The organism is Lysinibacillus sp. NPDC093692, assembly GCF_050280125.1.
GTDB lineage: Bacteria > Bacillota > Bacilli > Bacillales_A > Planococcaceae > Lysinibacillus.
Window position 1 is genome coordinate 1 of record NZ_JBNNUW010000003.1, and the last position, 115,343, is coordinate 115,343.

The window sequence follows — 115,343 nt, forward strand, 5'->3', positions numbered from 1 at the left end:
AAGCGAAGCGACAGCAACAAATGTTTTAACTGTGCGAAAGCGAAGCGACAGCAACAAATGTTTTAACTGTGCGAAAGCGAAGCGACAGCAACAAAGCGCCCAGCCGGAACGGAAATCAACCCCTCGTTTTGACCAAGAACTACACTTTATTTAATCATTTACAGTAGCGGAGAAATGAGTCGCATAAGAGATTCGAGCATGCGTTTTTGAATACTTCGCTTTTGAAATGTTGCCCATGTAGTTTCTATGGAGTCTTTAAAATCTTGTTCAAAATCATTTTTAATATCTAGAACCGTGTTAGATTCATATAAGACTGCAATGAGTTCATAATTTAGCTCAAAACTACGAATATCCATATTTGCTGTGCCAATTGTTGCAACTTCATCATCAACAAGTACAATCTTAGCATGCATAAAAGCATCTTTAACGCGGTAAATGGAGACACCTGCTTTTAAAAGTGGTGTAAAGTATGATTGGGATGCTTGATCACTAATGATACTATCGCCTTTCCCAGGATATAAAATACGGACATCTACTCCAGAAAGTGCACTCAAACGTAATAATGTTAATGTTTCCTGATCAGGAATAAAGTATGGAGTAGCAATCCAAATGGATTTTTTTGCAGAGCCCATAATTTTCAATAAAGCATTCCGAATACTCGTATCTTCTGAGCTAGGTCCACTTGCAACGATTTGTACGGCACCTTCTGCCTGATGAGTTCCTTGACTTGGAAAGTATGAGTTATCCATAAATTGATTCCAAGACTCAGTATTTAAATTACTAGTGGCATAGAGAAAATCTTCTAGAAAAATGGACTGTAGTTTATATAATGCTTTTCCTTCAATTTTTAAATGGCTATCACGCCAAATAGGAAACTTCTTCGAACGACCAAGATATTCATCCCCGACATTGAGTCCACCTGTAAACCCAATTGCCCCATCTACAATAACAATTTTACGGTGGTTACGATAATTGACGGTTTCTAATAGCCAAGGTGAAAGAATAGAATCAAACTCGACTACTTCAATTCCTGCGTCTTTCATTGGTTGTAAGAAACTCCTACGTAATTTACTACTTCCAAGTCCATCGTAAAGAAAGCGTACGATCACACCAGATTTTGCTTTTTTTATTAAGGTATCTCGAATTGAAGTGCCGATTTCATCTGATCGATAAATATAGTATTGAATATGAATATGATGTGTAGCATTTTCAATTGCTTGTAGGATTTCAGTAAATGTTTCATCTCCGTTTGTTAAGAGTTTTGTTGCTGTACCATTAGCAAGAGGACCGCCACCAAATTTTTGGATAACTTGTGCTAAATAGGTGGATCGTTCATTTAAAGGGCAAGAGGATTCTAAATTAAAACTTCTTCCTGCTAAAAGTTCACGGAATAACTTTCTTTTTTCTTCTGAACGAGATAAATGTTTCTTTCTTCTCCAGCGACTTCTTCCGAATAGTAAGTACAGCAGTAAACCGATAACAGGGAGAATGGTTAATACTAAAAACCAAGCCAATGTACTTTGCGGGGAACGATTTTCAATAAAAATAATGAAGGCAATCCCAATAAGTGTGATAGGCCATAGTAAACCAATTAAGGTAGATAAGGGAATAACGGACTTATTTAAAAATATGGGCATAATTGCTGCTATTGTAAATACAAATAGCAATTGGACAACGCGATTTTTCATATGTATACATCTCACCTATTCTTTCTTACATATAATAAGAGAAAGTTGTACTTTAATAGCTTTATGATAAAATGTTTTCTTTTTTTTTACAATATAGACATTTCTGCGCCAATGTATAGAGTCGTATTTCTCAAAATCAACCTAGCTAAATTAAGTATTTATTAATATTTCCCGTTAAATACTCCTATATAAATTATAATTAATCTATTTTAATAGTCTTTAATTTGAAGTTTTTAGAATATATTACCTTTACTTTTGCATATACTATTTAAAAAATTAATTATTTTTTGGGGAAGAATATAATCAAGATGTACGTAAATGGTTAGGTAAAAAGAAATAAAAAAAATTACTTTTTCAGTATATTGAAATTAGTGTCAAACTTTTAACACTTTAAACGAGAAAACTATTCGTGAAAAACAAATAGGTAGAAATTCAATTTAAATAAAAATTTATAATTATTACCTGTTATATCAATATAATCTAGGTATTTAAATGGTATTTTAGTAATAAAGGGAACATAATTAATTTAAAAAAATTATATTTAAATAGTAAAAATAGAAGAGGTTAGATAGAAAGATGAAAAAGGAGCAAACAATTAAGTAAAGAAAAGGTTAAGTTTATAAAAATGTTTTGTAAAGATGTATGGAGTCGATTTGTTTTTATCTTTACAATATTCCGAAAAATATGCTTGATTTAATGTATTATTTCCAGATAAAATAATATCACAGTTAATTTTCAGACAATTCAAACATGGTTTTAATTGTATGAAGATGTAAAAATAGTAAAGATGTTAATAAATATTATCGGAGGTGTAAATAAGTCTTTCAATAAAATATAATTCTAAAATAAATTTTAAAGCGGAGCATAGTCATTTTTCAGAATATTAAATATAGGAGGGGAGATTGTTTGAATACAGCAAATGACCTATTAACAATTAGAAATCTCACTACAAGTTTCCGTATTAAAGAAACTTATCACGCTGCTGTAGATGATGTCTCACTTTCGCTTAAAAAGAATGAAGTGTTAGCAATCGTTGGGGAATCGGGTTGTGGTAAAAGTACATTAGCTACTACCGTTGTAGGCTTATACAATCCTGTTAATACAAAAGTTAATGGTGAGATCCTTTATAATAATCAAAATCTAACGAATCTGAATGACGAACAATTTAATAGTTTACGTGGTAATGATATTGGTTTTATTTTTCAAGATCCTCTTTCAGCCCTTAATCCATTAATGCGGATTGGAGAACAAATTGCAGAGGGGCTAATGTATCATACAAAACTCTCAAAGCAACAGCGTGAGGAGAGAGTAATAGAATTATTGAATCAAGTAGGCATTGCTAAACCAGAGCGTGTAGCAAGGCAATTCCCTCATCAATTGTCCGGAGGGATGAGGCAGCGTGTCATGATTGCCATCGCATTGTCGTGTAAACCATCTATTTTAATTGCCGATGAACCAACAACAGCATTAGATGTAACGATTCAAGCTCAAATACTTGATTTACTAAAAGCATTACAGTCAGAAACCGAAACAGGTATTATCATAATTACGCATGATTTAGGCGTCGTGGCAGAAATGGCTGATCGAGTTGCAGTAATGTATGCAGGTGAAGTAGTAGAAGAAGCACCTGTTCAAGAATTATTTACGAACGCTAAACATCCTTATACTCGTTCGTTATTGAATTCTATTCCACAAACACATACTGAAAACGAAAGACTTGAAGTTATTCAAGGCATGGTGCCATCGCTGGTGAATTTACCACGGGAAGGTTGCCGATTTTCAGCTCGAATACCGTGGATTGATGCATCTGCACACGAAAGAAAACCACAATTACATGAAATTGCACCAGGACATTTTGTTAGATGTACCTGCTGGAAACACTTTCAATTAGAGGGTGGAGAAGGAGGCGGGACTGTATGAGCTTTATGCAAATTAGTGATTTAAATGTTCATTACCCAATTCGAGGGGGCTTTTTTAATACAGTAGTCGATAAGGTCTATGCGGTTGATGGTGTCACAATGGAATTTGAAAAAGGGAAAACATACGGCTTAGTAGGAGAATCAGGTTCTGGAAAATCGACAACAGGTAAGGCCATTATAGGTCTAGAAAGAATCACGTCGGGTCAAATTTTTTATGAAGGTGAGAATGTTACAAACAAGCGTAGAAATCGTAATTCAGCTTATAACAAAGATATTCAAATGATTTTCCAAGATTCTCATTCGAGTATGAATCCTCGAAAGCGCGTATTAGACATTTTAGCAGAGCCTATTCGAAATTTTATGAGGCTTAGTGATCAAGAGGAACGTAAGCGCATAAAAGAGTTATTAGCGATAGTAGGAATGTCTGAAGATGTATTGTTAAAGTATCCACATGAATTTTCAGGTGGTCAAAAGCAACGTCTTGGGATCGCCCGTGCGGTTGCTTGTAATCCGAAAATGATTATTGCTGATGAACCAGTATCTGCACTAGATTTATCTGTACAAGCTCAAGTACTGAATTTTATGAAAGACATTCAGAATGAATTTGGACTTAGTTATTTATTTATTTCGCATGACCTAGGTGTCGTGAAGCATATGTGTGATCACATAGCTATCATGTACAAAGGACGCTTTGTGGAAACAGGCACTCGAAAGGATATATACACGAGTCCACAACATATTTATACAAAGCGCCTGTTATCAGCTATTCCTAATATTGAGCCCGAAACACGTTTAGAGCGTAAAATAATACGTCAAAATGTCGAGGCCAATTATCAACAGGAACAGCATAAATATTATGACGAGCATGGCAAAGTATACCCATTAAAATCTATTTCGGATACGCATAAAGTGGCGATGTCTGACATTGAACGGGGGGGTATATAAGATGTGGAAAACAATTGTTAGACGTGTGTTACTGATGATTCCTCAGATGTTTGTATTAAGTCTTTTTATCTTCATATTGGCAAAACAGATGCCTGGAGATCCATTTACGGGGCTTATTACACCAGAGACAGACCCTTCAAGGCTTGAGGAGCTTCGTCAACAAGCAGGTTTCTATGACCCTTGGTATGTTCAATATTACCACTGGATCACAAACGCTTTTCAAGGTGATTTCGGACAAAGCTATACATATAAAATTGCAGTGTCCACACTTATTGGTGAGCGCGGATTAAATACATTCTGGCTTTCATTACTCAGTGCAATTATTGTATATTTGATTGCGATTCCATTAGGGGTGTTGGCAGGTCGCTACCAAGAATCATTTTTAGATAAATCTATCACCCTATATAGTTTTATAAGTTATGCAATACCAACATTCGTATTATCACTCATTTTCGTATTTATTTTTGGTTATAGACTCATGTGGTTCCCGACTAGCGGAACTGTGGATGTAGGACTTGAACCGGGTACGATGGCTTATTATTGGAGTAAAATCTATCATTTACTTTTACCTGCTATTACGTATGCTATTTTAGGTACAACAGCCATTATTCAATATTTACGCTCAGAAATAATTGATGCAAAAACACAGGATTATGTGAAAACAGCTCGAAGCAAAGGTATCCCAATGCGAAAAGTCTACACTAAACATATTTTCCGTAATTCCTTACTACCAATCGCAGCTTTTTTAGGGTTTACAATAACAGGTTTATTAGGTGGCTCTATTTTCATTGAAACAATTTTTGGTTTCCCAGGAATGGGTCAGTTGTTTATTAATTCGATCATGAGTCGAGATTATAGTGTTATTACGGCACTAGTTATGCTGTATGGCTTCTTAACATTATTAGGTAGTCTACTGTCTGATATTATTATGAGCATTGTTGATCCACGTATCCGCATAGACTAACTACTAAAATAATGTGTAAGGAGAGGTGAATTCAAATGGAACAACACAATAATGAAATAGTCAAATTTGATAACTCTCCACCGACGGGGATACAAGTCGTTTTACGAGAGTTTAAAAAAGATAAATTAGCAATGATATCCTTTTTCGGGATAACTTTTCTAATCATTGGATTTTTAGTCGCTGCCATGTTTTTAAATCAAGAAGAAATTTTAAAGATTAAACTGTTAGAGCGCTACACTGAACCTGGTGTGAATGGTTATACACTAGGAACAGATGAAGCAGGTCGTGATATGCTGGGGCAGCTAGTAATAGGTGCAAAAAATTCTATTTTAATAGCACTTGCAATTACGATCATTACTAGTGTTGCAGGAATAGGTCTTGGTATTATCATGGGTTATTACGGTGGATTTATTGATAATCTGTTTATGCGAATTACTGAATTCTTTATGACATTACCTAATCTAATGGTGATCATTGTTTTTGTCACTATAATTCCAAAATATGGTGTGTTAGAGTTGATTTTGATTATAAGTTTATTTCAATGGATGAGTACTGCACGTTTAGTCCGAAGTAAAGCATTATCGGAGGGGCGGAGAGATTATGTAAATGCCTCTAAAACAATGGGGACAAGTAATTTCGCTATTATGTTTAAAGGTATTTTACCAAATTTAAGTTCTATTTTAATCGTTGAATTAACGTTGAACTTTGCTGGTAACGTTGGGATCGAAACAGGATTGTCCTTCTTAGGGTTTGGTTTGCCGCCATCGACTCCAAGTTTGGGTACTCTTGTAAACTATGCGAGAAATCCAATCGTTTTATCAGAAAAATGGTGGGTATGGTTGCCCGCATCAATATTAATTCTAATCTTGATGCTTGGTATAAATTACGTCGGTCAAGCACTTCGTCGTGCAGCTGACGCAAAACAAAGAATTGGATAAAGGGGAGGATGTATTATGAAAAAAAATTGGTTATTACTATCCGTTATCTTTGCAGTGATGTTTGTTTTAGCAGCCTGCAATAACGATGGTAAAGAGGCAACTAAAACGGATAATGGCAGTAAAGACAAATCGACACAAACAGAACCTAATAAAGAAGATACGGCTGCATTTCCAATGGAAGTAACAAATGAAGGCGACCCTATTAAAGGTGGTACGTTAAAAGTAGCGCTTGTAACGGACTCTCCTTTTAAAGGAGTTTTTATTCCAGAATTATCTGATGATGCTTACGATAGTTCAATCATGGATTATGCAAAAAATGAAATTTTTGAATTGGATGGAGATTTCCAAGTAAAAGATACAGGTATTGCAAAATTAGAAATTGATAAGGACAATAAGAAGGCGAAGATTACTATTCAAGGCGACGTTAAGTGGTCTGATGGTAAATCTTTGACAGCTGAAGACTTAATTTTCCCGTACGAAATTATTGGTCATCCTGATTATGATGGAGTACGCTATAATGACGACTTCAAAAATATTGTTGGTGCAGAAGAATATCATGATGGGAAAGAAAAGACGATTTCTGGTATTAAAAAAATCGACGAAAAATCAATTGAAATTACGTTCAAGAAAGTATCGCCAGCTATTTATTCAGTTGGAGATGGGTTATGGGGTTATGCAGCACCGAAGCATCAGCTAGAGTCAATCCCTGTTAAAGATGCCCTAATTGCTTCAGATGCAGTTCGAAAAAATCCTGTTACACTTGGTGCTTTTAAAATTGATAAAATTGTAAATGGAGAGTCTGTTCAACTTGTAGCGAATGAATATTACTTTAAAGGCAAGCCAAAGTTAGATAAAGTGGTAATTGAAGTTGTTCCTTCAAGTTCAATTGGTGAAGCTATGAAAACTGGGAAATATGATATTGCAGATCATTACCCAACAAATCAATTTGACAATATAAAGGATTTATCAAATATTGCTATTGTAAGCCGTCCAGAGTTGTCATACTCTTATATCGGGTTTAAAGTAGGGAAATATGATAAAGCAAGTAGTAAGAATATTTTTGATGCGAAGTCAAAAATGAATGATGTAAATTTACGTCAAGCGGTTGGCTACGCGATGGATATTGAATCTGTTACAGAAAAATTCTATCAAGGTCTACGTGTACGAGCAAACTCATTAATTCCACCAGTGTTTGCGTCTTACTATGATGGTACGTTAGAAGGCTATCATTATGATCCTGAAAAGGCTAAAGAATTACTAGATAAAGCAGGGTATAAAGATAAAGATGGTGACGGAATCCGTGAAGATAAAGACGGGAAAAAATTCACGATTCGTTTAGCAGCAATGTCTGGTTCAGACACAGATGAAGCGATTGCTGAATACTATCGTCAAAACTGGAAAGAAGTTGGGTTAAATGTAGAATTAACTACTGGTCGTTTAATTGAATTCAACAGCTTCTATGATAAAGTACAGGCTGATGATCCTGAAATCGATATGTTTATGGCTGCATGGAAAACAGGTACGAACCCATCTCCAGCAGGTTTATATAGTGAGGGTGCAGAGTTTAACTTGAGTCGTTACGTTTCTGCTGATTTAACAAGAATGCTAGAAGATATTGATTCTTCAGAAGCAATGAATCCGGATTTCCGTGCAAAAGCATTCCGTAAATGGCAAGAATATATGAGCGAAACAGCAACGACAATGCCAATGTACTTCCGTACGGAGATGGTTCCAGTCAACAAACGCGTGAAAAACTACAATATTGATTACGCAAATACAACAGAACTTCAAACTATTGAACTAATAGCAGATGCTCCGTTAAAATAAGCAAATTACTGAAAAAACAGTCTTTCTTCGTATATGAGAAAGACTGTTTTTCATAACTGAATAGTTATCAATTTAGTTAAATAATTTAAAAAACACCCGTTGGAAAATTCCAATAGGTAAAATAAAAAATGAACACATAACATATACGTATCTATAAGTTACAAGTCTCGAACTACAAAGATAGAAAAAGTGGATTTAGGGGCGTATAACACATGGCTTTTGGACTATGACATGGAACTGGGAATGCAGAAGCAGATACTTGCATAATAGATTTAAAAGTATGTGTATATTTACAATGCGCTAAAGGCTTTATAACACACTAGTAAGAACAAAGTTTTAAGGTATCGAGGCGATAAAAAAACTCCCATCACAGTGTGCTTACTGTTGATAGGAGTTAAGGTTATTATCGACTAGCAATCCAAGTTTTCACAAGATCGGCAGTACCATAAACGTAATGCTGCTCGCCTACTTCGTGGTAAGATGCGCTATCATCAACTTCCGTATGCTTGTACGGAATACGTTGACGGCGTTTTTCTGACAATGGATCAGGAAGTGGAATTGCTGATAATAATGATTTTGTATACGGATGAACAGGGTGATTGTAAATATCATCTGCTTTACCGATTTCCATAATTTTACCACGGTACATAACAGCGATACGGTCGCTGATATACTTAACCATCGATAAGTCATGGGCAATGAAAAGATATGTTAGGCCACGTTCTTTTTGTAGTTGCTTTAATAAGTTAACAACTTGTGCTTGGATCGATACGTCAAGTGCTGATATCGGTTCATCGGCGATAATAAACTTAGGATCTAAGCTAAGCGCACGAGCAATTCCAATACGTTGACGTTGGCCGCCAGAGAATTCGTGTGCATAACGGTTTGCGTGCTCTTTGTTTAAGCCAACAGCCTCTAACAGCTGATTAACTTTTTCACGACGCTCTTTTTTATCTTTGTAGAGACCGTGAATCGTAAAGCCTTCACTAATAATTTCTCCAGCTGTCATACGCGGATTTAATGAAGCGTATGGATCTTGGAAAATCATTTGCATTTCACGATTAAATTTCTTTAAATCATTTTTAGATTTTTTCCCTTGGACGCTTTCACCATCGAAAATAATTTCACCATCTGTAATGTCGTACAGGCGGATAATGGAACGACCAGTTGTCGATTTACCACAGCCGGATTCTCCAACAAGACCAAGTGTCTCACCTTCGTATACATCGAAGCTAATACCATCGACAGCTTTAATAGGGTTACCTGCTGAACCAAAATGCTGCTTTAAATTTTTAATTTCAAGAATTTTTTTTGTGCCTGATTTAGTCATCTGAATGTGCCTCCTTTGCTAAATATCCTTCAATACGTTTAGCAACCGCATCAGGAAGCGGGATTTTTGGTGCGTCAGGATGCATCAACCAAGTTTTTGCAAAGTGTGTTTCACTTACTTGGAACATCGGTGGTTCTTGCTCATAGTCAATAGCCATTGCAAATTCGTTACGAGCGGCAAACGCATCGCCCTTTGGAGGGTTAGTAAGATCTGGTGGTGAACCAGGAATCGTGCGTAGTAGCTCATCAGTATCGTTATCTAAGTCTGGCATTGAACCAAGCAGCCCCCATGTATATGGATGCTTAGGATTATAGAAAATATCATTAACAGTACCATATTCGACGATTTGACCTGCATACATAACTGCAACTCGGTCGGCAATGTTTGCAACGACGCCTAAATCGTGAGTAATGAAAATGATAGATGTTTTCGAATTTTTTTGGATTTCTTTCATTAGCTCTAAAATTTGCGCTTGAATTGTAACGTCTAACGCTGTTGTTGGTTCATCGGCAATTAGAAGCTTTGGATCAGCTGCAAGTGCGATGGCAATAACAACACGTTGACGCATACCGCCTGAAAATTCATGCGGGTATTGGTTATAACGTTTTTCAGGGAAGGGGATACCTACCTGCGTTAAAAGTTCGATTGCACGTTTTTTAGCCTCAGCTCTTGATACTTTTTTATGTTGTAAAATAACTTCAGTTATTTGACGTCCGACCTTCATCGTCGGGTTTAAGCTTGTCATTGGATCTTGGAAAATCATTGCAATTTCATTTCCGCGTACTTTTGACATTTCTTTATCACTTAAAGGAACCAAATCACGACCGTTAAATAAAATTTGTCCTGACTCATAAATACCAGGTGGCTGTGGAATTAGTTTCATCAATGCGTTACTCGTAACACTCTTACCAGAACCGGATTCACCAACGATAGCTAGTGTTTCACCTTCTTTTAAGTCAAAGTTTACACCACGAACAGCATGAACAAGTCCTGCGTACGTTTTAAAGTTTATTTTTAAATCTTTTACTTCTAAAATTGTTTGACTCATTTTCGGCCACCTCCTTATTTACGTAGTTTTGGATCTAATGCATCACGTAAGCCGTCACCAACTGCGTTAAACGCAAAGATTGTTAGTGAAATGAACAATGCAGGGAATATTAAACGCCAAGGAGCATTTGCAATTGCACCATTACCTTCAGAAGCCATTGTTCCCCAAGATGCAAGTGGAGCAGGAACTCCAAGCCCTAAATAACTAAGGAAAGACTCTGTAAAAATAGCGGATGGTACTGTTAATGTCATTGTTACTAAAATTACACCAAGTGCATTTGGCACTAAATGTTTTAAAATTAAATGCCCTGTGCGTGCACCTAAAGTACGTGCAGCAAGTACGTATTCTTGGTTCTTAATAGCTAAAACTTCACCGCGAACAATACGAGCCATTTGAATCCAACCTGTAATAGATAATGCGATAATCATTGGTACAATACCTGGTTTTAATACTACTAAAAGTACAATAACAACTAAAAGATAAGGTATAGCTGTTAGAACATCTGCAATACGCATCATTATATTATCAACACGACCGCCTGCTAAACCAGAAATACTTCCCCATAATACGCCAATAATCAAATCAATAATGGCAGCAGCAAAACCGATGAGTAAAGAAATACGAGCGCCAGCCCATACTCGAACGAAAATGTCTCGACCTAAATCATCTGTACCAAACCAAAATTCTGCCGATGGTGGAGCATTATACGAACCTAATTGCTCACTATAGTGGTATTGTGAAAACATTGGCACAAAGGTAGCCATTAAAACAATACCTATTAAAGCGATTAAGCCAAAAATCGCCATTTTATTATGGGAAAAACGAAGAAATACTTCTTTCCAAAAGGAGACAGATTTATCAGCTAATTTATCAGTTGCTTCATGATTTCCGCCAACGATTTTAAACTTATCTTTTTCGATTTGTTGTTGTGTCATTACTTTTTCGCTCCTTTCAGCTTAATTCGCGGATCGATTACACTATATAAAATATCTACGATGAATACCGCAAATAAAAGAATGATTGCGTAGAACACGGTTGTCCCCATAACAACTGTATAGTCACGGTTCGTAATACTTTGTACAAAGTGCTTACCTAAACCAGGAACCGCAAAAATTTGCTCTACAATGAAGCTTCCTGTAACAACACCAGCTGTTAATGGACCTAAATGGGTAACAACTGGTAAAAGGGCGTTGCGTAAAGTATGGCGGAAGACGACTGTCCATTTGCCTAAACCTTTTGCACGAGCCATTTTTACATAATCGCTATTGTTTTGTTCAAGCATACTTGAACGTGTCAGTTTAGCGATAAAGCCCATATGCGAAAATGCAATAGCTAAGGCTGGCAATATACTATAACTAAAGCCTTTCCATCCACTAATCGGGAATAACTGGAGTTTGTATGCAAGGAAATACTGCATGAGTCCAGCTAAAATGAAAGATGGAACGGAAATTCCGAGCACCGCAAAGGTCGTTGCCAAATAATCTGGGAACTTATTATGATAAAGCGCTGCCACTACACCGATTAATACACCAAATCCAATAGCTAGCAGCATAGCTTCAATCCCTAAAGTTAAAGATACCGGGAAGCCTTCTGCAATCATATCATTAGTAGAACGCGCTTTATATTTCATAGATTCACCGAAATCAAAAGTGGCCGCATCGATTAAATAATCTTTGTACTGAATATACCAAGGGTTATTTAATCCATACGTTTCGTTTAACTTTTCCTCTATTTGAGGAGGGAAATTACGTTCAGATGCAAATGGGTTACCAGGAGCAAGACGCAAAAGGAAAAACGTAGCCGTTACGATGACGAAAAGCGCGAGAAGTATATACATCAGCCTTTTCAAAATATATTTAATCACATAAAACTCCTCCTTCTACTTGTCAATTATCTGACAAATAAGTGCCTTCGTATTTTAAAAAGAGCTGACTCGCGCCGAAGTGGCCACGAGGCAGCTCTCCGCTTAGAGCTTAAAAAGAAATTATTATTTCATCTTTACATATTTAAGATGAATATCACCAGTTGGATTTGGATCTAAGTTTTCGATACCATCTTTAACTACTGACAAGTTAGTGTAGTAGTAAATAGGTGCAACTGGAAGTTCCTTCATAATGACTGCTTCTGCTTGTTTTAAGTAGTCAATACGTTTAGCTTCATCTACTTCAGCAATAGCTTTATCTAAGAAGCCTTTGTATTCAGCGCTTTCCCAACCTGTATCGTTATTACCGTTTTTAGCCGTATCGAACATTTCAAGGAATGTATATGCGTCTAGATAGTCAGCTACCCAACCCATACGAGCTACTTGGTAGTCACCAGTGTTGATTTTTTCTAGATAAACTTGCCATTCTGAATTATCTAACTGAGAAGTAATACCAAGTTTTGTTTTCCATTCTTCTTGAATATATTGAGCGATTGCAGCATGCGCTTCAGAAGTGTTGAATGAAATATTTACTTGAATATCTTTAGCATCTTTAATGCCAAGTTCTTTCATACCAGCTTCAAGAGCAGCTTTTGCTCCTTCAACATCGTTATCTTTCATGTAACCACGGTCATCTTCAAAATTAGGAACTGCTATAGGAACCATACCTGTAGCCGGTTTTTGCTCACCTTTAGTTACGTTATCAATAAGTTTTTGACGATCGATTGCTAGAGTAAGAGCTTTACGGATATTTGCGTTAGACATAACTTTGTCTTTTGTATTGAATTTGTACCAATAAATAGATGCTTGGTCTTTGATTCTTAAAGATTTATCTTTTTTGAACCCATCAATTGCATTAAGATCTACTGTTTGGAATGGTGCACCGATATAGTCAAGCTCGCCACCTTTATACTTAGTAGCAACAGTTGCTTCTTTTTCAACCATATCAATATTTACAGTATCAACATCAACATTTGATGCATCCCAATAATCTGCATTTTTTGCAAGAACGATAGATTCATTATGTTTCCAATCGCTTAATTTATAAGGTCCATTTGTTACGAAGTTTTCACCTGCGTCTGTGTACCATTCTTTATTAGCTTCAGTCACTTTTTGGTTAACTGGTAAATAAGTTTTGAATCCTGTTAATTCTAAGAAATACGGAGTTGGATTTTCTAAAGTAACGACTAAAGTTTTGTCATCTTCAGCTTTGATACCAACAGCATCAATAGAACCTTTTCCTTCGTTGTATGCTTGAGCCCCTTTAATTGGGTAGAAAATAGAAGCATACTCAGAAAGATTTTCTGGATTTAGCGCCCATTTCCAAGAATATTCGAAGTCACCTGCTACAACTGGATCACCATTTGACCATTTTGCATCACGTAAATTGAACGTATAAGTCTTTTTATCTTCACTTATAGTCCATTTCTCAGCCATACCTGGAGTAGGTTTACCCTCAATGTCTGAAACAGTCAGACCTTCAAGAACGTTAATTAAGATTGCGCTAGATGTAGTATCTGTTGCAAGTTGTGGGTGTAAAGATGGTGGTTCTGAAGTGATTGCTAAGTTAATTTCTTTAGCTTTTGAACCAGAATCTTTTTTGCCGTCTGAAGATGAAGAATTATCAGACGAATCACCACCGCCGAAGCCACATGCAGCTAATACCAGTGAGAATACTGCAAGGACAGTTAATAATAAAAACTTTTTGTTTTTAATCATGTGAATCCCCCTTATATAATTTTAAGCCTTTTGTGAAGCTCTTATTTAATATACCAAAAAATCATTGTGTACAAAATAAAAAAGATTCAAATTTATATAGTATTATCTGACATTTAAGAAGATAATAAATTTTTTCTATTCATCACACTAAAGAATAAAAGCGCTTTCATAACAAAAATTTGATATTAATTCGTTCTGAATATCAAAAATAAAATAAAAATATAGAAATTACTTACTATACCGAATATTCGTATTGTTTAGATAATAATATTGTTATAGTAAAAATGAGTCAAAAGTCACAGGGACGTGCTATGAGTGGTTTGTGTGGATTTGTAGAAAATTATCGCAAAATCGAGTAATTTTGATTCTTGGGAAGGTGTTTTTTGCAAATTATAATCTCGAAAGATGAATATTTTTATCTATCAATGATATATAAGAAACTTGTTTTGTATTTTTTTAAGAATATCCGGTATAAGAGAGAACAAAGAAGAAGAAGAGTATATATATGACAAAATGTGCCGCTCTTAAAGAATAAATGTACGTTGGTTAATGAAAATATGTTTTTTTGAAATAATTTACACATTACTTGTATATTCAATGTTGTATAAATAAAACGTTGCATGGAATCAATTATATGTGTGTAGGGTTGAGTTCATACTAAATGAAAAAAATACATAATTATCATTACTTTTATGCTATTGTTTTATGGAGAAGTCCATTTGTCTTGCTTAGGAGGAAAGCTTCTACATATAGTTACTAAAAATTACGTAAGTAGAACTTAATGCGTAGAAAATTACTTCGTCTATATACGTGGTTAATTCTACCATATTTTAAATGCTAAATGGAGATTTTCCTAAAAATAAACAGTGAAGTAATTAGAATCAACAGTTATAGGTGGACGATTTCTTAAGTAAGTAGGGGGTTACCTAAGTGCTAAGCGATATTAGTCTCTACTGTTGTCCTCTCGTTACACTCACGCTTTTGATCAGAAATGCGAACTAGGGACAAAAACAAGCAGAGAATAAAGAACTCTCTGCTTGAATTTTTAAAGCTTAAACTGATTAATTTGGGTTTGTAAGTCTGAGGATTTTTCACTTAAATCTGTAGCAACGTGATTTATTTGTTGCATTGTTGCTGCTTGTTCTTCACTAGCTTCGGCTATGATCTGTGTATTAGCAGCACTAGAAGAAGCACCATGAGCAATTTCTGAAACAGAAGCTGCTACTTGCTCAGCGCTTGCAGAGATTTCTTCAGAAGTAGCTGAAATGTCTTCTATTTGATTTGTCATCATATTGATCGCTTTTACGATTGCTTCAAAAGAGTTGCCAGCATCCCCAATGATTTTTACACCATCTGTAACAGATTGTAGCCCATCTTCGACAGCTTTTTCTACATTTTGGGTATCTTCCTGGATTTCTTGTGTTAAGGTAACAATTTGATTGGCTGATTGCTTTGATTCTTCTGCTAGCTTGCGAACTTCGTCAGCTACGACAGCGAAGCCTTTGCCATGTTCACCTGCACGTGCCGCTTCGATTGCAGCGTTTAACGCTAATAAATTCGTTTGATCTGTAATGGCTGTAATGACTGTAGTAATATTGCCTATTTCTTCTGATTGCTTACTTAATTTTTGAACGAGATTGTTAATCGTTTGTGTAGAATCATAAATCACGTTCATTTGTTGTTGAGCCTCATCAACTGTACTATTACCGTTATTCGCCAATTCAGTTGTTGTCACTGCGTTTTGGTGGAGTTGTTGAGTAGCCTCTGCTATTCGCTGTACACCTACGGCTGTTTCATCCATAGCATGTGCACTCTCATTGGCAGCAATTGTAGCAGTAGATGCCGTATTTGCCGTCCCGTTAATTCGTACAGTAATTTCATCAGCAGAAGCAGAAATCTCTTCGATAGAAGCGGATAGTTCTTCCGCAGAAGCTGATAAATGTTCCGCATTACCTTGAATATGTGTTAATAAACCTCGTAGGCTACTTTTCATTACGTTAAATGCTGTAGATAGCTGTCCAATTTCATCTTTAGATTGATGGGAAATATCTTGATGATATAATTCACCATTCGCAATATTATTGGCAGCAAGAACGACGGATTTTAAAGGTCGTGAAATTGTACGCTGTACATAAAACATTAAGGATATTCCAAGTATTACACCAATGATGATAGCAATGATTGAGATTATTTGTGAATTTGATACTGCTTCTTTAGATTCTTTCGTGACAATATCAAGTTGATTTTTTTGATAACTTACAATTTTCTCTGATACTGCTAACAAACCTGTATTTGCTTGTTGGACATCGCCATTAACTTTTTGTATTGCTTCTTTTAATTTTTTGGCATCATAAAGTGCTAGTGCTTCTTCAGCGGCTTTGTTAAAAGCTTCATTATATGTATTTAAATCTTTTGCATAAGTCTCCATTTCGGATGAATCAGATTTTTCCATCGTCTCAATTACATACGAATCTAGCATTTTAGCATACTTTGTAAAGTTATCTTTATTAGCTGCTGAGTCTTCGATGAGTATTGCCCGAATGTAAAGACCTTGCATTGCTCGAGCAGTTTGAATATTATTAGCTAATTCTACTAGAGCTACACGATTTTCTAGCGCATTTTCTACCTTCTTATCAATATTTGAGAATTGAATAAACATAATTACTAATGAAATAATTAAGGTCAGGATGATGGTGATAAATCCAAAGCTTAATTTTTTACCTACAGACATAGAAATACGCCCTTTCTAAAATACCATTTATAGTTTATTTAAATTTAGCCATTAAGAGAGGAGGAAGTCAATAACGCTCGGAATAAACAGTTCGGATTATTCACGAGTTTTTTTAGCGTTATTATAATAGGAAACAATAGCTATAAAGTCAATCAAGTTAAAAGGGGAATTAATAGATGTATAGTCCAGATTACGTGGACATCGCCATTAAAAAGGAATACGATACAATTCGTATCGTATTCCAACTATTAAGACTGTTTTTTTAATTGTAAAATGACAGCTTCATCTGGATCGATGTATAAAGTTTTTTGTTCAAAGTAAATAACAAAACCAGGTTTAGCACCATTTGGTTTTTTTACTTGACGTATTTCTGTGTAATCTACTGGAACAGAGGAAGAGTCTCTTGCTTTTGAAAAATAGGCAGCAAGCGTTGCGGCTTCTCGTAATGTTGTTTCGTCAGGTTCACTTGTATGGATGACAACATGTGAGCCAGGAATATCCTTCGTATGCAACCAGGTATCTGTACGCTTAGCAATTTTAAATGTAAGCATGTCATTTTGTTTGTTATTTTTCCCAACAGAAATCGCTACACCTGTAGAAGAGACATAACGTTCAGGCTCTGGTTTCGTTTGTTTTTTCTTTTTTCTTGCATGACGTAATTTCAAGTAACCTTGTTCTGCTAATTCTTCGCGAATTTCTTCAATATCTCCAGGAGCAGCTTGTTGTACTTGCTGAGCAAGCATTTCAAAATAAGCTATTTCTTCCTTCGTTTTTTCTAACTGTTCTTGTACCATAATAAGGGCATTTTTTGCTTTTGTGTATTTAGTGTAATAGCTTTGAGCATTTTCAATAGGTGTTTTACGTTCACTCACTGGAATGGTGATTTCTTCATCTCCAGATTCGCTATAATAGTTAGTGACAGTTACTTCCTTTACACCTTTTTCAAACGCGTAAACATTCGCCATCAGTAACTCCCCATATAATTGGAACTGATCTAACTTTGATGCGCGTTCGTAGTCTTTATTTAACTTTTTAGTTTTTAATATAAGTTTGTCAATTTCATTTTGCAACCATCGTTCCAAATCACCAGCCTGCTGTTTGACACGATCACGCTCAGCTCGAGCAAAGAATACGCGGTCAAGTAGCTCATGGACATTCGGATAAATCGTTACATCTCCTTGTAAATGAGTTAGAGCGATTGGGGAGAAGTAAGTTTTATTATTAGCGACTACATACATTGGCTTTGCCTCACCATTAGTAAAGGAAGCTATAAAATTTTTAAAGCAAATTACACGATCATCTGTGTCTGTAAATCTGAATAATAATTCCTCAGCATGTATAGGTGAGAAACCTGTAAATTGTGAAACAATTTCCTTAGCCGTTTTTGGTTCTGAGAAAAATAGTGTAATTTGTTCGTCGGATACTGCTAAAGGGTGCCATTTATTTTGTGCGGGTGGTGCGATATAAGGTTGACCAGGTAATACTGTACGGAAGCTATTTACGGATGGTGGTAAATGCTTTAAGCTGTCGACTATTTTTCCCTGCTCTTTATCTATTAATAATAGGTTACTGTGACGGCCCATAATTTCAGCATGTAACTCCCTTACAATTGGGTCGCCAATTTCATTTTTACTTTCGATTTCTACTATTATAATACGATCAAAATCGTGCTGTTTAATAGAAGAAATAAAACCACCCTCTATATGCTTTCTCAACAGCATACAAAACATTGGGGGTTCTGCTGGATTTTCAATAGAATGCTCAGTAAGGTGAACACGTGCGTATGAAGAATGAATCGAAAAAAGTAATTTATGATTGCTTCCGTTTGCACGAATATGTAGAACAACCTCTTGAGCGTTTGGTTGATGTATTTTAGTAATTCGACCTGTTACTAATTGTTGTAGGTCGGCTGTCATTGAATAAGTAAATAAGCCGTCAAATGCCATGTGAATTCCTCTTTCCAACGATATAAGCATCCTTGGTCTTTCGTATTTATTATTTTAATGGTGTATTAGCTTTGCACTCTAAATTTCGTGTAGTAGTCACTGCTATAGAGTAGCAGGCTTTTCTACCATGTTGTGTGGTTGATTTCCGTTCCAGCTTGCCGCTACGCTTTCGCGCAGAGCTTCCTGGGGGCGTCCGATGAGCCGCTTCACTCGCGTTCCTCTATCGCCGATCCCTGAGGAGTCGCCTGTTCTTCACTTTAATCAACTTCTAGACATGGCATACATTTTAACAAATGCCATCTCTAAGCTTTGCTAATGAGTTTTTTCTTATGTTTATCATAGCATTTTTTAGGTGAATATTAAAATATAGCTTCAATTGTGGTAGAATTAGCTTTTGCTCTATCTTCATTCAGCAGAAAATTCTCACCTCTGAAGGCGGTGAGATGAATGCGGATGTGGTTCCTTTTCAGTGAAAGTCCAAACACCTGTAGCTGACGCTTCGCTTTCGCTACAAAAAAACTACTTGCTGAATGAAGATAGAGCCTCCGGCGGATGTCACGGATATTGAAAGGAATGAATAAAGGATGTTAGCCTAAAACCTTCGCATCCTGCGAAAACGGCTAACTGACCTGCGTCGTGCAGGCCTGGGCACAATACAAAATACGGACGCATTGTTTATCTGTGCGAAAGCGAAGCGACAGCAACAATTGCGCCAAGGCGAAATTGATCTATTTTTTTACGTCATAAATGACAGAGCTTATGTTATAATAATCCCAGTATGCAAAGAAGGGTGTGACGAACCTTGGTGCGTAGTATGACTGGTTTTGGCAGAGGTGTCACAACAACAAGAGACTTTCAATTAACAGTAGAAATGCGCTCGGTCAACCATCGATTTTTAGAAATTAATGCGAAATTCCCGAAAGAATGGCTTGAAGCAGAAATTTTCGCAAAGAAATTAATTTCGAAAGCTTTGTCACGTGGCAAAATTGATGTGATGGTTTATGTTAAGGACTTAGATAACGTCGAGCAATCTATTGAAATTAATTGGTCATTAATTGAAGCGTATCGTAAGGCAAAAGAGCAATTAGCAAATAAAGTACCACTAGAAGAAAAATGGACGATGCAAGAGCTACTATCGCTTGAACAAGCGCTTGTACAGGAAAAGCCACAGCTTACACCTGAGGATTTACTTTGTGTTGTTGAAAAGGCTATTATGCAAGCACTGGAACAGCTCATTCAAATGCGTGAGCGTGAAGGGCAAGAATTGCATGATGTTGTTGTACAATATAAAGAACAGTTAAAAGAACAAGTGAACCAGATTCGTTCTTGTGCTTCCCTAGCTGTAGAAAAATATCGTACCCGATTATTGGAACGAGTTACTGAAGTGGCGAACGGAGCATTGTTAGAAGATCGCCTACTTGCCGAAGTAGCGATATTTGCAGAACGTGTGGACATCACCGAAGAGTTGGACCGATTAGATAGTCACTTTAATCAACTAGAAGAAACATTACAAGAAACGATTTCGGTTGGCCGTAAATTAGACTTTTTAATGCAGGAAATACACCGCGAGATCAATACGATTGGGTCAAAAAATCAATCAACAGAGGCGGCCATTGCGGTAGTTCAGGCGAAAACAATTTTAGAAAAGATGCGCGAGCAAGTTCAAAATATCGAATAGCTTGCATGTATCTGTTATAAATTAAGGGAGATATAGAGAATAAATGATAAAAGAACGTGGATTATTAATTGTTCTGTCTGGCCCATCTGGTGTAGGTAAAGGGACAGTGCGAAAAGAATTATTTTCTCAGCCGAATACGAATTATGAGTATTCCATCTCGATGACAACACGAAATCCTCGCGAAGGTGAAGTAGATGGTGTAGACTATTTTTTCAAGAAGCGTGAAGAATTTGAAACGTTGATTGAACAGGGTGGCTTATTGGAGCATGCTGAATTTGTAGGGAATTATTACGGAACACCGTTAGCCTACGTAAATGAAACACTGGATGCAGGGCGTGATGTGTTTTTGGAAATCGAAGTGCAAGGTGCTGCACAAATCCGCCAAAAGGCACCAGATGCCTTATTTATTTTCTTAGCCCCACCAAGCTTAACGGAATTAAAGGACCGTTTAGTTGGTCGTGGGACGGAAACAGCAGAGGTTATTGCAAAACGTATAGCAACTGCAAGTGAAGAGCTTGAGATGATGAGCCTTTATGATTACGTAGTTGAAAATGATGAAGTGACAAATGCTTGTGATCGTATAAATGCGATTATTAAAGCCGAGCATTGTCGTAGAGAACGTGTTGAAAAAAGATATTTGTCAATGTTGAGAGGAGAATAAATCTATGTTATACCCATCAGTAGATACATTAAAAAAAGAAATCGATTCAAAATACTCGTTAGTAAGTTTAGCATCTAAACGTGCTCGTCAAATGCAAGAGGAACAAGACACTGAACGTTTACACAAGTATGTTTCTCATAAGTACGTAGGGAAAGCACTTGAAGAAGTAGCGGCAGGTGTACTTACGAAGGTATCACAGGATGAGTCAACTGTGTACGAAGACGAAATCTAACATTAATGTAAATAAGCTTTTGCGAAAATGTTAACGTCTGCAGTGGATTTTTGATTATACAGAATGCCGAGAGCTCCCGAGGAATTTTCCTTTGGGAGCTTATCATTTGAAAGGACGATTGTGCATGAATAAAAATATTTTACTTTGTGTTTCAGGTGGTATAGCGGTTTATAAGGCTGTCGCTCTAGTTAGCAAGCTATCTCAGGCTGGGGCAAATGTAAAGGTCATCATGACAGCATCAGCAAGACAATTTGTAAATCCATTGAGCTTTCAAGTTATGTCCAAAAATGATGTTTTTTTCGATACTTTTGATGAAAAGGATTCAAGTGTTATTGCCCATATTGATTTGGCAGATTGGGCAGATTTAATTTTAGTTGCACCAGCTACTGCAAATGTTATAGGGAAGCTGGCAAATGGAATTGCGGACGATATGGTAACGACGACCTTGCTTGCAGCAACTGCTCCTGTATGGCTTGCACCTGCGATGAATGTACATATGTATGACCATCCAGCGGTAAAACGGAATTTGGCTCAGCTACAATCTGATGGCTATCAATTTATTGAGCCTTCAGAAGGATTTTTGGCATGTGGCTATGTTGGTAAAGGTCGTTTAGAAGAACCTGAAAAAATAACAGCAATCGTTCAAGATTTTTTTTCAGAGAAAGCAAAGCCGTTAGCTAGTAAAACAGTAGTGGTCACAGCTGGAGCGTTTTATGTACCATTAGATGAGCGTCATGTTATTAGCACACAGTCGAATAGTAGAATTGGACAGGCGATAGCTAAAGAGGCACAAGCACTTGGAGCAAATGTAATCCTACTAGATGAGAAAGCAACAAGCGTGTATAAGCTTTTTGAACAGCTTGAGGAGTATAAAAAACAATATCAATCCGCATTTTTTATCCATGCAGCAAATACGCCTACAACTGAAGAGGCACCGATATTATCCGTAGAAGGAATGACCGCAATAACTTTTGGACAAAAGGTTATAGGTGAACCGATGGTAACAATTATGTCAGACAAGTGGATTGATTTTAGTGACACGGCAGAAGTAAATGGTCAAATGTGGGATGCGACAGATGCCAAGCAATTTGCCCAAGCATTTTGGACATATATATTACAGGGTGAGAGGCAATGAGTTTTTTGATTGCAGAAGTTATAGTGGATGTTTCGACTTACCATGTAGATCGTCCGTTTGACTATGAAGTTCCTACAGAATGGGCACATGTTATAGAGATGGGCTGTCGTGTAAAAGTACCGTTTGGGCCAAGAAATGTTCTCGGCTTTGTAGTCGGATTAAAAAATGAAACAGATGTACCATCTAACAAAATAAAGTCTATTGCACAAATTTTAGATATTGAGCCTGTATTGACCGAAGAAATGCTGTTAATGGCTAAATGGCTGAAAAACGAAACGATTTGCTATGAAATTGATGCCTTACAGGTTATGCTTCCGTCAGCGCTTCGGGCGAAGTATGAAAAAATCATCACGCTACAAGCGGAAAAAGATGTTTTACCAGATGAGGTTAATGCTATTTTTGGCAAGCGACAACAGGTTAATTTCAAAGAATTCGAACGTGCTGAATTACTTCCTTTATTAAAGCAGCTTATAACTGATAAAATCGTAAAAATTGAAAATGTTGTGAAGCAGCAAGGAAATGTAAAAGAAGTGCGTATGGTCAAAATTTCCGATCTTCAGCAAGATATCGACAAGGCTATGGAAGGTGCAACGAGAGCAGCCAAACAGCGCCAGTTGATTGAATGGATGGGCAAACACCTTGGAGAGGTTCTTTTGCCGCAAAAAATCTACGAGGAAACAGGTGCATCTTCCACGGTATTACAGTCAGTTATCGAAAAAGGAGCCGCTCACTTTATACAAGAAGAGGTGTATCGAGATCCCTTTACGAAGGAGGTTTCTCGTACTCAATCTTTACAATTGACGGAAGAGCAGCACATAGCATTAAAGGCTATTACTGGATCGATGGAAGAACAAACTGCGAAAACTTTTTTACTACACGGCGTTACCGGGAGTGGTAAAACGGAGATTTATTTGCAAGCAATTCAAAAGGTGTTAGATGAAGGTAAGGAAGCCATTATGCTAGTACCTGAAATATCATTAACACCTCAAATGACAGAGCGTTTTCGTAGTCGTTTTGGTGAGATGGTAGCTGTCATGCATAGTGGCTTATCTGTCGGTGAAAAGTATGATGAATGGCGTAAAATTCAACAAGGTAAGGTAAGCGTTGTTGTTGGAGCTCGTTCGGCAATTTTCGCACCTTTTACAAATATAGGTCTTATCATTTTAGATGAAGAGCATGAAACAACATACAAGCAAGAAGATTCCCCACGTTATCACGCTAGAGATGTGGCAATATGGCGAAGTGAATTTTACAAATGTCCTGTTATTTTAGGCAGTGCAACGCCTGGACTGGAATCATTTGCGAGAGCAAAGAAGGGCGTGTATGGATTGCTATCATTAAAACAACGTGCTTTGCATCAAGCATTACCGACAGTTTTTATTGCGGATATGCGAGAGGAGCTTCAAAATGGAAATCGTTCCATGTTTTCCGAGCAACTTGTTGATGCAATACGTGTAAGACTAGAGAAAAATGAACAGATGGTCATGTTTTTAAATCGTCGTGGCTATTCTTCTTTTGTGCTTTGTCGTGATTGTGGAACGGTTGTACAATGTCCGAACTGTGACATCTCGTTAACATATCATCGGACAACAGAGAAATTAAAATGTCATTATTGCGGTTATGACGAGCGTGTTCCTCAAATATGTCCACAATGCCAGAGTGAGCATATACGTTATTTTGGAACGGGAACGCAAAAAGTCGAGGAAGAAATTTATAAGCTATTTCCTGAGGCAAGGGTTCTCCGAATGGATGTTGATACAACCAAGCAAAAAGGTGCACATGAAGAAATTTTGCAGGCGTTTGGGGAAGGACAGGCAGATATTTTATTAGGTACGCAAATGATTGCTAAAGGTCTTGATTTTCCTAATATTACGCTTGTTGGTGTACTTAGTGCTGATACATCTCTGCATCTGCCCGATTACCGTGCAGCAGAGCGTACATTCCAGCTATTAACGCAGGTTAGTGGTAGAGCGGGACGTCATGATAAGCATGGTGAGGTTATTATTCAATCGTATACACCAGAGCATTATGCAATTGAGTTGGCAAAAATTCAAGATTACGAACCGTTTTACGAACGTGAAATGTTTTTACGTCGTCGCTCTAGCTATCCACCGTATTATTATGTAGCGCTTGTTCAAATATCTCATGAAGATGTCATGATGGCTGCAGAGTATGCTGGACGTGCGGCAGATTGGCTAAAGGTAAATTTATCAGACCGAGTTGCCATTATAGGTCCAACGACTGCTAGCATCAGCCGTCTCCAAAATAGATATCGTTATCAATGTTTGATAAAATATAAAATTGAACCAAATCTCATTCCAGTATTACAACGGCTTCTTGCCATGTATCGCTCGGAATGGATAAAACAGGGTATTTTAATGACGGTAGATTTAGATCCGTCAACTATATAAAATGATTCAAAATCGCCTAAATTTGAGCATAGCTTTTTGTTGAAACGTATGTCATGGGGATAAGTTGAGTGGAGGCTGGGCGACTCCTCGGGGATTAGCGATAGAGGAACGGAGGCTAAGAGCATCACATCCTGTGATAACGCCTCCGTGACCAACATCCTGCTGCCGCCGCTACGTTAGCAATACGCTTTCGCGCAAAAAACATCTGTCGGCCCGAGACCCTGCAACGAAGCGAAGCGGCAGCAACAAAGCGCCTAGCCGGAACGGAAATCAACCCCACATTATGATGTAGCGTTACAATTAGATAAAGAATAAGCCTTAAATATAGAAATGAGGAACATAACATGGCAATTAAAAAAGTTGTAGAACATCCAGCAAAGGTATTATCAACACCATGCGCGGAAGTAACAGAAATTAATGAAGAAATTATTACATTACTAGATGATTTATATGACACAATGGTTGAATACGATGGCGTTGGTATTGCAGCACCTCAAATAAATGTAGGATTACGTGTTGCAATTGTCGAGCTTGGCGAAGAACGAGATGTTTTAGAAATGATTAATCCAACTGTTATTGAAACGGATGGAGCTGAAGTAGATATTGAAGGCTGCTTAAGCTTCCCGGGATTATACGGTGAAGTTGAACGACCTGATTATGTGAAGATTGAAGCATGTGATCGTGAAGGGCGTGTATATGAGTTAGAAGCGGGAGGCTTTGATGCACGAGCAATTTTACATGAAATCGACCATTTAGATGGCGTGCTATTTGATTCGAAAATTAAACGCATTTTAACTGAAGAAGAGCTTGAAGCAATGTACGCTGAAGAGGAGGAATAATATGACTTCAATTATTTTTATGGGGACACCTGATTTCTCCGCGCCAATTTTGCGTATGCTACATCATGAAGGTTTTGATATTAAAGCTGTAGTTACACAACCAGATCGTCCAGTTGGGCGCAAGCGTGTGTTAACACCACCTCCTGTAAAAGCAGCAGCGATGGAGTTAGGTTTACCTGTTATTCAGCCTGAAAAGCTACGTGGTTCTGAAGAATTACAGCAAATTATTGATTTACAGCCAGACTTAGTCGTAACAGCTGCTTTTGGACAAATTTTACCGAAAGAATTGCTAGATGCACCACCGCTTGGTTGTATTAATGTCCATGCGTCACTTTTACCGAAGTATCGTGGTGGGGCACCTATTCACCAAGCGGTTATTGATGGTGAAAAAGAAACAGGTGTAACGATTATGTATATGGCGCAAAAGCTAGATGCTGGTGATATCATTTCCCAAAAGGCTATCCCAATTGAACAGGAAGATCATACAGGTGGACTATTTGATAAACTAAGTGCTGTAGGCTCTGATTTATTAAAAGCTACACTTCCTTCTATTATAAATGGAACAAATAACCGTACAGTGCAAGATGAAGCACAAGTAACCTTTGCAAGCAATATTTCACGTGAGCAAGAACGTATCGATTGGACAAAGGATGCTACTACTTTATACAATCAAGTGCGTGGTCTTCACCCGTGGCCAGTTGCCTATACAACATTTGAAGATGGCAACTTTAAAATTTGGTGGGCACAGGTTGGTAACTCAAAGCATGATACTGTTCCTGGCACAGTCGTTGCGATTTCAAAGGATCATTTTGAAGTTGCTTCAGGAAATGGTACAACACTTGCCCTGTATGATGTACAACCAGCTGGTAAAAAACGTATGACAGCAGAGGATTATTTACGTGGTACAGGTTCTAAATTACAGATTGGGGACCAATTTAAATGAGTAAAAAAAGTGTAGTAATTTGGGATGGAAATGTGCGTGACGCCGCACTTTCTATTCTGTTAGCAGTAGATAAAAATCAAGCCTATAGTAATTTGCTTTTAAACGAAACGATTAAGCGACATAAAATTGAAGCGAAGGATCGTGCGCTTTTAACAGAAATTACGTATGGCACTCTCCAATATAAAATGACACTTGATTACTATTTAGAGCCATTTATTCGTGGTTCAGTAGATCATTGGGTGCGCTGGCTTTTACGTTTATCTTTATATCAAATGCATTATTTAACACGTATACCACCTCATGCTGCGGTGAATGAGGCTGTCGAAATTGCTAAGCGTCGAGGTCACAAAGGGATAGCTTCAATGGTCAATGGTATTTTACGATCTATTTTACGTCAAGGTGTAGCTTCTACTGATGACATTAAAGATCCGATTGAGCGCCTTGCTATTGAAACGAGTCATCCGGAGTGGTTAGTACAACGCTTTGCCGATAACTATGGTATTGAAGTAGCGGCTCAAATGTTACATGAAAATAATATACCTCCAGTGCAAACTGTCCGTGTAAATACGACGAAAGCAAGCGTCGATCAAGCGATTGCCAGTATAGAAGCGGAAGGTTTAACAGCGAAAAAAAGCGATCTAATGCCTGAATGCTTACATGTAACAAATGGTCAGCCAGCTAGAACAAAGGCTTTCCAAGAAGGGCTTATTACTATTCAGGATGAAAGCTCCATGATTCCAGCAAATGTGTTAAATCCATCTCCTGGCATGCGCGTTTTAGATATGTGTGCAGCGCCGGGCGGAAAAACTACACATATAGCTGAGATTATGAAGAATGAAGGTTCGATTTTAGCGACCGACCTTCACCCTCATAAATTAGATTTAATCGACCATAATACGGATCGTCTAGGGATTGATATAGTAGAGACTGCTCCTATTGACGGACGTAAGGCACCGGATTTTCTACAACTAGAATCATACGACGCTATTTTAGTCGATGCCCCTTGTAGTGGTTTAGGTGTTATGCGCCGCAAGCCAGATATTAAATATACAAAACGTGAAGAAGATTTAGAAAACCTTCAAAAAATACAATTGGCGCTATTAGATGCTGCAACAAAAGTATTGAAAATAGATGGCAAGCTTGTGTACAGTACATGTACAGTAGATAAAAGAGAGAATGAAGGTACTGTAGAGGCCTTTTTATCAACGCATCCAGAAATGGAAGCTATACAACTAGAATCTTTACCAACAAAATTAGCGGAAAAGCAAGCAAATGGCATGCTTCAAGTCTTTCCACAAGACTTTGGCAGTGACGGTTTCTTCGTTGCCGCCTTTCGTAAAAAAGGAGAATCCAACTAATGGTGGATCAAGAGAAATTTAATGAGCGTATAAGCGACTTAGTTGAAGAAGCAGAAGACAAGCCTGTTCGACGCGCAAAAAAAGAAAAACCAAATTTAAAGGAATCGGTATACTCATTACAGCCGAAAAAACTAGAAGAATGGTTAAAGGAAAATGGTGAAAAACCGTTCCGTGCAGCACAAATTTTTGATTGGCTTTATAATAAACGTGTTAAAACGTTTGAAGAGATGTCTAACCTTTCAAAAGGATTACGTGACAAGCTTGAAGCAAGTTTTTCATTAACGACATTATCAACAATTATTAAACAGGAATCTAAAGATGGTACAATCAAGTTTTTATTCCAATTACAAGACGGCTATTCTATTGAAACTGTATTAATGCGTCATGAATATGGGAACTCTGTTTGTGTAACAACACAAGTAGGCTGCCGAATTGGCTGTACGTTTTGTGCCTCAACTTTAGGTGGTTTAAAGCGACACTTATTAGCAGGGGAAATCGTGGAGCAAGTTGTAAAAGTACAGCAGACTTTAGATGAAGTGGACCAACGTGTATCACATATCGTCATTATGGGTATTGGAGAACCTTTCGATAATTATGATGCGATGATGAACTTCTTAAAAGTCATCAACCATGAAAAAGGGTTAAACATTGGTGCTCGTCACATCACTGTATCAACATCAGGAATAGTTCCGAAAATTTATGAATTTGCTGATGAACAGCTACAAATTAACTTTGCGGTTTCCTTACACGCACCAAACCAAGAGGATCGTCAAAAACTAATGCCAATTGCACGTGCTTATAAGTTAGATGAATTAATGGAAGCCGTTCAATACTATACTAAAAAAACAGGCAGACGTGTTACTTTTGAGTATGGTTTAATGTCTGGTGAAAATGATTCAGTTGAAATTGCAGAAGAATTATCTGCTTTAATAAAAGGAATTAAATGCCACGTGAACTTAATTCCTGTAAACTATGTACCAGAACGTGATTATGTTCGTACATCTCGAAGTCAAATTTTTGCCTTTGAAAAAACATTAAAGAAGAATGGTATTAACGTAACGATCCGCCGAGAGCAAGGTGCTGATATTGCAGCAGCGTGTGGTCAATTACGTGCGCAAGAGAGATCTGAAGAGACGAGGTGACCAGTGTTGGAATACACAGTCGAAAGTGATATTGGGTTAAAACGGGCAATTAATGAAGACCGTGCGGGATTTTTTAATCGTCAAGACGGGTTTGCACTAGCACTTGTAGCGGACGGCATGGGTGGTCATAATGCTGGCGATGTAGCGAGTGATATGGCGATGAAACAGATGGAAACCGTTTTTTTACAGGCAGAGGCACATCGTTTTGCGTCAACAACATCAAAAAAAGAGTGGTTATTACAAGCAGTCAAGCAATTGAATAAAAGTATATATGACTATTCTTTATCACATGAAGACTGTAAAGGAATGGGCACGACGTTTATTGCAGTGTTAATTGAAAAAAATCATTGCTTTATCGCACATGTTGGTGATAGTCGTGTGTATTATTTCTTTGAGGATGGTGCACAACAAATAACAAGAGATCACTCCTATGTAAATGTTCTGGTTGAAAATGGTGAAATTAGTGAAGAGGAAGCGTTAACGCATCCTAAGAAAAATTTCATCTTAAAAGCTGTTGGTACAGAAGAAACGATTGAACCAGACTTTTATGAAGTTGATTTAGCATCAGAATCGTATTTACTCATTTGCTCTGACGGTTTAAGCAATAAACTTACAGTGTATGAAATGGCATCAATTATTACGTATCCAGATTCAGTAGAAGAAAAAGGACGAAAACTTGTGGAATTAGCAAATGCAAGCGGGGGGGAAGACAACATCTCCCTCGTGCTACTCACAAGGCAAGATGAGGAGGTGTAAGTATGCTTGTAGGTAAACGAATTAGTGACCGCTATAAAATTATAGGTCTTATTGGTGGCGGTGGTATGTCTAATGTTTATTTAGCGCATGACATGATTTTAAACCGTGATGTAGCGATCAAAATATTGCGCTATGATTTTACCAATGAGGATGAATTGTATCGCCGTTTCCAACGTGAAGCACTTTCTGCTACAAGCCTTACACATCCGAATATCGTTAGTGTTTATGATGTAGGTGATGATGGTGATCTACATTATATAGTGATGGAGTATGTCCAAGGAAAAACATTAAAGCAGTACATACAGGAATTTGCACCAATTTCTCCTGCCAGATGTGTGCATATTATGAAGCAGTTAACGTCAGCAATTGCCAATGCCCATGAAAATCATATTATCCACCGTGACATTAAACCCCAAAATATTTTAATGGATGCGGAAGGGAATGTGAAAATAACTGATTTTGGTATAGCGATGACGCTTAGTGCAACATCATTTACACAAACGAACTCCGTGCTTGGAACAGTGCATTATTTATCACCGGAGCAGGCTCGTGGTGGTACGGCAACAAACCGATCTGATATTTATGCACTTGGCATCGTTTTATATGAATTGTTAACGGGGGAATTGCCATTTTCAGGCGAGTCAGCTATTTCTATCGCGCTTAAACATTTACAATCAGAGACGCCATCAGTTCGTGCCTTTGATGCTACAATTCCACAAAGTGTGGAAAATGTTGTGCTAAAAGCTACAGCAAAGGATGCTTCTCACCGTTATTCGACTGTAGAGGAAATGCAAGCAGATTTAGAAACAGTTTTATCGCCGAATCGTATGAATGAACCGAAGTTTGTTATACCGGTAGATAATGATGTGACAAAGGCTATTCCGATTATAAAAGAACCAATTGCACGTCAAGACGAAGATTTAATGCAGACAAGGGCAATCGAACCAATTCTACATTCAACGCCGAAACCCGAAGCGAAGAAGCCTGTTGAAAAAACAGTACCTGTAAAGAAAAAGAAAAAGAAAAAATGGCCAATAGTTTTTGCTGGGTTAGCAATAGTAGCCATCGCCATTTTCCTATTCGTTTTTTTTGGAACAGATGCATTTAACCCCAAAAAGATACCTGTACCTAGTGTTGCTAATATGACAGTTGAAGAAGCTACTAAGAAATTAGAGGCTGAAGGCTTTACGGTTGGTCAGTCGCCGCAGGAGCGTTATGACGAGGACGTCGAAAAGGATAAGGTTATAGAAACTGACCCTACAGAGGGTACGGAGCGTGTAAAAGGCACAGAAGTAGACTTAATCGTGAGTCTTGGGATAGAAACGACGAAAGTGGAAGATTATAGAGGCCAGCAAATCAGCCAAGTTCAATCAATGCTAAAGGATAAATTTTTAGATTCTGAAGTTAGCTATGTGAATTCAAAAGAGCCTGAAGGACGAATTATTGAACAAGAGCCAGCACCACAAGAAGAGGTAGTCGCTAAGAATACGATAATGAAATTTACGGTAAGCGCAGGTGTAAAAATGATCACCGTAGATGATGTTGTGAATTACACTAAAGCTCAAATGGATGAGTATGTAAGAAGAGAAGGCTTGACATGGCGTATTGTTCGTGAAGAAAATGATGATACAATACCAGCTGGAAGTGTTAAATCACAATTGACAAGAGCAGGAACGCAGGTTGAAGCGGGTACTGCAATCCCTGTTATTTTAAGTAAAGGACCTGCAGCAAGGCCTGATAAAACTTGGGTGAAAACTGTGAAAATTGAATATAAACCAAATGAGGAAGGTTTAGAGCAAACTATTCGAATTGATATTCAAGATAAAAACCATAAAACGTTAACAACAGTTGAAACATTTACTATTACGGCTGATCAAGAGCACCGAATCCAGCTTGTTATTGCAGATGGTCAGGATGCAGCCTATAAAATTATTCGTGATTCAGAAATTATTGCTGAAGAAACATTCAACTACGATGATGTCAAATAAGGGGGAATTGGATGGCGCAAGGCCAAATTCGTAAAGCATTAAGCGGTTATTACTATGTATATGATGGAGAAGAACTAATTCAATGTCGAGGACGTGGGGTATTTCGCAATCGTGGGGAATCCCCACTCGTTGGCGACATCGTAGAATATACTCTAGAAACAAAAGGCTCGGACGGTACTATTCAAAAAATTATGGAACGCCAAAATGAATTAGTACGTCCCCCTATAGCCAATATTGATCAAGGCATTCTTGTGTTTTCTGTAAAAGAACCTAATTTTAATACAATTTTACTCGATCGTTTCTTAGTTGTTTTAGAGTCATTTCATGTTCATCCGATTATTTGTTTAACAAAGATGGATCTGCTAGAAGACCATGGACGTGAGGAATTGCAAGGCTATATAGCAGATTATGAGCGTATGGGTTATACCGTGCTACAAACCTATAAGGGTGAGGAAGAATTAGTTGAACGTCTACAACCTATTTTAAAGGAGAAAACCTCCGTATTAGCAGGGCAATCTGGAGTTGGAAAATCTACACTACTAAATACATTGATTCCAGATTTAAATTTAAAAACAGGCATTATTTCACAAAGCTTAGGGCGTGGTAAACATACAACTCGCCATGTTGAACTAATCGAAGTATGTGACGGTTTATTAGCAGATACTCCAGGATTTAGTTCATTTGATTTTGATGAAATAGAAAAAGAAGAATTAGGCGCATGTTTCCCCGAAATGGCCCGTATGGCAGATGATTGTAAATTTAGAGGCTGTTTACACTTGAAGGAACCGAAATGTGCAGTAAAAGCAGCGGTGGAGACGGGGGAAATTCGTGACTACCGCTATAAACACTACGAACAATTTTTACAAGAAATTATGGATCGAAAGCCGAGGTATTAATGATGATACAAATAGCACCATCAATTTTAGCAGCCAGCTTTGCTAAATTAGGAGAAGAAGTTAAGGAAGTAGAAAAAGCAGGTGCACAGCTTATTCATATCGATGTTATGGATGGTCATTTTGTGCCAAATATTTCATTTGGCTCTATCGTATTAGATGCCATTCGTCCTTTAACGGATTTACCGTTAGATGTACATTTAATGATCGAAAATCCTGATCAGTATATTGAACAATTCGCCAAAGCCGGGGCCGACTATATTACGGTGCATGTAGAAGCTTGCCGCCATTTACACCGTACAATCCAATTAATTCGTTCATTTGGAGTCAAACCGGGTGTTGTATTAAATCCACATACACCAATAGAATCCATTCAACACATATTAGAGGATATTGATATGGTGTTGTTCATGACTGTGAATCCAGGGTTTGGTGGGCAAAAATTCATTCATTCTGTAGTGCCAAAAATTGAAGCGTTAGCAGCTATTATTAAAGAACGTAATCTTGATATTGCTATTGAAATCGATGGTGGAATTAATGCAGAGACTATTGTTCCTTGTGCAAAAGCAGGAGCAACTATTTTTGTAGCTGGTTCAGCAATTTATAGTAAAGAAGATCGTACAGCGGCACTTCAAGAAATTTTAGCTGCTGGTGAGGCAGCGATTCAAGGATGACCAAAGTCGTTGTTTGTGCAGGTGGACCAAAAGAGGAACTCTGTTCATTTAGTCCGTTTAAAGAGCAAAGTGATGTATTATTTATCGGAGCTGATCGAGGAGCGCTATATTTAATCGAGCAAGGCATCACACCACATGCCATAGTAGGAGATTTTGACTCTTTATCAAAAGAGGAATACGAACTGGTGATGGCACATACAAATGATAGACAACGATTCCAAGAAGAAAAAGATGAAACAGATACGGACTTAGCGTTATTAAAAGCCTTGACCTATACACCACTAGAAATTGTTCTTACAGGTGTTACGGGTGGACGTTTAGATCATTATGAGGCGGCAGTTCGTTCGATTTATCGTTTACAAAAAGAGTATCCGCACGTAGTATTGAAGATTATTAATCATGCAAATATGTTGCAATTTTTAATGCCAGGCAAGCACATCATAGAAGCAGATAAGCAATATCGTTATTTATCTTTCTTTGCACATGAAGAGCCGATTAAAGATGTGACATTAAGGCAAGTAAAATATGAAACAACAAATGAAGAAATTTCTCTTGGTACATCCCGCTTTACAAGTAATGAAATAATAGGTAATTCAGGGTCTATATCTTTCTCACAAGGCATATGTTTAATGATAAGAAGCATAGATTAGCGTAAGGGGGAGAGAGTCCTGAAAGTATATACATTCCAGCTGCCGAAATTTGTAAGCAGTATTACGCGTACGTGTATCAACATTTTCAAAAAAGATAAGAAAGTAAAAAAATCCGACTAATACTAGTCGGATTTTTTACTGTTTTAGAAAAATAAATGTGCCATGAAATTAATTGGGAATGTGAAAAATATGGTTCTTCGGCAAAGCGAGGGGCTGATTTCCGTTCCTCTATCGCTGATCCCCAAGGAGTCGCCCAGTCGTAACGAAGATCAACCACTTCACATAGTATGTATCTTCTAGCATGTCACTTTATAATGATAAAACGAAACATCAAAAGTAACTGTATTATGTGCGAAAGCGAAGCGACAGTAACAATAGATGGACAATCTCATTGCTGCCAGAAGTTTTTCTGTATAAAATGTTCCTCATAAAACTGATAAAAGTTGAAGATTCTTATTTTCTACAGATAATAAGCCTATTTGTTGAGCTGGACAGCTAAATATAAGGCTGTTTTTCGAAAAGATTGTTGCTATTTATGCAAGAAGTAACTGCTTCTAGTTGTAAAATTGTTCAAAAGTAAGGTGGAAAGGAGAAAGGATGCAAAAAACTTTTAATAAGTTAGATAAGATCCAAATCGTTATTGCTATCGTCGCATTACTTCTAGCTATACTTGGGTTTATTTACGATAATTTAACAGAAACTGCATTCATATTAATAGCAATAAATTTACTTGTTAATGAAATTCGAAGTTTTAGAAAAGACAAAAAATCCATTTTTTCATATTTGATAATAGTGATGGCGATACTAATCATCATCCTTTCAATTCATAAGTTATTGTACTAACTGTGGCTTACTTTACACGTTTTGTAGATTAAATCTGCCTTTTAATTTTAACAGCAACAAACTTTGGGAAAATAGCTATATGTAAAGAGAACCGCTAGCAATTCCGTTTCCTTGTCATTGCTAGCGGCTTAGTCATTTTATTGTATTTATGGTTGGTCAATCCACTAGTAGGATGATTAATTACATCTTTTACATTTAAATAAATATTTACAAAGGCGGTTGGAGCTTGCCTCGTTATTAAGAAAGAAAAAAATCGATTTGCGCCAAATGCGAAATCGATTTTTTGGAAGCGACGATTAAACGCGCTCGATTTTACCTGATTTTAATGCACGAGCAGAAACCCATACACGTTTTGGTTTACCGTCTACTAAGATACGAACTTTTTGAAGGTTAGCACCCCAAGAACGTTTGCTAGCGTTCATAGCGTGGGAACGGTTGTTACCAGTACGAGCTTTACGCCCAGTGATTACACATTGTTTTGGCATGTTGTATTCCCTCCTTACTGTCAATGCTGAAAGATTATTATTTCAGTTCGGTATTTCACATACCATAATAATTTAACATACGATGACGTTCAGTGCAATAGTTTTCACATAACCTTTCAAGAAAAAAACCTTTACAGTCTAAAAACACTTGTTAAATAATGGGTGTAAATTCCTAGTTGAAACAATTATTAGGAGAAATAATTGGAAGTTTTCAATTATCCCGCCTGGTTTAGAGAAGCCTCTTAATCAGTAGGGGATAAAGAAAACCCACTTCCATCTCGTTTTATTTTCCTCGGTAGCCAAGCTTCATGGAAATACGTTTACCAGTTTCCACTAAACGCTCTGTAAGCGTATTAGTATGTTCTGCTGAAACGTTAAAGCTAACAAAACCTATACTTATTGCACCGACTATTTCATTGAAACCATTTACAATGGATACTGCGATTGAGGATGTTCCAGCTGTTCTTTCCCCATGACTAATGGCAAACCCTTGTAGTCTTATTTGATCAAGCTGTGACTCTAATTCAGAGATTTCTTCATGAGGAATAAGCTGTTCAATAATTTCCCTTGCTTGAGAAATAGGCATTGTGGCTAAAATTGCTTTATTTGCAGCCCCGATATTCATCGGAATACGAATACCTAACTGATCGTAAATTCGAATCGGGTTAGTTGTACTGTCAATTCTTTCAATGATAATTGTATCTAAACCAGCGGGCTTACTTAAATAGACGCTTTCCTCGACTTCTCTTGCTAAACGTTCTAGTTCGGGCCTAATTTTACTAATGTAGTCCATCGTATCATACACTTGTAAGCCAAGTTCCATCCATATTGTACCGAGACGATATTGTTTAGTTTGATCGTCTTGTTCAATCATTCCCTCTTTAATCATCGCTTTTAAAATTCTATGTAGTGTGCTAAGTGGTAAATTGCATTTTGCCGAAAGCTCTGAAATGGACAAACTGTTTTCATTTGCTTCAGAAGCCAAAACTTTAGCGATTGTCATAGCTCGTTCTAATAATTGCATTCATACCCCACCTCTCTTTCATTTATTTTATTTTTATTCATTGTCTACGTCTAGCTACATAATCGTGGATATTTGTTTTGTTCCCTTTGAAAAGAACGAATATATAAATTTTTCTAAATATATTGACATTATACCTTAAAGCACATATATTTTTCATATAAACTTTCCTCTTAACGGAAACGTTTTCCACTATGCGGAAAAGAGGTGAAAGGAATGCAATATTGTTCATCAATGTATGCACCTTTGAGACACGTAATAGTAAAACATCCAAAAGATGCTTTCCGAAACCAAGAATATCTTAGCGATGAATGGAAAACATTTAACTACTTATCGGAACCTAGCTATAATGAGGCTCTTAAAGAATATGCACAATTTATGAGCATTCTAGAAAAGTATGTTGAAAAAATTGATTTTTTACCAGAATCAGATGAAGTAGGGCTTGATTCGCTGTATGCGCATGATCCTGTAAAATTCACACCAAATGGTGCTATTATCTTAAAATCCGGCAAAAAATCAAGACAGCCAGAAGCAGCTGTTTATAAAGAGTTTTTACAGGAAAAGGGTATTCCAGTTATCGGAGAATTGACTGGAGAGGCTGTATCAGATGGTGGCGATATTGTTTGGCTTGATGATCGTACACTTGTTGTAGGTCGAGGCTATCGAACGAATGATGAAGCTATTCGTCAGCTAAAAGACATGACGAAGGATTTTGTTGATGAATTCATTGTTGTGCAACTACCACATGATTTAGGTGAAGCAGAATGTTTACACTTAATGTCTTTCATTAGTATGGTAGATAAGGATTTAGCGGTTGTACATTCACGATTAATGCCAGTTTTCTTTCGTCAGCTTCTAATCGACCGAGGTATTCAATTAATTGAGGTCCCGAAAGATGAATATGATGCGCTAGGCTGTAACGTTCTAGCACTTGCGCCTAGAGTATGTATTGTCCCAATTGGAAATCCAATGACCAAGCAACAATTACTTCATGCAGGTGTAACAGTTTATGAATACAAAGGAAATGAAATTTCGATAAAAGGGACAGGTGGACCAACATGTTTAACCTGCCCAGTAGTAAGAGAAAAAAGGGAGATGAAGTAAAATGTTTAAAAATGTAATTGTAAAAAACCCAGGAAATAGTTATGTAAATGGTTTAACGACTAGCGACTTAGGAAAACCAATTTTAGAAAAATTATTTGAACAGCATGAAAAATATGTTGAGGCCTTAAAAAGATGTGGAGTGGAGGTTACACAGCTTCGAGCGAATGAAGCCTTTCCAGATTCAACATTCGTCGAGGATACGGCTGTTTTAACATCTGAATTTGCCATTATTTCAAATCCAGGGGCTGAAGCTCGTAATCGTGAGATTGAGGAGATCGTACCTGCAGTTCAAAAGTTCTATGAAAAATTATATTATATCGATGGCCCAGGAACACTTGATGGCGGAGATGTATTGCAAGCAGAAAAGAAATTTTATGTCGGCATCTCTGATCGTACAAATGAAGAAGGGGCTCGACAATTTAAAGAAATCGTAGAAAAAGAAGGCTATGAGGCAACGATTGTTCCGCTAAAAGAATTTTTCCATTTAAAGACGGGCATCGCGTATGTTGGAGAAAATCGTATGGTAGTAGCAGGGGAGTTTATCGATCATCCTGCATTCGAGTCTTATGAAAAAATTATTATTCCAAAAGAAGATGAGTATTCTGCAAATTGTATTCAAGTAAATGATTATGTCATTCTTCCAGCAGGCTATCCAGAAACAAATCGTAAATTAAATGATCTAGGCTACCAAACAATTGAGCTTGAAATGTCGGAATTTAGAAAACATGATGGTGGGCTAAGTTGTTTGTCATTACGTTTTTAGTTCAATAAAAAAATACCTAATCAATATCAATTATGACTTGGCATAATTCCATGACACCCGCTGAAAGAAGTCAAATAGGATAAATTGATTGGGTACTTTAGTAGAATTGATATCAGAATATTCGATATATTGATTACAACTAGAGAGTGGGGATGGATGATGAGTAAAGGAGAACAACGGCAAGATCATCAATTAAACCGTTCAATGAAGAGTCGTCATTTATTAATGCTATCGCTCGGAGGAGTTATTGGAACAGGGCTATTTTTAAATGTTGGCTTTACAATTAATCAGGCAGGTCCTGGAGGGGCATTAATTGGTTATTTATTTGGTGGCTTAATATTGTACATGGTTATGAATTGTCTTGGAGAATTAGCGGTTTATATGCCTGTAACGGGTTCTTTCCAAACCTATGCAACACGTTTTATCAGTCCTTCAGCAGGATTTTCTTTAGGATGGATGTATTTTGTCGGCTCAGCTGCCACAGCAGGGGTGGAATTTACAGCAGCGGGAATTTTGATGCAGCATTGGTTCCCGCATGTCCCTATTTGGATTTGGTGTGCCGTATTTATGGTCCTGTTATTTACTTTAAATGCATTAACAACAAGAGGCTTTGCGGAAGCGGAATTTTGGTTTGCAAGTATTAAAGTCATTGCGGTGATAGCATTTATCGTTATAGGGGTGGCAGCAATCTTTGGAATGATTCCGTTAGCTGATCGTCCGACACCACACTTTACGAATTTAGCACCGTCTGGTTTATTTCCGGCAGGTATTTCAATCATCTTCGTCACAATGATGAATGTTATCTTTTCTTATCAAGGTTCTGAGCTTGTTGGTATTGCTGCAGGAGAAACTGAAAGTCCGGAAAAAAATATTCCTCGGGCAATAAAGACAATTCTTTTTAGGATTATTGTTTTCTATATTGCTTCTATTATTGTTTTATCTGCGATATTCCCTTCATCGGAGCTTGGACTATTGGAAAGTCCATTTGTCACATTGATGAATTTAGCAGGTGTTCCATATGCAGCTGGCATTATGAACTTTGTTATTTTAACGGCGATATTATCAGTAGGTAACTCATGTCTATATGCGTCCACACGTTTATTATGGTCGATGTCAAAAGAGGGAATGGCGCCAAAACTATTTGGACGACTAACGAAAAATAAAGTGCCATTCAATGCACTTGTTTTTACGATGCTTTTCTCGCTGCTTTCTTTATTAACGGGCGTGATGGAAGCAGATGCAGTATTTGTTTTACTCATGTCTATTGCAGGAATTTCTGTAACAATTTCATGGATGGGAATTTGCGCATCTCAATTGATGTTCCGGTATCGTTATGTGAAAGCAGGGGGGGATGTGGCTAATTTAAAATTTAAAACGCCATTTTATCCATTGATTCCGGTGTTCTGTATTATTTTTTGTATGCTAATTCTTGTCTTTTTAGCATTCGATCCAACACAAAGAGCGGGTTTATTATATGGAGTTGGGTTCTTTATTGCTTGCATGATTTTCTATAAATTGAAATTGAGTAAATCAAATACAGTTTCTTCTGAGATTAGCTCATCGCCATAATATGGTGTTGATTTCCGTTTCGACTGGGCGCTTTGTTGTTGCTGTCGCTTTGCTTTCGCACAGATAAAACATTTGCTGCCGCTACGCTTTCGCACAGATAAAACATTTGCCGCTGACGCTTCGCTTTCGCGCAGAGCAGAGCTTCCTAGGGGCGTCCGATGAGCAGCTTCACTCGCGTTGCTCGCTCCAAGTTCTCGGGACAACAGATGTCTTTTGCGCGAAAGCGTGAGTGCAACGTAGCGACAGCAGCAGGATGTTGGTCACGAAGGCGTTATCACAGGAAGTGATGCTTTTAGCCTTCGTTCCTCTATATCGCTGATCCCCAAGGAGTCGCCCAGTCTCCACTCCAATCAACTTATATTTATGGTATATGTTTTTTTAAAATGTCATTCCTAATTATTGGTGATGAAATTGAAATGAAAAAAGAGGAATCATTTGATATACATTTAAATGCAATTGATTTTGAGGAAATAAAGGAGAGTTTTTATGAATGTTTATCTTTGGAATACACCTGAAAAGCTACGTGCATTATTATGTGAAATTGTCAGTTGGGAAAGTAGGACATTAACTAAAGGTGAACATGAATTTGCCTATAAATTAAAAAATAAATTGCAAACGCTTTCTTATTTTCAGGAAAACCCGGAATTTATTGAATTACATGATGCGGGCCTTGAACGTAATGCTGTAACTGCCTTGTATAAGCACCCATCTGCAACCGAAACGGTTGTGTTAATTAGTCACTTTGATACGGTCCATACTGAAGAATATGGCGAGCTGGAACCATTAGCCTTTTACCCTGAAGTGCTGACAAAAAAGCTAATGGAACCTAAATACAAAAAGGATTTACCTGAAGCGGCAAGAATTGATTTGGAATCAGGTAACTATTTATTCGGTCGTGGGACGATGGATATGAAAATGGGGCTTGCTTTGCATATGCAGTTGATTGAAAAGGCAAGTATCGAAGAATGGCCCATCAACCTTATTTTAACGGCAGTGCCAGATGAAGAAGTGAATTCTGCTGGGATGCGTGCAGCAGTTGTAGAGCTTGTCAGACTTCGCGAACAGCACGGACTCTCTTATAAACTATTTTTAAATAGTGAGCCTTCTTTTTCACAAGGTCCGGCTGATATTAATGAATATATTTATTCAGGAACTATCGGTAAAATTATGCCTGCTGCTTTATTTTACGGAAAAGAGACACATGTGGGTGAGCCATTAAAAGGAATGACCGCAAATTTTATTGCTTCCTACATGACGCAGCATATGGAGTGGAATCCTGTTTTTCGTGAGACAGATCTCGGTGAAAGTACGCCATTACCTGTATCCTTACAATTAAAAGATTTAAAAATGGAGTATTCTACACAAACACCATATCGTGCAGCAGCCCTTTACAATGTGTTTTTATTAAAGCGCACAGCATCGCAAGTAATGGATATTTTTGAACAAGTTGCATTGGAAGCAATGTCAGCTTGTAATGAACAATATAAGCGAATTTGTGAGCGTGAAAAGGTACAAGGCGTAGGCGAAGTAAACGTACTTCGTTATGAGGCACTTTTAGAGTATGCGATTAATAAATTAGGCGCCCAGGAAGTAGATTTAATTAAAAGTCAAGTTATTGAAAATAGCGCATGGGATGATCGAGAGAAATCTATTCGCATTGTGGATCAGCTAATGATTCGTTGCCAGGAACTATCACCAGCGACAGTGTTGTTATATGCACCACCTTACTATCCGGCAATCAATTCATCCAATGATCCTCTTGTTATTCGATCCATTGAATTGATGAAGAAGACAGCCCAAACATTTAATATTGAAGTGGAGCAAATTCATTATTTTAATGGAATTTGTGATTTGAGCTATGTCAATTATTCGGATAACTCTAATGAATGGATAGCATTCGAACGCAACACACCTGTATGGGGAGAAACGTATAGTATTCCGTTTGAGGCAATGTCTGCATTACAGGGCCCTGTTTTAAATGTTGGACCGTTTGGGAAGGACGCTCACCAAAAGACGGAAAGACTACATGTGGATAGTGCATTTAAGGAAATGCCAGTGATGCTTGATTCGCTTATTAAAAGCCTGTTTTAATTGAAGGAATAGAATGGCATCAAGGGTTGTACAATCGAAGCGTTGTTATAAAGTTATTCTGTTCGAATATATGGTGAGGAGCCGTAATATTCACTTTGAACTTTTGGGAGTTTATAAAAATTATAATCGTTCAATTTTTTAAAAAAAGTTGGTGTATATAAACATCAGCTTTTTTGTTGTTTCGAGATTTTATGCAGCGAAAGTGGAATGTCGGATTTAGAAGTTTTGTTTTTGACTACGAAAATCAGCCACGGTAGAGTAGTTCTTTTTTCACCAATTTTGTAAAGACTACTTGTATTTTTCGTTATTTAGACGATAAAAATAGAACAAATTATCTTCATTCAGCAATGTTTTCTGTGCGAAAGCAAAGCGACAACAACAAATGTATTCTGTGCGAAAGCGAAGCGACAGCAACAAAATGTTTTTGCAAGTTTGTTTTATTAGGAGCGGACATTATGGAAAATCAAGAAAAGCTAGTTCTCTCTATACAGAAAGAAATGATTCAATTTAATTTAAAACGGATGCGAGCGGTAGCATGGACATTGATGTATATATCAGCCATCATTACGATTATTCATTATGGTGAGTTCTTCTTTTCGAATTCAGAAAGAGCGATGGTGCCAGCATATATAGCTATTCACACAATAATGTTTTATATAGATTTAGCGGTGTTAGTATTTGTAAAAGAGAAGAAATTTCAGGTTACAACGCTTAATATGCGAAAATATGAATCTATCTTACTTGCTTATATCTATACGATATTGTTATTGATTACTGTAATAACTGTAATGGACGTTTATTTCTTTAAACATGCAGCTCTTTATGAGGTACTATTTTTAATGATTTGCACTGCTTTTTCCATACCTTTTCGGAAAATTTTTCGGATTATGGTAATAACAGTACCACCGATTTTAATAAGTGCTTATCTGAGTGTTGGGGTATCAGGTGAAGGTATTAAAATACTTTTACCGATGTCCCTTATTATTCCTATAGGGCTAGTTATTCAGCGACATATTTATAAAATGCAAAGACAATTTACGAAGGAACATATTTTATTGCAAGAAGAAATGACAAAATCCAAGAAATTGTCAAAATTATTAGCTGAGAAAAATAATGAGCTATCAGAGCAAGCGCTTCGGGACACGTTGACCAATTTACCAAATCGACGGGCTTTAAATAATAAATTGACACATATAGGGCAACAACTTAGTAAACCAGAATCTTTATCTGTCATGATGATTGATATTGATTTCTTTAAAAATTTTAATGATTATTACGGTCATTTACAAGGTGATGATGCATTAATAAAAGTGGCGACTCTTTTAGAGGAAATTGCAGAAAAGTATAATGCATTTGCAGCACGTTGGGGAGGCGAAGAATTCGTAATCGTTAGCCAACATACGGCCAAGTTTTCAGAGCATGTTTGTGAGGAAATTTTAGAGGAAGTACGCAACTTAAACATTCGTCATGAGCATTCGATAGTAGCTGATATTGTAACGGTCAGCATAGGGATGTGTCATGTTAAACTTACAAATAGCGAGCAATTGAAAACATGCTGTGAATTAGCTGATCAAGCATTATACTCAGCAAAGCAACAAGGTCGTAACAACTTTTACAGCAAAAGTGGAAATTTCGATGAAGATGTATGTTTGCCTTTGTAATGTCAGAAAAACGTTGATACAGTGCGCTTTCATGCCTTCCAAGGTTGCTTAATGTATAACGAAAGTGTTACAATATCATTTAGTCAAAAAGAGCCAAGGGGGCATTTCTATGTCAATTGAGTTAAACAATGAATTCGGCCAAATTGATATTTCAACAGATGTACTTGCACAAATAGCTGGTGGCGCTGCTGTTGAATGCTACGGTATTGTTGGCATGGCATCTAAACATCAAATTCGTGATGGTCTAACTGATATTTTACGTAAAGAAAATTTTGCAAAAGGTGTTGTAATTCGAAAACAGGGCGACGATTTACATATTGATATGTACATTATTGTTAGTTACGGGACAAAAATTTCGGAAGTTGCTTATCAAGTACAATCGAAAGTGAAATATACAGTGGATAAAACATTAGGTATGAGCGTAAAATCTGTCAATATCTTTGTGCAGGGCGTTCGTGTAGCGAATGATTAAGAGGAGGAACTAAATCTAATGCAGTCTTTAGACGGAATAAAGTTTGCAGAAATGGTGCAAATGGGTGCCCATCACCTATTCCAAAATGCAAATTATGTTGATTCATTAAATGTATTTCCAGTACCAGATGGTGATACAGGAACGAATATGAACTTATCGATGACATCTGGAGCAAAGGAAACGGAGCAATATGTTTCAGAACATATCGGCAAAACATCCCAAGCTTTATCAAAAGGTTTACTTATGGGAGCACGCGGGAATTCTGGCGTTATTTTATCGCAGTTATTCCGTGGCTTTGGTAAATTTATTGAAAAAGAAGCGACAATTGATGCTAAGGGCTTAGCGGATGCTTTCCAAGCTGGCGTTGAAACTGCCTATAAAGCAGTAATGAAACCGGTTGAAGGTACAATTTTAACAGTTGCACGTGAAGCGGCGAAAAAAGGCGTGGAAGTGGCAGAAACTGAAACCGATATCATTGCAGTAATGGAAGCATTTACTGCTGAAGCACAGGCTTCATTAGAGCGTACACCTGATCTTTTACCTGTTTTAAAAGAAGTAGGTGTTGTAGATAGTGGCGGCCAAGGTCTATTGTTTGTGTATGAAGGATTTTTAGCATCCTTAAAAGGTGAGCCATTACCGGTGAAAAATGAAGCAACTTTAGATGATTTAATTAATGCAGAACATCATAGAGCGCAAGATTTCATGGATACTTCGGATATTGAGTTTGGGTATTGTACAGAAATCATGGTACGTTTTGAAGAAGGAAAAGAGCCGTTTAGCGAGGATCAATTCCGTAATGAATTAAACCCACTAGGTGATTCTTTACTTGTTATTTCAGATGAAGAGATCGCAAAAGTGCATATTCATTCTGAGCAACCAGGCTCTGTTTTAGCAATGGGTCAAAAATATGGTAGTCTTATTAAAATTAAGGTCGACAATATGCGTGAACAGCATTCTGCCATTGTTGGTGAGGATCATAAAGCACCTTCTCCAGTCAAAAAAGCAGAAAAGCATCCATATGCAATTGTAACGATTGCAATGGGCGAGGGAGTTGCTGAATTACTTCGTTCAATTGGTGCTTCTTATGTTATTGAAGGCGGTCAAACAATGAACCCTTCAACTGAAGATATTGTGAAGGCGGTACAGGAAATTGGTGCTGAAAAAGTATTAATTTTACCGAATAACAAAAATATCGTCATGGCAGCAGAACAAGCAGTAGAGCTTTTAGATATAGAAGCGGCTGTAGTTCCAACGAAAACAATCCCTCAAGGTATGGCAGCGATTTTATCGTTTAATCCAGAGGCGACAGTTGAAATGAACCAAGCAACAATGACAGAAGCTTATGCAAATGTTAAAACAGGTCAAGTAACTTATGCAGTTCGAGATACATCTATTGATGGTGTGGAAATTCATAAGGACGATTTCATGGCTCTTGCAGAAGGTAAAATTGTATTATCTACTCCGGCATTAAAAGATGCCGCTGAGAAGGTAATTACTGATTTAGTGGATGAAGACGCAGAAATTGTAACAGTCATTTATGGTGAAGATACAACGGAAGAAAATGCTTCAGAATTAGTGAAATTTATAGAAGAGAATTATCCAGAGGTTGAAGTAGAGTTATTTAATGGTAAACAAGGATTATATCCGTATATTATTTCAGTAGAATAATTCGATGCTACTTTGTGAATGAGTAGATAAAGCAGTGCACACAATGTGTACTGCTTTTGTTTATGGTACAAAGAGACTAGGGGATTATATTGGATATAAATCAGCTGGAATAAACGATTTGGTGTGCGTATCCAGAAGACAATGCATTTGTAAATGCTAGAATATCAGCAGTTTGAAATTATTGTTTATTTGGAGTAGACAAAAGTTAATCAATATTTCCACTGTGTAAATTATAGTCGCTTAAATTTTCTGAAAGTTGATAAAGAAATGCTTTGCTTTTATAGTAACTATCAAGCATTATATAAGTAAAAAATCAAAAATATTATATAGATAGAATAGAGGGGTGTTAGTATGAAGTTTACTTCAGTATTTGATATTATTGGACCGGTGATGATTGGACCTTCTTCTTCCCATACGGCAGGTGCGGCACGAATTGGGCGTGTTGCTAGAGATTTATTTGGAAGACAACCAAAGTGGGCAAAAATACACTTATATGGTTCGTTTGCGGAAACGTATAAAGGACATGGAACAGATGTAGCTTTGATTGGTGGTCTATTAAATTACGATACATTCGATGAACGAATAAAAACAGCTTTTGCCGATGCAGAAAAGGCGGGATTAGACTATGAGTTTATCCCAGAAACAGCTAACATGGAACATCCGAATACGGCTCGCCTTGTAATTGGCGATGATGAAGGAGAGATGTCCGTTGTTGGTATTTCGATCGGTGGAGGTAAAATTGAAGTTAGTGAGGTTAATGGCTTCAAGCTGCGACTAACAGGTGGCATGCCAGCAATTCTTGTTGTCCATGATGATCGAGCTGGCTGTATTGCCAATGTGGCAAATTGCTTAGCGATGCATGCGGTCAATATTGGGCATATGGAAGTTTCACGTATTGAACGTGGTTTAACAGCCCTTATGGTAATAGAAGTCGATCAAAACATCGAGGATAAAGTATTGCAACAAATTTCTTTAATACCACATATTTCGAAGGTTTCTAAAATTAATAACTAAGGAGGTGTCCCAATATGGACGTATTGTTTCATAATGTTCGTGAACTAGTTGAACGAGCAGAGCAAGAAGGAAAACTAATTTCTGAAATTATGATAGAGCAAGAAATGTTAATAACTGGACGCACTAGAGAAGAAATTATACAGCAAATGGACAATAATTTGACGGTGATGGAGGAAGCTATTGAAAGAGGCTTAAATGGTGTTAAATCTGTAACGGGCTTAACAGGCGGTGACGCGGTATTGCTTCAGAATTACATTGCGCAGGGAAATTCATTGTCAGGAGATTTATTACTAGATGCGGTAAGTAAAGCGGTTGCGACAAATGAAGTTAATGCGGCTATGGGGACAATTTGTGCTACCCCAACTGCAGGCTCGGCTGGAGTTGTACCAGGGACATTGTTTGCAGTGAAGAACAAGCTAAATCCGACACGTGAGCAAATGATTCGTTATTTATTCACATCGGGTGCTTTCGGCTTCGTAGTTGCCAATAATGCTTCGATTTCAGGTGCTGCTGGTGGCTGTCAAGCAGAGGTTGGCTCAGCTGCTGGAATGGCGGCGGCTGCAATTGTTGAGATGGCTGGTGGTACCCCGCAGCAATGTTCAGAAGCATTTGCCATTACACTCAAAAATATGCTAGGGCTTGTTTGTGATCCAGTAGCTGGATTAGTAGAGGTTCCTTGTGTTAAACGGAATGCTATGGGAGCGGCGAATTCACTTGTGGCAGCGGATATGGCACTTGCGGGGGTTACAAGTCGCATCCCGTGTGATGAAGTGATTGGCGCGATGTATCGAATTGGACAATCTATGAGTCCGAATTTAAAAGAAACTGCTCGTGGAGGCCTAGCTGCAACTCCAACAGGTAAAGCTATTAGCAAAGCCATTTTTGATAATGGCAATTTAGAAAGTATTAAGTCACTTCAAAAATAAAAGATAGTAAACACGCTTCCTCAGGGGGAGCGTGTTTTTTTTGAGGTGAAAATGAAAAGCGTAATGGTGAAATGGTACGGGTGGATATTTTGGACAAAGAGTATAATTTCTCTTGTTGATACTCCCAATTCTAGTCTCATCACCATAACGTGTGGTTGATTTCCGTTCCGACTGGAGCGGCAGCAGCACCGATGTTGGTCACGAAGGCGTTATCACAGGATGTGATACTCTTAGCTTTTGTTCCCCTTTTAGATAAATTGAAGTTATGGGGAAATTGGATGAAAAAGTGATAATTTTTTCGATATAATTAACTTTCAATCAATTATTAATGAATTGAATTGCTATCTTACTTAAAATGAAAAGTTATATAATGATGTGGAGAATAATACGTGTTCAAATGTTTAAACGCTAACAACGATATAATGAAATCTTAGGGTAATCGTAAGAAAGGGGAAACTCATATGCTGAAAAATAGTATAGTGATACGAATGACTGTAGATAAAGTACTTGTGGTGAAAAATTTAGAAGGGGCTGTCGTGCAAGGTGACTGATTTAACGAACCCCGTTACTAATTTAAAGGGAATCGGGAAAGAAACAGCAGGACATTTAGAAGCATTGGGCATCGAGACAGTAGCGGATTTATTATGGACGTTTCCGCATCGACACGAGGATTTTCGTTTAAAAGATTTGGCGCAAACACCACATAATGAACGTGTCACTGTTGAGTGTAAAGTTGAGCGTGAACCAACAGTATTGTTTTTAGGTCGCAATAAATCACGATTACAAGTGACGGTGCTGGCAGGTCGACATTTAGTGAAGGTTGTTTTTTTTAATCAAGGATACTTAAAGCAAAAGCTTGTACCTGGAGCTATTATTACCGTTACAGGTAAATGGGACCGAGGCAGACAAGTTATTAATGGAACGTCTGTAACATTTGGTCCTAAGACAGATCAAGTTGACTTTGAACCTGTTTATAGTTTAAAAGGTTTAATTCCGCAAAAACGTTTTCGTAAATATATGCGCCAGGTGCTAGATGAGTTTGGTGCTGATATACCTGATGCTGTTCCACAGCGCTTACGCACGGATTATAAGCTCGCTACAATACGTGATGGGCTTGAGGGAATCCATTTCCCTATTGATGCAGGACATGCAAAGCAGGCTAGAAGGCGCTTTGCTTATGAAGAGTTGCTAAACTTTCAACTACGTATTCAGGCGTTACGTAAAATTCGAAAGGACAGTGAGCACGGTACTGTCATACAGTTTGATTTGCAAAAGATACGTGCCTTTATTGCATCGTTACCATATGAATTGACTGGTGCGCAAAAACGCGTTGTCAATGAAATTTGCAAAGATTTAAAAGAGCCACATCGTATGAACCGCTTACTCCAAGGTGATGTAGGGTCAGGGAAAACTGTTGTCGCGGCAATATGTTTATATGCGGCTATAACTGCTGGTTTTCAAGGGGCATTAATGGCACCAACGGAAATTTTAGCAGAGCAGCATGCTGAGAGTTTGAAGGAATGGTTTGAGCCATTTGGCGTACGTGTAGCTTTATTATCGGGATCGACAAAGGCGAAGGAGCGTCGCTTGCTTTTGGAAGAACTAGTAAATGGAGATATCGATATTTTAATTGGTACACATGCGCTAATTCAGCCAGATGTCGTTTTTTACAAACTAGGTTTTGTTATTACAGATGAACAGCACCGTTTTGGTGTTGAGCAGCGTAGAATATTGCGTGATAAAGGAGAAAACCCAGATGTGCTCTTTATGACGGCAACACCAATTCCTCGTACACTCGCTATTACAGCATTTGGAGAAATGGATGTTTCAATGATCGATGAAATGCCGGCAGGGCGTAAGCAAATTGAAACACATTGGATGAAAAAAGAGCAATTTGGCTCTGTGATGTCAAAGCTAGAATTAGACCTTGCCGCCGGTAGACAGGCGTATGCTATTTGTCCGCTGATCGAGGAATCAGACAAGCTAGATGTACAAAATGCTGTAGAAATCTATGAGCAGCTTGCAGCGTATTTTAATGGGCGTTACAATGTCGGATTAATGCATGGTCGCCTATCTGCGGATGAAAAAGACACTGTCATGCGAGCCTTTAGTGAAGGAACTATTCATGTGCTTGTGTCTACAACCGTTGTTGAGGTTGGGGTTAACGTGCCGAATGCAACGTTTATGATTATTTATGACGCTGAACGCTTCGGCTTAGCACAGCTACATCAGCTACGAGGGCGTGTTGGACGAGGAGAACATCAGTCGTATTGTGTGTTGCTTGCCGATCCAAAATCCGATGAAGGTAAAGAGCGAATGCAGTCGATGACGGAAACGAATGATGGTTTCCGCCTTGCTGAAAAGGATTTGGAACTACGTGGTCCAGGGGATTTCTTTGGTCGTAAACAAAGCGGCTTGCCAGATTTTAAAGTAGCGGATTTAGTGCACGATTATCGAATACTTGAAACTGCGAGAAAAGATGCGACGGATATGATTGAAACAGATTCTTTTTGGCGTGATGATGAGTATAAATATTTACGTGACATGCTTGAAAATTCTGGCGTTTTACAAGGAGATCGCTTCGATTAGTTGAATATTAATGTTCAATTAGGAATGTGAGCACTTGTTTATAAAACAAGTCTTGCATTCTTTTTTTATACTCTATATACTGATATTAGTACCAAGTGCTAATAACAACTAAAAAGGTGGCGAATGATGTTGAGACGAACGAAAAAAGAGCGACAGCGACTATTATCCGAAACGATAGCTGATAATCCATTCGTCACAGATGAACAGCTAGCAACACAGTTTCAGGTTAGTGTCCAAACAATTCGTTTAGATCGTATGGAGTTAGCGATTCCGGAATTACGAGAACGAATTAAAGATGTTGCTTCAAAAACCTATGAAAATGAAGTGAAATCACTACCGATTGATGAAGTAATCGGAGAAATAATTGATATTGAATTGGATAATCGTGCATTATCTATTTTTGACGTAAAAGAAGAACATGTTTTTCAGCGCAATGGCATCGCACGTGGACATCATTTGTTTGCGCAGGCAAACTCATTAGCGGTAGCAGTTATTGACGATGAACTAGCATTAACAGTACATTCTAACATTTCCTTTGTGAAACCTGTTAGAGCTGGAGATCGTGTTATTACAAAAGCAATCGTTATCGGACGTGATGAAAAAAGTCATCGTACAAAAGTAGAGTTAACGTCCACTGTTAACGGTGAAACAGTTTTTGTTGGTGAATTTGATATGTACCGCACGAAAGGTAAAGGTGAACAACAATGAAATTAGCGCTTGATGGAATGGGTGGCGACAACGCACCGAAATCAGTTGTTGAAGGTGCTTTATTAGCATTAGAGCAAATTCCGAATTTAGAAATTCAATTATATGGTCAGCAGGAAAAGCTTGAACCATTTATAAAAATACATGATCGATTAACTGTAGTACATTGTGGTGAAGTTGTCGAAGGGACAGACGATCCAGCACGCGCGGTTCGTCGTAAAAAGGATTCATCGATGGCACGAATGATGGATGCAGTTGAAGAAGGTAAGGCGGATGCTTGTCTTTCAGCTGGTAATACAGGTGCTTTAATGGCAGGAGGCTTATTTAAAGTAGGACGTATTGAAGGCATTGCTAGACCTGCTCTAGCTACTACACTTCCTACTTTAGATGGTAAGGGCTTTTTAATGCTTGATTTAGGAGCAAATGCAGACGCGCGACCGGAGCATTTATTGCAATATGCAATTATGGGCGATATTTATGCGAAAAAGGTAGGCGGCTTACAAAAGCCACGTATCGGCTTGTTAAATATCGGTACCGAGGATAAAAAAGGAAATGAATTAACGAAGGCGGCTTTTGGTTTATTAAAAGAAGCGGATTTAAACTTTATCGGCAACGTAGAAGCTCGAGATTTACTTGAAGGGGTAGCAGACGTTGTTGTAACAGATGGCTTTACAGGTAATATGGTACTTAAATCAATAGAAGGTACTGCTGGTGCGTTATTTTCAATGTTAAAAGAGGCGTTTATGGCTTCAACAAAAACAAAAATTTCGGCAGTACTTATGAAAAATAATTTACGTGACCTAAAAAACAAAATGGACTATACAGAGTATGGTGGTGCAGGCTTGTTTGGTTTACAAGCACCTGTGATTAAGGCACATGGCTCATCCAATGCTAAAGCAATATACAGTGCAATTCGCCAAGCGAATACGATGGTTGAGCATACAGTCATCTCGACAATTACAGAAACAGTACGTCACGTAGAAATCGATTAACTTTTTTTAGCAGATGTTTTTTTGTACCGAAAGCCTAGCGACAAGTACAGGTGTCCAAACACCCGCTGAAATATAGGAACTCAGTCTAAGAACGCCACGTCCTGTGGCAAAGACTAAGTGACCAACATCACGTTGGCCCAAAGCCTCCGGCGGATGTCACGGAATCGGAAAGGAGTGCTTAGAGGATGTTAGCCTAAGATCATCGCATTCATGCGATAACGGCTAACTGACCTGCATCGTAAAAACGCCACGTCCTGTGGCATTACCGAAATGACCGACATCGTGTTGGCCTTCGTGCAGGCCTGAGCTCAAAGCCGATTCCTATGCCGAGGCATAATTGATTAAAAAAGGGGATTAATGAGAAATGACGAAAATAGCATTTATTTTTCCAGGCCAAGGTTCTCAAGTAGTGGGGATGGGGCAAGAGTTTATTGAGAATTCGGCAGAAAGTAAAGCATTTTATGAGCGTGCAAATCAATCACTTGGCTTTGAGTTATCTAAGCTTATGCTAGAGGGACCGGCTGAGGAGTTAACGTTGACTTACCATGCTCAACCTGCACTCCTAACTACAGGTGTGATGGTTGCTGAAAAATTACGTGCAGCAGGTATTATGCCAAATTATACAGCTGGACATTCACTTGGGGAATATGGCGCATTAGTAATCGCTGGTGTGCTATCGTTTGAGGATGCCGTGTCTGTTGTGCATAAGCGTGGACTTTATATGAATGAAGCTGTGCCTGCAGGGCAAGGTGCTATGGCTGCCATTTTAGGGATGGAGCTTGAGGCATTGCATGCAGTAACTGAAAAAGTATCTGTAGCAGGTGATCCAGTTCAAGTTGCAAATGTAAACTGTCCTGGACAAATTGTTATTTCTGGCACAAAGGAAGGCGTTGAAAAAGCTTCTTTAGCGGCTAAGGAAGCTGGTGCAAAACGAGCAATTCCTTTAGTTGTTAGTGGTCCATTCCATTCAGAGTTAATGCGACCATCATCTGAAAAGCTGAGAGAAACGTTGGCTGATATATCATTGTCAGTTCCGCAAATTCCAGTAGTCGGTAATGTAATGGCGAAAGAGCTAGAGGATGTTCTGGCTATTCAACATGAATTAGTAGAACAAGTATATAGTGCTGTGCAATGGGAAGCATCTGTGCGTGAAATGATTTCGCAAGGTGTGGATGTCTTTATTGAATGTGGACCAGGCAAAGTATTGAGTGGATTAGTGAAAAAAATCGATCGTTCTGTCACGACATACTGTGTTTATGATGAAACATCATTAGAGGCTGTACTAGAAGCATCGAAGGAGTGGACGATTAATGCGTAAATTAGAGGGTAAAGTAGCTGTTGTAACTGGTGCTTCACGTGGAATAGGACGTGCTATTGCATTAAAGCTTGCTAATGAGGGTGCTAAAGTTGTCGTAAACTACAGCGGTTCTCAAGCAAAAGCCGAAGAAGTTGTCGCAATGATTCAAGAAAATGGTGGCGAGGCAATAGCTGTACAAGCAAGTGTTTCAAAAACAGAGGAAGTTACAGCGTTAATGGATGCAACGGTGAAAACATTCGGCTCGCTTGATATTTTAGTAAATAATGCGGGGATTACACGTGATAACTTGTTAATGCGTATGAAAGAAGATGAATGGGACGATGTGTTAGATACGAACCTAAAGGGCGTATTCCTTTGTACAAAAGCAGTAACACGTCAAATGATGAAGCAACGTGCAGGCCGTATCATTAATATTTCATCCATTGTCGGTGTAGCTGGTAATGCGGGGCAAGCTAATTACGTAGCTGCAAAAGCAGGTGTTATTGGATTAACTAAAACGACTGCTAAGGAATTAGCATCACGTAATATTTTAGTAAACGCGCTTGCACCAGGCTTTATTGAAACTGAAATGACTGATCAACTACCAGAAGATATAAAGCAAGGTATGCTTACGCAAATTCCGCTAGCGAAACTTGGGCAGCCTGAGGATATTGCGAAGGCTGTAGCTTTCCTAGCTTCAGATGATGCCAACTATATGACGGGTCAAACGTTACATATAGATGGCGGCATGGTCATGTAATTTCAATTAGTCATAAATAATGATTTTTTGTATAATCATTTGAGGGGAGGTGAATGATTTGACTACAGTATTAGAACGCGTAACAAAAGTAATCGTAGACCGTTTAGGTGTTGAGGAAAGTGAAGTTACTCTAGAAGCTTCTTTCCGTGATGATTTAGGTGCTGACTCATTAGACGTTGTTGAGCTTGTAATGGAGCTTGAAGACGAATTCGATATGGAAATTTCTGATGAAGATGCTGAAAAAATCTCAACAGTTGGTTCTGCAATTTCATACATCGAAGGTAAAATCAACTAATTCGTTTTAACTTTATAGCAGAAATTAATCACCTCTAGCGGTGTTGACATGACTGCGGTCATTTTACAATAAAAGTTTATGATTCAATAAAGTTAAAGCCTTTGGCAGAAATTACTCTTGCTTTTCTTTCATGTGAAGAGCAGAAAATGCTAAGGTGTATTTTTAAAAAAAGGGACGAAATGGTTCGTTGTGCGAACTGTGAACGTCCCTTTTTTTTATTTTGGAAAAAAATTAAATGATTAAACTTCCAAAACATTGCATTTAAGCCGAAATACTTTTGCATAAATGCCTTGAAAAAGGTACACTTAAACGGTAGAAACTATTAGGAAGGCAGATTGTTCAATGGCTATGAAAAGAAAAGGAACTATGCAGAAATCTGGCGTGCTTCCTGAAAAAGTACGCAATCAATTCGAGCTGTTACAGCATGAATTAAATATCACATTTAGTAATAAAAATTTATTGTATCAAGCATTCACGCATTCATCTTATGTGAATGAGCATCGCCGTAAATTGTTTACGGATAATGAGCGTCTTGAATTTTTAGGAGACGCAGTACTTGAACTGTCTGTTTCTAAATACCTTTTTGAGAAATACCCTAATATGAGTGAGGGTGAGTTGACGAAGCTACGAGCATCTATAGTATGTGAGCCATCACTTGTTATCTTTGCAAATGAATTAGGTTTTGGCCGCTTTGTATTACTCGGAAAAGGTGAGGAACTAACAGGTGGACGGGAACGCCCAGCGCTACTTGCAGATGTATTTGAGTCATTTGTTGGCGCCCTTTATTTAGATCAAGGCTTACAAACGGTTGTGTCCTTTTTAGAACGAATCGTATTCCCGAAAGTAGAAGTCGGTGCTTTTTCGCATGTGATGGATTTTAAAAGCCAATTGCAAGAAATGGTGCAGCAAACAAATAACGGTCTTCTTCATTATGAAATTGTTGATGAAAAGGGTCCAGCGCATAACCGTACCTTTGTATCGAGCGTACTGTTGAATGGACAGGAGCTTGGAATTGGTCGTGGGAAATCAAAAAAAGAAGCCGAGCAGCAAGCAGCGCAATGTGCAATGCGTACGATGCGTGAACGCACTGCAAAAGAGGAGGCTTAATAGATGTTCCTAAAACGACTCGAAGTGATTGGCTTTAAATCTTTTGCGGAGCGCATTGGAATTGATTTTGTACCCGGTGTTACAGCAGTGGTTGGACCAAATGGCAGTGGAAAAAGTAATGTCATCGATGCCATTCGTTGGGTACTTGGGGAGCAATCGGCAAAGTCGTTACGTGGGGCAAAGATGGAGGATGTTATTTTTGCTGGGAGTGACTCACGTAAGCCACTGAACTTTGCAGAGGTAACGCTTATTTTAGATAACACAGATGAACAGCTTGCTTTTTCATATACAGAAGTCAGCGTAACAAGACGCGTATACCGTTCAGGTGATAGTGAATATTTACTTAATAACCAGCAGTGTCGCCTGAAGGATATTACGGACTTGTTTATGGACTCGGGACTTGGGAAAGAGGCCTTCTCCATTATTTCGCAGGGCCGTGTCGATGAAATTTTAAATAGCCGACCTGATGACCGTCGTTCAATTTTTGAAGAGGCAGCTGGCGTGTTAAAGTATAAACTAAGAAAGAAGAAGGCAGAGCATAAGCTTGTTGAAACAGATGAAAATTTGTATCGTGTTTTAGATATTTTACATGAGCTAGATAGTCGTCTAGAGCCGTTAGAAATTCAGGCTTCAAGTGCAAGAGATTATGTGCAAATGTCAACAGAGTTAAAGGATTTTGATATCGCCATCCTTGTGCACGATTTAAAAAATTGTGCACAATCTTTGCATGCTCTAAAAACTGAGTACACAGAACTTTATGAAACAGAGCAAAAACAAGCTCATCATATTTCTTCGATAGAAAAGCAAACTGCCAGTATACGTAAGCTTTTAAAAGAGCTAGATGATTATTTAGATACTACTCAGGCTGAGTTTGTTAATGCAACGATGGAGGTAGAGCGTTGGGATGGTCGTAAAGCGTTAATGGCTGAAAAGCGACAAAATGCTTCTAATCAACTACTTCAATTAAATACGGCATTACAAGAAGCAAAAGATGAGGTTGAGTCTCTTATAGCTCAAGAACAAGAGAAAAAAGAGTTGTTTGGTGAAAAGCAGCAAGAGGTATCGGAGCTGAAACAAGGCATTAAGCAATTAGAACAATCTTTAAATCGCTCTGTTTCTGAAATTGAACAAGAAATTGAAGAACAAAAAAACCGATATATCGACTCCTTAAACGAAGAAGCAACGGTAAAAAATGAATTAAAAAATATTGAACAACAAATAGTGCAGCAAAAAGCGATGGCGGCACGAATGTCAGGCCAAACGGATGAAATCGGGCAAGAACTTTCGCAAGTTTTAGCGGAAAAAGAGAAGCTAGTTGTTGCGCATACTACAACAACAAGCGAATTACAGGAAAAGCTTGAGCAATATGAAGCATTGCAAATACAGCTTAAGAACGTGAATGCATCGTTTAATGAAAAGCAGGAAATGCTTTATAAAGCTTATCAGCATCAGCAACAACTTAAGGCTAGAAAAGATACGTTAGCTGAACTGGAAGCTGATTTCTCTGGGTTCTTCCATGGAGTAAAAGAAGTATTATTAGCGCGTGATAAAGGTGAATTAGCTGGGATTGAGGGAGCTGTTGCTGAGTTAATTCAAGTGGATGGGAAATATTCACAGGCTATTGAAACGGCATTGGGGGCAGCCTCTCAGCATATTGTGACAACCGATGAACGATATGCTCAACAGGCGATTCGTTGGTTAAAACAAAAGAGAGCTGGACGCGCAACATTTTTACCGAAGACAGTTATCAAGTCACGAAAAATTAATCTATCTATGATTCAGTTAGCTACTGAGCACCCAGCATTTGTTCAAATGGCTGATGCACTTGTCACGTTCGGTGAAGAGAACCGTACAATTGTCGAGAACCTCCTTGGTAATGTCATCGTTGCATCAAGTTTAGAAGGTGCAAGTCAAATTGCTCGATTATGCGGATTTAGATATCGTGTTGTAACACTTGATGGTGATATCGTCAATGCGGGCGGTTCATTAACAGGTGGTGCAACGAAGCAACAATCTTCACTTTTTACAAGGAAAGCAGAATTAGATGGTTTAATAGTAAAGCTAGAATCGTTGGAAGCAACTATTTATAGTGCTGAACAGTCTGTCTCGGATGAAAAAGAGAAGCTTGCAGTATTGCGAGACAAAGTAGAGCAATTGAAACTTGACGGTGAACAACTTCGAAAAGATGAAATGCAGCATGCGAGTCGTATTCGTGAGTTAGAGGTTGTCGAGAAAAGCTTATCTGCACGAGTATCTTTTGCTTCTAATGAAACGCAAGATGTAAAAACTCGCGAAGAAGCATTATTAGCTCAAAAGGAAGTGGCCACGGAGCGTTTAACTTCATTAGCGACAGAGCTGTTAGAAATAAATGAAACAGTGGAACAACTAAGTAAAGTGAAGCTACAAAGTGAATCGGAAAAAGATGTACTTCGTGAGCAGTCAGCAGAAAAACGCTCGCAGTTAGCGGTAATGCAGGAGCAAATGTCACAAGTGCAAATTGCTACAGCAGAGTTAGCCCTACAATTAAACAAAGCTCGTCAAAAAGTCGACAATATTTCTCAGGAAATAATCTGGCTTCAATCTGATGAATCGACAAATCTTTTAAGCGATGAAGAAGTAGATGAGCAGGTTGCTACGTGGAAAGTGAGAAGAGATTCTCTGCAGGATACTATTTCACAGAAAAAAGATGAAAAAGTAGCACAACAACAAGAGCTTACTACTTTAGAAGAACAGTTGAAAGAATTGCAACGTACGCATAAAGGTTATCTTGAGGCAATCCGTGCAAATGAATTGAAGCGAAGTCGCGTAGAATTCGAAATCAATAATTTCAATGAACAGCTAGAAGAAAATTATCAGCTAACATTTGAAGAAGCTGAAGAATTAGCTCTAGTCATTGAAGATGAAGAGCATATGCGACGTCGAGTGAAATTATTGAAGAAATCTATAGAAGAGCTAGGTCCGGTTAACTTGAGCGCCATTGAGGAGTACGATCGGGTACTTGAACGCCATTCATTTTTAACTGAGCAGCGTGAGGATTTACTTGCTGCACAGGAAACTTTACATGAGGCCATTAAAGAAATGGATGAAGAAATGACACTACGATTTAGTGAAACATTTTATGCCATTCGAGAGCAATTTAAACGTGTATTCCGTGAATTGTTTGGTGGAGGTCAGGCAGATTTAGTATTATTGGACCCTCAAAACCTGCTAGAAACAGGTATAGAAATTGTAGCTCAACCACCAGGAAAAAAACTACAAAACCTAAGCTTGCTTTCAGGTGGCGAACGTGCACTAACTGCAATCGCTTTATTATTCTCCATTCTAAATATACGACCTGTACCTTTCTGTATTCTCGATGAGGTAGAGGCGGCTTTAGATGAGGCAAATGTCGTTCGATATAGCCAATATTTGAAGAAATTTAGCCGTAATACGCAATTTATTGTAATCACACATCGTAAAGGAACGATGGAGGGAGCAGATGTGCTGTATGGTATTACAATGCAGGAATCTGGTGTATCTAAACTTGTTTCAGTAAAATTAGAAGATGAACCCGTACTTGCGGAGCAAAGGAGCGAACAAGCATGAGTTTTTTTAAACGTTTAAAAGATAAATTGGTAGGCAACCCAGTCGAAGAAGAAAAAGTAAAAGAGATTACTGAAGAAGAAGTTGCTGAACAGAAGCAAGACGAAGCAACTGAGCCTGCTCAAATTGAAGCAACAATAGAGGAAGTTGAAAAAGTCGAGGAAGTTTCTGTAACAGAAAGCTCAATTGAAACAGAAATTCCTGAAGAAATTGACCAAGAACAACTTGAGCAACAAGAAGTACAAGAGGTCGCGCTAATGGAAGAACCAGTAGAGGAGAAAAAGCCTTCTGCATGGTCTATTACACAAAAGTTCAAGGCTGGACTGGAAAAAACGCGTAATTCATTTACTTCAAAAGTGAATGATCTAGTTGCTCGTTATCGAAAAGTAGACGAAGATTTCTTTGAAGAATTAGAAGACTTATTATTACAGGCGGACGTTGGCTTTGAAACAGTAATGGAGCTAATGGATAAATTACGCTTCGAGGTTCAGCGTAAAAATATTAAAGATACAAACGGAATTCAAACGATTATTTCTGAAAAGCTTGTGGAAATTTATGAGCAAGGAGAAGAAGATTTAATCGAACTTAATATGCAACCTGAAGGGGAGCTTACTGTCATTTTATTCGTTGGGGTAAATGGTGTTGGGAAAACGACTACTATCGGTAAACTTGCCCATCGTCTAAAATCACAAGGTAAAACAGTTGTTTTAGCGGCAGGTGATACATTCCGTGCTGGTGCCATCGACCAATTACAAGTTTGGGGAGACCGTGTTGGCTGTGAAGTGATTAAACAATCGGAAGGCTCAGATCCAGCAGCGGTTATGTACGATGCTATTCGTGCAGCGAAAAACCGTAAAGCAGATGTGTTGATTTGTGATACAGCAGGGCGCCTGCAAAATAAAGTGAACTTAATGAATGAGCTTGAGAAAGTTCATCGAGTAATCTCTCGAGAGATACCGAATGCTCCGCATGAAGTACTATTAGCATTAGATGCAACGACAGGTCAAAATGCACTTGTTCAAGCACAAACATTTAAGGAAGCTACAAATGTAACAGGAATCGTTTTAACAAAGCTTGACGGCACTGCTAAAGGTGGTATTGTCCTTGCTATTCGAAATAAATTACACATTCCTGTGAAGTTTGTAGGTCTTGGTGAAAAGATGGATGATTTACAACCATTCGATGCAGAACGCTATGTGTATGGTTTATTTGCGGATGGTTTAGATAAAGAATTACAAAATAATGAGGATTAACAAATAATTGTTAATTGAAGCGCTCGTCTGTGCAGGGGAATCGCGTTGTTTAAAAGGGAAATACTGGCTATAGGTGAAAAACGCCTAAAAAGCGGTTAATTAAGGCTTTTAGACAAGGAGATTACCTTGACACAGACGGGCGCTTTTCGATATGATACAAATGACTAATAACGGGAGGAGAAACATTCGATGCTACTTGAAAAAACAACACGCATGAACTTTCTCTTCGACTTTTATCAAGCATTATTAACAGATAAGCAACGAAGTTATATGGAGCTATATTATTTAGATGATCACTCGCTTGGAGAAATCGCTGAATCGTATGGAGTTTCCCGCCAAGCTGTTTATGATAATATTCGTCGAACAGAAGCGATGCTTGAAGAATATGAAGAAAAACTATGTTTATTGGAAAAATTTCAACAACGTACACAAATGCTTGCGCAGCTTACAACAGGGATTACAGAACAAAGTATGACAGGTGAAGAGCAGTTGGCGCTTATAGAACAGTTGAAAGAATGGGATTAGGAGGCGAAAGCAATGGCTTTTGAAGGATTAGCGGAACGACTCCAAGGAACGATCCAAAAGATTAAAGGTAAAGGTAAAGTATCGGAACAAGACGTTAAAGAAATGATGCGAGAAGTCCGATTTGCTTTAATCGAGGCGGATGTTAACTTAAAAGTTGTCAAAGAATTCGTTAAAAAGGTCAGTGAACGTGCTGTCGGCGTGGATGTTATGCAAAGCTTAACGCCAGGTCAGCAAGTTATTAAAATTGTACAAGAGGAATTAACAGAATTAATGGGTGGCGAGCAAAGCCCAATCAAATTTAATACAAAGCCACCGACAGTTATTATGATGGTCGGCTTACAAGGTGCGGGGAAAACGACTACTACTGGTAAATTGGCAAATGTGTTACGTAAAAAATATAATCGTAAGCCATTGCTAGTTGCTGCTGACGTTTATCGTCCAGCGGCTGTTCAACAGCTACAAACATTAGGAAAGCAGTTATCCCTACCTGTTTTTGCGTTAGGAACTGATGTATCTCCAGTAGAAATCGCACGACAGGCAATTGAGTTGGCCAAAGAAGAACATCATGATGTTGTGATAATCGATACAGCAGGGCGCTTGCATATTGATGAAGAATTAATGCAAGAGTTAAAAGATATTCGTGCGTTAAAAGAGCCGGATGAAGTGTTCCTAGTTGTAGATGCTATGACAGGTCAGGATGCTGTAAACGTGGCAGAAAGTTTTAATGAAGCAATCGGTATTACAGGGGTTGTTTTAACAAAGCTTGATGGTGATACACGTGGTGGTGCGGCGTTATCAATTCGTTCCGTTTCGCAGAAGCCGATTAAGTTTGTCGGTATGGGTGAGAAGATGGATGCGCTAGAACCTTTCCATCCAGAGCGTATGGCGTCTCGTATATTAGGTATGGGTGACGTTTTATCGCTTATTGAAAAGGCTCAGGCAAATGTTGATGAAGCTAAGGCTAAAGAACTAGAGGAAAAATTTAAAACTCAGAGCTTTACATTCGATGATTTTGTTGAGCAATTGCAGCAAGTAAAGAAAATGGGTCCACTTGAGGATATTTTAAAAATGTTACCAGGTGCCGGCAAAATCAAAGGTTTAGACAATGTTAAAGTTGATGATAAGCAAATGGGCCGCGTAGAAGCGATTATTTATTCGATGACACCTGCTGAAAAGACGAATCCGGAAATCATTAACGGTAGCCGTAAAAAGCGCATAGCGAAGGGTTCTGGGACATCAATTCAAGAAGTAAATCGTTTAATAAAGCAATTTGATGAAATGAAAAAAATGATGAAGCAAATGACAGGCATGGCAAGTGGCAAAGGAAAGAAAAAGATGAAACTACCAGGCTTTGATTCATTGTTTAAATAATAATTTTTAGGTGTTAAGAAAAAACACTTTACAAACAACCTAAACATTGATAATATACTATCTTGTGTGAAACTTATTCGGAGGTGCTATTAAAATGGCAGTTAAAATTCGCTTAAAACGTATGGGAGCTAAAAAATCTCCTTTCTATCGTATCGTAGTTGCAGACGCTCGTTCACCACGTGACGGTCGTTCAATCGAAACAGTTGGTACTTACAACCCACTAACTCAACCAGCTACTGTAAACATCGATGAAGAGAAAGCTCTTAAATGGTTAACTGACGGTGCAAAACCATCAGATACAGTGCGTAACTTGTTCTCAGAACAAGGAATCATGGAAAAATTCCATAACCAAAAATTCAGTAAATAATCGGGGGCGACGTCTTTGAAGCAGCTGATTGAAGCAATCGTTTTACCGTTAGTCGATTATCCAGAAGAAGTTCGTATTGAGACGGATGAAAATGCAAATCGAATTGTTTATAAACTTTTTGTTCATCCAGAGGATCGAGGGAAAGTCATAGGCAAGCAAGGGCGAGTAGCGAAAGCAATTCGTACAATTGTTTATTCAGCGGCGGGTAGTCACCATCAAAAAAAGACCTACGTCGATATATTGGATTGATAGAAAAGATTTTCACGCTCTTTTACATGCAACAAGCACTGGAGAGTCCTGATAGGTATGTTTACATGCACTTAGGAATTCGAAGTGGCTTTGAGGTAAAGCGGAAAATCTGGACTACAAAGGAAGGAGCTTGCCGGTTCCTTCCTTTTTTCATTATCATCATTACTTTGAGAAGTAATTGAACATAATGACATTAAGGGACTTCTTAGCTATAACATCGTCCGCCAAAAGTTAATCTGCTACTTTAGGTGAAAGTGAGAGAAGGTTACTTTTGTTCTGGCTAGCTAGTAGCTTGACGGGGATAGGCATGTTTAGCAATTGTGTACTGTGCGAAAGAGAAGTGACAGCACAATTATGTCAAGGCGAAATTCATACGAGGTGAGATTTGAATGGAATGGTTTAATGTAGGTCGTATTGTCAATACACACGGTATTCGCGGTGAGGTGCGTGTGTTATCAACAACAGACTTTGAAGATGAGCGCTTCGCAGTAGGAAATAAGCTTGCGGCGTTTAAAAAAGACGATAAAAAGCCAACATGGGTAACGATTGAATCAATGCGTCGTCATAAAAACTTCATTTTATTAACTTTTGAAGGCATGAACAACATTAACATTGTTGAAACTTTTAAAGAAGGAATGCTTAAAATTACGAAGGATCAAATGACAGATGAATTATTAAAGGAAAATGAATATTTCTTCCATGAAATAATTGGCTGTACAATTGTATCTGAAGAAGGCGAAACGATCGGAGTAGTAGCCGATATTCTTCAAACAGGAGCAAATGATGTATGGGTAGTCAAGGGTAATAAAAAAGAGCATTACATCCCATATATCGAAGACATCGTCAAGGAAATTGATGTGGATGAGAAGAAAATTGTGATCCATGTAATGGAAGGCTTGTTATGATGAATATCAATGTGTTAAGTCTATTTCCTGATATGTTTACAGGCGTTTTTGGTGCATCCATATTAAAGAAAGCACAGGAAAAAGGTGCTGTAAAGCTAGAAGTAACTGATATCCGTGGGTTTTCGGGTAACAAGCATAATCAAGTAGATGATTATCCGTATGGCGGTGGTGCGGGCATGGTATTAAAACCAGAGCCGATGTTTAGCGCTGTCGAGTCTATTACAGAAGGAAGAAATCCTCGTATCATTTTGATGTGTCCACAAGGTGAGCGTTTTACTCAAAAAAAGGCAGAAGAGCTAGCGCAAGAACAAGAACTAGTATTTTTATGTGGTCATTATGAAGGTTATGATGAACGCATTCGCCAACATCTTGTTACAGACGAGATTTCAATTGGAGATTTCGTATTAACTGGTGGCGAACTAGGGGCTATGACGGTTATAGATAGCGTTGTACGACTTCTGCCGGGGGTTTTAGGACAAGAGGATTCCCACATACAAGATTCGTTCTCAACAGGCCTTCTAGAGCACCCACATTATACACGACCTGCTGATTTTCGCGGAATGAAAGTCCCTGATATTTTACTATCAGGCAATCACGCGAAGATTGAGCAATGGCGTGAAGAAGAATCTTTGAAAAGAACGTTCGAACGTCGTCCGGATTTACTCGAGAATTATCCGTTAACAGATAAGCAAAAATTGTATTTAGAAAAACTTAAAAACAATAATAAAGATGCTTGATTGCTATCTATATTTATGATAACATCTAATCTGTACTTCTATGTGGAGTACTGAATTACGGTGTTCCGCTGTGGCATAGATTGCGTGCAAGAGCATCTGTCTAAGGAGAGAAAACAATGTCAAACATTATTACAGAAATTACTAAAGCTCAGCTTCGCACGGATCTACCATCTTTCCGTCCAGGTGATACTGTTAAGGTACACGTGAAAGTAGTAGAGGGTACACGTGAACGTGTCCAAGTATACGAAGGTGTAGTAATTAAACGTCGTGGTGGCGGTATTAGCGAAACTTTCACAGTTCGTAAAATTTCTTATGGTGTAGGTGTTGAACGTACATTCCCTGTACACACACCAAAAATCGCTAACTTAGAAGTTGTACGTCGTGGTAAAGTACGTCGTGCTAAACTTTACTACCTACGTAACCTACGTGGTAAAGCTGCTCGTATTAAAGAAATTCGATAATTATGACTTAAAAGTGAGGGGCTTGTACAACAAGCCCCTTTTCTTTTTGCTTGTCATCTTAAATAGCTATCAACTAAAATGAGGTTAGACAAGGGGGCAATTCTCGATGGAAAAACAGGTTAAGGAAAAGAATGAGCTATGGGAATGGACTAAGGCACTTCTAATTGCATTTGCGATTGCAGCGATTATTCGTTATTTTTTATTTACACCTATTGCAGTAGATGGAGAGTCCATGATGCCAACCCTTGAAGATGGCGATCGTATGATTGTGAATAAAATTGGTTATAAAATAGGTGAACCAAAACGCTTTGATATTGTTGTATTCCACGCTCCTGAAAAGAAGAACTATATTAAACGTGTTATTGGGCTACCAGGAGATACTTTGGAATATAAAAATGATCAATTATACATTAACGGCGAACCGATAGACGAACCTTATTTAGATGCTTACAAATCAGAAATTACAGAAGGTACTTTAACAGAGGATTTTAAGTTAAACGACATTGATGTAAACCTAAAAGGAGATGTAATTCCAGAAGGTTATGTTTTCGTTATGGGAGATAATCGTCGATACAGTAAGGATAGTCGTCATATAGGACTTGTCGATCAGAAAGAGATTATTGGTAATACAAGTCTTATTTTCTGGCCGTTTAGTGATATTAAAATTGTAAAGTAATTCTTGAAAGGGAGGGCTAAGTACTCCCTTTTTCTTTTAGTTTAGGAGGTATAGATATGACTATACAATGGTTTCCAGGGCATATGGCAAAGGCCCGCAGAGAAGTAACAGAAAAATTAAAGCTCGTTGATATTATTTTTGAATTAATAGATGCACGTTTACCTCTATCTTCCCGAAATCCGATGATAGACGAAGTGATCAATCAAAAACCACGTCTTCTTATTTTAAATAAATCAGATATGGCAGATGAGCATGAAACACGTAAGTGGGTAGAGTACTTTGCGCAACGTGGTCATAAGGCGGTAGCAATTAATTCTCTTGAAGGCAAAGGGTTACAGCAGGTGACAAAGGCTGCTCAAGAAATATTGAAAGAAAAATTTGACCGTATGAAGTCACGTGGCATGAAGCCGAGAGCTATTCGCGCAATGATTGTTGGAATTCCTAACGTAGGGAAATCGACGCTAATTAATCGTCTTGCAAAGAAAAATATAGCCAAAACAGGTAATACGCCTGGGGTAACTAAGGCTCAGCAATGGATAAAGGTTGGGAAGGAGCTTGAATTACTCGATACGCCAGGTATTTTATGGCCGAAATTTGAAGATCAAGAAGTAGGCTACAAATTAGCCTTAACAGGTGCTATAAAGGATACGATAACGAATATGGAGGATTTAGCAGTATATGGTCTACGCTTTTTATCCGTTCATTATCCAGCACGAATGGAAGAGCGCTATGGCTTCCAGTTTGTACATGAAGATTTAGTTGAGACTTTCGACCATATCGGTAAACTTCGTCGTGTGTTCGGTCCTGGTGGAGAAATCGATTATGATCAAGTAGCTCAACTAATCGTTCGAGATATTCGTGGTCAACAATTAGGCAAACTAACATTTGACTTTGTTCACGAACAACTTGAAAAAGAAACAGAGCAGCAATAAAGAAAACTGTCATACTCACGTCATAAATCGTGAGCGTGACAGTTTTTCTTTTAGGAATACTTCTTCTTGCCGATAAATGATATAGAGCGTGAAAAAGAAGTTATAATTATTTTGGGATTAGCGTCCTTCTGAAATGAATGTGCATTCAAGTACATATTGTGGAACACGCCAAAATGTTTAGACGAGCCCTTAGCCCGAAAGAAATAAGATTAACGTTTAACTGTAAGAACCAAAAAGGGAGTAAATAGATGAAAACGATTAAAGAAATTACAGCAGCTTTGAAGGAAGCGGAGGAATGGCAAGACTGGATGTCCGGTGTAGAGACAGACGAGCGTGCCGGTGTGCAAAAGGCTTGGCTAAGCTGGAAAAAGCGTCAAGATAAAAAACAACAGCTACTACAGGAACATCAAGCAAAGGTCGATTTCGATCAAAGCTACGGAGGAGAAGATGCCTTCATTGCAGGGGTAGATGAAGCAGGACGTGGACCGTTGGCAGGACCAGTAGTAACAGCTGCTGTTATTTTACCTGCAAACTGTGAAGCGCTAGTCGGATTAAATGATTCAAAGCAATTATCAAAAGATAAACGCAGTGCCTATGCTGCTTTAATAAAGGAGCATGCATTAAGTTATTTTATCCATTTCCAATCAGCGCAACAAATTGATGAATTAAATATTTACGAAGCGACGAAGCAATCGATGAAGACAAGCGTAGAATCGTTATCTATGAAACCTAATTATGTGCTAGTAGATGCTATGACGCTACCAATTTCTATTCCGCAGGATTCAATCATTAAAGGAGATGCGAAAAGCTTAGCTATTGCAGCAGCGTCGATATTGGCAAAAACGGCTCGAGATGATTATATGGATCAACTGGATGAGGATTTCCCTATGTATGGTTTTGCTCAGCATGCGGGGTATGGGACAAAGCAGCATTTAATAGCACTGGAAGAATACGGTCCGACTATTCATCATCGCAAATCATTTGAGCCAATTAAGTCAATGCTTTAACTTCTTTCAGCAGATGTCCAAACATTCGCTAAAGTAGAGGAACTCAGTCTAAGAACGCCACGTCCTGTGGCATTACCGAAATGACCGACATCGTGTCGGCCCTCGTGTTGTTGCTGTCGCTGCGCTGTCGCACAGACAAAAACATGTTGCTGACGCTGCGCTTTCGCACAAAAAACATCTGCAGGCCTAAGCACAAAGCCAATTCCGAACGCAATTATGCCGAGGCATAATTGATAGTATTTTAAAAACATAATAGCATTCAGAAAAAGGCACATCACCAAAAATGATATTTGCTAAAACGATCATGTGCATAAGTTGATTGGAGCTCCGACTGGACGCCCCAGGCAAAGCGTCCAGTCGGAGCAGAAATCAACCCCACGCTATAAAATGATAAGCTAAATAAAAATAGAAGCCAATTACGCCAAGGAGTAATTGATGAAAGGAGTATGTATATGACAGCCACATCTTTTAATCCGATTCAAATGCAACAAGCTGCTATAACCTCTGCTAATCAACCACTTACTTTAAAACAAGGACAAATATTTCAAGGAACAATCAAACAATTATATCCAGATCAAATGGCAGAAATACAGGTTGGTCAACAAAAGTTTATTGCAAAACTCGAAGTGCCGCTAAAAGCAGGTGATGCGCATTTCTTTCAAGTAACTGGTACAAGCCCACAAACCGAACTAAAAGTTGTTACGGGTCCTATGGCGCAAACGGCTTCCCAAAGTCAACAGATTAATCAGTTACTTGAATCAATGAATTTACCTAAAACAGCTGAATCACAGCAGCTTCTAGCTCATTTTATGAAGGCGCAGCTACCGATTTCAAAAGAGCAGCTAATGCAGGCAGAAATGTGGTTAAAGGCATTGCCGGAGGGCGTAGCAAAAATGGATGCCCTGCAAGCCATTCAAAAAATGGTAGAGTTTAAAATGCCAATGACAAATGATGTTTTTCAAGCTCTTCTAAGTGGACAAAAAACTGCAGGCATGGTTTCCATAATGGAAAACTTTACACAGCTTTTAACGAAGGATATAGCTTTATCAGAAAACCTTAAGCAAAATCTAATGCAACAACTACAAGCAATTGCAAAGCCTTTTGAAGTAGAAACAGGTAGTTTAGTCCTTGCTAAGTCCATACAAATATTAACTAATAGTGCGGCTTCTATGAGTGAAAAGATTCAAGCTATGAATAGTTTAAAAGAGGCGGGGATACTACCTCAGCAGGCAACCTTGCAAAATTGGTCCAGCCTTAGCGATGTAAAGCCGATACAGTCAAATCAGCTGCAACAGGCTGGAGAAGTTATTCAAACAATTTTAACGACAAAATCTGACAACATTCATCATCTTGTTGATCAGCTTAGATCATGGACAATGAATCAAAGCTTGTTAACTAATGAACAAAAGCAATCATTAAATGAACTTATCGATCGATTTAAACAGCTACCAGCAACTAAACAAACGCTAGAGATTTTTGCAAAACAAATGCAAGAACACCTTATAAAGGCGTTTTCAGAAAATTCTTCGGCGCGTTTATTTACACAAGACGCGAATGCTCTTTCAGTGAAAGACCATTTATTATCGCTTTTAAAGCATGAAGCAACTACTCCGCTACAAAACGAAGCATTTATGCGAAATCTCATGAGAAATAGTGTTGAATCCCCGCAAGCAATGATTCAGCAAATTGTTACACAAGCGGATGCTCATGTACAAAATTCTATGGACAGTAAAGCAATGGAACATGCGCTTAAAACGGTATTAAAAAATCTAGGAGTTAGCTATGAAGCGACTCTTAGTAATAAGTCAGCCGATTTACAGCAGATTGCACATCAATTAAAACCGCAATTACATACATTATTGCAGGAAGCGCATGTTACTCCGCAGCTGAAGGAAGCTGCAGAAATGTTAATGGCACGTATGAATGGTATGCAGCTAGCATCAGGAGAAAATGGCCATCAGCATCAGCTTATTATGCAAGTGCCATTAGAATTTTTCGGCAAGAAAATGGATGCAACATTACAGTGGAATGGACGCATGAAGGAAGACGGTAAAATTGATGCCAATTACGCACGCATATTATTTTATTTACAAATGGAATCTATGAAAGAAACGGTTATTGATATGCAAGTCCAAAACCGTGTCGTTTCTGTGACAGTATTTAATGAAAATAATGATATTATTCCGCTTGCCGAACCACTAAAAGCAGCGTTAAAAATAGGATTAGCTGAAAAAGAGTATCAACTTTCAGGCGTTTTTATTAAACAATTTGAGAAAGCCCAACCAGAAAAAAAACCTGTAGTAGAACAGCAGGAGGAACATAGTGGGGTGGATTTTCGCATATGAGTGAAGAAAAATTTGCTCGAAAAGAGGCTATCGCCCTCACGTATAAGTTAGGCCGTTTTGATAGTCCAACGGTAGTAGCAAAAGGAAAAGGGAAAGTAGCAGAAAATATATTAGCGCGTGCGAATGAGCATGATGTCCCGATATATGAGGATCCTAACCTCGTTCAATTACTCGGACAATTAGATTTAAATGAGTCAATTCCTGAAGAATTATACGAAGCCGTCGCTGAGGTTTTTGCATTTATTTATCGTTTAGATCAACAACATGCGCAAAAATATAGAAAAAATAGATAATTCTGATTTTCGGAAATATCTGTTTTAGTACACGAAGTAGAAAAAACCGTCATATTTTTATGTAAAAAATGAATAAAAGACAAGGTATAGACTTTATCAGAATCTTTCGTTAGAATAGATTATGTTAGTAAAACAATTTTGCAAATGTTTGATGGGAGGATGTATTATGAATATCCATGAATATCAAGGGAAAGAGATTCTTAGAAAATATGGTGTAGCTGTACCAAACGGAAAAGTTGCTTTTTCCCCTGATGAAGCTGTGAAAGTAGCGAAGGAACTTGGCTCTAATGTGACTGTAGTCAAGGCGCAAATTCATGCAGGTGGACGCGGGAAAGCAGGGGGCGTGAAAATCGCTAAAAACCTTGACGAGGTGCGTACATATGCAAAAGAATTACTAGGTAAAATTTTAGTAACTCATCAAACAGGTCCTGAAGGAAAAGAAGTAAAACGCTTATATATTGAAGAGGGTTCTGATATTCAAAAAGAATACTATTTAAGTTTAGTATTAGACCGCGCAACATCCCGTGTAACAGTGATGGGATCTGAAGAGGGCGGCATGGATATTGAGGAAGTAGCGGAATCACATCCGGAAAAAATCTTCAAAGAAGTTGTGGATCCTGTTGTAGGGTTAACAGGTTTCCAGGCACGTCGCATGGCGTTCAATATGAATATTCCAGCTAACCTAATAGGGAAAGCTGTTAAATTAATGTTAGGCTTGTATCAAGCGTTTATCGACAAGGATGCTTCTATTGTAGAAATTAATCCACTTGTTATAACTGGACAAGGAGAAGTTCAAGCATTAGATGCTAAATTTAATTTCGATGCAAATGCGTTGTATCGTCATAAAGATATTGTCGAATTACGTGATTTTGATGAAGAAGATCCAAAGGAAATCGAAGCATCAAAATATGACCTTAGCTATATTTCATTAGAAGGCAACATTGGCTGTATGGTTAATGGAGCTGGTCTTGCAATGGCTACAATGGACACAATTAGTTATTACGGCGGAAGCCCTGCTAACTTCTTAGACGTAGGTGGCGGTGCAACGGCTGAAAAAGTAACAGAAGCTTTCAAAATTATCCTTTCTGATCCACATGTAAAAGGTATCTTTGTAAACATTTTTGGCGGAATTATGAAGTGTGACATTATCGCTGAGGGTGTTGTAGCAGCTGCCAAAGAACTTGGCTTAACTGTGCCGTTAGTTGTACGTTTAGAAGGTACAAATGTAGAGCTTGGAAAAGAGATTTTAAATGCATCTGGTTTAAACATCGTTGCAGCGGATTCAATGGCTGACGGTGCACAAAAAATTGTGGGACTAGTAGGCTAAGGAAGGCAGGGAGAACAATGGCTGTATTTATTGATAAAGATACGAAGGTAATTGTGCAAGGGATTACGGGAGAAACAGCGCTTTTCCATACGAAGCAAATGCTTGAGTATGGTACTAAAATTGTAGCTGGTGTAACGCCGGGTAAAGGCGGTCTTGAAATCGAAGGAGTGCCTGTATTTAACACTGTAGCGGAAGCTGTAGCTGCAACAGGTGCAACAACTTCAGTTATTTATGTACCTGCTCCATTCGCGGCAGATGCTATTTTAGAGGCTGTTGATGCTGAATTAGAATTAACGATCTGTATAACTGAGCATATTCCTGTACTTGATATGGTTAAGGTAAAACGTTATATGGGAGGTAAAAAGACTCGTCTAGTCGGTCCTAACTGTCCTGGTGTTATTACAGCGGATGAATGTAAGATTGGTATTATGCCTGGTTACATCCATACAAAAGGGCATGTAGGAGTAGTTTCACGCTCTGGTACATTAACATATGAAGCGGTACACCAGTTAACACAAGCTGGTATCGGTCAAACTACAGCTGTAGGGATCGGTGGAGACCCTGTCAATGGTACGAACTTTATCGATGTTTTGGAAGCGTTTAACAACGATCCAGAAACATATGCAGTTGTGATGATTGGCGAAATTGGAGGGACAGCTGAAGAAGAAGCAGCTGAATGGATTAAAGCGAATATGACGAAACCTGTCGTTGGCTTTATCGGTGGACAAACAGCTCCTCCAGGTAAACGTATGGGTCACGCAGGTGCTATTATCTCAGGTGGTAAAGGAACAGCAGCTGAGAAAATTAAGGCTATGAATGCTGCTGGTATTGAAGTAGCAGAAACGCCATCTGTCATTGGCGACACGCTTATTAAAGTAATCAAAGAAAAAGGGCTATACGAAAAGTGTAAAACCCATTAAAATGGAAGATGTAGCACATTGTGGCTACATCTTTTTCTTTAACTTCTTTCAGCGGGTGTCCAAACACCTGCTGAAAGAAGTTAAAGCTTCCGGCGGATGTCATGGACTCTGCTGAATATGCTTGCTTCTAACTTCCTACTTACTTTTTTGAAAATGCGGTCATTTAATTTCTTCTATTATAAAAGGAGGCTCTTAAATGATTTTTTCAGTTGATACACAAAGATTGCTAGCTTTACATTATATATACCCATTACCACTTCAAAAACTTCAGCGATTATTGTCCCCGGTGGATATACTAAGTTATTTTGAGGAAGTGCACCCCTACGAGATTGCAAAAACACTGCAAATATCATCGAGTAGAGCTTTGGAGATATCCAGGGGTTTTCGACAAAATATGACATTGTCGTTTGCAGAAGCTTATGAAAGGGCCAATATTTCCCCGATACCTTTTCATCATCCTTTTTACCCGGCGCAATTATTTGAAATATCCAGCCCACCTACTGTATTGTATGTGAAAGGTCGGTATTCGCTATTGACGAAAGAAAAACAAGTAGCCATTATAGGTTCTAGAAAGGCTACATCATATACAAAAACTGCGATGGACCTAATCGTGCCACCTCTTGTTGAACACGGATATACAGTTGTAAGCGGGCTTGCAAGAGGGGCAGATACGATCGCTCATGAGACAACTATAAAAGTTGGCGGTTCCACAATTGCAGTGCTTGGTCACGGGTTTAATTATATATACCCTAAGGAAAACCAGTCTCTCTCTGAGCATATGGCGGAGCATCAGTTACTTGTCACAGAGTATCCTCCATATATGAAACCTGAGAAATGGCATTTTCCAATGCGCAACCGAATCATAAGTGGATTGTCCAAAGCTATAGTTGTTACGGAAGCGGCATTAAGAAGTGGCACGCTTATTACAACGGACAATGCATTAGAGCAAGGAAAAGATGTATTTGTTGTACCGGGTCCAATTAATGCAGAGCAGTCAAAGGGCACAAATAAACTACTATTAGAAGGAGCTATTCCAGTGTGTAATGGTCACGAAATCGTTGAAACACTTACGCTCTTTTCTAACAAAAATTGAAAAAAAGTTGCATTATCTTAAAATCTGTTATACATTTTGCAACAGGTAACTTAAAAAATTAGCAATAGACCTCGCTAAGGGGGAGACATAGATGGCGGATTATTTAGTGATTGTAGAATCACCAGCAAAAGCAAAAACAATTGAACGATATTTAGGGAAAAAATATAAAGTGAAAGCGTCAATCGGGCATGTTCGTGATTTACCACGTAGCCAAATGGGCGTTAGTCCAGAAAATAATTATGAACCTAAATATATTACTATTCGTGGTAAAGGGCCTGTTTTACAGGACTTAAAGTCTGCGGCTAAAAAAGTGAAGAAAGTCTTTCTAGCGGCCGATCCAGACCGCGAGGGAGAAGCGATTGCTTGGCACCTTGCGACTGCGTTAAATATCGATATTCAATCAGATTGTCGTGTCGTTTTTAATGAAATTACAAAAGATGCGATTGTAGAATCCTTTAAAAATCCACGTCCTATTAATATGGATTTAGTGGATGCACAGCAAACACGTCGTATACTGGACAGACTTGTTGGTTATAACATTAGTCCGATTCTTTGGAAAAAGGTTAAAAAGGGATTATCGGCAGGGCGAGTACAATCTGTAGCACTACGCATGATTATTGATCGTGAAAATGAAATTAAAAACTTCCAACCGGAAGAATATTGGACAATTGAAGGTTCTTTTGAAAAAGGGAAGAAAACGTTCGATGCGCTTTATTACGGTAATGGCAAAGAAAAAATTAAATTAACAAATGAAGAACAAGTAAAATCTATTTTAAAAAATGTTAAAGGTACAAGTTTTGAAGTTGTTAATGTATCGAAAAAAGAACGTAAACGAAATGCAGCACCTGCTTTTACAACATCTTCTTTACAGCAAGAGGCAGCACGTAAGTTAAATTTCCGTGCTAAGAAAACGATGATGCTTGCGCAACAATTATATGAAGGTATTGATGTTGGTAAAAAAGAGGGGACAGTCGGTTTAATTACTTATATGCGTACCGATTCTACACGTATTTCAGATACAGCAAAAACAGAGGCAGTAGCCTACATTGAATCCAAATACGGCAAAGAATTCATCTCAACAGAGTCGAAGCAGGCTAAAAAAGCATCAAATGCACAAGATGCCCATGAGGCTATTCGCCCAACTAGTACGATGCGAACTCCGGATGAATTAAAGGCAGTGCTTAGTCGCGATCAATTGCGCTTATATCGTTTAATTTGGGAGCGTTTTATCGCAAGTCAGATGGCGCCGGCCGTACTTGATACAGTAGCTGTTGATCTTCAAAATGGTGATGTTTTATTCCGTGCAAACGGCTCGCAAGTTAAATTTGCCGGCTTTATGAAACTCTATATTGAGGGTACAGATGATCAAACAGAAGAGACAAACAAGCTTCTACCTGAAATGGAAGTTGGCGATCAAGTAAAATCTCTTGAAATCGAGCCGAAGCAACATTTCACACAGCCACCACCACGTTATTCAGAGGCGCGTCTTGTAAAAACAATGGAAGAGTTAGGTATAGGGCGCCCGTCCACATATGCACCGACCCTCGATACAATTCAGCGCCGTGGCTATGTCGTATTAGATGCGAAACGATTTATGCCGACAGAGCTAGGAGAAATCGTGCACCAACTCGTACTAGAGTTTTTCCCTGATATCATAAATATCGAATTCACAGCACAGATGGAACAAGATTTGGATGATATTGAAGAAGGCGGTCGTCAGTGGAAAGAAGTTGTGCATGAGTTTTATAAGGATTTTGAGGTCCATGTAAAATATGCAGATGAGGCTATGGAAAAGGTTGTTATAAAAGATGAACCGGCTGGCGAGGATTGTGAGCTTTGTGGATCTCCAATGGTCTTTAAGCTTGGACGATACGGAAAATTTATGGCTTGTTCAAACTTCCCGGATTGCCGCAATACAAAAGCTATTATGAAACCTATTGGCGTAAAATGTCCTTCTTGTGAAACAGGCGAAATTGTAGAACGAAAGAGTAAAACAAAGCGTTTATTCTATGGTTGCAATCAGTACCCTGAGTGTGAATTTGTTTCATGGGACAAGCCAATTAGTAGACCATGTCCGAAATGTAGTGCATTATTAGTAGAGAAAAAAATTAAAAAAGGTGTTCAAATTCAGTGTACGAAATGTGACTATGAAGAGACACCTACTCAATGATAGAAAGATGGTAAGAACATGACTGAACAAGTAGTAAATGTAATAGGCGCAGGGCTTGCAGGCAGTGAGGCTGCTTGGCAAATTGCTCAACGTGGTGTGAAAGTTAAACTTTATGAAATGCGTCCAGTAAAGCAAACACCAGCTCACCATACTGATAAATTTGCGGAGCTTGTTTGTTCGAACTCACTACGTGCAAATGGATTAACGAATGCCGTAGGTGTGATTAAAGAAGAAATGCGTATTTTAGACTCTGTAATTATGAAGGCAGCCGATGCATGTTCAGTACCAGCAGGCGGTGCCTTAGCAGTGGATCGACATGAATTTGCAGGCTATGTGACAGAAGCGGTGAAAAATCATCCTCTTGTGGAAGTTATTCATGAAGAAGTCACTGAAATTCCAGAAGGTATTACTGTTATTGCCACAGGGCCACTAACATCGAAAGCTTTAGCTGAAAAAGTTCAGGGCTTAACAGGTTTAGATTATCTATATTTCTATGATGCAGCAGCACCAATTATTGAAAAAGATAGCATCGATATGGAAAAAGTTTATTTAAAATCTCGTTACGATAAAGGGGAAGCAGCTTATTTAAACTGTCCTATGACAAAGGAAGAATTTGATCGTTTCCGTCTAGCATTAATCGAGGCAGAGGTTGTGCCATTAAAAGAATTTGAAAAAGAAATTTACTTTGAAGGATGTATGCCTATCGAAGTAATGGCTGCTCGCGGTGAGAAAACAATGTTATTTGGACCGATGAAGCCAGTAGGTCTAGAAGATCCAAAAACAGGGAAACGACCTTATGCAGTTGTCCAGTTACGTCAAGACGATGCAGCAGGAACTCTTTACAATATCGTTGGCTTCCAAACGCACTTAAAATGGGGACCACAGAAAGAAGTACTGCAATTAATTCCGGGATTAGAGAATGTGGAAATCGTTCGTTATGGCGTAATGCATAGAAATACATTCATTAATTCGCCAAAGGTTCTAGAGAAAACGTACCAACTTCGTGAGCATAAAAATATTTTCTTTGCTGGTCAAATGACAGGTGTAGAAGGATATGTTGAATCTGCTGGTAGTGGATTAATTGCCGGTATTAATGCAGCTCGATTAGCATTAGGACAAGAGCAAATTATCTTCCCGTTTGAAACGGCTTTAGGTAGTATGGCGCGTTATATAACAGAAGCGCAATCGAAAAATTTCCAGCCGATGAACGTTAACTTCGGAATTTTCCCTGAACTACCACCAGGACGTCGTTCGAAGCCAGAGCGTGCAGAGATGCATGCTACGCGTGCAATAAGCACAATTCGTAATTTTGTGAATTCACAAACAATTTGATTGCAAAAAGCCTCTAAAAGTTGGTATACTCTTAGAGGCTTTTTCTTTTTTGTAGCAAAATGCTAATTTACACGTGTTTTATTATTTTGTATGGAGATTTTCTCAAAATATAAACATTTTCACTTGCTATATGATGAAGATAGGTATAGTGTCAATATGTATGTTTTGTACATTAACGATACCCAAAGTGACAAACTAAAGAGGATCATCGAAAATTGACATTCTTTTAATGGCAAGTGAAAGCACTTTAGGCTCATCAGCCAACGTTGAGGGTGGCATTTGTAAAAATGTATGCCGTTTATATAAGTTGATTGGAAGTGTAGACTAAGTGACTCCTTAGGGATCCAGCAATAGAGGGACGAAGGCTAAAACCATCATGTCCTGTGATAATGCCTTCGTGATCAACATCCTTTTGCCCAAGTGGCTCACTGGACGCCTTTAGGAAAGAGGTCATGTGGAACGAAAAATCAACCACTCGTTATGGTGATGCCCTGTAATTTGAGAAGATTATCAATAAATCCATTGGTGGTGAATCTTTTTATGTTAGTTTCGTCCCAAGATGCACTTGAACAGTTTATGCTTTATATCCAAATTGAAAAAAACTTCTCTGTTCATACAGTGCGAGAATATGAATCGGACCTACTAGATTTTTTAGCGTTTTTGCAAGCAGAGGGCGTAAATGATTTAGCTAGCGTTGAGTATATACATGCACGTCTTTATGTAACAAAGTTGTACGATGAAAAGAGAGCAAGATCATCTGTATCAAGGAAAATCTCCTCAATACGCTCCTTCTTTCGCTTTCTAAATAAACAGCACGGATTAGATGATGGGGCATTTCGATCACTTTATCATCCGAAAAAAGAATCACGTTTACCTAGCTTTTTCTACGAGGAAGAATTGAAGCAGCTATTTGATGCGAATGTCGGCGATGATTTGAAATCATTAAGAAATATAGCTATATTGGAGCTGTTATATGCGACAGGTATTCGTGTAAGTGAGCTCACCTCAACTCAAGTAGAAGATGTTGATTTCCATTATTCGATTATTAGGGTAATGGGAAAAGGGCGAAAAGAACGTATTATTCCATTCGGGCAATTTGCGAGTTTAGCTATGCAGGATTACATAGAACAAGCTCGTCCACGATTGATGAAAAACACAAGTCATCAGCAATTGTTTGTCAACATGCGCGGTGGGGAACTTACTCCACGAGGTGTACGTCATATTTTAACAGAAATGATTGACAAAGCCTCGCTCCATACGAAAATATATCCACATATGCTTCGCCATACTTTTGCCACACATTTATTGAATAATGGCGCAGATTTACGTACGGTGCAGGAGTTATTAGGCCATGCTCATTTAACTTCTACACAAGTTTACACTCATGTAACAAAAGAGCATCTACGTCAAACATATATGAATGCTCATCCAAGGGCATAATAAGCTAAGGAGGAAGGCGAATGGGACAAATTCATGCGACAACGATATTTGCAGTTCATCATAACGGAGGTTGCGCGATGGCAGGTGATGGTCAAGTGACCCTGGGAAATGCGGTTGTTATGAAAGGTACAGCAAGGAAGGTCAGACGTCTGTTTAATGGTCAGGTGCTTGCCGGGTTTGCGGGATCGGTTGCTGATGCTTTTACACTTTTTGAAATGTTTGAAGGAAAGTTAAATGAATACAATGGTAACTTACAACGTGCAGCAGTAGAAGTTGCTAAGCAATGGCGCGGTGATAAAATGCTACGTCAATTAGAGGCTATGCTACTTGTAATGGATAAAAGTACACTCCTTCTTGTTTCGGGTACGGGAGAAGTAATTGAACCGGATGATGGAGTTTTGGCAATTGGTTCTGGGGGTAACTATGCATTATCAGCAGGCCGTGCCCTGAAAAAGTATGCAGGTGATACAATGTCTGCTCGTGAAATTGCAGAAGCGGCATTAGAAACCGCTGCTGGAATCTGTGTGTTTACGAATCATAATATTATCGTGGAGGCGCTTAACTAATGACAAAAAATAATTTAACGCCAAGACAAATTACTGAGCATTTGGATCGTTATATCGTTGGACAAAATGAAGCGAAGCGAGCGGTAGCTATTGCACTACGTAATCGATATCGTCGCTCGCTGCTAAGTGATGAGATGAAGGCTGAGGTAATTCCGAAAAATATTTTGATGATTGGACCTACAGGTGTCGGGAAAACAGAAATTGCACGAAGAATTGCAAAGCTAACGGGTGCGCCATTTGTAAAAGTTGAAGCAACGAAGTTTACAGAAGTGGGATATGTAGGGCGAGACGTAGAGTCAATGGTACGTGATGTAGTAGAAGCTTCACATCGTCTTGTAAAAGAAGAAATGATGGAGTCTGTGAAGGACCAAGCCGAAGAATTAGCAAACGAAGCGATAGTTAAGTTGTTAGTTCCTTCATTACGAAAAAAACAGTCCATGCAAAATCCGTTTGAAATGTTATTTGGCGGAAAAGAACAGCAAGCCAATGATGATTCTTCTTCTGAAGAAACTGAAGTACGCTCCAAACGTGCGCAAATCGCTATCGATTTACGTAATGGTAAATTAGAAAATGAATGGATTACAGTTGAAGTAACTGAACAAAATCCTTCTATTTTTGATGCGTTACAAGGAACAGGTATGGATATGTCTGCAAACAATGGCATGCAGGATATGCTGTCTAGTTTAATGCCTAAAAAGCAGAAAAAACGTCGTCTACAAGTGAAAGATGCACGTCGTATTTTAACGATCGAGGAAGCAAATAAACTCATAGATGCAGACGAAGTTGCTCAAGAGGCCATTTCAAGAGCAGAACAATCAGGTATTATTTTTATTGATGAAATTGATAAAATCGCTAGTAAGGATAGTAACTCCTCTGCAAACGTATCGCGTGAAGGTGTGCAACGTGATATTCTACCAATTGTTGAAGGTTCTACTGTAACGACAAAATACGGTGCTGTAAAAACTGACTTTATGCTTTTCATTGCTGCTGGAGCGTTTCATATGTCGAAGCCGTCAGATTTAATTCCTGAATTGCAAGGTCGTTTCCCGATTCGAGTGGAGCTTGAAAAATTAACTAAACAAGATTTTGTACGTATTTTGCAAGAGCCAGATCAATCACTTATTTTGCAATACAAGGCATTATTAGAAACTGAAGGCGTGGAGATAAACTTTACGGAAGACGCGATTGAGCGAATTGCAGAAATTGCAACTGAGGTCAATCAGGAGACTGATAATATTGGAGCTCGACGTTTGCACACAATTTTAGAACGCTTATTAGAAGAATTATCATTTGAAGCTGCTGAAATTGCACCTGCAAATATTCCAATCACTGCTGCTTATGTAGATCAAAAACTTGCGGGTATAGTAAAAAACAAAGATTTGTCACAGTTTATATTGTAAGATAAGGCTGAATAGTTTTATTAAGTTGAAAAAACATTTAGAATATTAAGAAAATACTCTTCGGATTATTTATAGGAGGAACATATAATGAATTTATTAGAAAAAACGCGTAAAATTAACTCGATGCTCCAAGCATCTGCTGGTAAACCGGTAAACTTTAAAGAAATGGCAGATACATTAGGAGATATTATCGACAGTAATGTTTATATTGTAAGCCGTAAAGGGAAGCTTTTAGGTATTTCAATTCACCAACAAATTGAAAATGAGCGTATGAAAAAGATGTTCGAAGAGCGTCAATTCCCAGAAGAATATACACATAGCTTGTTTACAATTTCTGAGACATCTTCAAACTTAGATATTAATGACGAACATACTGCTTTCCCAGTTGAAAACAAAGAGTTATTCCAAAATGCATTAACAACGATCGTACCGATTGTTGGTGGTGGTGAGCGTCTTGGTACATTAATTCTTGCTCGTTTATCTTCACAATTTGAGGATGATGATTTAATTTTAGCTGAGTACGGTGCAACAGTAGTTGGTATGGAAATTTTACGTGAGAAATCTGAGGAAATTGAAGAGGAAGCTCGTAGCAAAGCTGTTGTACAAATGGCAATCAATTCACTTTCATACAGTGAGTTAGAGGCTATTGAACATATCTTTGAAGAGCTTGATGGCCATGAAGGCTTACTTGTTGCTTCAAAAATTGCAGACCGAGTTGGTATTACACGTTCAGTAATCGTAAACGCATTACGTAAACTAGAATCTGCAGGTGTAATCGAATCTCGCTCTTTAGGTATGAAAGGTACTTACATTAAAGTACTGAACGATAAATTCCTAAATGCATTAGCTGAAATTAAAATGAAATAATAAAATAGCGTCCTTTTGGGACGATCTGAGGCATCTGGAATAATTTTGTTCCAGATGCCTTTTATTATATAGAGAATAAAAATCGCTAAGGGAAACTTTGTGATCGTTGTGGCCTTCCGATTCCCTTTCCAGACTGCTTACTTTCCTATGAAGAGCGTCGACCACCACTTCCTCCTCTTTAGTCCCTATATTGGCACTGCGCTTACGTACAAAAAAACCCGTGTTGCTGTCGCTAAATTAACACTGTGCTTTCTCGCAAATTTGTTGGCCTAAAGCCTTCGGCGGATTTGACACAAAAAATTCATTGGAAACACAAAGGTATCTGGGATAATCTTGTTCAGATGCCTTTTGTAATTCGACGAAGTTTCGACGAAATTTGCGGTTGAGTTTACATGCTTTAATTATGTCGAATCATGTTTTAGTACTAAATAGGGGGGAGGAATCATCTATATTTTAATCCTTTCGCTCATTTTTTATAGGTATGTTTTCGACCTTCCTAGACGCTAATGTCATTGCTTTATCCCTAAATTTGTCTTTTGACATATGCGCTACTTTTTGCGTAAGTGAAAAAAACATATGCTCCAATTGTTACTTGTAAGACAGTATGGAATGACTATTCTGAATTTTGCGTAATATTATAGCCTTATGTTTAAATAGTAAAAAGGAACTCTAATTTAGACATTGTGTCTACTGTTGTTTTGGTAAAAAAAGGAATAAAATAGATCCTAAAACCGTAAACACTGTCGAAATGGTGTAAATAGACTAGTATTGAGTAGGGTGGCTATGAATCCAGTAATATCAAGGGATACGGAAGTATTGTCCTGGTTATTTGTGAATAAAAATGGGTCGTTTATACTATCAAAAAGTGACAAAAGACAATAGACACTACGTATCATCTTAATTACAATTGTATTATTGGATAAAATAAGAAGTACATGAATGAGGTGAGCTTTTTGGATTTGTTTGGAGGAACTATTAGTAAGCTGGAAAACGGACTTTCTTATGCAACTTTGAATCATAAAACGATCGCTAATAACATTGCGAATGTCGATACGCCGAACTATAAGGCGAAAAATGTAAGTTTTAAAGATATGTTGGAGAAAGAACAACAAATGTCAATTTCGGCATATCGTACGGATAATAGACATTTTGATTTCGCGATTCGACAATCAACGCCTGGTGTGAATAATAGAAATGGTTTGCGATATCGAAATAATGGTAATGCCGTAGATATGGATGCTGAACAGACAAAGCTTGCGGAAAACCAAATTTATTACAACGCATTAATTGAACGCATGAACGGTAAGCTAAATACTCTAAATACGGTTATTAAAGGAGGTAAGTAATAAATGTCTATTTTCCATGGTATGAATACTACTGCCTCAGCATTAACGGCACAGCGTTTACGAATGGATGTAGTTTCGTCAAATATGGCGAACATGGATACAACGCGCGGTAGACAAGTGAACGGGGAGTGGGAACCATACCGCAGAAAGTCTGTAACGCTTACGGCGCAAGAGGGACAGTTTTCAAAGTTCTTTAATGCCGCGGTTGGCAAAAATGCAAAGAGTGGTGTTGGCAACGGCGTAAAAGTTACACAAATAAAAGAAGATAGAGAAACACCTTTCAAACTTGTGTATGATCCAACTCATCCAGATGCAAATGCAGATGGCTATGTAAATATGCCGAATGTAGATCCATTAAAAGAAATGGTAGATTTAATGTCAGCTACTCGTTCCTACGAGGCAAACATAACTGTATTGAATGCAAATAAATCCATGCTGACAAAGGCTTTAGAGATTGGAAGATAAATAAGAGGAAAGGAAGATACATAATGACAATTTCGTCCGTTTCACAAATGACACCTACGCAGGTTGTAAATGAAACAAATAAACTTAATACGACACCTTATGAAGCACAACAGAGCTTTGCGAACTCGTTAAAAGAAGCAATATCAAAGGTTAATGATCAACAAATTACTTCTGATAACCTTACTCAAAAGTTAATTAATGGTGGAGATGTAGAGTTGCACGAAGTGATGATTGCATCACAAAAGGCGAGCATTACATTAAATGCAACAATTGAAGTTCGCAATAAGGTGATTGAAGCTTACCAAGAAATAATGCGTATGAGTGTCTAACTTTATTTGAATAAGCACTATTGAAGTAAAGAATTTATCCCATATTTTAAATGGATGATTGATGTGGAGGTTGGATGACTCCTAAGGGATCACGTTCATGATACAGAAGGTGATAGCCTTGAAGTGAGTGAGACAATAGAAAAACGAAGGCAAATACATCATATCTTATGATTATGCTTTCGTGGCCAACATCCTGATTGCCCCAAATGGTTTATCGGACGCTCCTAGTCGAAACGGAAATCAATACGTTATGGTGATGATAATGATTGAATGTTATGGGATATCACTGTTTTCGCGAATTATTAGATGGATAGGTTGTTCACTATAACCGGAGGATTCATAATGAATGAACGATTGACGAAAATAAAAAACGACACCAGCCAATTTTGGACAAGTCGTAGTAAAAAACAAAAATTTGTAATGATTGGTTCTGTGGTAGGAGTACTAGCACTTGCTGCCGTTATTACACTTTTTGCTACAAAAATTACATATGTACCACTTTATAAGGATTTATCGACAAGAGAAATCGGACAAGTGAAGGAAGCGTTAGATACCCAAGGTGTAAAATATGAACTTGCACCGGGGGGGACATCGATTTTAGTGCCTGAGGAACAAGTTGATTCATTGTTAGTACAGTTAGCATCGGAAGGATATCCGCAAACGGGGTCGATTGATTACTCTTTCGCAAATAGCTCTGGATTTGGTATGACAGATAATGAGTTTAACCTATTAAAAAAAGCTGCGACTGAAACAGAAATCGCAAAGCTCATTAAAAATCTAGAGGGTGTAAAAGATGCAAAGGTAATGATTAACATTCCAGAAGAGGGCGTATTTTTAAAAGATGTTAAAGAAGAAGCGACTGCATCTATTGTTTTAAATACTGACCCGGGCTATAAATTTACAGAGCAACAAATTGCCACTATGTACAATCTAGTTGCAAAAAGTGTTCCAAATTTAAATACGGATAATATTGTTATTTCTAACCAATTTTCTGAGTACTTTGATCTAAATGCTGCAACTACTGATGGGGCTTCAACTACGACAGCTGAAGGTCAGTTACAAGCGAAGAAATTGGTTGAGCGTGATCTACAACGTCAAGTCCAAAATATGCTAGGTACGCTTATGGGACAAGACAAAGTAATCGTTTCTGTGACAACAGACATTGATTTCAAAAAAGAAGTTCGTGAAGAAAACCTAGTAACACCAGTTGACGAAGAGAATATGGAAGGAATCGCGATTAGTGCTCAACGTATTACAGAGCAATATTCTGGTACAGGGGCTGCAGCCACTGGTACACCTGAAGCTGAAACGACGACGGATAACTTCACAACGTATAACGAAGGTGTAAATGGTGACGGGGAATATGAACGTACTGAAGAAACAATTAATAATGACGTAAACCGTATACGTAAAGATATCCAAGAGGCACCATATAAAATTCAAGATATTGGTATCCAAGTAATTGTTGAACCACCGACAGCAACTGACGCGGCAACATTACCAGATGGGATTCGTGAGGATATCCAGCAAATTTTAAGTACGATTGTTCGTACGACGATTTCTAAAGATGTAGCAGCTGAGCTTACTCAAGATCAAATCGATGAAAAAGTAGCTGTTTCAGTGCATCCTTTAAATGGTAAAGCAACAGAGACAGCTAGCGAAAAATCTGTTATTCCATGGTGGGTTTGGGTAATCGGCGGCATTTTACTTGCTGTTATAGTATTGCTTGCATTCTTCATTGTCCGTTCACGTAAACGTGCACAGGAAGAAGAAGAACTAAGTATCCTAGATGAACAAGAAGAACTAATGATTGAAGATATAAATGAAGAAATTGAAACGGAAGCTACAATGCGTCGTAAGCAGCTTGAAAAAATGGCAAAAGAAAAGCCAGACGATTTTGCGAAGTTACTGCGTAGTTGGATTGCGGAAGACTAACTAGGAGGTTCGGCTGTGTCCAAGAAAGATAAGGAATTAACAGGCAAACAAAAGGCCGCTCTCTTGTTAATTTCATTAGGGCCTGAGGTTTCAGCTTCTGTCTATAAACACTTAACAGAAGAAGAAATTGAACGTTTAACATTAGAGATTTCAAGCGTAAAAAAAGTAGAAGCAAATGTGAAAGAGGAAATTATTGAAGAGTTCCACAATATTGCACTTGCGCAAGATTATATTACACAGGGTGGTATTGGTTACGCGAAGACAGTATTGGAGAAAGCTCTTGGTGTAGAACAGGCGCAAACAATTATTAATCGCCTTACATCTTCTTTACAAGTACGTCCTTTTGACTTTGCGCGTAGAGCTGATCCAGCACAAATTTTTAACTTTATTCAAAATGAACATCCACAAACAATTGCCCTTATCCTCTCTTATTTAGAGGCAGGGCAAGCGGGTGTGATTTTATCTTCATTACCACAGGAAGTACAGGCTGATATTGCTAAGCGTATTGCTGTAATGGATTCAACTTCCCCAGAAGTTATTAGTGAAATTGAATCTGTTTTAGAGCGTAAGTTATCATCGACTGTGACACAAGATTACACTGAAACGGGTGGCATTGATGCAGTTGTTGAAGTGTTAAATGGTGTAGATCGACAAACGGAAAAAACGATTCTCGATGCACTCGAAATTCAAGATCCAGAGCTTGCAGAAGAAATCAAAAAACGTATGTTTGTATTCGAAGATATTGTTACGCTTGACAATCGTTCGATACAACGTGTTATTCGCGATTGTGAAAATGAAGACTTACTGCTTTCAATGAAAGTTTCTAGTGAAGAAGTAAAAGACATTATTTTCCGCAATATGTCACAACGTATGGCTGAGACATTTAAGGAAGAAATGGAAATTATGGGTCCTGTTCGACTGCGTGACGTAGAGGAAGCGCAATCTCGAATTGTTGCGGTCATTCGTCGCTTAGAGGATGCTGGTGAGATTATTATTGCACGTGGTGGAGGAGATGACGTCATTGTCTAGAATCATCCGTTCTGTACATACACAGTCCAATGGTGATCATGTCAAAAAGATTCAAATCCGTGAAATGTTTGAGCTGCATGAGATAGAAAATGGAGAAATTCAACCTCAAAAACAGATTACTATGGAAGAAGTGCTAGAAGAGCGCGAGCGCTTGCTTGCGGAAGCTAGAGCTACTATACAGGCTGAACGCGAGGCTTTTGAACAAGAAAAGCAAATATTCTCCCAGGAAATTGAACATTTAAAGCAAGACTGGGAAGAAGAACGACCTAATCGAGTGCAAGAAGCTTATGATGAAGGATTTGGTCAAGGTTATGAGGATGGGACAAACAAAGCGAATGAAGCGATGGCGCAATCTCTCCAAACGGCCAATGAAATAATTATTCAAGCGGGGGAGAATGCTCGGAAATATATTGAAGAACAAGAATCGATTATTTTAGAGCTAGGCTTAACCGCCGCAGAGCGAATTATTGATACATCTTTAGAGCGAGACAACGAATTATTTGTGTCAATCGTTCGTAGAGGGCTTAAAGAAGCAAGAGAAATGAAAGAAATAAAAATCTATGTTTCACCTACTTACTATGCATTAATTACTGGTAATCGTGATGAACTAGCTGAAATGTTCCCAACTGACGTACCATTTATGATTTTTGTAAATGAAGATTTAGAAAATGAAACAGATTGTTATATAGAAACAAATCATGGTCGTATTGTTGTAAGTATCGATGAGCAATTAAACGAACTAAGATTGAAGTTACATGAAATATTAGAAAGTAAGGAATGATCTAGATGAAAACGGCTCAATTAATCGAACAAATTCCTCAAATACCAACCTTTAAAAAGTTTGGTAGAGTTACTAGAGTTGTCGGCTTGATGATTGAGTCGCAAGGTCCAGATAGTTCCATTGGTGACGTTTGTAAAATTTATGTGGAAACTTCTAAAAACGGTCATCAAATTATCTTGGCAGAGGTTGTAGGCTTCAAAGATGAAATTGTCGTCTTAATGCCTTTTACCTCACTAAGAGAAATATCAATTGGCTGTCTAGTTGAAGGTACAGGGGCACCACTTGAAGTAAAAGTTGGCCCCGAACTAATCGGTAAAGTACTTGATTCTATGGGGAATCCAATAGATGGAACTTTATTACCGAAAGGATTAATGTCAGTTCCGACAGAGCAGGACCCACCAAATCCGCTAACACGCCCACCTATTAATGAAAGACTTGAAGTAGGTGTTAAAGCAATTGATGGCATGCTTACAGTGGGTAATGGACAACGTGTTGGTATTTTCGCAGGATCTGGGGTCGGGAAAAGTACATTGCTCGGTATGATTGCGCGAAATACACAAGCGGATTTAAACGTAATCGCATTAATTGGAGAGCGTGGTCGTGAAGTTCGTGAGTTTATAGAGCGAGACTTAGGGCCAGAGGGTTTAAGTCGTTCTATAGTTGTTGCTGCCACTTCCGATCAGCCTGCGCTGATGCGTATTAAAGGAGCCTTTACTGCAACAGCGATTGCCGAATACTTTAGAAATCGTGGTTTAAATGTCATGTTGATGATGGACTCCGTGACTCGTGTTGCTATGGCACAGCGTGAGATTGGTCTTGCGACAGGTGAACCTCCAGCTCAAAAAGGGTACACACCATCTGTTTTTGCGATTTTACCTAAATTATTAGAGCGCACAGGCACTAATGAGAAAGGCTCTATTACTGCATTTTATACAGTATTAGTAGATGGTGATGATATGAATGAGCCGATTGCAGATACTGTGCGAGGGATTTTAGACGGTCATATAGTACTTGATCGAAACCTTGCCAATAAAGGTCAATATCCAGCTATTAATGTATTAAAAAGCGTCAGCCGTTTGATGAATCATGTGGCAGAACCAGAGCACAAAAAGGCTGCGGAACGATTAAGAGAACTTTATTATACATATGACAAGTCGGAAGATCTAATTAATATCGGTGCATATAAGAAAGGAACGTCAAAAGAAATTGATGAAGCTATTTACTATGAACCGCTCATTACCGCTTATTTAAAGCAAGGATATTTAGATAAAGTGACCCTTGAGGAAAGTATGAATGAGTTAATTTCATTATCGAACGGTGGTGGACATTAGGGTGGTAAGTTATATTTATCGTTTTGAGAAAGTGTTAGCCATTCGAGAGCAGGAAAAAAATGAAACTGAAATTGCCTATAAAGAATCTGTACGTTCTTTTGAAGAAGTAGCGACAAAGTTATATGAGTTGTTAAAAAAGAAAGAAGATTTAATAGAGTTTCAACAGGAGCGTTTAACTGTAGGTTCATCAATAGAGGAAGTTCATCATTATGCACGTTTTATTGATAGCCTCGAAAAAACAATTGCTGATGTACAGCAGAAAGTTGTTCAAGCTCGTGCAAAAATGAATTGGCACGAAGAAAAATTATTAGAAAAAAACTTGGAAGTACGTAAATTTGAAAAAATGCGAGAAAAAGATTTCAAAGTGTTCCAGCAAGAGCAGGATCGTATCGAAGGCATTTTTTTAGATGAGATTTCAACGCTTACGTATAACAAGAGGGAAATCAGGTGATTTCATGGTGAAAAAAGACAATCGACTTAAGACGGAATTAGAAGAACAACCGCCTAAACGTAAATCAGGAGGCCTTCGAAAGTTTTTTACATGGTTTGTAATACCGGTTATGTTTGTAGCGGCAATTTTACTTGTTGTTGCAACCCTAATGAATACGAATGTCTTTGATTTAGGGAAGAAGGCATTTGAAAGTTTACCATTCGTTCCTTCTGAAGAACAACAAGCAAAAGATGCAGTAGTAAATAATGATTCGAAGGTTGTAAATTTACAGGCTGAAATACAAGAAAAAGAAGCAGAAATTGTACAGCTACAAAAAAAGATCGATACATCAACAACTGAAAAAGAAAAGTTAACGACAGAAAATGAGCAGCTGAAATTTGAAGTTGAAAAATTAAATAGGGAGCAAAGTGACGTAAAGCGTGACTTTACTGATATTTTAAAAACATTCGATAAGATGTCCCCTAAAGCAGCTGCGCCAGTTCTAATTAAAATGAGTGATACAGAAGCACTACGTATTTTAACAAATTTAAAGCCAGATAAATTAGCGGCGATTCTAGAAAAAATGGAACCACAAGATGCAGCTAAATATACAGAAATGATGGCTAAACAATAAGAACATCTGAAAGGAGGTGAAATGATGGATGTATCAATGATGCAAATGATGTCTAAGGCTTTACCAACTAAAAACGCGGCTACAAAGTCTTCGACAACAGGCGATTCCGATGTGAAAGCAAATGGACCGTCGAACAAAGAAAAGTTAGCAACGTTTGGATCAGTGTTTGGAAAGGTTATTTCTTCTTCAGATAAAACACAGCAGCAAACACAGTCAACAGATACAAAAGATACCTCTGATTTAGCAGCAGTTTTAAATGCTGAGTCTATAGAAGAAGTACTAGATGTACTAGGTATCCCATATGACGATGGCTTGTTAATGCTTCAAATTGGTGAAGAAGGTAAAGCTGTTGCAATAGATGAAATGTTAAATCTTGATCATTTAATGGATGCATTGGGGATTGATACTGAGCAACTCCAACAATTAGTACAACAGTTGCTAGGGGAAGATCAAGAAGCAAGAGATATATGGGAGCTTTTAGCACTAGTGGATGCTCAGGCACCAGCGCTTCAAACACAAATCGTAGCAGCTATACAAGGTGAAGGACAAGTGACACCGAAAGAAATAGCGCCATTGCTTCAAGTATTAAAGTTAGCACAGCTAGTTGGACAAAAAACAGACTTAACAGCTTCACAAGAAAACGTGCTAACTAACGTCAAGAGTCTTTTGACAACGATGCAAACACAAGTTGAGACGCTTCAAACGGCACAGCAAGTAACAACGAAAACAACAGTAACACTTCCGTTACAAGGCTTTCAGAAAGTAGTTCAACAAGTTCAAGTTACAAAACAGACAGACACAAGTGCGAATGAAATGGTGACTTCCAATACAGTCCAAACAAAAGCAGATACGTTCCAAGTGACACTACCTGCTGCAAAACCGGCGCAGTCAGAGGCATTATTAAAAGAGATGCAAGCAATTATCAATAGAGCCCAAATCTCGAATGCACAAGGTATTACACGCTTAACATTGAAATTGTATCCAGAAAATCTAGGAACAATTCGTATCGAGCTTGTGCAAAATGACGGTGTCCTTACAGCACGTTTGCTTGCTTCAACAGCACAAGGTCGTGAATTACTTGATAGTCAAGCACATCAATTAAAGCAAGCCTTTGTACAGCAAAATATTCAAGTGGATCGTCTTGATATTGCCCAAACCTTACAAGATGCAGATCGTCAACAACGTGACCAAAGCTTCTTCAATAATTTCTTTAAGCAACAACAGCAAGAAGAGGAAGAGCACAAAAGCGACGATGACGATGAAGGCAAGTCCTTTAGTGACTATCTAATAAGTGAGGAGGTATAAATATGGCAGATACAAAGACTGATAAAATGACTGGAAAAATAACGGATGACTTATACTATCAGAATTATAAGAAGCCAGTAAGGCAAACAGGTAATAAAGAACTCGGTAAGGATGCTTTTCTTCAATTGTTAATTACGCAATTGCAACATCAGGATCCAACAAATCCTATGGACGACCGAGACTTTATTGCTCAAATGGCACAATTCTCTTCTTTAGAGCAAATGCAAAATATGACAAAGGCGATGGAATCATTACTTGCTTCACAGCAACAAACACAGATGATGAGTTATTCATCTTTTATTGGTAAGGAAGTAAAATGGCATGAGTTAACAGATGAGAAAGATGAAAAAGGTAACTATGTAGTCAACGAAGGATCAGGTGTTATTGAGTCATTAAAATTTGTTGATGGTAGTGTAGAGTTCTTATTAACTGATGGTAAGAAAATACAACCTGGCAATATCTCGGAAATTTTAGGCGGTTCAGAAACGAATTCGAATGATAACAATACTGAAAAAGAATCTCCTCTTGTACAAGCAAGCAAGCTAATTGGTAAAAAAGTTACCTATAAAGACGGCGAGCAAGAACTACAAGGGCGTATCGTTTCTGTTTCGAGTAAAGATGGCGTTATTTATTACGTATTAGATAATGACAAAAAATTAACACAAAAAGAATTTACCGAAATAACCGAATAAAGGTGGAGAAGAATGATGGATCAGTTTTCATTGCATCGTGTACCATTACATCCATCTATTCGCCAGACACAACCAACGCCAATAAAATCACAGCAATCTTTTAAAGCTCATTTACAAGAAGCTACCAAGCAACAAGAACTGAAAGTGAGCAAGCATGCGCATGAACGTATTATCCAGCGTAATATTGCGATTACTGAACAAGAATGGCAGGTTGTATCGGACAAGGTATTTGAAGCGCACTCAAAAGGTGTCAAACAACCATTAGTCTTGATGGATCAAGCAGCTTTAATTGTCAGTGCTAAAAATGCTACTGTCATTACAGCGATGGACCGCACGGAAGCAAAACAGCAAATATTTACAAATATTGATGGCACAATCGTGCTGTAAGGGCTGGACCTGTGATAGGAGGCCTAGGTGTGCTGATTGATAGAGGCACACAATTAATAGACGAAGGGAGAACGACATTATGTTACGTTCTATGTATTCTGGTATTTCAGGTTTAAAAAACTTCCAAACAAAGCTGGATGTAATTGGTAATAATATTTCTAACGTTAATACTTACGGCTTTAAAAAAGGACGTGTAGTATTTAAAGATTTAATGTCTCAAACGTCAGCGAGTGCCTCTTCACCGACTCAAACTCGTGGTGGTATTAACGCTAAACAAATCGGTTTAGGTTCACAACTTGCTGCAATCGATACAATTCACGGTTCAGGTTCAATGCAAACAACGTTTCGCGAGTTAGACTTAGCTATAGCTGGTGATGGATTCTTCATGGTAGGTGATGCAAATGGTGCACCTAATGAAGACGGGGACCTAGATGCTGAAGGTTACAGCAATATTCTCTATACACGTGCTGGTAACTTCTACATGGATAGAAATGGATATCTAGTGAATGCCGATGGTAAATATTTAGTAGGTCACGCAAATGATGAGTTATCCATTTCTGCTGATGGCGATTCAATCGATGGTGCTCAAGCTGAGGAACATAAAGCAGACAATGGACTTGCTGATATAGAAGGTAATATCGCTGAGGGTCTGGATTTCGCAACTGAAATTTCACCGATTCGTATCCCTACAACAGCACAATCAATGTCAATTAGTCAGGATGGTACAGTTGAGTATGTAGACTATAAAGGTGATAAACAATATGCAGGTCAACTTATACTTTCAAAGTTCCCAAATGCTGGTGGTCTTGAAAAAGTGGGTGGTAACTACTACCAAACTTCAGCAAACTCTGGACAACCATACGCTCAAGTTGGAACAGTAGGAGGGGTTGGTGCCGTTCAAGCTGGTACCCTAGAAATGTCCAATGTAGACCTTTCAGAGGAGTTTACAGAAATGATTGTAGCGCAACGTGGTTTCCAAGCAAATACACGTATAATCACAACTTCTGATGAAGTTCTTCAAGAGCTTGTAAATTTAAAACGCTAAGTAATTTGTAAGTAAGAAATACCAGTTAAGATTTCAAGATGCTCAAAATTAAAAACATAATTTCATATGAGGGAGGGTCGGGCCGGCTCTCGAGCTAGACCCGGCCCTATTTCAATGATTGAACTAACACGTTTAAATGGCAAAGCATTTACATTGAATGCTTTATACATAGAAACGGTCGAATCTTTTCCAGATACGACCATTACATTAACGACTGGAACCAAAATCATTGTTTTACAGAGTGAAGATGAGGTGCGACAAAAGGTAACTGCCTTTTATAAAAATATACAAATACTATCAAACCCGCATCTACGAGGTGAAGAAGATGAAGAATAATAAAGTGTTAACGATGATTATCATCGTACTAGTAGCAATCATACTTATCGGGGGTATTGGGTTTGTGTTATATACCCAATTTAATAAGCCAGCAGGATCTCTTGAGCCAACCATTGATGAAATCGTAGAAGCTTCTGTAGAAATTCCAGAAATTACGACAAATCTAGCTGATAACAAAATTGTACGCATATCGTTAAAAATTCAAACAACAAATAAAGATGCTGGTACTGAGTTAACGAAGCGTGATTTCCAAGTGAAAAACATTGTTATTCAAGAGCTTTCTGAAATGGAGCAAAAGGATTTAGAAGGTAAGAAAGGTAAACAAATTTTCCAACAATCATTAAAAACACGATTAAATGAACTGATGCAAGAGGGAGAAGTTCAGGAAATTTATATTACCTCCTTCATCACACAATAATAAAGAAACTGCTTGAAATGGAGGTGGGCAAATGGCAGGAGATGTATTATCTCAATCAGAGATAGATGCGCTGCTTTCCGCAATATCAACCGGGGAAATGTCAGCTGATGATATAAAAAAAGAGGACGAGGTGCGTAAGGTTAAAGTGTATGACTTTAAACGTGCACTACGTTTCTCAAAAGATCAAATCCGAAGTTTGACCCGAATACATGAAAATTTTGCACGATTACTGACAACTTTCTTTTCTGCACAGCTGAGAAGCTATGTGCAGATTACTGTTGCATCAGTGGACCAAATACCATTTGAAGAGTTTGTACGTTCGATTCCGAATATGACACTCATTAATGTGTTTGAAGTGCCGCCATTAGATGGTAATATCTTAATGGAAATAAACCCAAACATTGCCTACTCTATGTTAGATCGTTTAATGGGCGGTAGTGGGGCGAGTCATAGTAATGTGGATAACTTAACAGAAATTGAAACTAAAATTATGACAAACCTTTTTGAACGCTCATTCGACAATTTACGCGAGGCATGGGAAAATGTTGCGGAAATTGATCCGATTTTAGTGGAGCTTGAGGTCAACCCTCAATTTTTACAAATGATTTCGCCAAATGAAACGGTTGTCGTTATTTCCTTAAATACGATAATCGGTGAGACAAGCGGTATGATCAATATTTGTATTCCGCATGTTGTATTGGAGCCTATTGTTCCAAATCTTTCTGTTCGCTACTGGATGCAGGCAAATACAAAAGAAATGTCTCCAGAGCAAACAAAGATGCTTGAAACAAGCGTGAAACAAGCACAACTACCGGTTTCTGTTGAACTAGGTATTACCGACATTACCATTGAGGATTTCCTCACTATGCAGATTGGGGATGTCATTCAATTAGAACAAAAAATTGAAGATCCACTACTATTAAAGGTAGGAACATTACCGAAATTTACGGTTCAACCAGGAAAACAAGGTAAAAAATTAGCAATCCAGATTATCGACCCTTTGAAAGGAGGAGACGAAGATGAGTGATGAAATGCTCTCCCAAGAAGAAATTGAAGCGTTATTAAGGGGCGAAACGTTGGAAGATAAAAACAGCGGCACTGAAGCTTCTACAAGTGAGGATATGAATGATTTAAGAGTAGAGGATTACCTCGATTCGTTTGCCCAAGATGCGTTAGGTGAAGTAGGAAATATATCTTTTGGAAGCTCTGCCACAGCGCTTTCAGCGTTATTAGGGCAAAAGGTAGATATTACTACCCCAAGTATTTCAATGATTAACCGAAATAAATTAGAAGAGGAATTTCCTCATCCTTATGTAGCCGTACAGGTTGAATATACAATCGGATTAACAGGTATGAATTTACTCGTTATTAAGCAATCTGATGCAGCGATAATTGCTGATTTAATGTTAGGTGGAGATGGCTTAAATCCGAAACCAGATTTAGGTGAGATTCAGCTAAGTGCCGTGCAAGAAGCTATGAATCAAATGATGGGTTCTGCGGCTACTTCAATGTCGACAGTATTTAATAAAAAAGTGGATATTTCTCCACCCACTATCGATTTAATGAATATTTCTCAAAATGAAGGACGAGAAAATATTCCTGAAGATGATTTACTCGTAAAAGTATCGTTCAGATTGAGAATTGGTAATTTAATTGATTCGAATATCATGCAATTATTACCGCTGAAATTTAGTCAAAACATTGTCAAATCTTTATTAGGAGAAACAGAATCAATCGAGGAACCTGTGGCTGCAACACTAGTACCTGAAGCGCCAGTAGCACCGTCGCCTGTCCAACAACAAGCGCCTATGCAACCACAAGCACCTGTAACACCGCCACCTGCGCAGCCAGTATATCAACAGCAGCCAGCGCCGGTGCAGCAACCAATGTATCAAGAGCAACAGCCGATTCCGCAAGCAACAAGACCTGTTCAACCGGTCAATGTTCAACAAGCACAGTTTGCTAGTTTTGATCCGAACGTTATCTCGCAATCTGAAGCTAGAAATTTAAATATGCTACTTGATATTCCATTGCAAGTTACTGTAGAGTTAGGACGTACAAAGCGTTCTGTAAAAGAGATATTAGAACTATCTAGTGGTTCGATTATTGAACTAGATAAATTAGCTGGTGAACCAGTTGATATTTTAGTTAATAGCCGTTTAATAGCTAAAGGTGAAGTCGTTGTTATTGATGAAAACTTCGGTGTCCGTATTACAGATGTTTTAAGTCAAGCAGAGCGTTTGAATAATTTAAGATAGTTTCAATTGGAGGAGTTAACCATGTCTAAAAGAATTTTGATTGTAGACGATGCTGCATTCATGCGCATGATGATCAAGGATATTTTATCGAAGAATGGATTTGAAGTTGTTGGGGAGGCAGCTGATGGTTTACAGGCTGTTGAAAAGTACAACGAATTAAAGCCAGATTTAGTAACAATGGATATTACAATGCCAGAGATGGACGGTATTGCAGCTCTTAAAGCAATTAAGGGTTCACATCCAAATGCAACTGTCATTATGTGTTCAGCAATGGGACAACAAGCAATGGTAATCGATGCAATTCAAGCAGGTGCGAAAGACTTTATTGTGAAACCTTTCCAAGCTGATCGTGTAATTGAAGCGATTCAAAAAGCTCTAGGATGATTGAATGCAAATGTTAAAATCATTTCGTCTAACGATGATTTTCGCATTTCTTGTATCCTTCCTGTTTTTGTACCCTACAACGACTTCTGTATATGCAGAATCTGACACGAATTTTGTGAGTGACTGCATTAAAGGAGATTGTAAAGAAGATAGTACTCCAGCTGCTAAGAAAGATTCAGATATACCAGCGGCTGGAGGCTTATCTGCGTGGGAATACATAAAAATGGTTTTGGCGCTTATTTTTGTTGTAGCTTTATTTTATGGATTAATGAAGTTTTTAAATAAAAGAAATTTAAACTTTCAACGTAATCAATTAGTACAAAATTTAGGCGGTTTATCACTAGGTGCCCAAAAGTCAGTACAACTATTACAAGTAGGTAAAACACTTTATTTAGTTGGGATCGGTGAGGATGTCCAGCTATTACGTGAAATTACTGATCCCGATGAAGTTGCAACACTTTTAGCACTATATAATGAACGACAAGAACTTGCAGCAACATCACCGTATATTGCAGAAGTATTATCTAAGTTTAAGAGAAAAAATAATGAGAGTTCATCCGTACAGCAAAAACAAACCTCTTTTGGTGAGCTGTTCGAAAAAAAGATTTCCGAAATTAAACAGGAGCGCAATGAAGAACTGGAGAAATGGAAGCAAAAGGAGAATGATGATAAATGAATGATGTAATCAGTATTTTTTCCAACAGCGACCCGACAAATGTCTCCAGCTCTGTGAAGCTTCTATTACTGTTAACAGTTCTTTCACTGGCACCGAGTATTTTAATTTTGATGACATCGTTTACACGAATTGTTATTGTGTTATCGTTTACGCGTACTGCATTGGCGACACAGCAAATGCCACCAAACCAGGTCATTGTAGGTCTTGCTTTATTTTTAACTTTCTTTATCATGGCCCCAACATTTCAAGAGGTCAACAAAGAGGCATTACAGCCATTGTTTTCTGAGGAAATTGGCATTGAAGAAGCGTATGATCGTGCCAGTGAGCCTTTTAAAGAGTTTATGAGTAAGCATACAAGGCAAAAGGATCTTGATTTATTTTTAAAGTATAATAAGGCAGAAAAGCCAGCATCTGTAGAAGAAATTCCTCTTACAATGCTAGTACCTGCTTTTGCATTGAGTGAGATTAAAACAGCGTTTCAAATCGGCTTTATGATTTTTATTCCATTCCTAGTAATCGATATGATTGTCGCAAGTACGCTAATGTCGATGGGGATGATGATGTTACCACCGGTTATGATTTCATTGCCGTTTAAGATTTTATTATTTGTACTCGTGGATGGTTGGTATCTTGTGATGAAATCATTACTAGAAAGTTTTTAGGGGATGATACAGTATGACAGGTGAATTGGTTATTTCAATTGCAGAGCGTGCCATTATGATTATCCTTCTAACAAGCGGTCCGCTACTATTAGTTGCTTTAATCACTGGTTTAGCGGTAAGTATTTTTCAGGCAACAACATCGATTCAAGAGCAAACTTTAGCATTCGTTCCAAAAATCATCGCTGTATTTGCAGCCATCGTATTTTTCGGTCCTTGGATGTTATCACAAGTGACTAGCTATGCGAGAGACATTTTTGAGAATTTAACGCGTTATATAGGGTGAGAAGATGAATGAATTAATCCCGCATTTTACGGTTTTCTTATTAGTACTTGTGCGCGTATCGGCATTTTTTGTCACGGTGCCCTTTTTCTCGTACAGAACGATTCCGCCACAAGTTAAAATAACTCTCGCATTAGTTTTAGCTTGGATGATGTATTACACAATTGACGTCGAACCATTTGTATTTAATGGTGATTACATACTTTTAGTGATGAAAGAAGCGCTCATTGGACTGTTGCTCGGTTTAGTAGGCTATATCATCATGTCGGCAATTCAAATTGCCGGAAGCTTTATAGATTTTCAAATGGGTTTTGCCATTGCCAATATTATCGACCCGCAAACAGGTGCACAAAGTCCATTGATCGGACAATTTTTTAATACGCTAGCATTACTTTTCCTACTAGCTATCAATGGACATCATATGATTCTCGATGGAATTTATTATAGTTATCAATTTTTACCGATGGATCAAGGATTTCCTAATTTCGCAAATGAGGGTTATATAGAGTTTATCATCACAACATTTACAGCTGTTTTTGCGATTGCCTTTCAAATGGCTGCTCCTGTTGTAGCAACTTTATTTTTAGTCGACTTGGCGCTAGGGATCACAGCGAAAACTGTACCACAATTAAATATTTTTGTTGTCGGTTTTCCTATTAAAATAGGTGTTAGTTTTCTAGTATTATTTACAATGATGGCTGTAATGATTCAAGTTATTCAAAAGCTTATTACCATTATGATTTATGCTATGCGTGATGTAATGGCTATTTTAGGTGGTGGGTAAAATGAGGCTACTGCTGGATTTAGATTTACAGTATTTTGCGGGAGAAAAAACGGAAAAGGCGACACCTAAAAAACGACAAGATGCTCGAAAAAAAGGTCAGGTTGTTAAAAGTCAGGATATTTCCAGTGCAATTGTCATGCTCATGGTATTTATCTTTTTATTCTTCTTTGCAGGTTCACTGCGAGACGATCTTTTAGCTTTTTTCAGGCAAACTTTTATTCATAACATACGCGTAGAAACACTAACAATTGATAGTGTGATGAGCTTATTTACAGAAACATTAGTGCAAATGGCTTTTATTATTGTCCCAATAATGGGAATTGCATTTGTTGGAGCATTAGCAGGTAACTTCCTACAGTTCGGTTTCCTATTTACATTAGAGCCGATGAAGTTTGATTTGAAAAAAATGGACCCAATCAAAGGGTTGAAAAAAATATTTTCTGTAAAAGCCATTATAGAGCTTCTCAAGTCAGTATTAAAGATTGGCTTTATTGGTGGCGTTACGACAATTATCGTTTGGACGAATTTGCCGGAAGTTTTGGCGTTATCCTTTAAAAGCCCATGGATGACTCTTATTACAGTGGGTAAGCTTGTTGGTATCATGGGGATTGCTGCTTCGCTCGTCTTACTATGTGTATCCCTTTTAGACTGGATGTATCAAAAACATGATTACGAAAAAAATCTTAAAATGTCTAAACAAGACATTAAAGATGAATATAAAAATAGTGAGGGCGATCCGCTGATAAAATCGAAAATTAAACAACGCCAACGCGAAATGGCGATGCGTCGAATGATGTCAGAGGTTCCAAACGCCGATGTTGTCATAACAAACCCAACTCACTATGCGATTGCCATCAAATATGATGATGAAAGTATGGATGCCCCACGCATCGTTGCAAAGGGTACGGACTTTATCGCTCAAAAAATTAAACTGATTGCGAAAGAACATGATGTAGTTATGGTTGAAAATAGACCATTAGCACGGGCAATGTATGATCAAGTAGAAATTGGCGATCAAGTACCAGAAGAGTTTTTCAAAGCAATAGCAGAAGTGCTTGCTTATGTTTATCGAATTAAGCGGAAAATTTAAAGCTTTTAGTAGGAGGGACACAAATGAAAGTTCGCGATATAGGGGTATTAGGTGCGGTTATTTTAATCGTTGCGATGCTCATCATCCCTCTTCCTCCGTGGATGTTAAGTTTCTTAATCGTCATTAATATTACATTAGGATTAATAGTACTTTTAACAGCAATGAGTATGAAGGAAGCACTAGACTTTTCTATTTTTCCTTCAGTTATTTTATTGTTAACTTTGTTCCGACTCGGACTGAGTGTTTCTACAACACGTGCCATCTTAGCAAAAGGTGATGCTGGTTCTGTTGTAGAAACGTTTGGGGACTTTGTAGTCGGCGGTAATGTGCTAGTTGGTTTAGTTGTATTCTTAATTCTTGTGTTAATTCAGTTTATCGTTATTACAAAAGGAGCGGAGCGTGTAGCAGAAGTAGCAGCACGTTTCACACTTGATGCGATGCCAGGTAAACAAATGAGTATTGATGCTGACTTAAATGCAGGAGTTATTTCTGAGCGGGAAGCACGTGAACGACGCGAGAAAGTAGCGGGTGAAGCGGACTTCTACGGAGCGATGGATGGTGCCACAAAGTTCGTAAAAGGGGATGCCATTGCCTCAATGGTCATGGTTATTATCAACTTATTATTTGGTATCATCATCGGTGTTGTGCAGATGGGGCTTCCATTTGCAGATGCAGCAAATCATTTTTCTAAGTTAACAGTGGGAGATGGTATTGTCTCACAAATTCCTGCGCTACTGATTTCTACAGCGACAGGGATTGTCGTAACGCGTGCATCTTCTAAAGGAAGTCTTGGTGAAGATATTACAGGACAGTTATTTGCCCAAGCAAAACTGCTTTATGTAGCGGGTGGAACAATACTTTTACTAGGATTTTTCACACCTATTCCACTTTGGATAACAATTCCAATTGGAGGTTCACTAATTGCTGGTGCTTATATGATGGATCATAAAAAACCAGAGGATGAAGAAGAATTACTTGAAATTGAGGAAGAAGTGGCAACAGACGGCATGAAGAGCCCTGAAAACGTTGTGAATTTATTAAATGTGGACCCAATCGAGTTTGAGTTTGGCTATGGTTTAATACCGTTAGTAGATGCTGCACAAGGCGGCGATTTATTAGATCGAGTTATAATGATACGTCGACAGTTAGCATTAGAATTAGGGATTGTCATTCCAGTTGTCCGTATTCGCGATAATATTCAATTACAACCAAATGAATATCGAATTAAAATAAAGGGTAATGAAATGGCACGTGGTGAACTTCTGCTTGATCATTATTTAGCAATGAGTCCAGGAGATGATGATTCTATCGAAGGAATTGACACGGTTGAACCGTCATTTGGCCTACCTGCAAAATGGATTACGGAGCAAGTGAAAGAGGATGCCGAAATGTTTGGCTACACAGTTGTTGACCCACCGAGTGTTGTGTCGACTCACTTAACGGAAATGATTCGTGCAAATGCTTATGAATTACTCGGTCGTCAAGAGACGAAGCAGTTAATCGATCATTTACGTGAAACGCATCCAATTTTAGTTGAAGAGTTAACACCTGCTCCATTATCGACTGGAGAAATTCAAAAGGTACTAGGTAAACTTCTACGAGAAAATGTGTCAGTGCGAAACTTACCAATTATTTTTGAGACTCTAGCAGACTATGCAAAATTAACGAGTGATACCGATATATTAACTGAGTATGTACGTCAAGCATTGGCGCGTCAAATTACTTCTCAATACGTAGGGGACAGCTCGTCATTAAAAGTTATTACTGTTTCCGGTAAAGTAGAAAAATTAATTGCTGATAGTATTCAACAAACGGATCATGGAAATTATTTAGCGATGGATCCACAAGATTCTCAAACGATTTTAGAGACCATTGCTGCAGAAGTGGAACGCGTTTCCTTTATGGAACAATCTGCTATTATTTTATGCTCTCCAGCAGTTCGTATGTATTTACGTCAACTTACGGAGCGCTATTTCCCGCAAATTCCAGTTCTATCTTACAACGAACTTGATGCTACGGTTGAAATTCAAAGTGTTGGGGTGGTGAATGTTGAATGAAAATGAAAAAATATTATGCATCCTCCATACCAGAAGCGATGAAGCTTGTGCGTGCTGAATTAGGTGAGGACGCTGTCATTTTGAACTCAAAAGTAGTCGTTACAAAAAAGTTTTTTGGAATCATTAAAAAGAAGAGCTTTGAAGTTGTTGCAGGTATTGATTCAATGGAGCCAAGTAATATGGCTCCAGCACCTGTAGCTTTACCTACATCAACAACTAAACATGAAAGTGCAAGGTTACAAGAGATTACGAACGCTGTTCAAGCTAAAATACACCAAGTACAGCCGCAGAATGATGCGCCCTTACATGGGGAAGCCAGCATTTCTGAAGATTTGAGGAAGGAAATTGCAGATTTAAAATCTTTAATGCATTCGATGCATAAGAAGACTATCCAAGATCAATATCCAGATGAACTCTTATCCTTCATTGAATACTTAAGACAGCAAGAGCTAAGTGAGGAGCTCATCACAACGATTGGTGATGAGCTTTTTACGCATGTCAAAGAAGCGTCAGACATCAATTTTTCTCAATGTAAGATGATTACGAAAAGCTTATTGCGCAAAGAGTTAGAGGATCTACCAGTTGGAGGTATATCCTATGAAAAAAAATATATTAATGTGTTAGGACCAACAGGTGTCGGCAAGACTACGACAATTGCTAAAATGGCTGCTAGAGCAGTTTTAGAAAAAAAGAAAAAAGTAGGATTTATCACGACAGATACTTACCGTATTGCCGCAATTGAGCAACTAAAAACGTATGCTGGACTGTTACAGGCTCCTGTTGAAATTGCTTATAATGCAACAGATTTTGAACAAGCAATCCACCGATTGGCCCATTTAGATATAGTGTTTATAGATACGGCAGGCCGCAATTATAAAGAGGTAAAATATGTAGACGATTTACAGCGTCTTATAAAATTTGATGATCAAGCAGAGTCCTTCTTAGTACTTGCAATGACAACAAAAGAAAAGGACATGGCAAACATTATCGAGCAATTTAAGCAATTACCAATTGAAAAATTCATTTTTACAAAGATTGATGAAACAAATTCTATTGGCACAATGATTAATTTAATGATTAAATATAATAAGGGACTTGCTTACTATACGAATGGTCAAGAAGTACCAGAAGATATTGAAGAAGCTGATCTAGAAGCAGTACTAAATTTATTTTTTCAAGGTGAAGAAAAATGAGAGACCAAGCTGAAACATTACGCTTGAAAATGTTGAAACAGCAGGGTGAATTAGGTAGGGCAATTGCGGTTGTAAGCGGCAAAGGTGGGGTTGGTAAAAGTAACTTCACGACGAATTTTGCCATTACATTGGCCAATAAAGGGAAAAAAGTTGTCATCGTTGATATGGATATTGGTATGGGCAATATCAATATTTTAATTGGAAAAAATGTTTCTTATAGTTTAAAAGATTACTTGGAAGGAAATGAGTTACTGGATGATGTAATATTTGAAGGTCCTTACAATTTAAGGTATATTTCAGGTGGGTCTGGTATGTCGGGCGTCTTAGAATGGTCAGAGGCAATGTTTGAACGACTCGTTCACGCATTTGAGCAACTCCAACAAACCTTTGATTACATTTTGTTCGATATGGGAGCAGGAGCTACTAATTGGTCATTAGATTTATTAACGTCTATAGATGAAATTATTGTTTTATCTACGGCAGAGCCAACATCGATAACAGACGCTTATTCAATGATGAAATATATTCATATGCGAGATGCGGACAAGCAATTTTATGTACTCTGTAACCGAGCTTATAGTAAAGAAGAAGGACTGGAAACCAATGAGCGACTAAAGCTTACGATGAAACGGTTTTTGGACAAAGAGGTTACGATACTAGGCTCATTACCTGAAGATTCTGCTGTGCGTAAGGCTGTGCGTGAGCAGGTGCCTTTTTCACTTGCCTATCCAGACGCACTTATTACAAAGACACTTCAACTTATAGTGGCGCGTTTTATGGAACACCGTGTGGAAGAAGTTCATGCACATGATCAGTCAGCAGGTAAATTTTTAACAAAATTAAGAAATATTTTTTCGAAAGGACGTGATTAATTGGACTTTTTACATAAAAGCAAGCTATTAGTTGTTGATGATTCTGCTTTTATGAGAAAGCTAATTAGTGACTTTTTTGTTGGCAACTCGAAGGTTGAAGTAGTTGGAACAGCACGAAATGGGAAAGATGCGGTAAAAAAGATTCAAACATTGCAGCCAACAGTTGTGACGATGGATATTGAGATGCCTGAAATGAATGGGCTTGATGCTTTAAAAGAAATTATGACTGTATGTCCAGTACCTGTTGTTATGCTCTCTAGTACAACTCAACGAGGAGCAGAAAATGCCTTATCAGCAATTGAATTTGGGGCAGTAGATTTTGTCGCAAAGCCGAGCGGATCAATTTCTCTTGATTTACATAAAATCCAAACTGAACTTGTCCACAAGGTTGAACAAGCATCATTGGTACCTATTTCAAAATTAAAGAAACCTTCTAGTACTAAAAGACAACAAGAACAGCCATTACAAGCGAGTATCATTAGAAGAAATTCACTTAGTGAAGACAGGGTGACTCCTTCTGTCAATGTTTTTCCGACAAGGGCAGAACTATCAAAGTCACCTGTAGAATGGAGTAAAGTAGGTCGGAAAATTGTACTGATAGGTACCTCCACAGGCGGGCCTAGAGCTTTACAAGAAGTAATTACCAAAATCCCAAAATCAATTCAAGCTCCCATTTTAATTGTCCAGCATATGCCTGCAGGATTTACAAAATCTCTTGCTAATCGTCTGGATCAATTGAGTGAAATTACCGTAAAAGAAGCTGAGCAAGGTGATATTCTGCAAAATGGAGTAGCGTATATTGCCCCTGGTGGGTATCATTTAAAACTTAGAAAAATAGGTACTTCTTTTGGTATAGTCCTTGATAATGATGAACCACCTAGATCTGGACATCGACCTTCAGTAGATGTGATGTTTGAAGACGTGAGCCAATTTAAAGATTTTGATAAAGTGGCTGTTATTATGACGGGCATGGGCCATGATGGGTCTAACGGACTAAAAGTACTAAAAAGTACTGGAAATGTGATGGCAATCGCTGAGTCAGCAGAAACTTGCATTGTGTATGGTATGCCGAAAGCGGCAGTGGAAACGCAGCTTGTCGATGAAGTAGCAGATGTAGATGATATTGCACAAACAATAATGAAATATTTGCCTTAAAGGGGTGTCCTCTTATGGAAGTCAATCAATATTTAGAGATGTTTATTGAAGAAAGTAAAGACCATTTACAAGCATGTAGTGAACATTTATTAGAACTAGAAAAAAATCCAGATGATTTGGCGATTGTCGGAGAAATTTTCCGCTCTGCGCATACATTAAAAGGTATGTCTGCGACAATGGGCTTTGAAGATTTAGCGGATTTAACTCATAAAATGGAAAATGTGTTGGACGCGATCCGAAACGAAAAAATCCATGTATCTCCTGAAATTTTAGATGTTGTTTTTGAGTCTGTAGACCATCTAGAAGAAATGGTGATGGACATTGCGAATGGCGGAGATGGAAAACGTGATGTATCTTCAACTGTTGCTCAATTAAAGCGTATTGAATTAGGTGAAGAAGCGATTCCTGAAGTGGTAGGAACTACTGAGACACCAACTACAGCTGTAGCAAGTACATTAGAGTATGACGGCTTTGAGCAAACAGTTATTTCACAATCTGCTGAGCAAGGTTTCAATGCATTTGAAATTTCAGTGAAATTACGTGAGGACTGTCTTTTAAAAGCAGCACGAGTATTTATGGTGTTTGAGATTTTAGAAAAAGATGGGGAAGTTATTAAATCAAGTCCATCTGTTGAAAAGCTTGAAGACGAACAGTTCGATCAACAATTTTACGTAGCTTTTGTAACAAAAGAATCTGCTGAAGATATGCAGAAAAAGATTATGAAAGTTTCAGAAGTTGATGAAGTGATTGTCGCCGCTATAGAGCCAAAGCAACATAGTGAAAAAGGACAAGCCATTCAAGAAGTAGCAGCAACGGTAGAAGTAGAGGCTAAACCTGCTACGGATCCAGAAAAAAATAATGCAGCACCTAAACCTGCAACAGCAGCGGCTCCTGCTAAGGCGGATAAAAGCCATGCGCCTGTTGGTAATAAAACAATTCGTGTGAATATCGATCGACTTGATATATTAATGAATCTATTTGAAGAGCTTGTAATCGATCGAGGACGACTACAGTCTATTGCAACTGAGGTTAACCATGGAGAGTTAAATGAAACAGTAGAGCGCATGAGCCGCGTCATGGGTGATTTACAAACGATTATTTTAACGATGCGTATGGTTCCGGTTGAAACAGTATTCAATCGCTTCCCGAAAATGATTCGTCAGTTATCTCGTGATCTAAACAAGAAAATTAACCTCGAAATTATTGGTGCTGAAACAGAACTAGATCGTACAGTAATCGATGAAATTGGGGATCCACTTGTTCATTTAATTCGTAACTCTGTTGACCACGGTATTGAAAATCCTACGACTCGCCTTGCGAAAGGTAAGCCAGAAGAAGGAACAGTTGTATTGCGTGCTTATCATAGTGGTAACTATGTCTTCATTGAAATTGAAGATGATGGAGCAGGTATTAACCGTGAAAAAGTACTAGCGAAAGCCATTTCTAAAGGTATCGTTACACAAGAACAATCATATTCGATGTCAGATAAGCAAATTAATGAGCTTATTTTGGCTTCAGGGTTTTCAACAGCAGATGTTATTTCTGACGTATCAGGTCGAGGTGTTGGATTAGATGTTGTTAAAACAACAATCGAATCATTGGGTGGAAATATTTCAATTGAATCTACACAAGATGTAGGCTCAGTATTCTCGATTCAATTACCTCTGACATTATCAATTATTTCTGTCATGTTAGTAGAAATCGAAAAAGAAATTTATGCAATTCCACTTTCATCAATTATTGAAACTTCAATTATCCGTTCGTCAGAAATTATGAATGCACATAATCAAAAAGTAATCGATTTCCGTGGCAAAGTAGTACCACTAGTATTTTTAGAAGAAATCTTTGAGGTACCTCGCAAAGAACCACAGGGTGACGAATTCCATTCAGTGGTCATCGTTCGAAAAGGTGAGAAACTTGCTGGTTTAGTTGTGGATTCATTCATTGGCCAACAAGAAATTGTGCTGAAATCATTAGGAAATTACTTAACGAATATCTTTGCAATTTCAGGTGCAACAATTTTAGGTAACGGGAAAGTTGCCTTAATCGTGGATTGTAACGCACTTATTAAATAAGGTGAATGAATAAGAGAGGTGTAAACAATGACAAACGCAGTGGAACAAGAAAGTATTAAAGTAATTGTTTTTCAACTAGCAGATAAAGAATATGCGATTCCAGTGTCACATGTACAAGGGATTGAAAAACTAATGCATATTACACGTGTACCGAAAACGGAAAAATACGTAAAAGGTGTTATTAACCTACGCGGTGTCGTAACGCCAATTGTTGATTTACGTGAACGATTTGAATTACCGATCTCTGAGCATGAAGAAACAACACGCATCATCATTATTTCATTAGAAGATATGGAAGTAGGTTTCGTCGTTGACTCTGCAAATGATGTGTTAGACATCCCAGCTGACTCGATTGAACCACAGCCTGAAGTAGTAGGTTCACTGGAAGAAGAGTTTATTTCAGGAGTAGCCAAAATAGATAAACGATTATTAATTTTATTGCATTTAGAGAAAGTATTAAATCCACTAAAGTAGGGATCGATAATGACATATAATCAAAAGATTACATCACTACATTTAGATGTATTAAAGGAAATTGGTAATATAGGTGCTGCGCATGCTGCGACAGCACTTTCCAATTTGCTTGGTAAAAAAATTGATATGCGAGTACCAAAGGTTGAAATGGTGTCCTTTAATGACATGATGGAGCTTGCAGGAGGATCTGAAAATGTCGTAGTAGGAATCTATTTACGCATTGAAGGTGATGCTGAAGGTAGTATGTTTTTTATCCTGCCAATTGAACAAGCAAATCGTTTTATCCGTCGTCTCATATTTGATGAATCATTCGACTTTAAAAAACGACCTGTTTCAGAGTTGGGGTTATCCGCTATGCAGGAAATGGGTAATATTTTATCCGGCTCTTATTTATCGGCATTGTCTGACTTTACGAGTTTGAAAATTTATCCAACTGTACCAGGACTAAGTGTTGACATGTTTGGTGCCATTATTAGTATTGGCTTGATTGAATTATCACACGTTAGCGATAATGTGATCGTCATAAACACATCCATTTTTGAAGACGGTGTAGAGGACCAGGAAACAGTAAGAGGTCATTTCTTCTTATTACCAGATCCAGACTCATTTGATGCTATTTTTAAAGCATTAGGAGTTTCATAAATGATGCTAAACAGTAGTGATGGCCAAGTTATAAAAGTTGGAATTGCACAAATGGATGTAGTAAAGTTACCAAATACGATAAGAACATCAGGTCTTGGGTCTTGTGTAGGAGTCATTTTATATGACGAATCAAAAAAAATTGCTGGTTTAATACATGTGATGTTGCCAGATTCGAGTTTAGGTAGACAAGAGTCAATAAATGTGGCTAAATTTGCTGACACAGGCATTGCGGCAATGATTGACTTATTAAAGTTAGAAGGCGTTCAAAAATTCAAGCTAAAGGCAAAAATTGCGGGTGGTGCGCAAATGTTTCAATTCACTTCAGATAAAGACTCCATGCGCATCGGCCCACGTAATGTAGAAGCTGTAAAGCATGAGCTGAAGCGTCATGGAATTCGTTTAGTTGCCGAAGACACAGGCGGCAACAGTGGTAGAACAATTGAATTTAATCCTGCGACGTCGACATTACATATTCGAACGGTTAACCAAGGAGTGAGCGAAATATAATGTTCGGTTCTATTTTTTATAACCTATGGGGTGCGTTAATTGCCTTTTCTATATATTTTTTTAGTACATTTCTAAAACCCTATACACCATTACGTATTATCGTAGGGTCATTTGTGGCGGGAATAATTATGTTTTTCGTCATGTATATTGTCAGATTTTTAATTGCTTACGTTTTATTCACACCTGAGGACGATGAAGAACTCGTTGAAGGTGAGCATGAAGAAAATGAATCTGAGAATCCAGAGGAAGAAAATCAAGAAGCACCGACGGCTAATTCAACCGTGGAGTTTCAAGATGAGAACTCGGAAGAGATTGCTCAGGCTGTACGAACGATGATGAATCGTGAGGCGGATCAACAATTAAATAATGCTTAAAAAAGGGAGTCGCAAGTAGCGGCTCTTTTTAGTTATCTTAATTCTTTTGCAAATTCTTATTTTATAGCTTAGGGTGTTTTAACGGATTTTGACTATATCCGAACTAACAGATACTGACACATAAATGTAAAGAATCTGTGATAGAGTACGAGAAACAAATGAAATTATAGTCGATTCTTGTTATAATATAGGAAAGAATTAGATGGGTTTTTATGTTAAGGTCTAATAACTAGTAACGCTTTGTTGTTTATGCCGAGGCATAATGTATTTTCTTTCAATAAATGTTTACGTAGCGAAAGTGAAACGTCAGTTACAAGGGTGTTCGTAACGAAAGTGAAACGTCAGTTACAAATGTTTTTTGTATTGATATAAGATAGTGGCAAACAGGCGCATAAATGCGTTTTTCTTAGAGAGGTGGATTACATGACACAACCAATTCTGAACGATGAACAAAAGCTGTGGAACCGCTGGATAAATGAACGTGATCCAGATGCAGGTGATTTGCTTATAAAAAAATATATTTCGCTAGTATCTTATCATGTACAACGTATTGGAGCGAGCTTACCAAAGAGTGTATCGCGAGACGATTTAATGAGCTTAGGTATGGTAGGTCTGTTTGATGCGTTGAATAAATTTGATATTAATAGAGACTTGAAATTTGATACATATGCTTCTTTTAGAGTAAGAGGAGCCATTATTGATGGTTTACGTAAAGAAGATTGGTTGCCACGGTCAGCACGTGAAAAGGCGAAAAAGTTAGATGTACAGATTGAGCAGTTAGAACAAAAATATATGCGTCATGTAACACCTGAGGAACTTGCGGAACATATGGCTTTACCTGTTGAGGACGTTTACCAAACTGTACAGGAGCATTTCTTCTCAAATGTTCTTTCCATTAATGAGCAGCAAGATCAAGAGGAGACTGATGGAAAGTCATTTGTTATTCGTGATGATACGACGAAGACACCTGAGCAAGCTGTCGTTAAGTCAGAACTGCTTGGGGATTTAGCGGAAAATATCCAAAAGCTCAATGATAAGGAGCAGCTAGTGCTTAGTTTGTTTTATACGGAGGAATTAACACTAACAGAAATTGGAGAAATGCTTGAATTATCTACATCACGTATTTCACAAATCCACTCTAAGGCGCTATTAAAGCTACGGAAATTATTAACTAATGAAATGATTAATGCATAATAATCCTTGTATACATATCGTTGAAGGAGGGGTCTTATGAGTTTAAAGGGTGTCGAACTACAAATAGCTATTCCCAAAACATTTGAAGCAGGAAAAATGGCTGATCAGGCACAACAACAAACTTTGGCTCAGCAAGCACATGCAAATGAAGCGTTAAAAAAAGAAGTAGAACGCAAGCAAAAAATTGTGAATACTTCAGAGGGTGCGGATGGGATAAGTGAAGATGAAGAAGCAGGTGGCGAGTATATAAAAGGTACTCGAAAAAAGAAAAATAAGGATAACGAGAAGCCAGAAACGCAAGCGCAGCATCCGTTTAAAGGGAATTTCGTGGATTTTAGTGGATAGGAGTTTACTATGACAATCATACTAATTGCGGTTCTATTTATTTTACAGCTACTTTCATTTTATTTCCTTATTATATTAAATACGAAGCTAGCAAAATTTAAGGACTTAGAAAAAAAACAGGAGCGCTTAATGCGTGAAATGGATGACACCATCAGTGTCTATTTAGCTGAGATGAAAGATGAAAATGATCGCCTCATTCAAGAGCTGCAAAGAGTTTCAAAGTCTGAAACTCAAACGAATGCTGTGGAACAGGAAGAACAGATTGTGAGACAACAGGAGAAGGAACAGCAACCTTCTCTGACAAAGGAAGGAAGCACAGTAGATGGTTCTATTGGTCTAGATCAGGAACCTCGCGTTTATGTGCCCAAAAATATCGTAGCCAATGCGTATTCACGCCAGCAGCAATCTGGAGCTAAAGCTGAAGCTAAGGTGGTACATTCGGCCCGACAAGCAAGTGAGGCAACCGAAAAGGAAGAAGCTAAGCCATTAACATTGGAACAACAAGCTATTAATTTAGCGAAACAAGGGAAAACATCAGAAGAAATTGCAAAACAGCTTCAAAAAGGAAAAACAGAAATCGAGCTTTTATTGAAATTTCACAACTAAAACAGTTGCGAATAGGGTAAAGCTATGATATAGTTGCAAATGGTGTTATTAATACACACGCATTTTGATGTAGTAAGTGGTGCTCTAAGCTTAGGGTAGCTTGTTGCAAGTGATAAATGCGGAGGATAAAAACCAAACATACTAGGAGGAAATACACATGTCAGTAATTTCTATGAAACAATTACTTGAAGCTGGTGTACATTTCGGTCACCAAACTCGTCGTTGGAACCCAAAAATGAAGAAATATATCTTCGTTGAGCGTAACGGGATCTACATCATCGACTTACAAAAAACTGTTAAAAAATTAGAGGAAGCTTATGACTTCATGCGTCAAGTTGGTCAAGACGGTGGTAAAGTTCTTTTCGTTGGTACGAAAAAACAAGCACAAGAAGCGATCAAAGATGAAGCTGAACGTTCAGGCAACTACTACATCAACCAACGTTGGTTAGGTGGTACTCTTACAAACTTCGGTACTATTCAAAAACGTGTTGCACGTATGAAAGCAATCGAAAAAATGGAAGAAGATGGAACTTTCGAAGTTCTTCCTAAAAAAGAAGTAATCCAACTTAAAAAAGAACACGAACGTCTAATCAAATTCTTAGGCGGTATCCGTGATATGCACGCTCTTCCAGACGTAATGTTCGTGGTTGACCCACGTAAAGAACGCATTGCTGTTGCAGAAGCTATTAAATTAAACATCCCTCTAGTAGGTATTGTTGATACAAACTGTGATCCAGATGAAATCGACTACGTAATCCCTGCTAATGACGATGCTATTCGCGCTGTTAAACTTTTAACTGCTAAAATGGCTGACGCTTTAATCGAGTCAAAACAAGGTGAAGAAGAAGCTCCAGCTGTAGAAGCTGCTGCTGAGTAATTCACGTTTAGAAAAAGGTGATAAGTGGCTCAGGACCCTTATCACCTTTTTTAGAACCTATCACTAAAATTTGTACAACCAATTTGAGGAGGAAACACTAAATGGCAAACATTACTGCACAATTAGTAAAAGAATTACGCGAAAAAACTGGCGCTGGAATGATGGATTGTAAAAAAGCGTTAGTACAAACTGATGGCGATTTAGATGCTGCAATCGATTTCCTACGTGAAAAAGGTCTTTCTTCAGCTGCTAAAAAAGCTGACCGTATCGCTGCAGAAGGTACAACTTATATCTTAGAACAAGGTAACGAAGCAATCATCCTTGAAGTAAACGCTGAAACTGACTTCGTTTCTAAAAACGAAAAATTCCAAGTGTTAGTTGCTTCTTTAGCTGAGCAATTACTTGCTGCTAAACCTGCAACAGTTGAAGCTGCATTAGAGCTTGCAAATGCTGAAGGTGTGAAAATTGCTGACCAAATTTCAACTGCAGTTGCAACAATCGGTGAAAAAATCACTCTTCGTCGTTACGAAGTGAAAACAAAAACTGATGCAGATGCATTCGGTTCTTATTTACACATGGGCGGTCGTATCGGTGTGTTAGTTACTTTAGAAGGTTCTGCAGATGCTTCTGCTGCAAAAGATGTTGCAATGCATATCGCTGCTATTAACCCTACTTACGTTTCTCGCGATGAAGTTTCTGCTGAAGAAGTTGAACGTGAGCGTAAAGTATTAACTGAACAAGCTCTTAACGAAGGTAAACCAGAAAACATCGTAGCAAAAATGGTTGAAGGTCGTCTTGGTAAATACTTCGAAGATGTTTGCTTACTTGACCAAACATTCGTTAAAAACTCAGATCAAAAAGTACGTGATTTCGTTGCTTCAACTGGCGGTTCAGTAAACGGCTTCGTACGTTATGCTGTTGGTGAAGGTATCGAAAAACGTGAAGACAACTTCGCTGAAGAAGTAATGAGCCAAGTTAAAGGTAACTAATTTAGCTTGCATTTGATCCTAATCAAATAATAACTAGATTTTCTAGACAAAAAATGGGGAACACAACATAGCGTGTTCCCTATTTTTCCGAGATTAGCGAAAAAAAGTTAAAATTGGCTCGTCACCAAAAGTTGCGGATAACATTTATTAAACCGTATGCTATGTATATAAGTTGATCTTCGTTACGACTGGACGACTCCTTGGGATCAGCGATAGAGGAACGGAGGCTAAAACCATCACATCCTGTGATAACGCTTTCGTGACCAACATCATGCTGCTGCCGCTACGCTAGCACTACGCTTTCGCGCAAAAAACATCTGTTGGCCCAAGCGGCTCATCGGACGCCCCCAGGAAGCTCTGCTCTGCGCGAAAGCGCCTAGTCGGAACGGAAATCAACCAACTTTATCGTGTTGAGCCACATAATTTTCTATTTTGCCTTATTCATAACTAGAAATTATTGTTATTTATACTATAATGGAAAAGGGAATAGAGATTTTTTAAATAAAGTCTGACGGAGGTTTACAATGAGTGTGCCACAATATAAACGAGTAGTTATTAAATTAAGTGGTGAAGCGTTAGCTGGAGAAGCGGGCTTCGGTTTATCACCAAAAATAATCAAGGCTGTTGCAGAAGAAGTAAAAGAAGTAGTAGATCTTGATGTAGAAGTTGCTGTTGTTGTAGGTGGCGGTAATATATGGCGTGGAAAAATCGGTAGCGAAATGGGAATGGATCGTGCAGCAGCCGACTATATGGGTATGCTAGCAACGGTTATGAACTCTTTAGCGTTACAAGATGCACTGGAGAAATTAGGAATTGAAACACGTGTACAATCTTCAATTGTAATGACACAAGTAGCAGAGCCATATATTCGCCGTAAAGCAGTTCGTCATCTAGAGAAAAAACGTGTAGTAATTTTTGCAGCAGGTACAGGTAACCCATTCTTCTCTACGGATACTACAGCTGCATTACGAGCTGCTGAAATCGACGCAGATGCGATTTTAATGGCGAAAAATAATGTAGATGGTGTTTATTCTGCAGATCCGAAAGTAGATGCAACTGCCGTTAAATATGATACACTCACATACTTAGACGTTATTCAACAGGGCTTACAAGTAATGGATTCAACAGCTTCTACTCTATGTATGGATAACGATATTCCGTTAATTGTCTTCTCAATTACGGAACCAGGTAATATTAAACGTGCCGTACAAGGCGAGAAAATTGGAACAGTTGTTAGGAGGAATGTATAATGGCTAAACAAGTTTTAGAACAAGCTAAAGAAAAAATGAACAAAACAATTGCCGCTTTTTCACGTGAACTAGCTTCAATCCGTGCAGGTCGTGCAAATGCTTCTCTATTAGATCGCATTACGGTTGATTATTATGGTGCACCAACACCGATTAATCAGCTTGGAGGTGTTTCGGTACCAGAAGCGCGCTTATTAGTTATTACACCTTACGATAAAACAATCTTAGGTGAAATCGAAAAAGCAATCATGAAATCAGATATTGGTATTACACCAACAAATGATGGATCTGTTATTCGTTTAATGATCCCGGCTTTAACAGAAGAGCGTCGTAAAGATCTTGTGAAACAAGTGAAAAAAGAAGCAGAGGATGCAAAAATCGCTGTACGTAATGTTCGTCGTGATGCTAATGATGATCTGAAAAAACTTGAAAAAGCTGGCGAAATCACAGAAGATGGTCTACGTGGCTACGGTGAAGATATTCAAAAATTAACAGATGAATTCATTGTTAAAGTAGATCAAGTAACGAAAGAAAAAGAAAAAGAAATTTTAGAAGTGTAAGCATAATTTGCTTTGCATATCTATGATGGAACTTTTTGATGAGATGAAGGCGTCCTATACATA

General features: G+C 38.2%; 109 protein-coding genes. 98 read left to right on the forward strand and 11 right to left on the reverse strand.

The features are described from left to right. Positions 1 to 158: 158 nt before the first annotated feature. On the reverse strand, positions 159 to 1,688 hold the full coding sequence (locus tag ACQKN4_RS04360) for a cardiolipin synthase (protein ID WP_427482513.1): 1,530 nt from the start codon (positions 1,686 to 1,688) through the stop codon (positions 159 to 161). Between the two features lie 906 nt (positions 1,689 to 2,594). Between ACQKN4_RS04360 and ACQKN4_RS04365 the strand changes: the two genes are divergently transcribed. From ACQKN4_RS04365 to ACQKN4_RS04385, 5 genes are read left to right on the forward strand one after another with little or no spacing between them, the layout of a single operon-like run. Further along, positions 2,595 to 3,608, forward strand: coding sequence for an ABC transporter ATP-binding protein (locus ACQKN4_RS04365; RefSeq protein ID WP_427482514.1), 1,014 nt, complete (start codon positions 2,595 to 2,597; stop codon positions 3,606 to 3,608). Further along, entirely contained in the window at positions 3,605 to 4,552 is a 948-nt protein-coding gene (locus ACQKN4_RS04370; RefSeq protein ID WP_427482515.1) for an ATP-binding cassette domain-containing protein, read from the forward strand. The genes ACQKN4_RS04365 and ACQKN4_RS04370 overlap by 4 nt, the downstream gene beginning before the upstream one ends. A gap of 1 nt (position 4,553) precedes the next feature. Further along, positions 4,554 to 5,516: an oligopeptide ABC transporter permease gene (opp4B, locus tag ACQKN4_RS04375; RefSeq protein WP_427482517.1), complete on the forward strand. Its 963-nt coding sequence runs from the start codon at positions 4,554 to 4,556 to the stop codon at positions 5,514 to 5,516. Positions 5,517 to 5,551: 35 nt separating this feature from the next. Further along, a complete protein-coding gene (locus tag ACQKN4_RS04380; protein ID WP_427482518.1) occupies positions 5,552 to 6,454 on the forward strand; it encodes an ABC transporter permease in 903 nt (300 codons plus the stop codon). Between the two features lie 12 nt (positions 6,455 to 6,466). Further along, on the forward strand, positions 6,467 to 8,281 hold the full coding sequence (locus ACQKN4_RS04385) for an oligopeptide ABC transporter substrate-binding protein (RefSeq protein WP_427482759.1): 1,815 nt from the start codon (positions 6,467 to 6,469) through the stop codon (positions 8,279 to 8,281). Positions 8,282 to 8,684: 403 nt separating this feature from the next. Here the strand turns inward: ACQKN4_RS04385 and ACQKN4_RS04390 are convergent, their stop codons facing one another. The 7 genes from ACQKN4_RS04390 to ACQKN4_RS04420 all read right to left on the reverse strand — a co-directional run bounded on the left by ACQKN4_RS04390 (position 8,685) and on the right by ACQKN4_RS04420 (position 18,976). After that, positions 8,685 to 9,611 carry an ABC transporter ATP-binding protein gene (locus tag ACQKN4_RS04390; protein WP_079560398.1) on the reverse strand — a complete coding sequence of 309 codons (927 nt, stop codon included), beginning with the start codon at positions 9,609 to 9,611 and terminating at the stop codon, positions 8,685 to 8,687. Further along, positions 9,604 to 10,659, reverse strand: coding sequence for an ABC transporter ATP-binding protein (locus ACQKN4_RS04395; protein ID WP_427482520.1), 1,056 nt, complete (start codon positions 10,657 to 10,659; stop codon positions 9,604 to 9,606). Before ACQKN4_RS04395 ends, ACQKN4_RS04390 begins: the two co-directional genes overlap by 8 nt. A 14-nt stretch (positions 10,660 to 10,673) precedes the next feature. Continuing rightward, the gene (locus tag ACQKN4_RS04400; protein ID WP_079560400.1) at positions 10,674 to 11,594 is read right to left on the reverse strand and encodes an ABC transporter permease; all 921 of its coding nucleotides are present in this window, start codon (positions 11,592 to 11,594) and stop codon (positions 10,674 to 10,676) included. Next, a complete protein-coding gene (locus ACQKN4_RS04405; protein WP_079560401.1) occupies positions 11,594 to 12,523 on the reverse strand; it encodes an ABC transporter permease in 930 nt (309 codons plus the stop codon). The genes ACQKN4_RS04400 and ACQKN4_RS04405 overlap by 1 nt, the downstream gene beginning before the upstream one ends. 123 nt (positions 12,524 to 12,646) lie before the next feature. Further along, on the reverse strand, positions 12,647 to 14,299 hold the full coding sequence (locus ACQKN4_RS04410; RefSeq protein WP_079560402.1) for a peptide ABC transporter substrate-binding protein: 1,653 nt from the start codon (positions 14,297 to 14,299) through the stop codon (positions 12,647 to 12,649). A 1,045-nt stretch (positions 14,300 to 15,344) separates the two neighbouring features. Then, a complete protein-coding gene (locus ACQKN4_RS04415) occupies positions 15,345 to 17,030 on the reverse strand; it encodes a methyl-accepting chemotaxis protein (protein WP_079560403.1) in 1,686 nt (561 codons plus the stop codon). Positions 17,031 to 17,278: 248 nt separating this feature from the next. After that, the gene (locus ACQKN4_RS04420) at positions 17,279 to 18,976 is read right to left on the reverse strand and encodes an Rqc2 family fibronectin-binding protein (protein ID WP_079560404.1); all 1,698 of its coding nucleotides are present in this window, start codon (positions 18,974 to 18,976) and stop codon (positions 17,279 to 17,281) included. An 814-nt stretch (positions 18,977 to 19,790) separates the two neighbouring features. On the opposite strand from ACQKN4_RS04420, the gene ACQKN4_RS04425 reads away from it, so the two are divergent. The 15 genes from ACQKN4_RS04425 (at position 19,791) to spoVM (ending at position 34,456) form a co-directional block, all read left to right on the forward strand. After that, positions 19,791 to 20,654 (forward strand): YicC/YloC family endoribonuclease, encoded by an 864-nt coding sequence (locus ACQKN4_RS04425; protein ID WP_427482524.1) that lies wholly within the window; start codon positions 19,791 to 19,793, stop codon positions 20,652 to 20,654. Between the two features lie 43 nt (positions 20,655 to 20,697). Next, a complete protein-coding gene (gene gmk / locus ACQKN4_RS04430) occupies positions 20,698 to 21,315 on the forward strand; it encodes a guanylate kinase (RefSeq protein ID WP_079560406.1) in 618 nt (205 codons plus the stop codon). A 4-nt stretch (positions 21,316 to 21,319) separates the two neighbouring features. Next, complete coding sequence (rpoZ, locus tag ACQKN4_RS04435) at positions 21,320 to 21,547, forward strand: DNA-directed RNA polymerase subunit omega (protein WP_053483349.1); 228 nt, start codon at positions 21,320 to 21,322, stop codon at positions 21,545 to 21,547. Between the two features lie 124 nt (positions 21,548 to 21,671). Then, positions 21,672 to 22,682, forward strand: coding sequence for a bifunctional phosphopantothenoylcysteine decarboxylase/phosphopantothenate--cysteine ligase CoaBC (coaBC, locus tag ACQKN4_RS04440; protein ID WP_427482526.1), 1,011 nt, complete (start codon positions 21,672 to 21,674; stop codon positions 22,680 to 22,682). Beyond that, complete coding sequence (priA, locus tag ACQKN4_RS04445; protein ID WP_427482528.1) at positions 22,679 to 25,093, forward strand: primosomal protein N'; 2,415 nt, start codon at positions 22,679 to 22,681, stop codon at positions 25,091 to 25,093. The genes coaBC and priA overlap by 4 nt, the downstream gene beginning before the upstream one ends. Positions 25,094 to 25,437: 344 nt before the next feature. Continuing rightward, positions 25,438 to 25,932: a peptide deformylase gene (gene def, locus ACQKN4_RS04450; protein WP_079560409.1), complete on the forward strand. Its 495-nt coding sequence runs from the start codon at positions 25,438 to 25,440 to the stop codon at positions 25,930 to 25,932. A gap of 1 nt (position 25,933) precedes the next feature. Beyond that, a complete protein-coding gene (fmt, locus tag ACQKN4_RS04455) occupies positions 25,934 to 26,875 on the forward strand; it encodes a methionyl-tRNA formyltransferase (RefSeq protein WP_079560410.1) in 942 nt (313 codons plus the stop codon). Next, the gene (rsmB, locus tag ACQKN4_RS04460) at positions 26,872 to 28,233 is read left to right on the forward strand and encodes a 16S rRNA (cytosine(967)-C(5))-methyltransferase RsmB (RefSeq protein ID WP_427482530.1); all 1,362 of its coding nucleotides are present in this window, start codon (positions 26,872 to 26,874) and stop codon (positions 28,231 to 28,233) included. Before fmt ends, rsmB begins: the two co-directional genes overlap by 4 nt. Then, complete coding sequence (gene rlmN / locus ACQKN4_RS04465; protein ID WP_427482532.1) at positions 28,233 to 29,375, forward strand: 23S rRNA (adenine(2503)-C(2))-methyltransferase RlmN; 1,143 nt, start codon at positions 28,233 to 28,235, stop codon at positions 29,373 to 29,375. The genes rsmB and rlmN overlap by 1 nt, the downstream gene beginning before the upstream one ends. Before the next feature lie 6 nt (positions 29,376 to 29,381). Further along, positions 29,382 to 30,131, forward strand: coding sequence for a Stp1/IreP family PP2C-type Ser/Thr phosphatase (locus tag ACQKN4_RS04470; protein WP_079560412.1), 750 nt, complete (start codon positions 29,382 to 29,384; stop codon positions 30,129 to 30,131). A 2-nt stretch (positions 30,132 to 30,133) separates the two neighbouring features. Next, positions 30,134 to 32,119 (forward strand): Stk1 family PASTA domain-containing Ser/Thr kinase, encoded by a 1,986-nt coding sequence (gene pknB, locus ACQKN4_RS04475; protein WP_427482534.1) that lies wholly within the window; start codon positions 30,134 to 30,136, stop codon positions 32,117 to 32,119. Between the two features lie 11 nt (positions 32,120 to 32,130). After that, entirely contained in the window at positions 32,131 to 33,015 is an 885-nt protein-coding gene (gene rsgA / locus ACQKN4_RS04480) for a ribosome small subunit-dependent GTPase A (RefSeq protein WP_079560414.1), read from the forward strand. 2 nt (positions 33,016 to 33,017) lie between these two features. Continuing rightward, the gene (gene rpe / locus ACQKN4_RS04485; protein WP_079560415.1) at positions 33,018 to 33,686 is read left to right on the forward strand and encodes a ribulose-phosphate 3-epimerase; all 669 of its coding nucleotides are present in this window, start codon (positions 33,018 to 33,020) and stop codon (positions 33,684 to 33,686) included. Beyond that, on the forward strand, positions 33,683 to 34,336 hold the full coding sequence (locus tag ACQKN4_RS04490; RefSeq protein ID WP_427482536.1) for a thiamine diphosphokinase: 654 nt from the start codon (positions 33,683 to 33,685) through the stop codon (positions 34,334 to 34,336). The genes rpe and ACQKN4_RS04490 overlap by 4 nt, the downstream gene beginning before the upstream one ends. A gap of 18 nt (positions 34,337 to 34,354) precedes the next feature. Beyond that, positions 34,355 to 34,456: a stage V sporulation protein SpoVM gene (spoVM, locus tag ACQKN4_RS04495; RefSeq protein WP_139376952.1), complete on the forward strand. Its 102-nt coding sequence runs from the start codon at positions 34,355 to 34,357 to the stop codon at positions 34,454 to 34,456. 1,019 nt (positions 34,457 to 35,475) lie between these two features. On the opposite strand, the gene rpmB is transcribed toward spoVM, so the two are convergent. Together rpmB and ACQKN4_RS04505 are read right to left on the reverse strand one after the other, a co-directional pair. Then, positions 35,476 to 35,664 carry a 50S ribosomal protein L28 gene (gene rpmB, locus ACQKN4_RS04500; RefSeq protein WP_079560418.1) on the reverse strand — a complete coding sequence of 63 codons (189 nt, stop codon included), beginning with the start codon at positions 35,662 to 35,664 and terminating at the stop codon, positions 35,476 to 35,478. Positions 35,665 to 35,947: 283 nt separating this feature from the next. Next, entirely contained in the window at positions 35,948 to 36,688 is a 741-nt protein-coding gene (locus ACQKN4_RS04505) for an IclR family transcriptional regulator (protein ID WP_079560419.1), read from the reverse strand. Positions 36,689 to 36,901: 213 nt separating this feature from the next. On the opposite strand from ACQKN4_RS04505, the gene ACQKN4_RS04510 reads away from it, so the two are divergent. The 28 genes from ACQKN4_RS04510 to ACQKN4_RS04645 all read left to right on the forward strand — a co-directional run bounded on the left by ACQKN4_RS04510 (position 36,902) and on the right by ACQKN4_RS04645 (position 67,763). Further along, positions 36,902 to 37,789, forward strand: coding sequence for a dimethylarginine dimethylaminohydrolase family protein (locus ACQKN4_RS04510; protein ID WP_427482539.1), 888 nt, complete (start codon positions 36,902 to 36,904; stop codon positions 37,787 to 37,789). A 1-nt stretch (position 37,790) separates the two neighbouring features. Further along, positions 37,791 to 38,552, forward strand: coding sequence for a dimethylarginine dimethylaminohydrolase family protein (locus tag ACQKN4_RS04515; protein WP_427482540.1), 762 nt, complete (start codon positions 37,791 to 37,793; stop codon positions 38,550 to 38,552). 156 nt (positions 38,553 to 38,708) lie between these two features. After that, positions 38,709 to 40,121 carry an amino acid permease gene (locus ACQKN4_RS04520; RefSeq protein WP_427482542.1) on the forward strand — a complete coding sequence of 471 codons (1,413 nt, stop codon included), beginning with the start codon at positions 38,709 to 38,711 and terminating at the stop codon, positions 40,119 to 40,121. A 486-nt stretch (positions 40,122 to 40,607) separates the two neighbouring features. After that, positions 40,608 to 42,212, forward strand: coding sequence for a M20/M25/M40 family metallo-hydrolase (locus ACQKN4_RS04525; RefSeq protein WP_079560424.1), 1,605 nt, complete (start codon positions 40,608 to 40,610; stop codon positions 42,210 to 42,212). A 455-nt stretch (positions 42,213 to 42,667) separates the two neighbouring features. Further along, positions 42,668 to 43,873, forward strand: coding sequence for a GGDEF domain-containing protein (locus tag ACQKN4_RS04530; protein ID WP_427482544.1), 1,206 nt, complete (start codon positions 42,668 to 42,670; stop codon positions 43,871 to 43,873). A gap of 109 nt (positions 43,874 to 43,982) precedes the next feature. Then, the gene (locus ACQKN4_RS04535; protein ID WP_079560426.1) at positions 43,983 to 44,345 is read left to right on the forward strand and encodes an Asp23/Gls24 family envelope stress response protein; all 363 of its coding nucleotides are present in this window, start codon (positions 43,983 to 43,985) and stop codon (positions 44,343 to 44,345) included. An 18-nt stretch (positions 44,346 to 44,363) separates the two neighbouring features. After that, positions 44,364 to 46,013, forward strand: coding sequence for a DAK2 domain-containing protein (locus ACQKN4_RS04540; protein WP_079560427.1), 1,650 nt, complete (start codon positions 44,364 to 44,366; stop codon positions 46,011 to 46,013). A gap of 351 nt (positions 46,014 to 46,364) precedes the next feature. Continuing rightward, positions 46,365 to 47,027, forward strand: coding sequence for an L-serine ammonia-lyase, iron-sulfur-dependent subunit beta (sdaAB, locus tag ACQKN4_RS04545; protein ID WP_079560428.1), 663 nt, complete (start codon positions 46,365 to 46,367; stop codon positions 47,025 to 47,027). Positions 47,028 to 47,041: 14 nt separating this feature from the next. After that, entirely contained in the window at positions 47,042 to 47,953 is a 912-nt protein-coding gene (gene sdaAA, locus ACQKN4_RS04550) for an L-serine ammonia-lyase, iron-sulfur-dependent, subunit alpha (protein WP_079560429.1), read from the forward strand. Positions 47,954 to 48,496: 543 nt separating this feature from the next. After that, complete coding sequence (gene recG, locus ACQKN4_RS04555; protein ID WP_079560430.1) at positions 48,497 to 50,542, forward strand: ATP-dependent DNA helicase RecG; 2,046 nt, start codon at positions 48,497 to 48,499, stop codon at positions 50,540 to 50,542. 129 nt (positions 50,543 to 50,671) lie between these two features. Further along, complete coding sequence (fapR, locus tag ACQKN4_RS04560) at positions 50,672 to 51,250, forward strand: transcription factor FapR (RefSeq protein ID WP_079560862.1); 579 nt, start codon at positions 50,672 to 50,674, stop codon at positions 51,248 to 51,250. Further along, positions 51,247 to 52,239 (forward strand): phosphate acyltransferase PlsX, encoded by a 993-nt coding sequence (plsX, locus tag ACQKN4_RS04565; protein ID WP_079560431.1) that lies wholly within the window; start codon positions 51,247 to 51,249, stop codon positions 52,237 to 52,239. The genes fapR and plsX overlap by 4 nt, the downstream gene beginning before the upstream one ends. Positions 52,240 to 52,603: 364 nt before the next feature. After that, positions 52,604 to 53,557, forward strand: coding sequence for an ACP S-malonyltransferase (gene fabD / locus ACQKN4_RS04570; RefSeq protein WP_079560432.1), 954 nt, complete (start codon positions 52,604 to 52,606; stop codon positions 53,555 to 53,557). Further along, complete coding sequence (fabG, locus tag ACQKN4_RS04575) at positions 53,550 to 54,296, forward strand: 3-oxoacyl-[acyl-carrier-protein] reductase (RefSeq protein WP_079560433.1); 747 nt, start codon at positions 53,550 to 53,552, stop codon at positions 54,294 to 54,296. Before fabD ends, fabG begins: the two co-directional genes overlap by 8 nt. Before the next feature lie 58 nt (positions 54,297 to 54,354). Further along, complete coding sequence (gene acpP, locus ACQKN4_RS04580; protein ID WP_024362063.1) at positions 54,355 to 54,591, forward strand: acyl carrier protein; 237 nt, start codon at positions 54,355 to 54,357, stop codon at positions 54,589 to 54,591. A gap of 342 nt (positions 54,592 to 54,933) precedes the next feature. After that, the gene (gene rnc / locus ACQKN4_RS04585) at positions 54,934 to 55,698 is read left to right on the forward strand and encodes a ribonuclease III (RefSeq protein WP_079560434.1); all 765 of its coding nucleotides are present in this window, start codon (positions 54,934 to 54,936) and stop codon (positions 55,696 to 55,698) included. 3 nt (positions 55,699 to 55,701) lie between these two features. Then, on the forward strand, positions 55,702 to 59,283 hold the full coding sequence (smc, locus tag ACQKN4_RS04590) for a chromosome segregation protein SMC (RefSeq protein ID WP_427482550.1): 3,582 nt from the start codon (positions 55,702 to 55,704) through the stop codon (positions 59,281 to 59,283). Next, positions 59,280 to 60,533, forward strand: a complete 1,254-nt coding sequence (gene ftsY, locus ACQKN4_RS04595; RefSeq protein ID WP_427482552.1) for a signal recognition particle-docking protein FtsY — start codon at positions 59,280 to 59,282, stop codon at positions 60,531 to 60,533. Before smc ends, ftsY begins: the two co-directional genes overlap by 4 nt. Before the next feature lie 189 nt (positions 60,534 to 60,722). Next, on the forward strand, positions 60,723 to 61,058 hold the full coding sequence (locus ACQKN4_RS04600; protein ID WP_079560437.1) for a putative DNA-binding protein: 336 nt from the start codon (positions 60,723 to 60,725) through the stop codon (positions 61,056 to 61,058). Positions 61,059 to 61,070: 12 nt separating this feature from the next. Beyond that, a complete protein-coding gene (gene ffh, locus ACQKN4_RS04605) occupies positions 61,071 to 62,429 on the forward strand; it encodes a signal recognition particle protein (protein ID WP_079560438.1) in 1,359 nt (452 codons plus the stop codon). Positions 62,430 to 62,523: 94 nt separating this feature from the next. Next, positions 62,524 to 62,796 carry a 30S ribosomal protein S16 gene (rpsP, locus tag ACQKN4_RS04610; RefSeq protein ID WP_053483320.1) on the forward strand — a complete coding sequence of 91 codons (273 nt, stop codon included), beginning with the start codon at positions 62,524 to 62,526 and terminating at the stop codon, positions 62,794 to 62,796. 15 nt (positions 62,797 to 62,811) lie between these two features. Continuing rightward, positions 62,812 to 63,045, forward strand: a complete 234-nt coding sequence (locus ACQKN4_RS04615) for a KH domain-containing protein (RefSeq protein WP_004269410.1) — start codon at positions 62,812 to 62,814, stop codon at positions 63,043 to 63,045. 389 nt (positions 63,046 to 63,434) lie between these two features. Further along, positions 63,435 to 63,950, forward strand: coding sequence for a ribosome maturation factor RimM (rimM, locus tag ACQKN4_RS04620; RefSeq protein WP_427482554.1), 516 nt, complete (start codon positions 63,435 to 63,437; stop codon positions 63,948 to 63,950). Continuing rightward, complete coding sequence (trmD, locus tag ACQKN4_RS04625; protein ID WP_427482761.1) at positions 63,950 to 64,687, forward strand: tRNA (guanosine(37)-N1)-methyltransferase TrmD; 738 nt, start codon at positions 63,950 to 63,952, stop codon at positions 64,685 to 64,687. Before rimM ends, trmD begins: the two co-directional genes overlap by 1 nt. 116 nt (positions 64,688 to 64,803) lie before the next feature. Beyond that, a complete protein-coding gene (gene rplS, locus ACQKN4_RS04630) occupies positions 64,804 to 65,148 on the forward strand; it encodes a 50S ribosomal protein L19 (RefSeq protein ID WP_079560440.1) in 345 nt (114 codons plus the stop codon). 106 nt (positions 65,149 to 65,254) lie between these two features. Beyond that, on the forward strand, positions 65,255 to 65,824 hold the full coding sequence (gene lepB / locus ACQKN4_RS04635) for a signal peptidase I (protein WP_079560441.1): 570 nt from the start codon (positions 65,255 to 65,257) through the stop codon (positions 65,822 to 65,824). Between the two features lie 56 nt (positions 65,825 to 65,880). Then, positions 65,881 to 66,756, forward strand: coding sequence for a ribosome biogenesis GTPase YlqF (gene ylqF, locus ACQKN4_RS04640; protein ID WP_079560442.1), 876 nt, complete (start codon positions 65,881 to 65,883; stop codon positions 66,754 to 66,756). 248 nt (positions 66,757 to 67,004) lie between these two features. Beyond that, entirely contained in the window at positions 67,005 to 67,763 is a 759-nt protein-coding gene (locus ACQKN4_RS04645; RefSeq protein ID WP_079560443.1) for a ribonuclease HII, read from the forward strand. On the opposite strand, the gene ACQKN4_RS04650 is transcribed toward ACQKN4_RS04645, so the two are convergent. Further along, the gene (locus ACQKN4_RS04650; RefSeq protein WP_427482556.1) at positions 67,760 to 67,957 is read right to left on the reverse strand and encodes a hypothetical protein; all 198 of its coding nucleotides are present in this window, start codon (positions 67,955 to 67,957) and stop codon (positions 67,760 to 67,762) included. The two genes, ACQKN4_RS04645 and ACQKN4_RS04650, sit on opposite strands and share 4 nt — an antisense overlap. Positions 67,958 to 68,215: 258 nt before the next feature. Here ACQKN4_RS04650 and ACQKN4_RS04655 point away from each other — a divergent pair, with 258 nt between their 5' ends. The 50 genes from ACQKN4_RS04655 to frr all read left to right on the forward strand — a co-directional run bounded on the left by ACQKN4_RS04655 (position 68,216) and on the right by frr (position 115,280). Next, positions 68,216 to 70,108, forward strand: coding sequence for a hypothetical protein (locus ACQKN4_RS04655; protein WP_427482558.1), 1,893 nt, complete (start codon positions 68,216 to 68,218; stop codon positions 70,106 to 70,108). Further along, a complete protein-coding gene (locus ACQKN4_RS04660; protein ID WP_427482560.1) occupies positions 70,105 to 70,401 on the forward strand; it encodes an EscU/YscU/HrcU family type III secretion system export apparatus switch protein in 297 nt (98 codons plus the stop codon). Before ACQKN4_RS04655 ends, ACQKN4_RS04660 begins: the two co-directional genes overlap by 4 nt. Before the next feature lie 166 nt (positions 70,402 to 70,567). Next, positions 70,568 to 71,728, forward strand: a complete 1,161-nt coding sequence (sucC, locus tag ACQKN4_RS04665) for an ADP-forming succinate--CoA ligase subunit beta (RefSeq protein ID WP_079560446.1) — start codon at positions 70,568 to 70,570, stop codon at positions 71,726 to 71,728. A 17-nt stretch (positions 71,729 to 71,745) separates the two neighbouring features. Continuing rightward, the gene (gene sucD / locus ACQKN4_RS04670; RefSeq protein WP_079560447.1) at positions 71,746 to 72,648 is read left to right on the forward strand and encodes a succinate--CoA ligase subunit alpha; all 903 of its coding nucleotides are present in this window, start codon (positions 71,746 to 71,748) and stop codon (positions 72,646 to 72,648) included. Between the two features lie 196 nt (positions 72,649 to 72,844). Then, positions 72,845 to 73,741 carry a DNA-processing protein DprA gene (gene dprA / locus ACQKN4_RS04675; RefSeq protein ID WP_427482563.1) on the forward strand — a complete coding sequence of 299 codons (897 nt, stop codon included), beginning with the start codon at positions 72,845 to 72,847 and terminating at the stop codon, positions 73,739 to 73,741. A gap of 91 nt (positions 73,742 to 73,832) precedes the next feature. Next, positions 73,833 to 75,911 (forward strand): type I DNA topoisomerase, encoded by a 2,079-nt coding sequence (gene topA, locus ACQKN4_RS04680; RefSeq protein ID WP_079560449.1) that lies wholly within the window; start codon positions 73,833 to 73,835, stop codon positions 75,909 to 75,911. An 18-nt stretch (positions 75,912 to 75,929) separates the two neighbouring features. Continuing rightward, positions 75,930 to 77,243 (forward strand): FADH(2)-oxidizing methylenetetrahydrofolate--tRNA-(uracil(54)-C(5))-methyltransferase TrmFO, encoded by a 1,314-nt coding sequence (gene trmFO / locus ACQKN4_RS04685; protein WP_427482565.1) that lies wholly within the window; start codon positions 75,930 to 75,932, stop codon positions 77,241 to 77,243. Positions 77,244 to 77,783: 540 nt separating this feature from the next. Then, positions 77,784 to 78,683, forward strand: coding sequence for a tyrosine recombinase XerC (gene xerC / locus ACQKN4_RS04690; RefSeq protein WP_427482567.1), 900 nt, complete (start codon positions 77,784 to 77,786; stop codon positions 78,681 to 78,683). Between the two features lie 20 nt (positions 78,684 to 78,703). Next, positions 78,704 to 79,249, forward strand: a complete 546-nt coding sequence (hslV, locus tag ACQKN4_RS04695) for an ATP-dependent protease subunit HslV (protein WP_079560452.1) — start codon at positions 78,704 to 78,706, stop codon at positions 79,247 to 79,249. Beyond that, a complete protein-coding gene (gene hslU, locus ACQKN4_RS04700; RefSeq protein ID WP_079560453.1) occupies positions 79,249 to 80,649 on the forward strand; it encodes an ATP-dependent protease ATPase subunit HslU in 1,401 nt (466 codons plus the stop codon). Before hslV ends, hslU begins: the two co-directional genes overlap by 1 nt. A gap of 87 nt (positions 80,650 to 80,736) precedes the next feature. After that, complete coding sequence (gene codY / locus ACQKN4_RS04705; protein WP_049668434.1) at positions 80,737 to 81,516, forward strand: GTP-sensing pleiotropic transcriptional regulator CodY; 780 nt, start codon at positions 80,737 to 80,739, stop codon at positions 81,514 to 81,516. A 953-nt stretch (positions 81,517 to 82,469) separates the two neighbouring features. Beyond that, positions 82,470 to 82,862 (forward strand): flagellar basal body rod protein FlgB, encoded by a 393-nt coding sequence (flgB, locus tag ACQKN4_RS04710; protein WP_079560455.1) that lies wholly within the window; start codon positions 82,470 to 82,472, stop codon positions 82,860 to 82,862. A gap of 3 nt (positions 82,863 to 82,865) precedes the next feature. Next, positions 82,866 to 83,327: a flagellar basal body rod protein FlgC gene (flgC, locus tag ACQKN4_RS04715; protein ID WP_079560456.1), complete on the forward strand. Its 462-nt coding sequence runs from the start codon at positions 82,866 to 82,868 to the stop codon at positions 83,325 to 83,327. A gap of 23 nt (positions 83,328 to 83,350) precedes the next feature. Next, positions 83,351 to 83,656, forward strand: coding sequence for a flagellar hook-basal body complex protein FliE (gene fliE, locus ACQKN4_RS04720; RefSeq protein ID WP_049668437.1), 306 nt, complete (start codon positions 83,351 to 83,353; stop codon positions 83,654 to 83,656). Between the two features lie 342 nt (positions 83,657 to 83,998). After that, the gene (gene fliF / locus ACQKN4_RS04725; protein ID WP_079560457.1) at positions 83,999 to 85,591 is read left to right on the forward strand and encodes a flagellar basal-body MS-ring/collar protein FliF; all 1,593 of its coding nucleotides are present in this window, start codon (positions 83,999 to 84,001) and stop codon (positions 85,589 to 85,591) included. A 15-nt stretch (positions 85,592 to 85,606) separates the two neighbouring features. After that, positions 85,607 to 86,620, forward strand: a complete 1,014-nt coding sequence (fliG, locus tag ACQKN4_RS04730; protein ID WP_079560458.1) for a flagellar motor switch protein FliG — start codon at positions 85,607 to 85,609, stop codon at positions 86,618 to 86,620. Further along, entirely contained in the window at positions 86,613 to 87,401 is a 789-nt protein-coding gene (fliH, locus tag ACQKN4_RS04735; RefSeq protein WP_079560459.1) for a flagellar assembly protein FliH, read from the forward strand. The genes fliG and fliH overlap by 8 nt, the downstream gene beginning before the upstream one ends. A gap of 5 nt (positions 87,402 to 87,406) precedes the next feature. Then, positions 87,407 to 88,732, forward strand: a complete 1,326-nt coding sequence (fliI, locus tag ACQKN4_RS04740) for a flagellar protein export ATPase FliI (RefSeq protein WP_079560460.1) — start codon at positions 87,407 to 87,409, stop codon at positions 88,730 to 88,732. 1 nt (position 88,733) lies between these two features. Further along, positions 88,734 to 89,183 (forward strand): flagellar export protein FliJ, encoded by a 450-nt coding sequence (fliJ, locus tag ACQKN4_RS04745; RefSeq protein ID WP_079560461.1) that lies wholly within the window; start codon positions 88,734 to 88,736, stop codon positions 89,181 to 89,183. 4 nt (positions 89,184 to 89,187) lie between these two features. Then, the gene (locus ACQKN4_RS04750; protein WP_427482763.1) at positions 89,188 to 89,796 is read left to right on the forward strand and encodes a MotE family protein; all 609 of its coding nucleotides are present in this window, start codon (positions 89,188 to 89,190) and stop codon (positions 89,794 to 89,796) included. Between the two features lie 21 nt (positions 89,797 to 89,817). Beyond that, positions 89,818 to 91,101: a flagellar hook-length control protein FliK gene (locus ACQKN4_RS04755; RefSeq protein WP_427482571.1), complete on the forward strand. Its 1,284-nt coding sequence runs from the start codon at positions 89,818 to 89,820 to the stop codon at positions 91,099 to 91,101. A 2-nt stretch (positions 91,102 to 91,103) separates the two neighbouring features. Beyond that, on the forward strand, positions 91,104 to 91,793 hold the full coding sequence (flgD, locus tag ACQKN4_RS04760; protein WP_427482573.1) for a flagellar hook assembly protein FlgD: 690 nt from the start codon (positions 91,104 to 91,106) through the stop codon (positions 91,791 to 91,793). 15 nt (positions 91,794 to 91,808) lie between these two features. Continuing rightward, the gene (locus tag ACQKN4_RS04765; RefSeq protein ID WP_079560864.1) at positions 91,809 to 92,180 is read left to right on the forward strand and encodes a TIGR02530 family flagellar biosynthesis protein; all 372 of its coding nucleotides are present in this window, start codon (positions 91,809 to 91,811) and stop codon (positions 92,178 to 92,180) included. A gap of 79 nt (positions 92,181 to 92,259) precedes the next feature. After that, positions 92,260 to 93,225 (forward strand): flagellar hook-basal body complex protein, encoded by a 966-nt coding sequence (locus ACQKN4_RS04770; RefSeq protein WP_079560465.1) that lies wholly within the window; start codon positions 92,260 to 92,262, stop codon positions 93,223 to 93,225. A gap of 114 nt (positions 93,226 to 93,339) precedes the next feature. Continuing rightward, entirely contained in the window at positions 93,340 to 93,561 is a 222-nt protein-coding gene (locus ACQKN4_RS04775; protein WP_049668748.1) for a flagellar FlbD family protein, read from the forward strand. Then, the gene (gene fliL / locus ACQKN4_RS04780; protein ID WP_079560466.1) at positions 93,551 to 93,979 is read left to right on the forward strand and encodes a flagellar basal body-associated protein FliL; all 429 of its coding nucleotides are present in this window, start codon (positions 93,551 to 93,553) and stop codon (positions 93,977 to 93,979) included. Before ACQKN4_RS04775 ends, fliL begins: the two co-directional genes overlap by 11 nt. Positions 93,980 to 94,010: 31 nt before the next feature. Then, the gene (gene fliM / locus ACQKN4_RS04785) at positions 94,011 to 95,006 is read left to right on the forward strand and encodes a flagellar motor switch protein FliM (protein WP_079560467.1); all 996 of its coding nucleotides are present in this window, start codon (positions 94,011 to 94,013) and stop codon (positions 95,004 to 95,006) included. Further along, positions 94,999 to 96,237 (forward strand): flagellar motor switch phosphatase FliY, encoded by a 1,239-nt coding sequence (gene fliY / locus ACQKN4_RS04790; RefSeq protein ID WP_079560468.1) that lies wholly within the window; start codon positions 94,999 to 95,001, stop codon positions 96,235 to 96,237. The genes fliM and fliY overlap by 8 nt, the downstream gene beginning before the upstream one ends. A gap of 21 nt (positions 96,238 to 96,258) precedes the next feature. Then, the gene (locus ACQKN4_RS04795; protein ID WP_079560469.1) at positions 96,259 to 96,621 is read left to right on the forward strand and encodes a response regulator; all 363 of its coding nucleotides are present in this window, start codon (positions 96,259 to 96,261) and stop codon (positions 96,619 to 96,621) included. 10 nt (positions 96,622 to 96,631) lie between these two features. Beyond that, the gene (locus ACQKN4_RS04800) at positions 96,632 to 97,297 is read left to right on the forward strand and encodes a flagellar biosynthetic protein FliO (RefSeq protein ID WP_240518224.1); all 666 of its coding nucleotides are present in this window, start codon (positions 96,632 to 96,634) and stop codon (positions 97,295 to 97,297) included. After that, positions 97,294 to 97,959 (forward strand): flagellar type III secretion system pore protein FliP, encoded by a 666-nt coding sequence (gene fliP, locus ACQKN4_RS04805; RefSeq protein ID WP_079560471.1) that lies wholly within the window; start codon positions 97,294 to 97,296, stop codon positions 97,957 to 97,959. Before ACQKN4_RS04800 ends, fliP begins: the two co-directional genes overlap by 4 nt. A 13-nt stretch (positions 97,960 to 97,972) precedes the next feature. Further along, the gene (gene fliQ / locus ACQKN4_RS04810) at positions 97,973 to 98,242 is read left to right on the forward strand and encodes a flagellar biosynthesis protein FliQ (RefSeq protein ID WP_079560472.1); all 270 of its coding nucleotides are present in this window, start codon (positions 97,973 to 97,975) and stop codon (positions 98,240 to 98,242) included. Between the two features lie 4 nt (positions 98,243 to 98,246). Beyond that, a complete protein-coding gene (gene fliR, locus ACQKN4_RS04815; RefSeq protein WP_079560473.1) occupies positions 98,247 to 99,023 on the forward strand; it encodes a flagellar biosynthetic protein FliR in 777 nt (258 codons plus the stop codon). Between the two features lies 1 nt (position 99,024). Continuing rightward, positions 99,025 to 100,113 (forward strand): flagellar biosynthesis protein FlhB, encoded by a 1,089-nt coding sequence (gene flhB / locus ACQKN4_RS04820; protein ID WP_079560474.1) that lies wholly within the window; start codon positions 99,025 to 99,027, stop codon positions 100,111 to 100,113. 23 nt (positions 100,114 to 100,136) lie between these two features. Beyond that, on the forward strand, positions 100,137 to 102,170 hold the full coding sequence (flhA, locus tag ACQKN4_RS04825; protein WP_079560475.1) for a flagellar biosynthesis protein FlhA: 2,034 nt from the start codon (positions 100,137 to 100,139) through the stop codon (positions 102,168 to 102,170). Next, positions 102,167 to 103,363, forward strand: coding sequence for a flagellar biosynthesis protein FlhF (gene flhF, locus ACQKN4_RS04830; RefSeq protein ID WP_427482576.1), 1,197 nt, complete (start codon positions 102,167 to 102,169; stop codon positions 103,361 to 103,363). The genes flhA and flhF overlap by 4 nt, the downstream gene beginning before the upstream one ends. Then, positions 103,360 to 104,235 (forward strand): MinD/ParA family protein, encoded by an 876-nt coding sequence (locus ACQKN4_RS04835; protein WP_427482578.1) that lies wholly within the window; start codon positions 103,360 to 103,362, stop codon positions 104,233 to 104,235. Before flhF ends, ACQKN4_RS04835 begins: the two co-directional genes overlap by 4 nt. Next, positions 104,236 to 105,390, forward strand: a complete 1,155-nt coding sequence (locus ACQKN4_RS04840) for a protein-glutamate methylesterase/protein-glutamine glutaminase (protein ID WP_427482580.1) — start codon at positions 104,236 to 104,238, stop codon at positions 105,388 to 105,390. A 14-nt stretch (positions 105,391 to 105,404) separates the two neighbouring features. Next, positions 105,405 to 107,465 carry a chemotaxis protein CheW gene (locus ACQKN4_RS04845; protein ID WP_427482581.1) on the forward strand — a complete coding sequence of 687 codons (2,061 nt, stop codon included), beginning with the start codon at positions 105,405 to 105,407 and terminating at the stop codon, positions 107,463 to 107,465. A gap of 27 nt (positions 107,466 to 107,492) precedes the next feature. Beyond that, positions 107,493 to 107,939: a chemotaxis protein CheW gene (locus ACQKN4_RS04850; RefSeq protein WP_079560480.1), complete on the forward strand. Its 447-nt coding sequence runs from the start codon at positions 107,493 to 107,495 to the stop codon at positions 107,937 to 107,939. A gap of 9 nt (positions 107,940 to 107,948) precedes the next feature. Then, complete coding sequence (locus ACQKN4_RS04855) at positions 107,949 to 108,581, forward strand: chemotaxis protein CheC (RefSeq protein ID WP_079560481.1); 633 nt, start codon at positions 107,949 to 107,951, stop codon at positions 108,579 to 108,581. A gap of 3 nt (positions 108,582 to 108,584) precedes the next feature. Further along, a complete protein-coding gene (locus ACQKN4_RS04860; RefSeq protein ID WP_079560865.1) occupies positions 108,585 to 109,088 on the forward strand; it encodes a chemotaxis protein CheD in 504 nt (167 codons plus the stop codon). Beyond that, entirely contained in the window at positions 109,088 to 109,462 is a 375-nt protein-coding gene (locus ACQKN4_RS04865; protein WP_079560482.1) for a hypothetical protein, read from the forward strand. The genes ACQKN4_RS04860 and ACQKN4_RS04865 overlap by 1 nt, the downstream gene beginning before the upstream one ends. Positions 109,463 to 109,885: 423 nt before the next feature. Beyond that, positions 109,886 to 110,656, forward strand: a complete 771-nt coding sequence (locus ACQKN4_RS04870) for a FliA/WhiG family RNA polymerase sigma factor (RefSeq protein ID WP_079560483.1) — start codon at positions 109,886 to 109,888, stop codon at positions 110,654 to 110,656. Positions 110,657 to 110,692: 36 nt separating this feature from the next. Continuing rightward, positions 110,693 to 111,001: an RNA polymerase subunit sigma gene (locus tag ACQKN4_RS04875; RefSeq protein WP_427482584.1), complete on the forward strand. Its 309-nt coding sequence runs from the start codon at positions 110,693 to 110,695 to the stop codon at positions 110,999 to 111,001. 9 nt (positions 111,002 to 111,010) lie between these two features. Continuing rightward, a complete protein-coding gene (locus ACQKN4_RS04880) occupies positions 111,011 to 111,607 on the forward strand; it encodes a DUF6115 domain-containing protein (RefSeq protein WP_427482586.1) in 597 nt (198 codons plus the stop codon). Between the two features lie 157 nt (positions 111,608 to 111,764). Beyond that, positions 111,765 to 112,484, forward strand: a complete 720-nt coding sequence (gene rpsB / locus ACQKN4_RS04885; protein WP_049668466.1) for a 30S ribosomal protein S2 — start codon at positions 111,765 to 111,767, stop codon at positions 112,482 to 112,484. 101 nt (positions 112,485 to 112,585) lie between these two features. Next, positions 112,586 to 113,473, forward strand: coding sequence for a translation elongation factor Ts (gene tsf, locus ACQKN4_RS04890; RefSeq protein ID WP_079560486.1), 888 nt, complete (start codon positions 112,586 to 112,588; stop codon positions 113,471 to 113,473). 524 nt (positions 113,474 to 113,997) lie between these two features. Continuing rightward, the gene (gene pyrH / locus ACQKN4_RS04895) at positions 113,998 to 114,723 is read left to right on the forward strand and encodes a UMP kinase (RefSeq protein WP_079560487.1); all 726 of its coding nucleotides are present in this window, start codon (positions 113,998 to 114,000) and stop codon (positions 114,721 to 114,723) included. Next, a complete protein-coding gene (gene frr, locus ACQKN4_RS04900; protein WP_079560488.1) occupies positions 114,723 to 115,280 on the forward strand; it encodes a ribosome recycling factor in 558 nt (185 codons plus the stop codon). The genes pyrH and frr overlap by 1 nt, the downstream gene beginning before the upstream one ends. Positions 115,281 to 115,343: the final 63 nt, after the last annotated feature.

What these genes read in the sequence shown, in the direction of transcription:
- ACQKN4_RS04360 (WP_427482513.1), bottom strand. Translation starts at nt 1,688, where the DNA reads ATGAAAAATCGCGTTGTCCAATTGCTATTTGTATTTACAATAGCAGCA.
- ACQKN4_RS04370 (WP_427482515.1), top strand. Translation starts at nt 3,605, where the DNA reads ATGAGCTTTATGCAAATTAGTGATTTAAATGTTCATTACCCAATTCGA.
- opp4B (WP_427482517.1), top strand. Translation starts at nt 4,554, where the DNA reads ATGTGGAAAACAATTGTTAGACGTGTGTTACTGATGATTCCTCAGATG.
- ACQKN4_RS04380 (WP_427482518.1), top strand. Translation starts at nt 5,552, where the DNA reads ATGGAACAACACAATAATGAAATAGTCAAATTTGATAACTCTCCACCG.
- ACQKN4_RS04390 (WP_079560398.1), bottom strand. Translation starts at nt 9,611, where the DNA reads ATGACTAAATCAGGCACAAAAAAAATTCTTGAAATTAAAAATTTAAAG.
- ACQKN4_RS04395 (WP_427482520.1), bottom strand. Translation starts at nt 10,659, where the DNA reads ATGAGTCAAACAATTTTAGAAGTAAAAGATTTAAAAATAAACTTTAAA.
- ACQKN4_RS04400 (WP_079560400.1), bottom strand. Translation starts at nt 11,594, where the DNA reads ATGACACAACAACAAATCGAAAAAGATAAGTTTAAAATCGTTGGCGGA.
- ACQKN4_RS04410 (WP_079560402.1), bottom strand. Translation starts at nt 14,299, where the DNA reads ATGATTAAAAACAAAAAGTTTTTATTATTAACTGTCCTTGCAGTATTC.
- ACQKN4_RS04415 (WP_079560403.1), bottom strand. Translation starts at nt 17,030, where the DNA reads ATGTCTGTAGGTAAAAAATTAAGCTTTGGATTTATCACCATCATCCTG.
- ACQKN4_RS04420 (WP_079560404.1), bottom strand. Translation starts at nt 18,976, where the DNA reads ATGGCATTTGACGGCTTATTTACTTATTCAATGACAGCCGACCTACAA.
- ACQKN4_RS04425 (WP_427482524.1), top strand. Translation starts at nt 19,791, where the DNA reads ATGACTGGTTTTGGCAGAGGTGTCACAACAACAAGAGACTTTCAATTA.
- gmk (WP_079560406.1), top strand. Translation starts at nt 20,698, where the DNA reads ATGATAAAAGAACGTGGATTATTAATTGTTCTGTCTGGCCCATCTGGT.
- rpoZ (WP_053483349.1), top strand. Translation starts at nt 21,320, where the DNA reads ATGTTATACCCATCAGTAGATACATTAAAAAAAGAAATCGATTCAAAA.
- coaBC (WP_427482526.1), top strand. Translation starts at nt 21,672, where the DNA reads ATGAATAAAAATATTTTACTTTGTGTTTCAGGTGGTATAGCGGTTTAT.
- priA (WP_427482528.1), top strand. Translation starts at nt 22,679, where the DNA reads ATGAGTTTTTTGATTGCAGAAGTTATAGTGGATGTTTCGACTTACCAT.
- def (WP_079560409.1), top strand. Translation starts at nt 25,438, where the DNA reads ATGGCAATTAAAAAAGTTGTAGAACATCCAGCAAAGGTATTATCAACA.
- fmt (WP_079560410.1), top strand. Translation starts at nt 25,934, where the DNA reads ATGACTTCAATTATTTTTATGGGGACACCTGATTTCTCCGCGCCAATT.
- rsmB (WP_427482530.1), top strand. Translation starts at nt 26,872, where the DNA reads ATGAGTAAAAAAAGTGTAGTAATTTGGGATGGAAATGTGCGTGACGCC.
- rlmN (WP_427482532.1), top strand. Translation starts at nt 28,233, where the DNA reads ATGGTGGATCAAGAGAAATTTAATGAGCGTATAAGCGACTTAGTTGAA.
- pknB (WP_427482534.1), top strand. Translation starts at nt 30,134, where the DNA reads ATGCTTGTAGGTAAACGAATTAGTGACCGCTATAAAATTATAGGTCTT.
- rsgA (WP_079560414.1), top strand. Translation starts at nt 32,131, where the DNA reads ATGGCGCAAGGCCAAATTCGTAAAGCATTAAGCGGTTATTACTATGTA.
- rpe (WP_079560415.1), top strand. Translation starts at nt 33,018, where the DNA reads ATGATACAAATAGCACCATCAATTTTAGCAGCCAGCTTTGCTAAATTA.
- ACQKN4_RS04490 (WP_427482536.1), top strand. Translation starts at nt 33,683, where the DNA reads ATGACCAAAGTCGTTGTTTGTGCAGGTGGACCAAAAGAGGAACTCTGT.
- rpmB (WP_079560418.1), bottom strand. Translation starts at nt 35,664, where the DNA reads ATGCCAAAACAATGTGTAATCACTGGGCGTAAAGCTCGTACTGGTAAC.
- ACQKN4_RS04505 (WP_079560419.1), bottom strand. Translation starts at nt 36,688, where the DNA reads ATGCAATTATTAGAACGAGCTATGACAATCGCTAAAGTTTTGGCTTCT.
- ACQKN4_RS04510 (WP_427482539.1), top strand. Translation starts at nt 36,902, where the DNA reads ATGCAATATTGTTCATCAATGTATGCACCTTTGAGACACGTAATAGTA.
- ACQKN4_RS04515 (WP_427482540.1), top strand. Translation starts at nt 37,791, where the DNA reads ATGTTTAAAAATGTAATTGTAAAAAACCCAGGAAATAGTTATGTAAAT.
- ACQKN4_RS04520 (WP_427482542.1), top strand. Translation starts at nt 38,709, where the DNA reads ATGATGAGTAAAGGAGAACAACGGCAAGATCATCAATTAAACCGTTCA.
- ACQKN4_RS04525 (WP_079560424.1), top strand. Translation starts at nt 40,608, where the DNA reads ATGAATGTTTATCTTTGGAATACACCTGAAAAGCTACGTGCATTATTA.
- ACQKN4_RS04530 (WP_427482544.1), top strand. Translation starts at nt 42,668, where the DNA reads ATGGAAAATCAAGAAAAGCTAGTTCTCTCTATACAGAAAGAAATGATT.
- ACQKN4_RS04535 (WP_079560426.1), top strand. Translation starts at nt 43,983, where the DNA reads ATGTCAATTGAGTTAAACAATGAATTCGGCCAAATTGATATTTCAACA.
- ACQKN4_RS04540 (WP_079560427.1), top strand. Translation starts at nt 44,364, where the DNA reads ATGCAGTCTTTAGACGGAATAAAGTTTGCAGAAATGGTGCAAATGGGT.
- sdaAB (WP_079560428.1), top strand. Translation starts at nt 46,365, where the DNA reads ATGAAGTTTACTTCAGTATTTGATATTATTGGACCGGTGATGATTGGA.
- sdaAA (WP_079560429.1), top strand. Translation starts at nt 47,042, where the DNA reads ATGGACGTATTGTTTCATAATGTTCGTGAACTAGTTGAACGAGCAGAG.
- plsX (WP_079560431.1), top strand. Translation starts at nt 51,247, where the DNA reads ATGAAATTAGCGCTTGATGGAATGGGTGGCGACAACGCACCGAAATCA.
- fabD (WP_079560432.1), top strand. Translation starts at nt 52,604, where the DNA reads ATGACGAAAATAGCATTTATTTTTCCAGGCCAAGGTTCTCAAGTAGTG.
- fabG (WP_079560433.1), top strand. Translation starts at nt 53,550, where the DNA reads ATGCGTAAATTAGAGGGTAAAGTAGCTGTTGTAACTGGTGCTTCACGT.
- rnc (WP_079560434.1), top strand. Translation starts at nt 54,934, where the DNA reads ATGGCTATGAAAAGAAAAGGAACTATGCAGAAATCTGGCGTGCTTCCT.
- smc (WP_427482550.1), top strand. Translation starts at nt 55,702, where the DNA reads ATGTTCCTAAAACGACTCGAAGTGATTGGCTTTAAATCTTTTGCGGAG.
- ftsY (WP_427482552.1), top strand. Translation starts at nt 59,280, where the DNA reads ATGAGTTTTTTTAAACGTTTAAAAGATAAATTGGTAGGCAACCCAGTC.
- ACQKN4_RS04600 (WP_079560437.1), top strand. Translation starts at nt 60,723, where the DNA reads ATGCTACTTGAAAAAACAACACGCATGAACTTTCTCTTCGACTTTTAT.
- ffh (WP_079560438.1), top strand. Translation starts at nt 61,071, where the DNA reads ATGGCTTTTGAAGGATTAGCGGAACGACTCCAAGGAACGATCCAAAAG.
- rpsP (WP_053483320.1), top strand. Translation starts at nt 62,524, where the DNA reads ATGGCAGTTAAAATTCGCTTAAAACGTATGGGAGCTAAAAAATCTCCT.
- rimM (WP_427482554.1), top strand. Translation starts at nt 63,435, where the DNA reads ATGGAATGGTTTAATGTAGGTCGTATTGTCAATACACACGGTATTCGC.
- trmD (WP_427482761.1), top strand. Translation starts at nt 63,950, where the DNA reads ATGAATATCAATGTGTTAAGTCTATTTCCTGATATGTTTACAGGCGTT.
- rplS (WP_079560440.1), top strand. Translation starts at nt 64,804, where the DNA reads ATGTCAAACATTATTACAGAAATTACTAAAGCTCAGCTTCGCACGGAT.
- lepB (WP_079560441.1), top strand. Translation starts at nt 65,255, where the DNA reads ATGGAAAAACAGGTTAAGGAAAAGAATGAGCTATGGGAATGGACTAAG.
- ylqF (WP_079560442.1), top strand. Translation starts at nt 65,881, where the DNA reads ATGACTATACAATGGTTTCCAGGGCATATGGCAAAGGCCCGCAGAGAA.
- ACQKN4_RS04645 (WP_079560443.1), top strand. Translation starts at nt 67,005, where the DNA reads ATGAAAACGATTAAAGAAATTACAGCAGCTTTGAAGGAAGCGGAGGAA.
- ACQKN4_RS04655 (WP_427482558.1), top strand. Translation starts at nt 68,216, where the DNA reads ATGACAGCCACATCTTTTAATCCGATTCAAATGCAACAAGCTGCTATA.
- ACQKN4_RS04660 (WP_427482560.1), top strand. Translation starts at nt 70,105, where the DNA reads ATGAGTGAAGAAAAATTTGCTCGAAAAGAGGCTATCGCCCTCACGTAT.
- sucC (WP_079560446.1), top strand. Translation starts at nt 70,568, where the DNA reads ATGAATATCCATGAATATCAAGGGAAAGAGATTCTTAGAAAATATGGT.
- sucD (WP_079560447.1), top strand. Translation starts at nt 71,746, where the DNA reads ATGGCTGTATTTATTGATAAAGATACGAAGGTAATTGTGCAAGGGATT.
- dprA (WP_427482563.1), top strand. Translation starts at nt 72,845, where the DNA reads ATGATTTTTTCAGTTGATACACAAAGATTGCTAGCTTTACATTATATA.
- topA (WP_079560449.1), top strand. Translation starts at nt 73,833, where the DNA reads ATGGCGGATTATTTAGTGATTGTAGAATCACCAGCAAAAGCAAAAACA.
- trmFO (WP_427482565.1), top strand. Translation starts at nt 75,930, where the DNA reads ATGACTGAACAAGTAGTAAATGTAATAGGCGCAGGGCTTGCAGGCAGT.
- xerC (WP_427482567.1), top strand. Translation starts at nt 77,784, where the DNA reads ATGTTAGTTTCGTCCCAAGATGCACTTGAACAGTTTATGCTTTATATC.
- hslV (WP_079560452.1), top strand. Translation starts at nt 78,704, where the DNA reads ATGGGACAAATTCATGCGACAACGATATTTGCAGTTCATCATAACGGA.
- hslU (WP_079560453.1), top strand. Translation starts at nt 79,249, where the DNA reads ATGACAAAAAATAATTTAACGCCAAGACAAATTACTGAGCATTTGGAT.
- codY (WP_049668434.1), top strand. Translation starts at nt 80,737, where the DNA reads ATGAATTTATTAGAAAAAACGCGTAAAATTAACTCGATGCTCCAAGCA.
- flgC (WP_079560456.1), top strand. Translation starts at nt 82,866, where the DNA reads ATGTCTATTTTCCATGGTATGAATACTACTGCCTCAGCATTAACGGCA.
- fliE (WP_049668437.1), top strand. Translation starts at nt 83,351, where the DNA reads ATGACAATTTCGTCCGTTTCACAAATGACACCTACGCAGGTTGTAAAT.
- fliF (WP_079560457.1), top strand. Translation starts at nt 83,999, where the DNA reads ATGAATGAACGATTGACGAAAATAAAAAACGACACCAGCCAATTTTGG.
- fliI (WP_079560460.1), top strand. Translation starts at nt 87,407, where the DNA reads ATGAAAACGGCTCAATTAATCGAACAAATTCCTCAAATACCAACCTTT.
- ACQKN4_RS04750 (WP_427482763.1), top strand. Translation starts at nt 89,188, where the DNA reads ATGGTGAAAAAAGACAATCGACTTAAGACGGAATTAGAAGAACAACCG.
- ACQKN4_RS04755 (WP_427482571.1), top strand. Translation starts at nt 89,818, where the DNA reads ATGATGGATGTATCAATGATGCAAATGATGTCTAAGGCTTTACCAACT.
- flgD (WP_427482573.1), top strand. Translation starts at nt 91,104, where the DNA reads ATGGCAGATACAAAGACTGATAAAATGACTGGAAAAATAACGGATGAC.
- ACQKN4_RS04765 (WP_079560864.1), top strand. Translation starts at nt 91,809, where the DNA reads ATGGATCAGTTTTCATTGCATCGTGTACCATTACATCCATCTATTCGC.
- ACQKN4_RS04770 (WP_079560465.1), top strand. Translation starts at nt 92,260, where the DNA reads ATGTTACGTTCTATGTATTCTGGTATTTCAGGTTTAAAAAACTTCCAA.
- ACQKN4_RS04775 (WP_049668748.1), top strand. Translation starts at nt 93,340, where the DNA reads ATGATTGAACTAACACGTTTAAATGGCAAAGCATTTACATTGAATGCT.
- fliL (WP_079560466.1), top strand. Translation starts at nt 93,551, where the DNA reads ATGAAGAATAATAAAGTGTTAACGATGATTATCATCGTACTAGTAGCA.
- fliM (WP_079560467.1), top strand. Translation starts at nt 94,011, where the DNA reads ATGGCAGGAGATGTATTATCTCAATCAGAGATAGATGCGCTGCTTTCC.
- fliY (WP_079560468.1), top strand. Translation starts at nt 94,999, where the DNA reads ATGAGTGATGAAATGCTCTCCCAAGAAGAAATTGAAGCGTTATTAAGG.
- ACQKN4_RS04795 (WP_079560469.1), top strand. Translation starts at nt 96,259, where the DNA reads ATGTCTAAAAGAATTTTGATTGTAGACGATGCTGCATTCATGCGCATG.
- ACQKN4_RS04800 (WP_240518224.1), top strand. Translation starts at nt 96,632, where the DNA reads ATGTTAAAATCATTTCGTCTAACGATGATTTTCGCATTTCTTGTATCC.
- fliP (WP_079560471.1), top strand. Translation starts at nt 97,294, where the DNA reads ATGAATGATGTAATCAGTATTTTTTCCAACAGCGACCCGACAAATGTC.
- fliQ (WP_079560472.1), top strand. Translation starts at nt 97,973, where the DNA reads ATGACAGGTGAATTGGTTATTTCAATTGCAGAGCGTGCCATTATGATT.
- fliR (WP_079560473.1), top strand. Translation starts at nt 98,247, where the DNA reads ATGAATGAATTAATCCCGCATTTTACGGTTTTCTTATTAGTACTTGTG.
- flhB (WP_079560474.1), top strand. Translation starts at nt 99,025, where the DNA reads ATGAGGCTACTGCTGGATTTAGATTTACAGTATTTTGCGGGAGAAAAA.
- flhA (WP_079560475.1), top strand. Translation starts at nt 100,137, where the DNA reads ATGAAAGTTCGCGATATAGGGGTATTAGGTGCGGTTATTTTAATCGTT.
- flhF (WP_427482576.1), top strand. Translation starts at nt 102,167, where the DNA reads ATGAAAATGAAAAAATATTATGCATCCTCCATACCAGAAGCGATGAAG.
- ACQKN4_RS04835 (WP_427482578.1), top strand. Translation starts at nt 103,360, where the DNA reads ATGAGAGACCAAGCTGAAACATTACGCTTGAAAATGTTGAAACAGCAG.
- ACQKN4_RS04845 (WP_427482581.1), top strand. Translation starts at nt 105,405, where the DNA reads ATGGAAGTCAATCAATATTTAGAGATGTTTATTGAAGAAAGTAAAGAC.
- ACQKN4_RS04850 (WP_079560480.1), top strand. Translation starts at nt 107,493, where the DNA reads ATGACAAACGCAGTGGAACAAGAAAGTATTAAAGTAATTGTTTTTCAA.
- ACQKN4_RS04855 (WP_079560481.1), top strand. Translation starts at nt 107,949, where the DNA reads ATGACATATAATCAAAAGATTACATCACTACATTTAGATGTATTAAAG.
- ACQKN4_RS04860 (WP_079560865.1), top strand. Translation starts at nt 108,585, where the DNA reads ATGCTAAACAGTAGTGATGGCCAAGTTATAAAAGTTGGAATTGCACAA.
- ACQKN4_RS04865 (WP_079560482.1), top strand. Translation starts at nt 109,088, where the DNA reads ATGTTCGGTTCTATTTTTTATAACCTATGGGGTGCGTTAATTGCCTTT.
- ACQKN4_RS04870 (WP_079560483.1), top strand. Translation starts at nt 109,886, where the DNA reads ATGACACAACCAATTCTGAACGATGAACAAAAGCTGTGGAACCGCTGG.
- ACQKN4_RS04875 (WP_427482584.1), top strand. Translation starts at nt 110,693, where the DNA reads ATGAGTTTAAAGGGTGTCGAACTACAAATAGCTATTCCCAAAACATTT.
- ACQKN4_RS04880 (WP_427482586.1), top strand. Translation starts at nt 111,011, where the DNA reads ATGACAATCATACTAATTGCGGTTCTATTTATTTTACAGCTACTTTCA.
- rpsB (WP_049668466.1), top strand. Translation starts at nt 111,765, where the DNA reads ATGTCAGTAATTTCTATGAAACAATTACTTGAAGCTGGTGTACATTTC.
- tsf (WP_079560486.1), top strand. Translation starts at nt 112,586, where the DNA reads ATGGCAAACATTACTGCACAATTAGTAAAAGAATTACGCGAAAAAACT.
- pyrH (WP_079560487.1), top strand. Translation starts at nt 113,998, where the DNA reads ATGAGTGTGCCACAATATAAACGAGTAGTTATTAAATTAAGTGGTGAA.
- frr (WP_079560488.1), top strand. Translation starts at nt 114,723, where the DNA reads ATGGCTAAACAAGTTTTAGAACAAGCTAAAGAAAAAATGAACAAAACA.